This window comes from Frankia sp. AvcI1, from assembly GCF_001420875.1.
GTDB lineage: Bacteria > Actinomycetota > Actinomycetes > Frankiales > Frankiaceae > Frankia > Frankia alni.
Genome location: NZ_LJFZ01000022.1, coordinates 1 through 115343, shown reverse-complemented (window position 1 = coordinate 115343; position 115343 = coordinate 1). Strand labels below are relative to the sequence as shown.

At 70.6% G+C, this 115343-nt stretch carries 63 protein-coding genes, 108 pseudogenes and 1 riboswitch; of the genes and pseudogenes, 76 read left to right on the top strand and 95 right to left on the bottom strand.

Going from position 1 to position 115343, the window contains the following annotated elements; genetic code table 11:
• Positions 1-226: 226 nt before the first annotated feature.
• The 10 genes and pseudogenes from UK94_RS60820 to UK94_RS60785 form a co-directional block, all read right to left on the bottom strand.
• A pseudogene (locus UK94_RS60820) lies at positions 227-613 on the bottom strand (adenine deaminase); the annotation flags it as partial.
• A 435-nt stretch (positions 614-1048) separates the two neighbouring features.
• Positions 1049-1268: pseudogene (locus UK94_RS60815) on the bottom strand (ABC transporter permease subunit); the annotation flags it as partial.
• Position 1269: 1 nt separating this feature from the next.
• A pseudogene (locus UK94_RS60810) lies at positions 1270-1352 on the bottom strand (ABC transporter permease); the annotation flags it as partial.
• Position 1353: 1 nt separating this feature from the next.
• Positions 1354-1515 (bottom strand): annotated as a pseudogene (locus tag UK94_RS60805) (ABC transporter permease); the annotation flags it as partial.
• A 1-nt stretch (position 1516) separates the two neighbouring features.
• Positions 1517-1667 (bottom strand): annotated as a pseudogene (locus UK94_RS76350) (ABC transporter permease); the annotation flags it as partial.
• A gap of 233 nt (positions 1668-1900) precedes the next feature.
• A complete protein-coding gene (locus UK94_RS21345) occupies positions 1901-2815 on the bottom strand; it encodes an ABC transporter permease subunit (protein ID WP_011602642.1) in 915 nt (304 codons plus the stop codon).
• A pseudogene (locus UK94_RS60795) lies at positions 2812-3137 on the bottom strand (ABC transporter ATP-binding protein); the annotation flags it as partial. The pseudogene UK94_RS60795 and the gene UK94_RS21345, both read right to left, overlap by 4 nt.
• 1 nt (position 3138) lies before the next feature.
• A partial coding sequence (locus tag UK94_RS60790) for an ATP-binding cassette domain-containing protein (protein ID WP_235489061.1) occupies positions 3139-3696 on the bottom strand: 558 nt, incomplete at its 3' end.
• Positions 3693-4427: pseudogene (locus UK94_RS21335) on the bottom strand (ABC transporter substrate-binding protein); the annotation flags it as partial. The gene UK94_RS60790 and the pseudogene UK94_RS21335, both read right to left, overlap by 4 nt.
• Position 4428: 1 nt before the next feature.
• Positions 4429-4559: pseudogene (locus UK94_RS60785) on the bottom strand (ABC transporter substrate-binding protein); the annotation flags it as partial.
• Positions 4560-5156: 597 nt separating this feature from the next.
• Here UK94_RS60785 and UK94_RS21330 point away from each other — a divergent pair.
• From UK94_RS21330 to ureC (UK94_RS60755), 7 genes and pseudogenes are all read left to right on the top strand, one after another.
• A partial coding sequence (locus tag UK94_RS21330) for an urease subunit gamma (RefSeq protein WP_235489059.1) occupies positions 5157-5445 on the top strand: 289 nt, incomplete at its 5' end.
• Positions 5442-5747, top strand: a pseudogene (locus tag UK94_RS21325) (urease subunit beta); the annotation flags it as partial. The gene UK94_RS21330 and the pseudogene UK94_RS21325, both read left to right, overlap by 4 nt.
• Before the next feature lie 143 nt (positions 5748-5890).
• Positions 5891-6401 (top strand): annotated as a pseudogene (ureC, locus tag UK94_RS60775) (urease subunit alpha); the annotation flags it as partial.
• 1 nt (position 6402) lies between these two features.
• Positions 6403-6702 (top strand): annotated as a pseudogene (locus tag UK94_RS60770) (amidohydrolase family protein); the annotation flags it as partial.
• Between the two features lies 1 nt (position 6703).
• Positions 6704-7257, top strand: a pseudogene (locus UK94_RS60765) (amidohydrolase family protein); the annotation flags it as partial.
• A 1-nt stretch (position 7258) separates the two neighbouring features.
• Positions 7259-7366, top strand: a pseudogene (locus UK94_RS60760) (hypothetical protein); the annotation flags it as partial.
• Between the two features lie 4 nt (positions 7367-7370).
• Positions 7371-7618, top strand: a pseudogene (gene ureC, locus UK94_RS60755) (urease subunit alpha); the annotation flags it as partial.
• A 7-nt stretch (positions 7619-7625) separates the two neighbouring features.
• Here ureC (UK94_RS60755) and UK94_RS21315 read toward each other — a convergent pair.
• Together UK94_RS21315 and UK94_RS60750 are read right to left on the bottom strand one after the other, a co-directional pair.
• The gene (locus tag UK94_RS21315; protein WP_231861535.1) at positions 7626-8660 is read right to left on the bottom strand and encodes a phytanoyl-CoA dioxygenase family protein; all 1035 of its coding nucleotides are present in this window, start codon (positions 8658-8660) and stop codon (positions 7626-7628) included.
• Positions 8661-8911: 251 nt separating this feature from the next.
• A partial coding sequence (locus tag UK94_RS60750) for a hypothetical protein (RefSeq protein WP_235489056.1) occupies positions 8912-9127 on the bottom strand: 216 nt, incomplete at its 3' end.
• Positions 9128-9492: 365 nt separating this feature from the next.
• Between UK94_RS60750 and UK94_RS21310 the strand changes: the two genes are divergently transcribed.
• The 5 genes and pseudogenes from UK94_RS21310 to UK94_RS21300 form a co-directional block, all read left to right on the top strand.
• Positions 9493-10145, top strand: a 653-nt coding sequence (locus UK94_RS21310; RefSeq protein ID WP_235489055.1) for an urease accessory UreF family protein, incomplete at its 5' end; no start/stop codon positions are given.
• A gap of 152 nt (positions 10146-10297) precedes the next feature.
• A pseudogene (locus tag UK94_RS74625) lies at positions 10298-10348 on the top strand (hypothetical protein); the annotation flags it as partial.
• Between the two features lies 1 nt (position 10349).
• Positions 10350-10845: pseudogene (locus UK94_RS60745) on the top strand (helix-turn-helix transcriptional regulator); the annotation flags it as partial.
• 1 nt (position 10846) lies between these two features.
• Positions 10847-11152: pseudogene (locus UK94_RS60740) on the top strand (transcriptional regulator); the annotation flags it as partial.
• Between the two features lie 152 nt (positions 11153-11304).
• Complete coding sequence (locus tag UK94_RS21300; protein ID WP_041938919.1) at positions 11305-12201, top strand: urease accessory protein UreD; 897 nt, start codon at positions 11305-11307, stop codon at positions 12199-12201.
• 385 nt (positions 12202-12586) lie between these two features.
• Here UK94_RS21300 and UK94_RS60735 read toward each other — a convergent pair.
• The 3 genes and pseudogenes from UK94_RS60735 to UK94_RS60725 all read right to left on the bottom strand — a co-directional run.
• A pseudogene (locus UK94_RS60735) lies at positions 12587-12930 on the bottom strand (glycosyl transferase); the annotation flags it as partial.
• A gap of 1 nt (position 12931) precedes the next feature.
• Positions 12932-13074: pseudogene (locus UK94_RS60730) on the bottom strand (glycosyl transferase); the annotation flags it as partial.
• A 1-nt stretch (position 13075) separates the two neighbouring features.
• On the bottom strand, positions 13076-13806 hold a 731-nt coding region (locus tag UK94_RS60725; protein ID WP_235489053.1), incomplete at its 3' end, for a glycosyltransferase.
• Between the two features lie 370 nt (positions 13807-14176).
• Between UK94_RS60725 and UK94_RS21290 the strand changes: the two genes are divergently transcribed.
• Positions 14177-14851, top strand: coding sequence for a TetR family transcriptional regulator (locus UK94_RS21290; protein ID WP_011602629.1), 675 nt, complete (start codon positions 14177-14179; stop codon positions 14849-14851).
• A gap of 205 nt (positions 14852-15056) precedes the next feature.
• Here the strand turns inward: UK94_RS21290 and UK94_RS60720 are convergent.
• The 22 genes and pseudogenes from UK94_RS60720 to UK94_RS60645 all read right to left on the bottom strand — a co-directional run.
• Positions 15057-15175, bottom strand: a pseudogene (locus UK94_RS60720) (DUF3463 domain-containing protein); the annotation flags it as partial.
• A 1-nt stretch (position 15176) separates the two neighbouring features.
• A pseudogene (locus UK94_RS60715) lies at positions 15177-15244 on the bottom strand (hypothetical protein); the annotation flags it as partial.
• A 27-nt stretch (positions 15245-15271) separates the two neighbouring features.
• Positions 15272-16061: adenosyl-hopene transferase HpnH (gene hpnH, locus UK94_RS21285; RefSeq protein ID WP_235489051.1), on the bottom strand; the 790-nt coding region annotated here is incomplete at its 3' end.
• A gap of 383 nt (positions 16062-16444) precedes the next feature.
• Positions 16445-16489 (bottom strand): annotated as a pseudogene (locus UK94_RS74620) (hypothetical protein); the annotation flags it as partial.
• A gap of 1 nt (position 16490) precedes the next feature.
• Positions 16491-16846 (bottom strand): PaaI family thioesterase (locus UK94_RS21280; RefSeq protein WP_313949565.1); only part of this gene is annotated, 356 nt, incomplete at its 3' end.
• A gap of 241 nt (positions 16847-17087) precedes the next feature.
• A pseudogene (locus UK94_RS60705) lies at positions 17088-17521 on the bottom strand (4-hydroxy-3-methylbut-2-enyl diphosphate reductase); the annotation flags it as partial.
• A 1-nt stretch (position 17522) separates the two neighbouring features.
• A pseudogene (gene ispH, locus UK94_RS60700) lies at positions 17523-18191 on the bottom strand (4-hydroxy-3-methylbut-2-enyl diphosphate reductase); the annotation flags it as partial.
• 1 nt (position 18192) lies between these two features.
• Positions 18193-18596 (bottom strand): annotated as a pseudogene (locus UK94_RS76345) (4-hydroxy-3-methylbut-2-enyl diphosphate reductase); the annotation flags it as partial.
• Between the two features lie 470 nt (positions 18597-19066).
• A pseudogene (locus tag UK94_RS60690) lies at positions 19067-19238 on the bottom strand (hypothetical protein); the annotation flags it as partial.
• A 1-nt stretch (position 19239) separates the two neighbouring features.
• Positions 19240-19582 (bottom strand): annotated as a pseudogene (locus UK94_RS60685) (prenyltransferase/squalene oxidase repeat-containing protein); the annotation flags it as partial.
• Position 19583: 1 nt separating this feature from the next.
• Positions 19584-21181, bottom strand: a 1598-nt coding sequence (locus tag UK94_RS21270; protein ID WP_235489049.1) for a prenyltransferase/squalene oxidase repeat-containing protein, incomplete at its 3' end; no start/stop codon positions are given.
• A 208-nt stretch (positions 21182-21389) separates the two neighbouring features.
• A complete protein-coding gene (locus tag UK94_RS21265; RefSeq protein WP_011602626.1) occupies positions 21390-22406 on the bottom strand; it encodes a polyprenyl synthetase family protein in 1017 nt (338 codons plus the stop codon).
• Positions 22403-22866: pseudogene (locus UK94_RS60680) on the bottom strand (FAD-dependent oxidoreductase); the annotation flags it as partial. The gene UK94_RS21265 and the pseudogene UK94_RS60680, both read right to left, overlap by 4 nt.
• A 1-nt stretch (position 22867) precedes the next feature.
• Positions 22868-23040 (bottom strand): annotated as a pseudogene (locus tag UK94_RS60675) (phytoene dehydrogenase); the annotation flags it as partial.
• A gap of 1 nt (position 23041) precedes the next feature.
• A pseudogene (locus tag UK94_RS60670) lies at positions 23042-23883 on the bottom strand (FAD-dependent oxidoreductase); the annotation flags it as partial.
• 1 nt (position 23884) lies between these two features.
• The coding region (locus tag UK94_RS60665) for an FAD-dependent oxidoreductase (protein WP_235489047.1) at positions 23885-24181 on the bottom strand (297 nt) is incomplete at its 3' end.
• Positions 24178-24766, bottom strand: a pseudogene (locus UK94_RS60660) (squalene/phytoene synthase family protein); the annotation flags it as partial. The gene UK94_RS60665 and the pseudogene UK94_RS60660, both read right to left, overlap by 4 nt.
• Before the next feature lies 1 nt (position 24767).
• Positions 24768-25016 (bottom strand): annotated as a pseudogene (locus UK94_RS60655) (squalene/phytoene synthase family protein); the annotation flags it as partial.
• Between the two features lie 69 nt (positions 25017-25085).
• Positions 25086-25993 (bottom strand): annotated as a pseudogene (hpnC, locus tag UK94_RS21250) (squalene synthase HpnC); the annotation flags it as partial.
• A gap of 545 nt (positions 25994-26538) precedes the next feature.
• A pseudogene (locus UK94_RS60650) lies at positions 26539-26779 on the bottom strand (short-chain dehydrogenase); the annotation flags it as partial.
• A 1-nt stretch (position 26780) separates the two neighbouring features.
• On the bottom strand, positions 26781-27375 hold a 595-nt coding region (locus UK94_RS21245; RefSeq protein ID WP_235489045.1), incomplete at its 3' end, for an SDR family NAD(P)-dependent oxidoreductase.
• 1836 nt (positions 27376-29211) lie between these two features.
• The coding region (locus UK94_RS60645) for a helix-turn-helix domain-containing protein (RefSeq protein WP_235489043.1) at positions 29212-29393 on the bottom strand (182 nt) is incomplete at its 3' end.
• A 159-nt stretch (positions 29394-29552) separates the two neighbouring features.
• Here UK94_RS60645 and UK94_RS60640 point away from each other — a divergent pair.
• The 3 pseudogenes from UK94_RS60640 to UK94_RS60630 all read left to right on the top strand — a co-directional run.
• Positions 29553-30923, top strand: a pseudogene (locus tag UK94_RS60640) (MMPL family transporter); the annotation flags it as partial.
• Position 30924: 1 nt separating this feature from the next.
• A pseudogene (locus tag UK94_RS60635) lies at positions 30925-31149 on the top strand (MMPL family transporter); the annotation flags it as partial.
• Position 31150: 1 nt separating this feature from the next.
• Positions 31151-31751 (top strand): annotated as a pseudogene (locus UK94_RS60630) (MMPL family transporter); the annotation flags it as partial.
• A 180-nt stretch (positions 31752-31931) separates the two neighbouring features.
• On the opposite strand, the gene UK94_RS21230 reads toward UK94_RS60630, so the two are convergent.
• The 16 genes and pseudogenes from UK94_RS21230 to UK94_RS60585 all read right to left on the bottom strand — a co-directional run.
• Complete coding sequence (locus UK94_RS21230) at positions 31932-33326, bottom strand: aspartate aminotransferase family protein (protein ID WP_055751241.1); 1395 nt, start codon at positions 33324-33326, stop codon at positions 31932-31934.
• Between the two features lie 386 nt (positions 33327-33712).
• Positions 33713-33838: pseudogene (locus UK94_RS74615) on the bottom strand (ABC transporter substrate-binding protein); the annotation flags it as partial.
• 1 nt (position 33839) lies between these two features.
• On the bottom strand, positions 33840-34588 hold a 749-nt coding region (locus UK94_RS60625; protein WP_235489040.1), incomplete at its 3' end, for an ABC transporter substrate-binding protein.
• A gap of 151 nt (positions 34589-34739) precedes the next feature.
• Positions 34740-34842 (bottom strand): annotated as a pseudogene (locus tag UK94_RS60620) (ABC transporter permease); the annotation flags it as partial.
• A 1-nt stretch (position 34843) separates the two neighbouring features.
• Positions 34844-35312, bottom strand: a 469-nt coding sequence (locus UK94_RS60615; protein WP_268761546.1) for an ABC transporter permease subunit, incomplete at its 3' end; no start/stop codon positions are given.
• A gap of 218 nt (positions 35313-35530) precedes the next feature.
• Positions 35531-36433 (bottom strand): ABC transporter ATP-binding protein, encoded by a 903-nt coding sequence (locus UK94_RS21215; protein ID WP_055751238.1) that lies wholly within the window; start codon positions 36431-36433, stop codon positions 35531-35533.
• 40 nt (positions 36434-36473) lie between these two features.
• Positions 36474-37100, bottom strand: coding sequence for an ABC transporter permease subunit (locus UK94_RS60610; protein WP_268761545.1), 627 nt, complete (start codon positions 37098-37100; stop codon positions 36474-36476).
• A gap of 374 nt (positions 37101-37474) precedes the next feature.
• A pseudogene (locus tag UK94_RS21205) lies at positions 37475-38415 on the bottom strand (TIGR03842 family LLM class F420-dependent oxidoreductase); the annotation flags it as partial.
• 1 nt (position 38416) lies between these two features.
• Positions 38417-38620: LLM class flavin-dependent oxidoreductase (locus UK94_RS60605; RefSeq protein WP_235489037.1), on the bottom strand; the 204-nt coding region annotated here is incomplete at its 3' end.
• A gap of 4 nt (positions 38621-38624) precedes the next feature.
• Positions 38625-40115: a CoA-acylating methylmalonate-semialdehyde dehydrogenase gene (locus tag UK94_RS21200; protein WP_011602612.1), complete on the bottom strand. Its 1491-nt coding sequence runs from the start codon at positions 40113-40115 to the stop codon at positions 38625-38627.
• Positions 40116-40167: 52 nt separating this feature from the next.
• Positions 40168-40563: pseudogene (locus UK94_RS60600) on the bottom strand (amidohydrolase family protein); the annotation flags it as partial.
• Position 40564: 1 nt separating this feature from the next.
• Positions 40565-40622: pseudogene (locus UK94_RS60595) on the bottom strand (hypothetical protein); the annotation flags it as partial.
• Position 40623: 1 nt separating this feature from the next.
• The coding region (locus UK94_RS21195) for an amidohydrolase family protein (protein WP_235489034.1) at positions 40624-41637 on the bottom strand (1014 nt) is incomplete at its 3' end.
• 27 nt (positions 41638-41664) lie between these two features.
• Positions 41665-41791, bottom strand: a pseudogene (locus tag UK94_RS74610) (acyltransferase); the annotation flags it as partial.
• Between the two features lies 1 nt (position 41792).
• Positions 41793-42177: pseudogene (locus tag UK94_RS60590) on the bottom strand (nitrilase-related carbon-nitrogen hydrolase); the annotation flags it as partial.
• A 1-nt stretch (position 42178) separates the two neighbouring features.
• Positions 42179-42504: nitrilase-related carbon-nitrogen hydrolase (locus tag UK94_RS60585; RefSeq protein ID WP_313949564.1), on the bottom strand; the 326-nt coding region annotated here is incomplete at its 3' end.
• On the opposite strand from UK94_RS60585, the pseudogene UK94_RS60580 reads away from it, so the two are divergent.
• The 3 genes and pseudogenes from UK94_RS60580 to UK94_RS60570 form a co-directional block, all read left to right on the top strand.
• Positions 42443-43440, top strand: a pseudogene (locus tag UK94_RS60580) (GntR family transcriptional regulator); the annotation flags it as partial. The gene UK94_RS60585 and the pseudogene UK94_RS60580 overlap by 62 nt on opposite strands.
• A gap of 1 nt (position 43441) precedes the next feature.
• Positions 43442-43566 (top strand): annotated as a pseudogene (locus tag UK94_RS60575) (hypothetical protein); the annotation flags it as partial.
• 1 nt (position 43567) lies between these two features.
• Positions 43568-44116, top strand: a 549-nt coding sequence (locus tag UK94_RS60570; RefSeq protein WP_235489031.1) for an aminotransferase class I/II-fold pyridoxal phosphate-dependent enzyme, incomplete at its 5' end; no start/stop codon positions are given.
• 88 nt (positions 44117-44204) lie between these two features.
• Here UK94_RS60570 and UK94_RS74605 read toward each other — a convergent pair.
• Positions 44205-44396 (bottom strand): annotated as a pseudogene (locus UK94_RS74605) (aquaporin); the annotation flags it as partial.
• Between the two features lies 1 nt (position 44397).
• Positions 44398-44981: aquaporin (locus UK94_RS21180; protein WP_268761540.1), on the bottom strand; the 584-nt coding region annotated here is incomplete at its 3' end.
• Positions 44982-45162: 181 nt separating this feature from the next.
• Here UK94_RS21180 and UK94_RS21175 point away from each other — a divergent pair.
• Positions 45163-45966, top strand: a complete 804-nt coding sequence (locus UK94_RS21175) for a class II aldolase/adducin family protein (RefSeq protein ID WP_055751233.1) — start codon at positions 45163-45165, stop codon at positions 45964-45966.
• A gap of 145 nt (positions 45967-46111) precedes the next feature.
• Here UK94_RS21175 and UK94_RS60565 read toward each other — a convergent pair.
• A pseudogene (locus UK94_RS60565) lies at positions 46112-46314 on the bottom strand (S-methyl-5-thioribose-1-phosphate isomerase); the annotation flags it as partial.
• A 1-nt stretch (position 46315) separates the two neighbouring features.
• Positions 46316-47116: S-methyl-5-thioribose-1-phosphate isomerase (locus tag UK94_RS21170; protein ID WP_235489028.1), on the bottom strand; the 801-nt coding region annotated here is incomplete at its 3' end.
• Positions 47117-47240: 124 nt separating this feature from the next.
• Here UK94_RS21170 and UK94_RS21165 point away from each other — a divergent pair.
• Entirely contained in the window at positions 47241-47861 is a 621-nt protein-coding gene (locus UK94_RS21165; RefSeq protein WP_041938908.1) for an acireductone dioxygenase, read from the top strand.
• Positions 47858-48568: an acireductone synthase gene (gene mtnC, locus UK94_RS21160; RefSeq protein WP_011602604.1), complete on the top strand. Its 711-nt coding sequence runs from the start codon at positions 47858-47860 to the stop codon at positions 48566-48568. Before UK94_RS21165 ends, mtnC begins: the two co-directional genes overlap by 4 nt.
• Positions 48569-48728: 160 nt before the next feature.
• Here mtnC and UK94_RS21155 read toward each other — a convergent pair.
• Positions 48729-49291 (bottom strand): NUDIX hydrolase (locus UK94_RS21155; protein WP_268761544.1); only part of this gene is annotated, 563 nt, incomplete at its 3' end.
• Between the two features lie 1270 nt (positions 49292-50561).
• Here UK94_RS21155 and UK94_RS60560 point away from each other — a divergent pair.
• The 8 genes and pseudogenes from UK94_RS60560 to UK94_RS21135 all read left to right on the top strand — a co-directional run.
• Positions 50562-50637, top strand: a pseudogene (locus UK94_RS60560) (hypothetical protein); the annotation flags it as partial.
• A gap of 1 nt (position 50638) precedes the next feature.
• Positions 50639-51329: pseudogene (efeU, locus tag UK94_RS21150) on the top strand (iron uptake transporter permease EfeU); the annotation flags it as partial.
• Positions 51330-51583: 254 nt separating this feature from the next.
• A pseudogene (locus UK94_RS60555) lies at positions 51584-52384 on the top strand (imelysin family protein); the annotation flags it as partial.
• Positions 52385-52406: 22 nt separating this feature from the next.
• Positions 52407-52741, top strand: a 335-nt coding sequence (locus UK94_RS60545; RefSeq protein WP_235489026.1) for an EfeM/EfeO family lipoprotein, incomplete at its 5' end; no start/stop codon positions are given.
• A gap of 161 nt (positions 52742-52902) precedes the next feature.
• A pseudogene (locus UK94_RS60540) lies at positions 52903-53303 on the top strand (Dyp-type peroxidase); the annotation flags it as partial.
• 1 nt (position 53304) lies between these two features.
• Positions 53305-53843: pseudogene (locus tag UK94_RS60535) on the top strand (Dyp-type peroxidase); the annotation flags it as partial.
• A 1-nt stretch (position 53844) separates the two neighbouring features.
• A partial coding sequence (locus UK94_RS60530; protein ID WP_235489023.1) for a Dyp-type peroxidase occupies positions 53845-54159 on the top strand: 315 nt, incomplete at its 5' end.
• A 480-nt stretch (positions 54160-54639) separates the two neighbouring features.
• Positions 54640-55122 (top strand): hydrolase, encoded by a 483-nt coding sequence (locus tag UK94_RS21135; protein WP_041938905.1) that lies wholly within the window; start codon positions 54640-54642, stop codon positions 55120-55122.
• A gap of 35 nt (positions 55123-55157) precedes the next feature.
• Here UK94_RS21135 and UK94_RS60525 read toward each other — a convergent pair whose 3' ends face one another.
• Positions 55158-55565, bottom strand: a complete 408-nt coding sequence (locus tag UK94_RS60525; protein WP_268761543.1) for an NUDIX domain-containing protein — start codon at positions 55563-55565, stop codon at positions 55158-55160.
• Positions 55566-55588: 23 nt separating this feature from the next.
• Positions 55589-55964 (bottom strand): NUDIX hydrolase N-terminal domain-containing protein (locus UK94_RS60520; protein WP_235489021.1); only part of this gene is annotated, 376 nt, incomplete at its 3' end.
• 89 nt (positions 55965-56053) lie between these two features.
• On the opposite strand from UK94_RS60520, the gene UK94_RS21125 reads away from it, so the two are divergent.
• Positions 56054-56716, top strand: a complete 663-nt coding sequence (locus UK94_RS21125; protein ID WP_041938904.1) for a hypothetical protein — start codon at positions 56054-56056, stop codon at positions 56714-56716.
• A 950-nt stretch (positions 56717-57666) separates the two neighbouring features.
• On the opposite strand, the gene UK94_RS21115 is transcribed toward UK94_RS21125, so the two are convergent.
• From UK94_RS21115 to UK94_RS60515, 3 genes and pseudogenes are all read right to left on the bottom strand, one after another.
• Positions 57667-57927 carry a hypothetical protein gene (locus UK94_RS21115; protein ID WP_011602591.1) on the bottom strand — a complete coding sequence of 87 codons (261 nt, stop codon included), beginning with the start codon at positions 57925-57927 and terminating at the stop codon, positions 57667-57669.
• A gap of 363 nt (positions 57928-58290) precedes the next feature.
• Positions 58291-59051, bottom strand: a pseudogene (locus tag UK94_RS21110) (LysR substrate-binding domain-containing protein); the annotation flags it as partial.
• A gap of 1 nt (position 59052) precedes the next feature.
• Positions 59053-59196, bottom strand: a 144-nt coding sequence (locus tag UK94_RS60515; RefSeq protein WP_235489077.1) for a LysR family transcriptional regulator, incomplete at its 3' end; no start/stop codon positions are given.
• 74 nt (positions 59197-59270) lie between these two features.
• On the opposite strand from UK94_RS60515, the pseudogene UK94_RS60510 reads away from it, so the two are divergent.
• The 5 genes and pseudogenes from UK94_RS60510 to UK94_RS21100 all read left to right on the top strand — a co-directional run.
• Positions 59271-59735, top strand: a pseudogene (locus UK94_RS60510) (DMT family transporter); the annotation flags it as partial.
• A 1-nt stretch (position 59736) separates the two neighbouring features.
• A pseudogene (locus tag UK94_RS74600) lies at positions 59737-59989 on the top strand (EamA/RhaT family transporter); the annotation flags it as partial.
• A gap of 1 nt (position 59990) precedes the next feature.
• Positions 59991-60308, top strand: a 318-nt coding sequence (locus UK94_RS60500) for a DMT family transporter (RefSeq protein WP_235489018.1), incomplete at its 5' end; no start/stop codon positions are given.
• 103 nt (positions 60309-60411) lie between these two features.
• Positions 60412-60576: pseudogene (locus UK94_RS60495) on the top strand (SAM-dependent methyltransferase); the annotation flags it as partial.
• A 1-nt stretch (position 60577) separates the two neighbouring features.
• Positions 60578-61282 (top strand): annotated as a pseudogene (locus UK94_RS21100) (SAM-dependent methyltransferase); the annotation flags it as partial.
• Positions 61283-61424: 142 nt separating this feature from the next.
• On the opposite strand, the pseudogene UK94_RS60490 reads toward UK94_RS21100, so the two are convergent.
• The 4 genes and pseudogenes from UK94_RS60490 to UK94_RS60475 all read right to left on the bottom strand — a co-directional run.
• Positions 61425-61681: pseudogene (locus tag UK94_RS60490) on the bottom strand (C4-dicarboxylate transporter DctA); the annotation flags it as partial.
• 1 nt (position 61682) lies between these two features.
• Positions 61683-61992, bottom strand: a pseudogene (locus UK94_RS60485) (cation:dicarboxylase symporter family transporter); the annotation flags it as partial.
• A 1-nt stretch (position 61993) separates the two neighbouring features.
• A pseudogene (locus tag UK94_RS60480) lies at positions 61994-62223 on the bottom strand (cation:dicarboxylase symporter family transporter); the annotation flags it as partial.
• 1 nt (position 62224) lies between these two features.
• Positions 62225-62824: cation:dicarboxylase symporter family transporter (locus UK94_RS60475; RefSeq protein ID WP_235489016.1), on the bottom strand; the 600-nt coding region annotated here is incomplete at its 3' end.
• A 231-nt stretch (positions 62825-63055) separates the two neighbouring features.
• Here UK94_RS60475 and UK94_RS76340 point away from each other — a divergent pair.
• The 7 genes and pseudogenes from UK94_RS76340 to UK94_RS21080 form a co-directional block, all read left to right on the top strand.
• Positions 63056-63242: pseudogene (locus UK94_RS76340) on the top strand (hypothetical protein); the annotation flags it as partial.
• 40 nt (positions 63243-63282) lie between these two features.
• Positions 63283-63568: pseudogene (locus tag UK94_RS60465) on the top strand (response regulator); the annotation flags it as partial.
• Between the two features lie 93 nt (positions 63569-63661).
• Positions 63662-63842: pseudogene (locus tag UK94_RS60460) on the top strand (helix-turn-helix domain-containing protein); the annotation flags it as partial.
• 149 nt (positions 63843-63991) lie between these two features.
• Positions 63992-65449: an aldehyde dehydrogenase family protein gene (locus UK94_RS21085; RefSeq protein ID WP_011602584.1), complete on the top strand. Its 1458-nt coding sequence runs from the start codon at positions 63992-63994 to the stop codon at positions 65447-65449.
• 62 nt (positions 65450-65511) lie between these two features.
• Positions 65512-65662 (top strand): annotated as a pseudogene (locus tag UK94_RS60455) (SDR family mycofactocin-dependent oxidoreductase); the annotation flags it as partial.
• A gap of 1 nt (position 65663) precedes the next feature.
• Positions 65664-65781 (top strand): annotated as a pseudogene (locus UK94_RS60450) (SDR family mycofactocin-dependent oxidoreductase); the annotation flags it as partial.
• A 1-nt stretch (position 65782) separates the two neighbouring features.
• The coding region (locus UK94_RS21080; protein WP_235489012.1) for an SDR family oxidoreductase at positions 65783-66333 on the top strand (551 nt) is incomplete at its 5' end.
• Positions 66334-66599: 266 nt separating this feature from the next.
• Here UK94_RS21080 and UK94_RS60445 read toward each other — a convergent pair.
• From UK94_RS60445 to UK94_RS74590, 5 pseudogenes are all read right to left on the bottom strand, one after another.
• Positions 66600-66827 (bottom strand): annotated as a pseudogene (locus UK94_RS60445) (nuclear transport factor 2 family protein); the annotation flags it as partial.
• 1 nt (position 66828) lies between these two features.
• Positions 66829-66949, bottom strand: a pseudogene (locus UK94_RS60440) (nuclear transport factor 2 family protein); the annotation flags it as partial.
• Positions 66950-66955: 6 nt separating this feature from the next.
• Positions 66956-67020: pseudogene (locus UK94_RS60435) on the bottom strand (nuclear transport factor 2 family protein); the annotation flags it as partial.
• Positions 67021-67186: 166 nt separating this feature from the next.
• Positions 67187-67415, bottom strand: a pseudogene (locus UK94_RS21070) (DUF1330 domain-containing protein); the annotation flags it as partial.
• Between the two features lies 1 nt (position 67416).
• Positions 67417-67474, bottom strand: a pseudogene (locus UK94_RS74590) (DUF1330 domain-containing protein); the annotation flags it as partial.
• 590 nt (positions 67475-68064) lie between these two features.
• On the opposite strand from UK94_RS74590, the pseudogene UK94_RS60430 reads away from it, so the two are divergent.
• The 4 genes and pseudogenes from UK94_RS60430 to UK94_RS21060 all read left to right on the top strand — a co-directional run.
• Positions 68065-68261 (top strand): annotated as a pseudogene (locus tag UK94_RS60430) (hypothetical protein); the annotation flags it as partial.
• A gap of 1 nt (position 68262) precedes the next feature.
• A pseudogene (locus UK94_RS60425) lies at positions 68263-68597 on the top strand (hypothetical protein); the annotation flags it as partial.
• A 1-nt stretch (position 68598) separates the two neighbouring features.
• Positions 68599-68877 (top strand): annotated as a pseudogene (locus UK94_RS60420) (hypothetical protein); the annotation flags it as partial.
• Positions 68878-69332: 455 nt separating this feature from the next.
• Positions 69333-70346, top strand: a complete 1014-nt coding sequence (locus tag UK94_RS21060) for a hypothetical protein (RefSeq protein WP_157734383.1) — start codon at positions 69333-69335, stop codon at positions 70344-70346.
• Between the two features lie 10369 nt (positions 70347-80715).
• Here UK94_RS21060 and UK94_RS34000 read toward each other — a convergent pair.
• Positions 80716-80865: a hypothetical protein gene (locus UK94_RS34000; protein ID WP_011602564.1), complete on the bottom strand. Its 150-nt coding sequence runs from the start codon at positions 80863-80865 to the stop codon at positions 80716-80718.
• 337 nt (positions 80866-81202) lie between these two features.
• Between UK94_RS34000 and UK94_RS60415 the strand changes: the two are divergent.
• Together UK94_RS60415 and UK94_RS21015 are read left to right on the top strand one after the other, a co-directional pair.
• Positions 81203-81386, top strand: a pseudogene (locus UK94_RS60415) (hypothetical protein); the annotation flags it as partial.
• A gap of 86 nt (positions 81387-81472) precedes the next feature.
• A pseudogene (locus UK94_RS21015) lies at positions 81473-81994 on the top strand (hypothetical protein); the annotation flags it as partial.
• 160 nt (positions 81995-82154) lie between these two features.
• Here UK94_RS21015 and UK94_RS74585 read toward each other — a convergent pair.
• The 6 genes and pseudogenes from UK94_RS74585 to UK94_RS60395 form a co-directional block, all read right to left on the bottom strand.
• Positions 82155-82249, bottom strand: a pseudogene (locus UK94_RS74585) (hypothetical protein); the annotation flags it as partial.
• A 1-nt stretch (position 82250) separates the two neighbouring features.
• Positions 82251-82622 (bottom strand): ImmA/IrrE family metallo-endopeptidase (locus tag UK94_RS74580; RefSeq protein WP_268761539.1); only part of this gene is annotated, 372 nt, incomplete at its 3' end.
• A gap of 310 nt (positions 82623-82932) precedes the next feature.
• On the bottom strand, positions 82933-83538 hold the full coding sequence (locus UK94_RS21005; protein ID WP_055751211.1) for a DUF305 domain-containing protein: 606 nt from the start codon (positions 83536-83538) through the stop codon (positions 82933-82935).
• A gap of 638 nt (positions 83539-84176) precedes the next feature.
• A pseudogene (locus UK94_RS60405) lies at positions 84177-84374 on the bottom strand (NlpC/P60 family protein); the annotation flags it as partial.
• A 4-nt stretch (positions 84375-84378) separates the two neighbouring features.
• A partial coding sequence (locus UK94_RS60400; RefSeq protein WP_235489076.1) for an NlpC/P60 family protein occupies positions 84379-84524 on the bottom strand: 146 nt, incomplete at its 3' end.
• Between the two features lie 9 nt (positions 84525-84533).
• Positions 84534-85094, bottom strand: a pseudogene (locus UK94_RS60395) (glycoside hydrolase); the annotation flags it as partial.
• 469 nt (positions 85095-85563) lie between these two features.
• On the opposite strand from UK94_RS60395, the pseudogene UK94_RS60390 reads away from it, so the two are divergent.
• The 4 genes and pseudogenes from UK94_RS60390 to UK94_RS74575 all read left to right on the top strand — a co-directional run.
• Positions 85564-85728 (top strand): annotated as a pseudogene (locus UK94_RS60390) (BlaI/MecI/CopY family transcriptional regulator); the annotation flags it as partial.
• 1 nt (position 85729) lies between these two features.
• Positions 85730-85938 (top strand): annotated as a pseudogene (locus UK94_RS60385) (BlaI/MecI/CopY family transcriptional regulator); the annotation flags it as partial.
• Between the two features lie 2 nt (positions 85939-85940).
• The coding region (locus UK94_RS20985; RefSeq protein WP_313949563.1) for a M56 family metallopeptidase at positions 85941-86879 on the top strand (939 nt) is incomplete at its 5' end.
• 67 nt (positions 86880-86946) lie between these two features.
• A complete protein-coding gene (locus UK94_RS74575) occupies positions 86947-87081 on the top strand; it encodes a hypothetical protein (protein WP_256790068.1) in 135 nt (44 codons plus the stop codon).
• Positions 87082-87335: 254 nt separating this feature from the next.
• On the opposite strand, the pseudogene UK94_RS60380 reads toward UK94_RS74575, so the two are convergent.
• The 7 genes and pseudogenes from UK94_RS60380 to UK94_RS60350 form a co-directional block, all read right to left on the bottom strand.
• Positions 87336-87467: pseudogene (locus tag UK94_RS60380) on the bottom strand (NlpC/P60 family protein); the annotation flags it as partial.
• A gap of 1 nt (position 87468) precedes the next feature.
• A partial coding sequence (locus tag UK94_RS60375; protein WP_235489074.1) for a hypothetical protein occupies positions 87469-87541 on the bottom strand: 73 nt, incomplete at its 3' end.
• A gap of 845 nt (positions 87542-88386) precedes the next feature.
• Positions 88387-88548, bottom strand: a riboswitch (cyclic di-AMP (ydaO/yuaA leader).
• A gap of 566 nt (positions 88549-89114) precedes the next feature.
• A pseudogene (locus UK94_RS60370) lies at positions 89115-89902 on the bottom strand (HAD-IC family P-type ATPase); the annotation flags it as partial.
• Position 89903: 1 nt separating this feature from the next.
• Positions 89904-90134, bottom strand: a pseudogene (locus UK94_RS60365) (HAD family hydrolase); the annotation flags it as partial.
• 1 nt (position 90135) lies between these two features.
• Positions 90136-90497 (bottom strand): annotated as a pseudogene (locus UK94_RS60360) (ATPase P); the annotation flags it as partial.
• A gap of 1 nt (position 90498) precedes the next feature.
• Positions 90499-91114, bottom strand: a pseudogene (locus UK94_RS74570) (ATPase P); the annotation flags it as partial.
• 118 nt (positions 91115-91232) lie between these two features.
• Positions 91233-91516: heavy metal-associated domain-containing protein (locus tag UK94_RS60350; protein WP_235489007.1), on the bottom strand; the 284-nt coding region annotated here is incomplete at its 3' end.
• A 361-nt stretch (positions 91517-91877) separates the two neighbouring features.
• Between UK94_RS60350 and UK94_RS20970 the strand changes: the two genes are divergently transcribed.
• The 10 genes and pseudogenes from UK94_RS20970 to UK94_RS74565 form a co-directional block, all read left to right on the top strand.
• On the top strand, positions 91878-92303 hold the full coding sequence (locus UK94_RS20970; protein ID WP_055751207.1) for a DUF6153 family protein: 426 nt from the start codon (positions 91878-91880) through the stop codon (positions 92301-92303).
• A 95-nt stretch (positions 92304-92398) separates the two neighbouring features.
• A pseudogene (locus tag UK94_RS60345) lies at positions 92399-92812 on the top strand (multicopper oxidase domain-containing protein); the annotation flags it as partial.
• A gap of 1 nt (position 92813) precedes the next feature.
• Positions 92814-93823: pseudogene (locus tag UK94_RS60340) on the top strand (multicopper oxidase domain-containing protein); the annotation flags it as partial.
• A 1-nt stretch (position 93824) separates the two neighbouring features.
• A partial coding sequence (locus UK94_RS60335) for a multicopper oxidase domain-containing protein (RefSeq protein WP_235489071.1) occupies positions 93825-93991 on the top strand: 167 nt, incomplete at its 5' end.
• Positions 93992-95598: 1607 nt separating this feature from the next.
• Positions 95599-96042: pseudogene (locus tag UK94_RS60305) on the top strand (PLP-dependent cysteine synthase family protein); the annotation flags it as partial.
• Between the two features lie 1459 nt (positions 96043-97501).
• Positions 97502-97941, top strand: a pseudogene (locus UK94_RS60300) (cytochrome c biogenesis protein CcdA); the annotation flags it as partial.
• 9 nt (positions 97942-97950) lie between these two features.
• Positions 97951-98034: pseudogene (locus UK94_RS60295) on the top strand (hypothetical protein); the annotation flags it as partial.
• 1 nt (position 98035) lies between these two features.
• Positions 98036-98332, top strand: a pseudogene (locus UK94_RS60290) (cytochrome c biogenesis protein CcdA); the annotation flags it as partial.
• A 1-nt stretch (position 98333) separates the two neighbouring features.
• A pseudogene (locus tag UK94_RS60285) lies at positions 98334-98407 on the top strand (hypothetical protein); the annotation flags it as partial.
• 1 nt (position 98408) lies between these two features.
• Positions 98409-98491: pseudogene (locus UK94_RS74565) on the top strand (hypothetical protein); the annotation flags it as partial.
• 366 nt (positions 98492-98857) lie between these two features.
• Here UK94_RS74565 and UK94_RS60275 read toward each other — a convergent pair.
• On the bottom strand, positions 98858-99152 hold a 295-nt coding region (locus UK94_RS60275; protein ID WP_235489069.1), incomplete at its 3' end, for an SCO family protein.
• A 2774-nt stretch (positions 99153-101926) separates the two neighbouring features.
• On the opposite strand from UK94_RS60275, the gene UK94_RS33990 reads away from it, so the two are divergent.
• The 4 genes and pseudogenes from UK94_RS33990 to UK94_RS60265 all read left to right on the top strand — a co-directional run.
• Complete coding sequence (locus tag UK94_RS33990; protein WP_157734378.1) at positions 101927-102070, top strand: hypothetical protein; 144 nt, start codon at positions 101927-101929, stop codon at positions 102068-102070.
• A gap of 105 nt (positions 102071-102175) precedes the next feature.
• Positions 102176-102234, top strand: a pseudogene (locus tag UK94_RS74560) (hypothetical protein); the annotation flags it as partial.
• 1 nt (position 102235) lies between these two features.
• Positions 102236-102432, top strand: a pseudogene (locus UK94_RS60270) (BlaI/MecI/CopY family transcriptional regulator); the annotation flags it as partial.
• 1 nt (position 102433) lies between these two features.
• Positions 102434-102551 (top strand): annotated as a pseudogene (locus UK94_RS60265) (hypothetical protein); the annotation flags it as partial.
• A 725-nt stretch (positions 102552-103276) separates the two neighbouring features.
• Here UK94_RS60265 and UK94_RS20905 read toward each other — a convergent pair.
• From UK94_RS20905 to UK94_RS74555, 5 genes and pseudogenes are all read right to left on the bottom strand, one after another.
• Complete coding sequence (locus UK94_RS20905) at positions 103277-103471, bottom strand: hypothetical protein (RefSeq protein ID WP_055751195.1); 195 nt, start codon at positions 103469-103471, stop codon at positions 103277-103279.
• Positions 103472-104578: 1107 nt separating this feature from the next.
• Positions 104579-104844: pseudogene (locus UK94_RS60255) on the bottom strand (ABC transporter ATP-binding protein); the annotation flags it as partial.
• A gap of 28 nt (positions 104845-104872) precedes the next feature.
• Positions 104873-104977: pseudogene (locus UK94_RS60250) on the bottom strand (ABC transporter ATP-binding protein); the annotation flags it as partial.
• A 1-nt stretch (position 104978) separates the two neighbouring features.
• A pseudogene (locus tag UK94_RS60245) lies at positions 104979-105210 on the bottom strand (ATP-binding cassette domain-containing protein); the annotation flags it as partial.
• Between the two features lies 1 nt (position 105211).
• Positions 105212-105288 (bottom strand): hypothetical protein (locus tag UK94_RS74555; protein WP_268761542.1); only part of this gene is annotated, 77 nt, incomplete at its 3' end.
• 1507 nt (positions 105289-106795) lie between these two features.
• Between UK94_RS74555 and UK94_RS20880 the strand changes: the two are divergent.
• The 9 genes and pseudogenes from UK94_RS20880 to UK94_RS60205 all read left to right on the top strand — a co-directional run.
• Positions 106796-106950, top strand: a pseudogene (locus UK94_RS20880) (cation transporter); the annotation flags it as partial.
• Position 106951: 1 nt separating this feature from the next.
• Positions 106952-107002 (top strand): hypothetical protein (locus tag UK94_RS74550; RefSeq protein ID WP_268761541.1); only part of this gene is annotated, 51 nt, incomplete at its 5' end.
• Positions 107003-107082: 80 nt separating this feature from the next.
• Positions 107083-107223 (top strand): annotated as a pseudogene (locus UK94_RS60240) (heavy metal-associated domain-containing protein); the annotation flags it as partial.
• A gap of 1 nt (position 107224) precedes the next feature.
• Positions 107225-107455 (top strand): annotated as a pseudogene (locus tag UK94_RS60235) (hypothetical protein); the annotation flags it as partial.
• 1 nt (position 107456) lies between these two features.
• Positions 107457-108066: pseudogene (locus tag UK94_RS60230) on the top strand (heavy metal translocating P-type ATPase); the annotation flags it as partial.
• Between the two features lies 1 nt (position 108067).
• Positions 108068-108485 (top strand): annotated as a pseudogene (locus tag UK94_RS60225) (HAD-IC family P-type ATPase); the annotation flags it as partial.
• A gap of 1 nt (position 108486) precedes the next feature.
• Positions 108487-108588: pseudogene (locus tag UK94_RS60220) on the top strand (hypothetical protein); the annotation flags it as partial.
• A 1-nt stretch (position 108589) separates the two neighbouring features.
• Positions 108590-109057: pseudogene (locus UK94_RS60215) on the top strand (HAD family hydrolase); the annotation flags it as partial.
• A 33-nt stretch (positions 109058-109090) separates the two neighbouring features.
• Positions 109091-109292 (top strand): annotated as a pseudogene (locus tag UK94_RS60205) (hypothetical protein); the annotation flags it as partial.
• Between the two features lie 454 nt (positions 109293-109746).
• Here the strand turns inward: UK94_RS60205 and UK94_RS60200 are convergent.
• The 3 genes from UK94_RS60200 to UK94_RS33980 form a co-directional block, all read right to left on the bottom strand.
• The coding region (locus UK94_RS60200; protein WP_235489005.1) for a hypothetical protein at positions 109747-110094 on the bottom strand (348 nt) is incomplete at its 3' end.
• A gap of 2768 nt (positions 110095-112862) precedes the next feature.
• Positions 112863-113573 (bottom strand): hypothetical protein (locus UK94_RS60195; RefSeq protein WP_235489003.1); only part of this gene is annotated, 711 nt, incomplete at its 3' end.
• 778 nt (positions 113574-114351) lie between these two features.
• Positions 114352-115278 (bottom strand): hypothetical protein (locus UK94_RS33980; RefSeq protein WP_235489001.1); only part of this gene is annotated, 927 nt, incomplete at its 3' end.
• Positions 115279-115343 lie beyond the last annotated feature (65 nt).

Sequence of the window (115343 nt, the reverse complement as noted above, 5' to 3'; positions counted from 1 at the left end):
CCACCGAGGTGGTGGTGGGCGAGGTGGGAGGGATCGCCCCGGGACCGGTGACCGGTGCGATGGGCGGGGGCGACGCGGCAAGCGTCAGGTCGGCGTCGGCAGGCAGGACACCGCCCGAACGGAGCAGTACCCGCAGCGGCGTCGCGGAGCCCGTGGCGAGCTCCGAGCCCCGGGCCCCGCCGAGCGCGAGCAGCGCCGCCGGGTCGCTCAGCAGCGTCACCGTCCNGCGCGGGATGAGCAGACGGGCCAGCTCGCCCGCGCTGAGCAGTGTCTCCTCGACCCGCAGCCCGGCGTCGACGTAGGCGGGTACGACGTAACGGCCGGCGGCGTCGAGAGAGCGCCGGCCGCTGAGCATTCCGGGCCTGGTCACGGCGGCGATGTACCGCCCGACGATGAGGATGTCGCGGCTGACCACCGTGCCGTCGTGCACGACGACGACCAGGCCGCCCCGCACGATCAGGTCGGCGTCCTCCTCGCCGTCGGCGACCCGGCGCAGGCGGGCCAGCTCGGCGGCCGAGGGGGGCAACCGGTCCGCGCCGGTCACCGGGAGGCGCCCGATCGGACCGGCCGGTTCCGGCGCGGGTTCGTGCCGGTCCAGGCGGGGGATCACCACGGGCGACTCCGTGCGGGCTGGCGCCCGCGGGTATGTGGCCGAACCGGCGGAAACCATCCGCGTCGGCCGGACCACCCGGCCGTGCGCCGCCATCAGCCGGGGTCCGAGGCTGGTGCATTCGACGTTCAAAGGCAGCCCTTCGTCCGCCGGCCGGCGCCGGCGGCGCATCTACATCCGAAGACGGCAGGCAGGGAAGGCGGCCGCCCGGGAACATCGCGTAATTCGCGCCGATTTTTGTTATATCGCAGGGGAATCGCGAGATACGCCGCGGGAGGGCAGNCCGGGGGGCGACGACGTGCACGGCAGAGAGCCGACCGCCCCAGGATGGCCCGTCCGGNCGAGGCGGCGGGTGCGATCGACGGCACCATTGCGGGCATCACAGTCATCGCTACCTGCCACGACCCGAGTTCGGCCCGTACCGCGCCAGGACGATCNCCTCGACGAAGCCGACGACGGCGTACAGCGCGATGCTCGCCACCGTGATCACGACCACCGAGGCCCACACCCCGCCGTAGTTGAACGTCTGCTGCGCGCGTTGCATGTAGTAGCCGAGCCACTCGCCGGTCGCCAGCCACTCGGCGAGCAGCGCACCGATGACCGCGCCCGGGACGGCGATGCGCGCGGAGACGAACAGCGCCGGCAGGGCGCTGGGCAGNGCGACCTTGCGCAGCACGGTCGCGGGACCACCCCCGTAGGCGAGGACCAGGTCGGCGGCGGCCGGCGGGCCGGACCTCAGTCCNAAGACCAGGTTGACCAGCGACGGGAAGAACACGATGATCCCGGCGATGACCCCGACCGCGGTCAGACCCCGCCCGAAGATCAGGGTGAGCAGCGGGATCATCGCCACGAGCGGCACCGACCGCAGCATCATCGCCACCGGCATCAGCGCCCGTTCCACCGAGNGGAACAGCACGAAGGTCACGGCGACGACGATCGCGGCAACGGTGCCCGCCGCGTACCCGACCCCGGCGTCGCCGAGGGTGTGCCACAGCCCGTCGAGGATCGCCCGCCGGCTCTCGGCGGCCTTGTCGGCCGTGAACAGGTACGTCCACACCGCCTGCGGATCCTTGGCGACCAGCGGGTTGAGGTCGAACACGGCGATGAACGCGTACCACAGACCGACGATCACGGCGGCCGACGCGACGACGGACAGCAGCGTGCGCCCGACCCGCAGCAGGATCGCCGTGAGCAGCACGTGCGTGCCATGCCCCGCGGCCGCCGCCGAAGCCGAAGGCGCGGAGCCGCCCGTGGCCGGTGCCGCGGCGGTCGCCGGCGGGGCGCCGGCCGTCACAGCCCGCCTCCCGGGTTCCCGCGCGGTGCCCACGGGGTGAGCAGGCGGGCGACGAGCGCGGTCAGCGCGTAGCCCAGTCCGGCGACCGCGGAGGCGACCACGGCCAGCGCCCACGTCCGCGGGACCTCCAGGGCCTGCTGGGAGTGGACCATGGCCACGCCGAGCCCCCGGTCGGCGCCGAGGAACTCGCCGATGATCGCGCCGAGGACGGCCGCCGGCGCGGCGATCTGCAGCCCGGCGAAGGTGCTCGGCAGGGCGGCCCGCAACCGGATGTACCGCATCTGCTTCCAGGCGCCGCCCCCGCTGGCCCGCACCACGTCGAGGCTCGCCGGGTCCGCGGCCCGCAGGCCGAGCAGGGTGCCGACCATCGTCGTGAAGAACACGGAGATGCCGGCCAGGGCGATCTGCGGGGTGCTGCCGTCGAACACGGTGGTGAGGATCGGGCCGATCGCGATGATCGGCAGGCAGTAGGACGCCACGCCGATCTGCAGCAGCACCCGCTCCACCACCGGCACGCCGAAGAACACCACGGCGAGGCCGATGGCCAGGCCGTTGCCGATCAGCCAGCCCTTCGCCGCGATCTGGACCGTCGAGGTCACCGACGTCCACATGAGCCGGTGGTCATCCCACAGCGCCCGCACGACCTCCCACGGGGTGGGCACCACCCCGCCGTTGTCCAGGACGGTGACCGCGAGCACCCACCACAGCGCGAGGAGCCCGACGATCCCGGCCGCGCCACCGATCCAGGCCGGCAGGTCGGCGCCCGTCCCGGCCCCGCCGCGGCGGCGTCCCGTGCCGCGACCGTCCGACCCGCCCGACCCACTCGGGCCGGAGGATCCCCCCGGCCCCCCGGGTGGCCGGCCCGGACCACCGCCGGTGGCGCCGAAGGCGGCGTCCTGCAGGGTCGTCATGCGCCGCTCCGGGCGGGGTCGGCCGCCGGCGTCCCCGCTGAGGCCGACGCCGTCTCGCCGCCGGAGAACAGCAGCGCCGACAGCTCGTCGTGCAGCTCGTGGAACCGCGCCGAGCGCAGCATCTCCGGGGTGCGCGGTCGGGGCAGGTCGATGTCGACGAGCGAGGAGATGCGGCCCGGTCGGGCGCTCATCACCGCGACGGTGTCGGAGAGGATCACCGCCTCGGGGATGGAGTGGGTCACGAGCAGGGTCGTCGTGGCCCGTTCGCCCCAGATCCGCAGCAGCTCGAAGTTCAGCCGTTGGCGGGTCATGTCGTCGAGGGNGCCGAACGGCTCGTCGAGCAGCAGGATGCGGGGCTCGACGACGAGGGCGCGCGCGATCGCGACCCGCTGGCGCATCCCGCCGGAGAGCTGCGCCGGGCGGGCCTTCTCGAAGCCGGTGAGCCCCACCAGCCGGATCAGGTCCGCGATCACCGCCCGGTTCGCCTTCACCCCGGCGACCTCCAGCGGCAGCCGGATGTTGGCCTCGACCGAGCGCCACGGCAGCAGCGCCGCGTCCTGGAAGGCGATGCCGAGGTGATGGCCACGTCGGGCGGTCGCCGGAGGCTCCCCGTGCACCAGCACCTCACCGGCGCTGGGCGCGTCGAGATCGGCGAGGATGCGCAGCACCGTCGACTTCCCGCAGCCCGACGGCCCGATGAGCGTCAGGAACGAGCCCTCCTCGGTGGCGAGGTTGACGTCGTCGAGGGCCAGAATCGACGAACGGCCGAGGCGGAACTCCTTGCGCAGGCCCACCACGCTCACGCCGGAACCAGGAACAGCAGCGGAGGGAGCCGACGGTCCCGGGGCCGGCTCTGGCATGGACGTGGCGGCTGCGCTCATATGAGTTCCGGCTTCTCCTTGTACAGCTCTCGGATGATGGACAGGTCGAACAGCTTGTCGGCAGTGATGTCGACGCCGGCGAGCTTGAGGGTGGCGATGTTCTCCTCGACCAGCGTGTCGGTGAGTGTGAACAGCCCGTTCTTCTTCGTCTCCTCGGTGAGGATGAGCTTGTTCTGGTCGGCGCTCTCCAGGCCCTGTTCCTTCTCGTCCAGGCCGAGATCCTTGCCGTAGACGGTGGCGGCGAGCTTGGCACCGAGCGCGGCGTCGGAGGTGGCGTCCTTCCAGCCGCGGATCTCGGCGGTCAGCGCCGCCTTCACCTTGTCGCGGTTCTTCGCGATCGACTCGTCGGTGACCATGAAGGTCTCCGAGACGAGCGGATAGTTGTGGTCGGCCAGCAGGAAGGTGGTGACGTCGAAACCCTTGACCCGCAGCAGGTTCGGCTCGTTCGTCACGAACGCGAACCAACCGTCGACCGTTCCGGTGGTCAGCGGCAGCGGGTCGAACTCCACGGGCACCTTCGTGATGGACGAAGGGTCGAGCTTGTTGGCCTTCAGGAACGCCGACCAGACCGACTCGTTGGTCGCCTGCACGCCGATCTTCTTGCCGACCATGTCCTGAGGCGTCCTGAGGGGGCTCTTGGCCATGGACAGGATGGCGAACGGGTTCTTCTGGTACTGCGCCCCGATGATCTTCAGGGGGGCGCCCTGGGCGATCGCGGTCCCGGTGATGTCNGGGGAGGAGATTCCGATGAAGGCCTTACCCGTGGCGACGTCGGTGTCCTGCGGCGTCGCCGACGGGCCACCCGCGATCAGGTTGACGCCGGAGAATCCGGCCGCCTTGTAGTAACCGCGCTGGTCGGCGACNTACTCCCCGGCAAACTCCGCATTCTTGATCCACGACAGGCGGACGGCGAGCGTCCCGAACGACGCGGCGCCGGAGCCGCCCGAGCCCGAGTCGTCGCTGGCGTCGCTGTCGTCGCTGCCGCACGCGGCGAGCAGGCCGCCCCCGCCGGCGGTGAGCAGAGTCGCTCCCGCGGTCACTCCCACGCCCCGGCGGAGAAAACCCCGCCGATCCAGACCTGTTGTCACCAAACCCCCATCACACTCGTCCCGGGCACACCCCGTCGGCCGGTCGATCCGACCTGCCCGAGCGGTCTCCCGGACGCTAGGAAGGAGGCNTATCCGTCTCATCNCACCTGTGTGAATTGCCAGTAACTCCATTCTGGCCGCCAGGCCGGTCGCGCTCNACCACCGCCCCCGGGATTCCCGTCGACCGAAACGTCACCGAAACCTGGATGCCCCGAAAGCGGTTCAACGTTCACCTGCCCGACATCGGGCGACGGCCGAAAGACGAACGTGNGGAGTGCCGCGGAACTCGCGCGCCGACCGGCCGTCCGGGCCGCGGCGACGCCGGCATCATTGGCCGCGCCTGCTAGGCTTCGCGTTCGTGCTGCTGAGCCNCCATGAACAGGAACGGCTGCTCATCCATGTGGCGGCCGGACTCGCCCGGGAACGACGCGCCCGCGGGCTGCGGCTGAACCATCCTGAGGCGACCGCCCTCCTCACCTCGTTCCTGCTGGAGGGCGCCCGCGACGGCCGCAGCGTCGCCGACCTGATGACCGCCGGGCGCGGCGTGCTCACCCGGGACGACGTCATGGAGGGGGTGCCGGAGATGCTCGCCGAGGTCCAGGTCGAGGCGACGTTCCCGGACGGCACCAAGCTGGTCACCGTGCACCAGCCGATCGCGTGATTCCCGGCGAGATCCTGCCGGGCGAGGACCCCGTCGAGATCAACCCGGGGCGGCCCGTGCGGACGGTACTGGTCCGCAACACCGGCGATCGTCCGGTGCAGGTCGGATCGCACTACCATTTCGCCGCGGCCAACCCGGCGCTCGACTTCGATCGCGACCTCGCCTGGGGGCACCGGCTGGCGGTGCCCGCCGGCACCGCGGTCCGCTTCGAGCCCGGGGTGGAACGCGAGGTCGACCTCGTCCCGCTGACCGGGGCCCGCATCGTGCCCGGCCTGCGCCCGGAGTCGGCCGGCCCGCTCGACGGGCGCGCGGTCCGCGCCGGGGGTGCGGTCCGCGCCGGGGGTGCGGTCCGCGCCGGGGGTGCGGTCGTCGGCGACAGTCCCGCAGCGACGCCAGGCACGACGGGCGCGACCGGCGACCTGCCGGGCTATCTCGGAGAGGGCTCATGAGCCGCCTGGACCGATCCCGCTACGCGTCGCTCTATGGACCGACGGTCGGCGACCGCATCCGCCTCGCCGACACCGACCTGTTCATCGAGGTGACCGAGGACCGCAGCCGCGGTCCGGGGCTCGCCGGCAGCGGCGACGAGGCGGTCTTCGGCGGTGGCAAGGTCATCCGCGAGTCCATGGGCCAGTCGCGGGCGACCCGCGCGCAGGGCGCGCCCGATCTCGTCATCACCGGCGCCGTCGTCCTCGACCACTGGGGCGTGATCAAGGCGGACGTCGGCATCCGCGACGGGCGGATCGTCGCCCTCGGCAAGGCCGGCAACCCGGACACGATGGACGGCGTCCACCCCGACCTGGTCATCGGGCCCGGCACCGAGATCATCGCCGGGAACGGGAAGATCCTCACCGCGGGCGCGGTCGACTGCCACGTGCACCTGATCTGCCCGCAGCAGGTCCCCGAGGCCCTCGGGGCCGGGATCACGACCCTCATCGGCGGCGGCACCGGCCCGGNCGAGGGCACGAAGGCGACCACCGTGACGCCGGGCTCGTGGAACCTCGCGCGGATGCTGTCCGCGATGGACGACTGGCCGGTGAACATCGTCCTGCTCGGCAAGGGCAACACGGTCAACGACGAGTCGATGTGGGAACAGCTCCGGGCCGGCGCCGCCGGGTTCAAGCTGCACGAGGACTGGGGCACGACGCCCGCCGCGATCGACGCCTGCCTGCGCGTCGCCGACGCCGCCGGCGTCCAGGTGGCGCTGCACTCGGACACGCTCAACGAGGCCGGCTTCGTCGAGGACACCCTCGCCGCNATCGCCGGCCGGGCCATCCACGCCTACCACACCGAGGGCGCCGGCGGCGGCCACGCCCCGGACATCATCACCGTCGCGGCCGCCGCCAACGTGCTGCCGTCGTCGACGAACCCGACCCGCCCGCACACCGTCAACACCCTCGACGAACACCTCGACATGCTGATGGTCTGCCACCATCTCAACCCGAGCGTGCCCGAGGACCTGGCCTTCGCCGAGAGCCGGATCCGGCCGTCGACGATCGCCGCCGAGGACATCCTGCACGACCTCGGCGCCATCTCGATGATCGGTTCGGACTCGCAGGCGATGGGCCGGATCGGCGAGGTCGTGCTGCGCACCTGGCAGACGGCGCACGTGATGAAGCGGCGCCGTGGGGCCCTGCCGGGGGACGGCCCGGCCGACAACGCGCGGGCCCGGCGGTACGTCGCCAAGTACACGATCTGCCCGGCGGTGGCGCACGGGCTGGACGCGCAGATCGGCTCGGTCGAGCCCGGCAAGCTCGCGGACCTGGTGGTCTACGATCCCGCGTTCTTCGGGGTGCGGCCGTCGCTGGTACTNAAGGGTGGGTTCGTCGCCTGGGCGGCCATGGGCGACGCCAACGCCTCCATCCCCACCCCGCAGCCGGTGCTGCCCCGCCCGATGTGGGGGGCCGCGCGGGGTCCGGCCNCCNCCTCGTCGCTGACCTTCGTCTCGCCCGCCGCGATCTCCGACGGGTTGCCCGAGCGGCTGGGCCTGGCCACGCCCGTGGTTCCGGTGGAGGACGTGCGCCGGCGCGGCAAGGCCGACCTGCCGGAGAACACCGCGACGCCGGACATCCGCGTCGACCCGGACACGTTCACGGTCTCGATCGACGGCGAGGCCGTCGAGGCCGACCCGGTGCGCGAGCTGCCGATGGCCCAGCGGTACTTCCTGTTCTGACGGCGGGTCAGCGAGCGGCGTTCTTGATGAACTGGTCGCGGTAGGAGGCCGGGTCGCCGCTGTAGTAGCCGGCCCGCACATGCCGGCGGGTCGTGGCGTTCTCCGTCGCGCGGGCCGCCGAGTGCCACAGGTAGGCGTCGTGCAGCAGCAGGTCGCCGCGCTCGGCGTAGACGGCGATCTCCCCCGGGACCTTCTCGAATCCCAGCGGCATCTCGTAGGGCGGCTCGGCGTCGGTGTATCCCCCGCTCGGGCGGGCGTCCGCCGGCACGGCGACGTTGTTGATGTTGCGGTAGGGGGCCGGCGTGGCCCAGCGGTGGGATCCCGGCACCACCCGCAGGAAGCCGTTGGCCGGACTGGTCGCGTCCACGTGGAGGGTGAACGCGCAGCCGGGCCACACGTCGAGGCTCGGCATCGCCTGCCAGTCCGAGTGCCAGCCGATCCGGCTGTAGCCGGACTCGCGGCCGGGCCGGGCGTCCTGGTAGACCACGCCGGCGTTCTCGCTGGGGCTCATCCACACGTCCGCGCCGAGCAGGCGACGCAGCAGGGCGACCATGAGCGGATGGGTCGCCACCGCCCGGACGGCCGGGGCGAGCTCCTCGACGTGCTCGACGTAGTTCACATACGCTTCGACGCCGGCCTTGATCTTGGCAGTGGCGGGGGCCGTTCCGTTCGAGGCCCCTCCGGACGGGTCCGCCGCACCCTCTGGCTGGCCTGCCCGATCCAGGCCCGCTCGGTCCAGGTGACGGGCGTCCAGGTACTGCGTGGAGCCGTAGCGCTCCGACACGGTCCCGGCGAGGACGGCCTGCTGCGCCGCGCCGCACTCCCGCTCGACCCGGTCGAGGAACTCGGCGGAGTGCAGGCCGCGGAGCACGACGAAGCCATGGCGGTGGTAGAAGTCGTCGAGGCCGGCCAGCGCCGGCGCGGCCAGCGGGTCCGGCAGGGTCGGGTCCACGGCAAACACCCCGACCTCGGCCACCGCTGGCATCGACGGCGCCCCGCAGGTCACGCCCGCCGGGGCCGGGACGAAAGTCGGGCTGCCCATGGTCGTTCCTCCACCCTCGACGTCCCCACCGGCCCGGGTGGCCCCCGACCGGACCAGTCGGTTCATCACGCTACGGCGAGCGGGTTTCGGCGCCGTTGCTGACCAGCAGCAATCCGGCGGATGCCGGGCCCTGCGCACGGCCATCCGCCGACACGGTCATCCGCCGACACGGTCATCCGCCGGCACGGCCAGGACGCCTGGCTGACAGTCGGCCGGCCTACGGACCTGCTCGTCTAGTGTCGGGTGCGGGNACGGTGACGGGTGCTGTGCGACGAGTGGGAGCCCTTGCGCTCGCATTCCCACTCGTGGTCGTCGTCGTCCCAGTCAGCCTGGTAGCCCGTTTGGCAACGGGGTTTCGGCGGGCGATCATCGCTGCAGGAGGTGAGCACGGGTGCCAGCGCCACCGCCGCCACCAGCAGCCCGGTCAGGCGGACCCGCGGTCCGCGCCCTGTCGACCGCAATGACATCTCGTCCCTCGTCCCGGTTCTTCACAGTCGTCGCCTCCGGTGGCAGGCCTCGCCCGGCAGGCGGGGCCGGCGCGGCGCGCGGCCAGTCAGCACGAGTGCCGCCATGCCGCCCGGCCGGGCCGGACAACGGCCACCGGTCGCGAACTCTTCCACAGGTAGACGGGCGGCGTGACCGGTTTGTCGGCCGGATGACGGAGGGTGCCACCTGGCCGAAGACGGCCACCGAGCAGGAAAACCTGGTGAAGTGGGCGTGGTGAAGTCCGGTGACGACAGGGGCGCCCTCCTCGGCGGCGGCCAGCGTCACCACACCGACCAGCCGGGCCACGGCGACGGGGACGGGCGTGGTTCGATCGGGCGGTCCGGGNGACGGGCAACGTTGTTGGTGCTCGCGGACGGCCGCATGCCGACCGGGGGGCACGCCCATTCGGGCGGGGTGGAGGCCGCGGTCACCGACGGCAGCCTGGCGAGCCTGACCGACCTGGCGGCGTTCCTGCTCGGCCGGCTGCACACCGCCGGCCTGGTCGCCGCCGCCTTCGCCGCGGCCACCTGCCACGCCATCGCGACCGGCCGGACCGACGTCGCCGAACTCGACGCCGAGCTCGACGCCCGCACGCCCGCCCCGGCACAGCGAGCGGCCAGCCGGGCGCAGGGCCGTACCCTGCTGCGCGCCGGCCGGGCCGCGTGGCCGGTGCCCGCCGGTCCTCGTGCTCCGCACCACCCGATCGCGCTGGGCATGGTGGCCGCCGGCGCGGGGCTGCTGCCCGCAGACGCGGCCCTCGCCGCGGCACACACCACGGTCACCGGGCCGGCGACGGCCGCGACCCGCCTGATCGGGCTGGACCCGCTGGCCGTCACCGGGGTGCTGGCCGGCCTCGCCGACGACGTGGAGGCGACCGCCCGTGCGGGCGAGGAGGCGGCCGCCCTGCCCCCGCGGGAGCTTCCGGCGCTCACCGGCGTCCGCCTGGACCTGCTGGCCGAGCAGCACCGGCTCGCAGCGCTGCGGATGTTCACCTCCTAGAAGGCCACGAATCTGTCGACGGGTCGTCACCNCTCGGTCGTAGGAAGGCCGCCGCTCGCGCCGCTGCGGATCCGGGAGGGTGGGCCGCACCGGCCGAAGACTGGTAGCCGCAGGGCCATGATCCGTGCTGGGTGGGCTGTTACGGTCCCCCCGTGGGCGACAACGAGCTGGGGCTGTTCCTGCGGGTCCGTCGGGAGGCCCTCNCGCCCGCCGACGTGGGGCTGCCCAGCGGGCCCCGGCGTCGCGCCCGTGGGCTGCGCCGCTCGGAGGTCGCCGCGCTCGCCGGGGTGAGCGTCGAGTATGTGACCCGATTGGAGCAGGGCCGCGACCGCCGGCCGTCCATGGCCGTGCTGGGCGTCCTCGCCGAGGCCCTCCGGCTGACCGCGAACGAGCGGGTTCACCTGCAACGCCTGGTCAAGGCGGCTGACGGGGGCTTTACCTGCATGGCGGGGATACCACCCGGCCGGACGGTGCGTCCGACCGTGCAGCGGCTGCTGGACGGGCTCGAGCCGGGTCCGGCCGTGCTCCTCAACCGGCTCACCGACATCCTGGCTCACACCGAGGGATACGCCCGGATCGCTGGTCCGATCGGACTACTCGACGACCAACTGCCGAACCTGGCCCGCTTTGTCCTCACCGACGACCGGGCCCGAGCAGCCCTGCCGGACTGGGACCAGGCGGCCGACTCCCAGGTGGCCGCNCTCAAACAGGGCCCGTTCCGGGTGGACCCCTTCGTCGCGGCCCTCGCCGACGAGCTGACCCGCACCGCCGGGGCGGCGTTCACCGAGCGGGTGACGAGGCTGACGGGCCTGCCGCCGGCAAACGGGATCACCAGCCTGGTCCACCCCGAAGTCGGCGAACTGCGGCTGGCCTTCGAACGGCTCGATCTACCGGCCGACGACGAACAGTGTCTTCTCGTCCTCCTGCCAGCAGACGAGGCGACCGCGGCCGCACTCGACCGACTCACCGGCCGCCGCCCCGGCGCTCTGCGCGCCGTCTCCGGATAATCGCGGGCACTCCCCCGCCCCCGCCCCCGCTCCGCTACCCCGCTCCCACAAACCCGATCACACAGACCGATCACACTGACCCGGCCCCGCGGCCCCGCCTGGCCGGGACACCCGTCGCCCGGCCGGCACCTGGCCGCGAGGAGCTGCACCCGATGCCCACGACCACCGACGCCGCGTCGCCAGCCAGGCCCCGGACGGGCCGTACGGCTGTCCGGGCGCACGCCTCGGTGCGGGTGGAGCGGGGACCGCAGGGCGCTCCCCGACTCGCCGAGCTGCGCTCGGACGTGCCGATCGTCCTGCGCATGACCGGCGTGTCACCCGTTCGGACCGGGGCGCGCGCGGGCGCCGGGGCACGCGCGGACCCGGGGCCGCTGCCGACGATGACGGTCCACCTGGTCAACGGGGCCGCTGGTCCGCTGGCCGGCGACGACCTGCGGCTGGACATCTCCGTCGGGGGCGGGGTGCGCCTGGTCCTGCGCTCGGTGGCCGCGACCGTCGCGCTGCCAGGTCGCGGCCCCGGACCGTCCCGGCTGACCGTCACTGCGGAGGTCGCGGACGGCGGTGAACTCGACCTCGGTCCGGAACCGACCGTGGTTGCCGACGGGGCCGATCACCAGATCAGCACGGATGTCCGGTTGGCCGCGACGGCTCGGCTGCGGCTGCGTGAGGAGATCCTGCTCGGACGGTTCGGCGAGCCCGGCGGGTCCATCCTCAGCACGCTGCGCGTCGATGTGGCGGGCGGTGCCGAGGGTCCAGGTGCCGACCTGGCGGGTGGGCCGTTCGGATGGGTGCCCCTGCTGCGCCAGGAGCTGCTGCTCGGGCCACAGGTGCCCGGGCTGCGGGGTCCGGCCCAGTTGGGCGGTGCCCGCGCGGTCGGCTCGCTGCTCGTCGTGGCCCCCGCATGGGCCGGGGCCGGACCCGACGCCGCCGTTGCCGAGGGGGTGGCCCGGCTGCCCCTGACCGGTCCGGGCTACCTGGTGTCGGCGTTGGCCGACGATGCCGTCACCCTGCGCCGCCGGCTGACAGCACTGGCCGACCCCACGGGATGAGGCGCCGTCGGCCTCCGGCGCAGGGCTGGGTCAGCGTCCGGCGCCGGGCTGACGGTCGTCCGCCCGGGCTTGGGACTGAGCCCGGCCGGACGCGGGCACTGCGCGTGCGGCGTCCTCGCGGCGCGGCGCGTCGGTCCGCCCGGGCCTGGGGCTGGGGCGGGAGAAGCCGTCGTTCCACGGGTCATGCGGCGGCTCGACCGGGCCGGCAGCCGCCGGGATCGTCACCACCCCTGGGCCGGCGGATGCCGCGGCGGCCACCGGACCGGCCCCGGCCGGACTCGCCTCGGACGGGGCCACCGTAGCGGTGGGCTGGGCGACGGCGGAAGGCACCGACTCGGACGGCACCGACTCGGAAGGCGCCGGGACGGAAGGCGCCGTGGCCGGNGTCGTCGCGGCCGACGAGTGCCGCTCGGCCGACGGTGTCCCGTGATCGTCGTAGGTGCGGCCCTTCCAGGCGGCGCCGCGGCCGGCCCACTTGAGCCGCGCCGAGTCCAGCGTCATCCCGAGGTAGAGCACGGCGACGCCGGGCAGCAGCAGGGCGGCGGGAACCGGCTGGCGGTAGTACCGGATCATCGGCACGTACGACAAGGTCATGATCACCCAGGCGACGGCGCCGAGGATCGCGGTCGTGCCGTCGCCGGCCGCGAGGCCCGCGATGGTGGCGACCACGGGGACGACGAAGACGAGCGACATCCCGAGCACGGTGCCGAGCAGCAGCAGCGGCGAGTGNCGAAGCTGGGCGTAGGCGCTGCGGGACACCATCTTCCACAGGTCCGCCAGCCGCGGGTACGGGCGCCGACTGTGGACCTGCTCGGCGAGCCCCAGCCAGGTCCGTCCGCCGGAGCGCTTGATGATCCGGGCGATCGCGACGTCNTCGATGACCGCCCCGCGGACCTCGGCGAGCCCACCGGCCGCCAGGAGGGCCTCCCGGCGGACCAGCGAACAACCCCCGGCGGCGGCCGCCACCCGCGAACGCGGGCGGTTCGACCAGCGGAACGGATACAGCATCGCGAAGAAGTAGACGAACGCCGGCACGATGACCCGTTCCCAGACGGTCTCGGCCCGCAGCACGGCCATCTGCGAAACCATGTCCAGCCCGTGCGTGCGCGCGGAGGCCACCAGGCTGGTCAGCGAGCCCGGGTCGTGGGCGATGTCGGCGTCGGTGAGCAGCAGGAACTCGGCGTCGCCGGCGCAGTCGACGCCGCGGCGCAGGGCCCACAGCTTGCCGGTCCACCCGGGTGGGGGCTCCGTGGAGGCGGTGACCGCGGCGGTGACGCCCGTGTGCCCGTTACGCGCGGCCTGCTCCGCGAGGGCTCGGGCGACCTCCGTGGTCCCGTCGGTGGAGCCGTCGTCGACGAGGATCAGGCGGACCGGACCGGGATAGTCCTGGGCGAGCAGGGTCGGGAGGGTCACGGGCAGCACGTCGGCCTCGTCCCGCGCCGGGATGATGATCGCTACGCTGGGCCACGACGGCGGCGCCTGCCGCGCGGGGAGCCGTTGGTCGGTGCGCCAGAAGAAACCATGACCGACGGCCAGATACAACCAGGCGAGCAAGGAGGCGAGGGCTATCCACTGCAGCACAGTCACAGAGAGTGATGCTGCCACGTGCGTCGTACGGACGTCGGACGAGCGCGGTAATTGTGTGTTAAGAACTTTCCGCCCCCGGCAGGTCCGCCGCGATCGCGACGGCCCCGCCGCCGGCACCGGCCCCCGGACGCACCCCGGAAAAGAGCCNCTGAGCAGGAACGATGCCCATCCGCCATGGAGCACCCGGTGCCCTGCGGACGCAGTCGGGCCCGGCCCGTCGACCATCCGGGTGCTCCCACCCCGCGCCGCCCGGGACGACCGGGGTTAATTCCGCGGTGCCATCACATCGTCCTGTGTGTACCCCCNCCGAACGGGGCCTCGGGCGCTCCGGACGATCCTGGCTCGGCAGAGCCACCTCCGAAGGCGCCGACTGCACCATAATCAGGGGGTGACCAGAAGCCGTCGTACCGAGCAGACGGCTGACACCCGTCAGGCCCTGATCTCGGCAGCCCGCCGCCGGTTCGCCGAGCAGGGCTTCGCCGCCACGGGAACCGAGGAGATCGTCGCCGACGCCCAGGTCACCCGCGGCGCGTTGTACCACCACTTCCGCGATAAGGCCGAACTGTTCCGCACCGTGATGGAGCAGGTCGCCACCGAGGTGGCCGAGCAGCTCGTCGCGGGCGAGCTCGCGCGCGACGCCGAGCTGCCCAGCGACGCCTGGACGCAGCTGCGCCAGGGGTTCCAGTCCCTGCTCGACATCTCCACCGCGGACAGCGACTTCCAGCGCATCGTGCTGATCGACGGTCCCGCCGTCCTCGGCAACCAGGCGTGGGACGCCCTCGTCGAGCGGCACGGCTACCGGCTGCTGTCCGAATGGCTGGAACGGGCGATGGCCGAGGAGCGCATCGATCCGCTCCCCGTCGGCCCGCTGACCAGGCTGGTCGCCGCCCTGCTGTCGGAGGCGAGCATCTACACGGCGGGCGCGGCCGATCCGGACACCGCCCGCATCGAGATCGGCATCGTGCTCGACCGGCTGCTGCGTGGGCTGGGCCGGGGCGGCGACCTCGCCGAGCAGCCGCCGGTCAGCGTCGACAGCGCCGCCGGACCCCGCCACGCCCACTAGCCACACCGATCTGCTCGCCAGGCCTGCCTTTCCGGAGGGACCAAACGGACGGGGAACCCTCTGGAAGGGCGAGGTAGGCATCGGGCCCGAGAACGACGAACGCCGCCCCGGCCGCGGCGAGCGGTCGGGACGGCGTTCGGGGTGAAGCCAGCCGAACGGCGGCGGGAGGGCCGCCGCCGGGTCGGACCGTCAGATCGTCAGACTGTCAGACCTGGCGGACGGCGCGAATGGACTCCTTCAGGGAACCCATCGTCGCCAGCACGGCCGAGGTCTCGTAGCCGCAGTGCGCCATGCAGTTCGCGCACCGAGGGTCCTTGCCGCGACNGTAGGAGTCCCAGTCGGTGGTCTCGACGAGCTCCTTGTACGAGGAGACGTACCCGTCGCTCATCAGGTNGCAGGGCTTCTGCCAGCCGAACAGCNAGTAGCTCGGGATGCCCCAGGCGGTGCAGTCGAGCTCCTTCTTCCCCTCGAGGAAGTCCAGGAAGATGGGCGAGTGGTTGAGCCGGAACTTCTTGCGGCGACCCTCCGCGAAGACCTTCCCGAACATCTCGCGGGTCTCCTGGACGGCGAGGAAGTGCTCCTGGTCCGGAGCCTTCTCGTACGCGTAACCCGGCGAGAGCTGGATCTGGTCGACCTTGAGGTCGTCGTTGAGGAAGGTCAGGATGTCGATGACGTCCTGCGGGCTGTCGTTGTTGAAGAACGTGGAGTTGGTGCCGACCCGGAAGCCGGCCGCCTTCGCCGCGTGGAAGGCCCGCACGCACTCGTCGAACGTGCCCTCCTTCTCCACCACCGAGTCGTGCCGCTCGCGCAGCCCGTCGATGTGCAGCACGAAGGTGAAGTAGGGCGACGGCGTGAAGTTCTTGAGCTTCTTCTGCAGCAGCAGGCCGTTCGTGCACAGGATCACGAACTTCTTGCGCTTGACCAGCTCGTTCACGATCTCGTGGATCTGCGGGTGCATGAGCGGCTCACCGCCCGCGATCGCCACGACCGGAGCGCCACACTCCTTGACCGCGGCGAGCGCGTCCTCGGGGCTCATCCGCTGCTTCAGGACGGACGCCGGATGCTGGATCTTCCCACAGCCCGTGCACGACAGGTTGCAGGCAAACAGTGGCTCCAGCTCCAGCACGAGCGGGAAGTGCTTGCGGCGCCGCAGTTTCTGCTTCGCCAGGTAGGTACCGATACGGAGCTGGTACCGCCACTCGACCGCCACGGCGTAGCTCCCCTCTCCTCAGGTCGCCGGTGGGATGACCGATGATCTCTGCACTGACCATACAGCCTGTACGTACAGGCTGCATGTGGATCGAGCGATGAACTGTCGCACAGCTGTGTCCGGTGGCCGACCCGCTCGTCCGAGCAACCGGTCGCGGAGGGTATCCGGCCAGGTCAGGGCCTCGCACGACGGCCAAAGGACGCCGATTGCGGCCTCCGCCGGCCTCGCATCGTCAACCTTCGACGAGGCGTCGGAGGTGTGGGGACGACCTCCGGCGCGCCGGCCCGCGGGTTCCGCTGACCGGGCGACGCCGATGCCGGCAACGACGCCGACTCGTCACTCAGAGTTACACATCCTGGGGTTCCCGGCGACCGGAGCCGGTCTCAGCCGAGGATCAGGCAGCTGCTGCTGGCCGTGGCGACGACCTTNCCGTCGTCGTCGCGGACGTCCGCCTCGGCGAAGGCCACCCGGCGCCCCGGCCTGGTGGTCCAGCCGTGCGCCGTCAGCCGCTGGGGCCGGCCCGCCGCGATGCGCACCGGCCGCAGGTAGTTCACCTTGATCTCGATCGAGGTGTAGGCGACGCCGGCGTCGAGGGTGGTCTGCACCGCACAGGCGGCCGCGGTGTCGAGGATCGTGCAGAGCAGGCCGCCGTGGACCATCCCGATCGGGTTGTACGCCGACTCGTCGGGCTGACAGGTGAACACCACGTCGCCGCGCGAGACCTCGACCGGCCGGAAGTCGAACAGCCGGGAGATGGGCGGCGGCGGGATCCGGCCGTCGCGCATCGCGGTCAGGAACTCCAGGCCGCTCAGGGTGGCCGCGGCCGACGCGACCGGGATCGGGTCGTGCCAGGTGACGGACTTGCTGCGGGGCTCGCCCCAGAGCGCGGGGTCGAGCTCGGGAACGCCGGGTGCGGATTCCATCGCGGTCATGGTCAGCAGCCTAGAGACGAGGCCGTGGCGGGGATCGCGCACGGCGATCCCCGCCGAACGGTCGGGCGACCGGCGGTCGGGACCGCGAGTCGGGCTACGACGGGCCGGACACGTGCGCCGGCGCGGCACCAGCCGCGGAGGTACCAGCCGCGGCGGCACCGGCCGCGATGGCGCCCGCGCGGCGCAGCTCCTTGGGCAGGTGGAAGGCGACCGTCTCGGTACCGACGGATCGGGTGGTCACGTCCGTCGCCCCGAGGCCGGACAGCGCGGCGGTGAGCTCCTCCACCAGTGACGGCGGAGCCGAGGCGCCGGCGGAGATGCCGACCGTCTCCACCCCGTCCAGCCAGGACAGTTCCACGTCGCCGACGTTCTCGACGAGGTGGGAGGCCACCCCGTCGCGGCGGCTGACCTCCACCAGCCGCACCGAGTTCGCGCTGTTGGCCGACCCGACGACGAGGACGAGCTGCGCCTCCTGGGCGACCTTGCGCACCGCGTTCTGCCGGTTCGAGGTGGCGTAGCAGATGTCGGNGGACCCGGGGCCGACGATCGCCGGGAAGCGCTCCTTGAGCGCGTCGACGACCTCCTCGGCCTCGTCCATCGCCAGCGTGGTCTGCATGAGGTAGGTGACCCGCTCGGGGTCGGGGACGTCGAGGGCGTCGACCTCCTCGGGCGACTGCACCAGCCGGATGCGCCCAGGCGCCTCGCCCAGCGTGCCGTCGACCTCCTCGTGACCGGAGTGGCCGATGAGCAGCACGGTGTCGCCGCGGGAGGTGAACCGGCGGGCCTCGGCGTGCACCTTCTCGACCAGCGGGCAGGTCGCGTCGATGACGGAGAGCTGGCGCCCGTCGGCCTGGTTCCACACCGCCGGGGCAACCCCGTGCGCGGAGAAGACCACGGTCGCGCCGGCGGGCACCTCGTCGAGTTCCTCGACGAAGACCGCCCCGCGGGCGGCGAGGTCGGCCACCACGTGGGAGTTGTGCACGATCTGCTTGCGGACGTAGACCGGCGCGCCGTGGAGCTCCAGGGCGCGTTCGACGACCTCGATGGCGCGCTCGACCCCGGCGCAGAACGCCCGCGGTTCGGCGAGCAGCACGGTGCGCCGGCCCACCGCGGCCGCCCAGGCGCCGATGGGCAGGCCGAGCCGGCGCATCGTGCGCAGGCCCAGCACGCCGCGGCGGACCAGGTCGAGGCGGCCGAGNGGCTCGTCGGCGGTGTCGACGATGACCCGCACCGCGGCGAACGGGACATCCCCGACCCCCGCGGCGATCGGGGCGCTCTCCATGTCCACCGCGATGGCGCCGGTGGCGGCCAGCCGCGTGCGCTCGTCGCCGGTGGCGACCTTGGCCGCGGTGACGATCGGGCCGACGTGGACGGTCAGGCCGAGCCTGCGCAGGTCACCGGCCAGCAGCGGGGCGGACGCACAGCGGGCGGCGACGGAACCGTCGACGCCGCGGACCTCGCTGGCGACGACGATGTCCCCGGGCCTGATCCCGGGGGCGAGGCCGCCGGACAGGCCCACGATGGCGACGGCGTCGGGGCGCGCCTGACGGACCACCCGAGCGGCTCGGCCCGCCTTGTCGGGGCCCATACCGGTGCGCACCATGACGGTGTCCGACGGCAGGCCGGAGCGGCCGGCCGCCATCGCCTCGAAGCGCAGCGCTGTCGCGACCACGAGCCGCGCGCGTCGGCGGGGCCGGGCCACGGTCGCAGCCGGCTCCGCGGGCCGCGGTGGCGCCTGCGCCTGCCCGCCACCGACCGACGCCTCCGCGGCCGAGCCCGCCTCGGTGGACGAGCCCGGCTCGACCGGCGAACCCGCCTCGGCGGGCGAACCCGCGTCGACAGGCGAACCCGCCTCGACAGGCGAACCGACCGCGCTGGACGAACCCACCGCGACAGGCGAACCCACCGCGCTGAGCCGGCGTGCCGCGGCGGACGAGGGAACGGACGGCGACGCCGGGTCCTGGGAGGGGATCACGGCGGGTCCCCCCGCCGCGGCCGCCGGGGCCGTGCGGTCGGCGGGGGTCACGACAGCGTCGGGAGCGGTCCCGTCGCCGCCCGGGGATGGGGAGGTGCTCATGGTGTGGCCACCCCGGTGAGGCTCACGTACCGGCCGAGCGCGGTCAGCGGGAAGACCAGCCGGTACAGGTGGTAGTTCAGAGAGAAGTCGCCGGGGAAACCGGTGCCGGTGAAGTAGGGCTCGTCCCAGGTGCCGTCCGGCCGCTGGGTCTCGCACAACCAGCGCACCNCACGCTTCACGGCCAGGCTGTGCGGGTCCACCGCCAGCAGCGCGAGCAGCGCCCACGCCGTCTGCGACGCGGTGAGCTCGCCTCGGCCGATCCAGGCGGGGTCGGTGTAGGAGCGCAGGTCCTCGCCCCAGCCGCCCTCGGGCGACTGGTGCTCGAGCAGCCACCGGACCGCGGCGGTGATCGCCGGGTGGTCGGTGGGCACCCCGGCGCCGATCAGCGCCGGCACGACCGCCCCGGTGCCGTAGAGGTGGTTGACGCCCCACCGGCCGAACCAGGACCCGCCCGGCTCCTGGTTGTCCAGCAGCCACTGCACCGCCCGCTGGGTGATCGGGTGGTCGGAGCGNCCGAGGTCGGCCAGCATCTCGACGATGTGCGCGGTGACGTCCGCCGACGGCGGGTCGACCACCTCGCCGAAGTCGCAGAACGGGATCTTCGTGGTGAGCGTCCGGACGTTGTCGGCGTCGAAGGCGCCCCAGGCGCCGTTCGACGAGCGCATCCCGACGCTCCAGTCGACCCCGCGGGCCGCCGCCGCGCGCATCGCCGCGGCCAGCCGCGGGTCCGCGTCCTCGACGGTGTTCACCGGGGGGGCCTCCGCGCGGCCCTGCCGGGAGGCCGGCGGGGCGACGTGCCCCGCGCCGAGCAACCGCCGCAGCGCCAGCACCACCTCGGCGGTGTCGTCGACGTCCGGGTAGAAGTCGTTGTCGAACTCGAACGCCCAGCCGCCGGGGGCGAGCTCGGGGCGGCGCACCGCCCAGTCCCCGGCGACCCGGACCTCCTCGTCGACCAGCCAGCGGCCGGCCTTCACCATCGCCGGATGGTCGCCGGGGACGCCGGCGTCGGCGAGCGCGACGACCGCGAGCGCGGTGTCCCAGACCGGCGACTGGCAGGCCTCGATCTGGCGGATCGGGCCCTGCGGGGTGTCCCGGCGGATCACGTACCGCTCCATCCCGCGGAACGCCGTGGCGATCACCGGGTGGTTCAGCGGGTACCCCATCAGGTGCAGCGCCATGACGGAGTAGACCCAGGGCGGCTGGATGCCGCCCCAGCACCCGTCGGCCTCCTGCCGGGCGACGACCCACTCGGTGGCCCGCCGCAGCGCCAGGGTGCGCAGGAGCTTGATCGGCCGCTTCTCGTAGCGGTGCAGCAGCTTGTCGAGCCGCTCGAAGGCGCCCTCCCAGCTGCGCAGCGCGGCCGGCTTGCGCGCCGCTGCCGGCACCTTGAGCTCGTCGATGGAGAAGCCGAGGTCGTGCGACGGCCGCAGTGACCCGACGATCGTCAACGCGACGATCGTCTGGCGCGCCCAGCAGGCGAAGTCGTAGACGTTCAGCGGGATCCACGACGGCAGGAAGATCAACTCCGGCGGGATGACCGGCACGTCGTCCCAGGACCACTGGCCGAGCGCCGCCAGCCAGATTCGGGTGAACACCCGCGAGGCGGCCACCCCGCCCTGGGCGCGCACGAGCTCCGCGGCCCGGGCCATGTGCGGGGCGTCGACCGCGTCGCCGGCGAGGCGCAGCGCGATGTAGGCCTCGATGGTGGTGGACAGGTCGGCCGGGCCGCCGTAGAAAGTGGGCCAGCCGCCGTCCGCGAGCTGCTGGGAACGGATCCAGCGGGCGGTCTGCTCGGTCTCGTCGTCACCGCGGATGCCGAGGAACTGCTTCATGAACAGGTCCTCGGCGTCCATCGTGACGTTCGTCTCGAGGTCGCCCTTCCACCAGCCCTCCTCCGACTGCAGCGCGAGGAGATGGTCCCGGGCGCGCGCCGTGGCAACGCCCGCGCTGGCCGGGCCGGCCGCCTGCGGCCGGCCGGTGGCGGCGGGCAGCGGCGGTGAGGACCGGGAGATCCCGTAGGCGTCGGCCGTGGCGGGCACCGGGATGGTGGGCCGCTTCGGGCTCTTCTCGGCAGTCGGAGCAGCCGGGGACGGGTCCGAGGTCAGGCTCATCGACGACTCCCCTCGTCGTACGTGCGATGGTCAAGCGTGCGATCGCCAGGCTGATCGCCGGTCTGTCCGGTGTCGCGGCGGCCCGGTGGGGCCGCCCGCCGGTCGAGCCGTGGCGGGGCGCCGCCCGGCCTCCCGGCATCACCCCGGCCTGGTTCGGGGCGGCGGGTGGACCAGGCGGCATGGGCGCCTGTGCTCACCTGCGGCCTCCTCAGCGATCGCGCTCGGTCACGAAGCGGGCGAGGGCGAGCAGCTCCGCCTCGACCGCGGCCGGCATCGACAGCGAGCGCAGCACGTTCTCGCACGCCTTGAGCTGCCGGTCGGCCTCGGCGGTGGTCCAGTCCCGCCCGCCCGCCTGTTCGACCAGTTCGGCGATGTGCGCGAGTTCCGCCTCGCTCGACTCGCCGGTGCCGACGAGGAAGGCACGCAGCTCCTCGGCGGCGGCGCCGCCGGCCTCCAGCGCGACCACCACCGGCACGGACTTCTTGCGGGAACGCAGGTCCGACAGCACCGGCTTGCCGGTGACCGCCGGGTCGCCCCAGATGCCGAGCAGGTCGTCGATGAGCTGGAAGGCCGTGCCGAGGCGGGAGCCGTACTCGGCGAGCGCGTCGACCATCTCGTCGCCGGCACCGGCGAGCACGGCGCCCAGCGACGCCGAACAGGCCAGCAGCGCGCCGGTCTTGCCGTCCTCCATCCGCAGCGTGTCGGCCACGGTGACGTCGGAACGGCTTTCGAACATCAGGTCCTCGGCCTGGCCGCGGACCAGATCCTGGACGCCGGCGCCGAGGATCAGCGCCGCGCGCCGCGCGGCGTCGCCCTCGACCTCCAGCAGAACCTGGGTGGCGAGCCCCAGCAGGGCGTCGCCGGCCAGGATCGCGCCGTCGGCGCCGAAGACCGTCCAGGCCGTCGGCCGGTGGCGGCGCTCGGTGTCGCCGTCCATCAGGTCGTCGTGCAGCAGCGAGAAGTCGTGCACGAGCTCGACGGCGACCGCGGCCGGCAGGCCGACCTCCGCCGGCGCGCCGGCCGCCTCGGCGGACAGCAGCGCCAACGCCGGGCGGACGAGCTTGCCACCGCCACCGGGCAGCGGTTCGCCGGCGGCGTCCACCCAGCCGCGGTGGTAGGCGACGACGTGGCGAAGGCGCGGGTGCAGGCGGTCCACCACGGCGCGCAGCGCCGGCACGGTGAGGGTCCGCCCCCGCTCGATCGCATCCGGAACCGTCATGGTCATACCGGGAATCCCCCTGTGGATGAGTGCCCTGGCTGGCCGGTGGGCACCGGCCCGGTGACCGCCTTCGTTGCGGCGGTCACCGCGTTCTCCCCCCGTGGATCCGGAGAATCCGACGAATCCGATGCATTCGGTGCAACCGCTGTATCCAGCACAAGCGATGGGTCTGATGGGACTGACGTAGGTTCTGACGGGTCTGACGCAGGTGTGGTGCTCGTGGCGGGCGCCCCGTCGGCGCCCTGCCGTGGGAGTCTCCGAGCCGGCGCCGGTGGTCGACCGGCGGCCCCCCGGACTCCCCCGGCGGACCCGGCCAACCCGTTGACGACGACCCCCATACCGGCCAGGCTCTCACGGGTTGCAGCGAGTCCGCTACGCACAGCAGATTCCATGGTCGCGGGCCATCCGGTGTCGGTCCAGGTGCCGGCCAGGGCAAAGCCGGGCAGTCCGGTCGAGGTACCCGGGCNCAACGCGAGCGAACCGGGCGCCTGCCGGAAGGTGGCCGTGCGCTCCCGGGTCACGAAGACCTCGATCGGCGCGGCCGCGCGGGCGGCCGGGAACAGCCGGGCCATCTCGTCGACGAACAACGTGCGCAGCTCGTTCGCCGACCGGTCGATCCACGGCTCGGCGGCCGACTGGGNCAGCGCCAGGTACTGGGCACCCGGCGGACCCGAGGCGGCCAGGCCGGAGGAGATCGTCCGGTCGAAGATCCACTGGATCGGCGAGTCGACGACGGCCAGGAACGGCCCCTCGATCACCTGCCGTGGATAGATCATGTGCACGTTGATGATCGGCGAGTCGCCCAGCTCACGCAGCCGCTCGGGTCGCGGGCCGGCCCCGGCCGGCAGCAGGTCCGCCGCCGCCGGTGGCGGCACCGCGAGGACCACGGCGTCGGCGTGCAGCCGGCCCGCGGCGTCGGTGCCGGGCACCGCCTCGCCGCGGCTGGTCCCGCCCGCGGTGACCGCGAGCTCCCAGCCGCCGCCCGCGGCGGTGATGGCGCGGACCTTGGCCCCCAGGTGGACGTCGGCGCCGGCCGCGGTCAGGGCGGCCATCGCCGCGTCGCCGTGCAGCCGGGACAGCGGGACCTCCGCCCAGCCGAGGTCGCCGGCGTCGGCGCCGTCCAGCAGGCCCGTACGCACGACCTTGGCCGCCAGGCCCAGCGAGGCCTCGGCGGCCGGCGCGTTCAGCGTCGCCACGGTCAGCAGCTCCCACAGCGCCTTCGTCGCCGCCGGGCCCTGGCCGTGGCTGGCCAGCCACGCGCCGAACGACCGTTCGTCCACCGCCGCGGACCGCTGGTCGAGGCGACCGAGCTGGAAGGCCGCGAGCCCGGCGCGCAGCCGCTCGGCGAGCGGCAGCGCCCGGTAGCCCAGCAGCGCCGGGGCCAGGTGCAGCGGCGCGGGCAGGCGCACGCTGGTGCGCCGCAGTCGGGTCCGGGTGAGCGAGTCCCCGAGGAGCACCGGGACGTCCAGGCGGGGCTGCAGGGNGGTCAGGTGCTCCACCCCGAGGCGCGCCAGCAGTCCGCGGTAGGCGGTGCAGCAGCGCATGAACACGTGCTGACCGGTGTCGATCCACAGGTCTCCCCGTCGGAACGACGTCGTCTGACCGCCCAGGCGCGGCCGGGCCTCCAGCAGCGTCACCCGCGCGCCGCTGTCCACGGCGAGCAGCGCCGCGGCCATCCCGGCGAGACCTCCGCCGACGACGACCAGGTGCGGTCGGGACCCGTCCCGACCTGCCACGGTCGCGCCGGCGGCCTCGGTGGCCTCACTCACCCCGGCGGTCATGCGGCGCTCGTCTCCGGTCGCCCGGCGAGGCTGCGGGCGGCGACGACCGCCTTCTGCCACCCGGGCAGCGCCAGCCGACGGTCCAGCACGGCGGCCGGTTCGTTCTTGATCCGCCGATTGAGCCGCAGGTAGATGCCGGCCATCGCGCCGCAACAGGCCGCGCTGCGCCGGTCGAGCAGGTCGAGCAGCACCATGCCGCGGTCGTACCACTCCTCGGCCCGCTGCGCCGAGGACCGCAGGTAGCCCAGCAGTGCCGTCGGCGGCCCGCCGAGTCGACCGCTGGCGTCCACGGCGAGCTCGATCCCGGCGGCCTTGAGCTCCTGCGCCGGCAGGTAGATGCGCCCGCCGAGCAGGTCCTCGCGGACGTCACGAAGGATGTTCGTCTGCTGCAGGGCCACGCCGAGGGCGTCGGCGATGGCCGGCGCCGAGCGGTCGGAGGCCGCCTGCTCGGTGCCGAAGATGCCCAGCGAGAGCCGGCCGATCGTGCCGGCGACGAGCCGGCAGTAGCCGACCATGTCGTCGAACGTGTCGTACGTGGTGCCGTGCACGTCACTCTCGACGCCGTCGGCGAGTTCGATGAACGCCNCCAGCGGGATCGGGAAGCGCCGGGCGGCGTCGTCGAGGGCGACGTACATCGGGTCGGAGCTGCCCGCGCCCAGGTTGTTGACCTCGGCTCGGACCTGGGCGAGCCCGGCAAGCTTCTCCTCGGGCGGCAGATCCCCGTCACCGATGTCGTCCAGGTGGCGGGCCAGCGCGTAGACGGCGCTGAGCGCCCCCCGTTTCTCCGGGGGCAGCAGCCGGATGCCGTAGGAGAAGTTCCGCGCCGCCTCCTTCGNGAGGGCCTCGCAGGCGGCGTAGGCCTCGGCCACGGTGGGCCGGCTCGTCGGGTTCGGCACCGGGCTGGTCATCGGCCCTCCCCCGCAGCGCGCTCGCGCTTGGCCGCGACGCCGGCCGTGCCGGTCGCGGTCGCCACCGCCGCGGCGGTGCGGGCCGCCGCCGGCGCTCCCGGGGCCGCCGACTGCGCGAGCGCCACCAGTGCGAAGCGCGCCATCCGCGGCTTGGGTGCCTTGGGTGGACCGCCGAGCACGTCGTAGTCGGCGCGGCGGATCGCGTCGAGCGCCGCCCGGCCGCCGCCGACGAAGCCGGCCAGGGCCAGCCGCAGCCGGCCCGGCACGGTCGCGACCAGCGGCGCGCCCTGGTCCATCACGGTGCGGGCGCGGCTGACCTCGAAGGCCATCAGGTGGCGCACCGCGGGGCTCGCCGCCTTCGCCCGCAGGTCGTCCTCGGTGACCCCGAAGGTGTCGAGGTCCTCCCGCGGCAGGTAGATGCGCCCGGCGGCGAGGTCCTCGGCGACGTCCTGCCAGTGCTCGGCGAGCTGCAGCGCGGTACACACCTTGTCGGAGAGCACGACCCGGTCGGGGGTGGCGAGCCCGAACACGCCGAGCACCATCCGTCCGATCGGATCGGCCGACAGGGTGCAGTAGCGGACCAGGTCGTCGAACGTGTCGTAGCGGGTGACCCGCTGGTCCTGACGGTTGGCCTCGACGAGCCGCTCGAAGGGCTCGGCGGGCAGGTCGCAGGCGCGCACGGTGGGCGCGAGCAGGCGCAGGACGCCGAGTTCCGGCTCACCGCCGGCCCAGATCACCGACAGATCCGCGGAGACGCGGTCGAGCAGGGCGAGCCGATCGCCCGCGGCCTCGTCGCCGAGGTTGTCGACGAACCGGCTGAAGGCGTACAGGGCGTTGAAGTGGGCGCGCACGGCCGCGGGCAGCACGATCGGCGAGACCGGGAAGTTCTCCGCCGGCGCGGCGCNCAGGAGCTGTTCGGCGGGAGTGGACAGGCCCGTCGCGCCCGACAGCGCAGGCGTGCGTGGTGGGCCGGTTGGGGCGTCGATGGCGGTCATACGCCTCTCCTTCGATGACGGTCTGCACTCCGGGCGCGGTGTGCCGGGATGGGGGTCCCTGCGCCAGGCCGCGGCCGGCGCCCGGGATCCTGGCCGGAGCCGGATCCTGGCCGGCGCCGCGGCCTTGGGCAGCGCCGAGGTTCGGCGGGTTCTGCGCTGGCGACGACCCGGTCCGCCGACGGACCAGGGCGCCCGATCGCACCGGAGGTCATGGGCGCGCCTCACGCGGGACCTGCTGCGCAGGTCCGGACGGACCGACACAGGTGACCGGTCCTGGCAGGCGCGCCGTGGTGCCGCCCGGGTTCCGGCGGCGCGGGGCCGACGGCGCCCTGCGCCCTCGGCCCCACCCTGCGCGTCTGCCGCCGGCGGCCCGAAGGCCGCCGCAGCTGTGGTCGGTGTCACTCACCCCCAATGGGCGACACGGGCCAGCCGGCAGCACGCCCCCGGTACCGGATCATCCGAAGACACCCGCCAACCTGCGGTACAGCGACGGCACCGCGCCGTGGACCCGCACCGCGCCGAGCAGCCACCCTGGGACCCAGACCTCCGCGCTACCCCGTCCCGCCGCCGCCAGCATGCGCTCGGCGACCAGCGCGGCCGGGATCGGCCGCGGCCATCGCCGCACGTACGGCGCACCGCGGCGGTGGAAGAACGGGGTGTCGACGACGCCAGGTAAACACAACGTCACCGTGATGNCGCGTCCGGCGACTTCGGCCCGCAGTGCGTCAGCGAAGCCGACCATCGCCGCCTTCGTCGCGGAGTAGGCCACCTCGCCGCGCACGCCGAGCGCACCGGCGATGCTGCCGACGATCAGGATGCGCCCCTGCCCACGATCCAGCATGGCCGGCAGCATGGCCCGGACGAGCGCCATCGGCGACAGGACGTTGACCGCGACGAGTTCCGCGATCGCCTCCGGCGACATCATGTCGAACGGGCCGGCGGCGCCGAGCCCCGCCGAGCACACCAGCAGGTCGACATCGCCGAGCAGCTCACTGGCCCGGGAGGCGACCGCCACCTCCGAACCGGCGGCCGACAGGTCGACGGAGATGCGGTGACCCTCCGTGGCGGCAGCGACCTCGTCCAGCGCCGCGCCGTTGCGGCCGACCAGCAGCGAGCGACAGCCGCCGGCGGCCAGCAGCAGGGCTGCTTCTCGCCCGATGCCACTGGATGCGCCGGTCACGACGGCCGTTCGAGGCGGCCAGGTGGCGGGGGCTGTGCCCGTTCGCGCGGTCCGGTTGGTGAGGACGGTCAACCCTCCCTCACGGAAAGCAGGCCGGGACCGTGTGCTCATGACACACCACTTCCGGTCGTTCCTTTCACGCAGTTCTCCCCCGCGGGCACTGGTTGCACGTCACCTGCTACTTTCCCCACTCATCTCGCCCCGCGTCGCGAGGTGGCCCGACCCAGCGTGATCGGCATGGTCCGATGGCACGAGCTCTCCCGTCGGACCACCGCTTCGACCACACTCGATGGCCGTGCCGATCCGGACAGCTACTGCTTCTCAAGCGTCGGACTTCAGGACCCCGGGCGCGCGAGCGCCACCGGGTCCACGACTCCCACCATTTCACCGTCCCGCCGTCGGATCGTCCATGGTCAGATGGGCGACATCGGGGCGGGCGGATCACATGCGCGGCTCCGGACTCCCTATCACACTCCCTCTATCGCCACGGTCCCCNCTATCAGGGCCGCCCGCTATCGCCGGCCGCGGGTGCGGTCCGATTTGACGGTCGTACGATGGATTCGGGATCTTCTGCTGGGACGCGCGAACCGCTTCCCACGGCCGGCCCGGGTATTGGGGCGATTTCCCACCGCATTGCCTACGCCGGAATTACCCGGCGACGATCCGCGGCAGGGCTGTCACCACGACATCACAACCGGCGGGCGCAGGCCCGTCACCTCTGCCGTCAGTACCCTGCCGGCAGTCCGATCGGGTCGCCACCGGAGCAGCCACGTCGGCGCCCAGGTTCATCCGTGGATCGTTCCCGCGCCGGGTCGGGCCGGTCCGCGACGTACGCCGGACAGGCTGGTGGGGCATCGTCCGAGCACTGATCCATCCTCCACACGACGACCACCCTACCGCCTTCGACAAACGTGATCGAAAGCGGCATTTCTCCGAACCTAATGGACGGACCGCCGGGCGTGGATATCACCCGCCACGGTGACATCCGACACATGTGCCCCGAAGTTGCATCACGGGAGGTCCGACAGTGGTCGCCGGCACGACGACGGAGGCACGTTCGGTGGCCGCCGGGGGTGCCGACTACCCCAATCGGACACTCAACCGCACCAGTCGATCACCCGCACGAATNCCGGTTCAATCCACTCATCCATCCAGCGGATGGACTACCCCGGGTGGATGCCCGACGGATTCGGCCCACCGATCCGGGTGACCCCGACTCCCCGCACACCGGGAAGCGAGGATGCGGAAGAAACCGACGCGGACAGCNCCCCGGATGTCGCGGATTCCACGCACGATCCGGTGGTCCCGGTGGACCGGGCGCCCTCGCCCCCGCCCGGTCGGCAGGCGGTTCCCGGCGGCCAGGGCACCGGTTCCTCGGCGCCGAGGGCGGCGAGCGCGGCGGCCACGATCTCGCGACGCTCGGCGGCAGAGACCAGCGGCCGCATGCTCTGCGGCAGCCGGGCCGCCACGCTGCGCAGCGCCGCCGAGCAGAGCGGCTCCCCGCGGCCGGCCGCCCCGATCGGGCCGGACCCACCGAAGGCGGCCAGCGCGTCGCCGGGACCCACCCCGGCGACACCCCCGCCCCTGACAGCCCCGGCGCCGTCGGCGTCCTCGGCGCGGGCCTGGGCGTGGGCGCGCTCGAGCGCCATCCCGAGGATCCCCGCGCGCAGCGCGCCGACCGCGCAGTGCGCCCGCAGCAGCCGCAGGTCCGACGGCGCCGGACCGGCGAGCGCCCCGACCAGGGCCTGCTGCAGGGAGAGCATGTCACTCTTGCCGATCTTGCGGTGAATCACCGAGGGATCGTTGACGAAGGCGAGCAGGACGCCGCCGGGGCCGGCCATGATGTCGACCATCCGCTCCAGCAGGACCCGGGCGCTCGGCGCCGGCNACTGGTGGACCAGCTCGACCAGCCGGCCCAGCTCGGAGACGAAGGGCTCCAGCAGCGCNTCGAGGATGGTCTCCTTCGACGGGAAGTGGTAATAGAGTGCCGCCTTCGTCACGCCGAGTCGCTCGGAGATGTCCCTCACAGACGTGCCGGCATACCCTTGCTCTCCGAAGAGGCTCACCGCCGCGGCGAGGATCCGCGACCTGGTATCGCTCGCTGACCCGGGTGACGTCGACTCGACCATGGCAGCCCTGCACCCCTCCGATCGAGTCNGCGACGAATGTTACCCTCAACCTTACCTACTAAACGACCGGTAAGTTCCCAGGTAGCAGGCAACAATCGCTGCCGATCAAGACGTCGCAGGTGACGACACCGACCGATCATCAACGCTCGAGGGGAAACCGTGGCTTCGCTCGCCCGATGGTGCTTCAGGCACCGCTGGCTCGTACTACTCCTGTGGATCGTCGCAATCATCGGCCTCGGGGGGATCAGCCAGGCGGCCGGAAGCGACTACAAGGACGCCTTCTCCCTGCCCGGCACCGACTCGCAGAAGGCGATCGACCTGCTGCAGCGCGACTTCCCGGCCGCTTCGGGAGACAGCGCCACCATCGTGCTGCACAGCAAGAACGGCGCCCCCATCACCGACCCGGCCCTGAAGGCGCCGGTGGCGGAGATGCTCGACAAGCTGGCCAAGGTCCCGCACGTCTCGGACGTCGGCAGCCCCTACGGCCCGCGCGGGGCCTCGCAGGTCAGCAAGGACGGGCTCACCGCCTTCGCCACGATCGACTTCGACGAGCAGGGCATCGACCTGCCCAAGGACGACATCCAGCAGCTCGTCGACACCGCCCGCGGCTACGGCTCCAGCACCCTGCAGGTCGAGGCCACCGGTCAGGTCGTGTCGATCACCGAGCAGCAGCAGCAGAGCTACAGCGAGCTCATCGGCATCGTCGCCGCGGCGATCATCCTGTTCATCGCCTTCGGCTCGCTGCTGGCCATGACGCTGCCGCTGATCACCGCCATCGTCGCGCTCGGGGTCGGCAGCCTGCTGATCATCCTGCTCTCGCACGTGCTCACCATCGCCGAGTTCAGCCCGATCCTGGCGACCCTGATCGGCCTCGGCGTGGGGATCGACTACGCGCTGTTCATCGTCAACCGGCACCGCATCGGCCTGCGGGCCGGCAAGTCGCCCGAGGAGGCCGCGGTCACCGCGGTGAACACCTCGGGCCGCGCCGTGCTGTTCGCCGGCATCACGGTCTGCATCGCGCTGCTCGGCATGTTCGCCCTCGGGGTGAGCTTCCTGTACGGCGTGGCGATCTCGGCGGCGGTGGCCGTCGCGATGACCATGGCGGCGGCCGTCACGCTGCTGCCCGCCCTGCTGGGCTTCTACGGCATGCGGGTGCTGAACAAGCGCGACCGACGCAAGCTCGCCGACAGCGGCCCGGAGTACGAGAACACCGGGGGCTTCTGGTGGCGCTGGGCCAAGGGCATCGAGCGCCGGCCCCAGTTGTTCGCCGTCATCAGCGCCGTGGTGATCCTCGTCATCGCGATCCCGTTCTTCTCGCTGCGGCTCGGCTCCTCCGACCTCGGCAACGGCGACACCTCGAAGACCACCAAGCGCGGGTACGACCTGCTCGCCGACGGGTTCGGCCCCGGCTTCAACGGCCCGTTCACGATCGTCGCGGAGATCAAGTCCCCGCAGGACACCGCCAACCTCAACGCCGTGGTGAAGGCGGCCCGCGCCACCCCGGGCGTCGCGTCGGTGTCGGAGCCACGGNCGAGCCCGAACGGCCAGGCGGCGATCGTCTCCCTGTACCCGACGACGAGCCCGCAGGCCGAGGACACCTCGAAGCTGCTGAAGAAGCTGCGCGACGACGTCGTCCCGCAGGCCAACCGGTCCGGCACCGGGATCTACGTCGGCGGTATCACGGCGATCTTCGAGGACTTCTCCAGCACGCTGTCGAGCAAGCTGCCGCTGTTCATCGGCATCGTGGTCGTGCTCGNCTTCCTGCTGCTGGTCGCGGTCTTCCGCAGCCTGCTGGTCCCCTTGACGGCGTCCGTGATGAACCTGCTCGCCGTCGGCGCGGCCTTCGGCGTCGTCGTCGCGGTGTTCCAGTGGGGCTGGGGATCGTCGGTGTTCAGCATCAGCGGCGGCCCGGTCGAGGCGTTCATCCCGGTCATCCTGTTCGCGATCCTGTTCGGCCTGTCCATGGACTACGAGGTGTTCCTGGTCAGCCGGATGCACGAGGAGTGGACCGCGCGCCGGGACAACCGGCTCGCCGTCTCGCTCGGGCAGGCCGAGACCGGCCGGGTCATCTCCGCCGCCGGCGCCATCATGACCCTGGTGTTCGCCTCGTTCATCCTCGGCGACGAACGCGTCATCAAGTTGATGGGGCTCGGGCTCGCGAGCGCGATCGTGATCGACGCGTTCATCATCCGAACCATCCTCGTGCCCTCGCTCATGCACATCTTCGGCAAGGCGAACTGGTGGGTGCCGGCCTGGCTCGACCGGATCCTGCCGCGGATCTCCGTCGAGTCCGCCGATGACATCGAGGAGTTGGCGCACACCCCGCTGCCCGCGGACGCGCTGACCTCCGCCGGCCAGNCGGTCGGCACCGGCGGTCACGTCCGACAGGTCCCCGGCCAGCCGGCGCGGGAGCAGGACAGTCCCCGGACGGGGGAACCCACCCACTGAGCGGACTTTCCGACTCGCACCACTCGCACCACCTGCACCACCCGGAGCCCCGGCGGGTAGGTCCCCGCCGGGGCTCCGGCATGTGCGGGGTCAGGCCGTGGTGAAGCCGTCGGCGATTGTCAGCGCCTCGTCGAGGATGGCCAGACCGGTCCGCGCGTCCGCCACGGAGATGGTGCACGGCGGGACCACGTGCACCCGGTTGAAGTGGGTGAACGGCCACAGGCCGCGCTCGCGGCAGGCCGCGGCGACCGCACCCATCGGGGCCGCGGCCGGGCCCGCGGCGTTGAACGGCACGAGCGGCTCGCGGGTGGCGCCGTCGCGGACCAGCTCCAGCGCCCAGAACACCCCGAGCCCGCGGACCTCGCCGACCGACGGATGGTTCGCCGCCAGCTTCGCCAGCCCCGGCCCGATGACCTCGGTGCCGAGCATCCGCACGTGGTCGAGGATCCCCTCCGCCTCGAACGCCTCGATCGAGGCGACCGCCGCGGCGCAGCCCAGCAGGTGCCCCGAGTAGGTCAGCCCGCCCGGGTAGGGGCGCTCGGCGAAGGCGTCGGCGAGATGCGGGGCGAGGATCACCCCGCCAAGCGGGACGTAGCCGGAGTTCACGCCCTTGGCGAAGCAGATCAGATCCGGGACGACCCCCCAGTGGTCGACGGCGAACCACTCGCCGCACCGGCCGAAGCCGGACATCACCTCGTCGGCGATGAACACGATGCCGTGGGTGTCGCACAGCTCACGCACCCCGGCGAGGTAGCCCGGCGGCGGCACCAGGATCCCGTTCGTGCCGACGATCGGCTCGACGATGATCGCCGCGATCGTCGCGGGGCCCTCCAGCGCGATCACCTCCGCGAGGTGGGCGAGCGCGCGGTCGGACTCCTCGGCGGCGTCGACGGCGTGGAACGGCGAGCGGTACGGGTAGGGCCCGAAGAAGTGCACCACGCCGGGGATCCCCGGTTCGCTGGGCCAGCGTCGCGGCTCCCCGGTCAGGGTGATCGAGCCGCCGGTCGCGCCGTGGTACGAGCGGTAGGCGGCGAGGATCTTGTGGCGGCCGGTGGCGAGCCGGGCGATGCGCACCGCGTTCTCGGTGGCCTCGGCCCCGCCATTGGTGAAGAAGACGCGGTCGAGGTCGCCCGGCGCGCGTTCGGCGATGAGGCGCGCGGCGCGGGAACGCACCTCGTGGGCGTGGAACGGCGCGACGGTCGTCAGCGAACGGGCCTGCGCGGCGATCGCCTCGACCACCGCCGGGTGCTGGTGGCCGATGTTGGCGTTGACCAGCTGCGAGGAGAAGTCCAGGTAGCGGCGGCCGGACTCGTCCCAGAACCAGCTTCCCTCGGCGCCGGCGACGACCACCGGGTCGAGGCTGGCCTGGGCCGACCAGGAGTGGAACACGTGCCGACGATCGTCGGCGTACGCCTCGCTGCGGCCGGCGACGTCGGGGCTGGCGGGGGTGGCGGGGGTGGCGGGGGTGGCCGGGGTGGTCGTCAAGGGATCGGGTCCTCTCCTCGTCGTCGGCGTCCCGCGGGTGGGACCGCCCGGTCCGGGCGGACGCGCCGCGCGCCCGCCGACCCGGGTTCGGGCCGGCGGGCGCGCGGCGGTGGGACGGGTCAGCCGCCGCCCGGGTTCAGGGTGACGGTCAGCGGCTTGAAACTCGACCCGGTGACGTCGACGCCGTCCGCCCTGAGCGACGCCAGCGCCTGCTGGACGTACTGGTTGGTGTAGGCGAGGCCCTCGGGGGCCTTGGTGAGGACGGTCTGGCCGTCGGCGTTCTTCGTCGCCCTGGNGATCTGGACGGTCCGGTCCCAGGCCGCCTTGTCGACCATCCCGATGCCGCCCGGTGACGGCCAGACCAGCTTGTTGACCTCGTTGGTCTNCCAGAGCTGGTGGCTGGCGCCGAGCTTGGAGCCGGCGGCGACGACCAGGTCGCGGCATTCCTGGGCGTGGTCGCGGCAGTAGATCCAGCCGCGCAGCGAACCGGTCAGGAAATTCGTCGCGGTCTGNTGGTACGCCGGGTCCTTCTGGAGCTTGTCGGTGGACGCCCACACCGCGTCCTGGAGCATGGCGGTGCCGACGTCGTTCCAGTCGACGACGGTGAAGTCCGACGGCTTGTACAGCTCGCCGGTCTTCGGGTTCTTCGCCTCCAGCACCTGGGCGTACTCGTTGTAGCTCATCGCCTGGGCGGCGTCGATGTCGCCGGAGAGCAGCGCGTTCATGTCGAACTGCTGCTGGACGAGGGTGACGTCCCTGCCGGGGTCGAGCCCGGCCTTCGTCATGCCGGCGAACAGCTCGTACTCGTTGCCGAAGCCCCAGTTGCCGACCTTCTTGCCCTTGAGGTCGGCCGGCCCGCCGATGCCGGCGTCGGCGAAGCTGACCTGCCGGGTGCCGGAGCGCTGAAAGATCTGCGCGATGTCGGTGATCTGCGCGCCCTGCTCACGGGAGGCCAGCGCCTTCGGCACCCAGGCGACGGCGAAGTCGGCCTGCCCCTGCGCCAGCACCGTCTGCGGCACGATGTCCGTGCCGCCCTCCAGCAGGCTGACGTCAAGACCGGCGTCGCGGTAGAAGCCCTTTTCCTTCGCCGCGATGTAGCCGGCGAACTGCGCCTGGGTGAACCACTGCAACTGCAGCTTCACCGGGGTGAGCTTCGCCCCGGTGCCGGTCGTCGACGCGGCCGAGCCGCTGCTGCCCCCGTCCGAGCCGCAGGCGGCCAGGGCCAGCACCGCGGCCAACCCGGCCGCGAGCCCGCCCAGCATCCTTTTCCTTCTCATGTCGCTCCCACTGTCCCTCGTGAATAAGTGCAGGCGCCCGTGAACAAATGCAGGCCCTCGTCGATGAGTGCCGGCCCTCGTGCGTGAATGCCGGGTCGGGTAGGTACGCCGGATTCCCGGTTCGTGGTAGGTGGAGTTATCGGCCGCCATGCCGGCGCCAGGGCGTCGCCGCCCGCTCCACCGCCAGGACGACCAGGTAGAACAGCAGGCCGAGCAGGCAGGCCGCGACGACGAACGCCNAGGCCCGGGGGTAGGCGCTGTTCGCCGCCGCCGAGGTGATCCGCGATCCGAGGCCGTTCTGCCGGCCGCCGAAGTACTCGGCGACGACCGCGGCGATGACCGCGAGCGACGAGGCCAGCCGCAGCCCGGTGAAGAAGAACGGCAGCGCCCCGGGCAGCGACACGGTCCGGGCGAACCGCCAGGGCCCGACCGCGAGGCTGCGCATGAGCTCGCGGTGCACCGGGGCGACCTCACGCAGCCCGCGGGCGGTGTTGACGAACACCGGGAAGAACACGACGACCGCGACCACCGCACGCCGCGGCACCGACGACGTCGTCGAGAACATCGCGTTGAACAGCGGGGCCAGCACGATGATCGGAATGGCGTTCATCGCGGCGGCGACCGGGGCGAGCATTCCGTCGATCAACCGGGAGCGCGCCGCCACGACCGCCGCGACCAGCCCCGCGATCGCGCCAAGGGCCAACCCCACCGCCGCGTTGACCCCGCTGACCCACGCCGCCGACCGGATCGGACCGGTGTGCTCGCGGAACTGGTGGGCGATCGCCGACGGGCTCGGCAGCAGGTAGGGCTGGACGTCGTCCAGGTCGACGAACGCCTGCCAGGCGCCGAGGACGACGACCGCGACGACGAGCGGTGGCAGGAACACCCGGCCGCGGGCCAGCACCCGGGCGGGCAGCCGAACCCCGCTCACGAGACCCCGACCCCGCTGGAGTCGCCGGCGCGCAGCGCCTCGCGCACGGCGGTGACCGCGGCGAAGAACTCGGGCTGTTCCCGCAGGTCGGTGCTGTCGACGCCGCGGCCCGCGCCGGTCCGCGCCGCCAGCTCCACCGCAACCATGGCCGTGATCCGCCCCGGCCGCGCCGACATCACCGCCACCCGGTCGGAGAGGAACACCGCCTCGGGGATCGAGTGGGTGACGAGGATGACGGTGGTCCCGGTCTCCCGCCGGATGCGGGCGAGTTCGGCCTGCATGCGCTCGCGGGTCATCTCGTCGAGGGCGCCGAACGGCTCGTCGAGCAGCAGCAGCCGGGGCCGCTCGGCCAGCGCGCGGGCGATGGCCACCCGTTGCTGCATGCCGCCGGAGAGCTGGTCGGGCCAGTGGCCGGCGAAGTCCGCGAGCCCGACCAGGTCGAGCAGCTCCCGGGCGCGGGCGCGGCGCTCGGCCTTGCGCATCCCGTGGACCTGCAGCGGCAGCTCGACGTTGCCGAGCACGGTGCGCCAGCCGAACAGGCCGGCCTGTTGGAAGGCGATGCCGTAGTCCTGGTCGAGGCGGGCCTGACGCGCCGGCCGGCCGCCGACGAGGATCTCCCCGCGGGTCGGCGGGATCAGGTCGGCGACCAGCCGCAGCAGCGTCGACTTCCCGCAGCCGGACGGTCCGATCAGCGAGACGAACTCGCCGCGGGTGACCGTCAGGTCGATGTCCGTCAGCGCCACGGTGGGCGCCGCCCCGGCGACGTCGAACGCCTTCGTCACCCCGCGCACCACCACCGCCGCGTCCGGGGTGGCTGTTGCGGCCGGGGTGGCCGGGGTGGCCGGCGCCGCGTCCGCCGCCTCGGCCGTGCCCGCCGCCGGGATGGGCTGCGCCGTCATGCCGCTCGTCCTCGCTTCCGTGCGCCGCCCGCGCGGGCCGTCAGGCATGACGACCCCACCGGCGGCCGACCGCCGCTTCCAGCAACGCCACCGCGGCGGCCATGACCAGCCCGGTGACCGCGGCGCCGAGCACCGCGTCGTACAGCCGGGTCGCGTCGCTGCTCGCCGACATGGAGTAGTCGATGATCAGTCGCCCGACGCCGCCGCGGGTGCCGGTGGAGATCTCGGCGACGACCGTGCCGATCACCGCCGAGGCGGCCGCGAGCCGCAGCGCCGGCATCAGGTACGGCACCGACGCCGGCAGCCGCAGCCGGATCAGCGTCTGCCACCACGACGCCGCGTAGCTGCGCATCAGCTCCACCGACTCCGCCGCCGGCGCCTGCAACCCGCGCAGCATCCCGACGGCGACGGGGAAGAACGCCAGGTAGGCGGCGATCAGCGCCACCGACATCCAGCGCTGCCATTCCAGGCCGCCCAGGTGCAGCCGGCCGCCCCAGCCGGCCACCAGCGGGGCGAGCGCGACCAGCGGGACGGTCTGGCTGGCGATCACGTACGGCAGCAGCCCGCGTTCCAGCACCCGCAGGCGGGCCATCGCGACGGCGAGCAGCACGCCGACGGCGACCCCGACCCCGAAGCCGGCGAGCGCCACCCGCAACGAGAACCACATGCCGCGCAGCACCGACTCCCCGACGGTGCGGTCGTCGCGCAGGCTGAGCTCGGGCCGGCCCAGCTCGGCCAGCACCGACCAGACGTGCGGCATGGCCGTGTCCGTGGTCCGCGGCAGNACCGGAGCGCCGAACAGCCGGGTGCCCTGCGGCGACCCGATCGCCTTGTAGCCCTCCCACACGGCGCACAGCAGCACGATCGCGACGAGCGCGAGGACACCCCGGCGCAGTCGGTCCCGCACCGCGGCCGCGCCCGAGGCCTGCCGTCGCGGCGGCAGGCCGAACGGGTCGGGGCCCGCGAGGTCGCCGGCGGGCGGGGACCCGGTGGCGGGACCGGCCGCGGTCGCCGCCGCGGCCGTCGACAGGGCGGCGTCGGTCATCCGCCCGCCGCCTCAGTCGGGTCGTCTGTCGACACTACGGCGGGCGGCACCGCGGGCGGCGTCGCCGACGGCGCCGAGGTCGCCGGGGCGATCGGGGCGGGAGGCTGGGTGCCGGCGCTGGTCGCGCGGACCGTCCCGGCGACGGCGGGGATCACCGTCTCGCCGTAGGCCTCCAGGGTCGCGACCTTGGCGTCGTGCTGCAGGTAGACGGCGAACTGGTCGACACCGAGCTCGGCGAGCTGCGCCAGCCGCTCGATGTGGGCCTCGGGCGGGCCGAGCAGGCAGAACCGGTCGACGATCTCGTCGGGGACGAACGTGGTGTGGGCGTTGCCGGCCCGGCCGTGCTCGTTGTAGTCGTAGCCCGTGCGCCCGGCGATGTAGCTGGTCAGCGCGGTCGGCACGGAGCCGTCCGCGCCGTAGCGGGCGACGAGGTCGGCGACGTGGTTGCCGACCATCCCGCCGAACCAGCGGCACTGGTCGCGCTGGTGGGCCAGCGACAGCGGGTCCGCGGCGCCGACGTAGGCGGGGGCGGCGACGCAGAACCTCACCGCCGCCGGGTCTCGCCCGGCCTGTTCGGCGGCCCGGCGCACCGCCCGGATGGTCCAGGCGGCGATGTCGGGGTCGGCGAGCTGGAGGATGAACCCGTCGCCGATCTCCCCGGTCAGCGCCAGCGCCTTCGGCCCGTAGGCGGCGATCCAGATGTCGAGCCGGCTCGCCGCGCCCCACGGGAAACGCACGGTGCTGCCGCCGACCTGCGCGCTACGCCCGTTCGCGAGCTCCCGCACGACGCCGACGCACTCGCGCAGCGTCGCCAGCGACACGGGTTTGCCGTTGAGGACCCGCACGGCCGAGTCGCCCCGGCCGATCCCGCAGATCGTCCGGTTGCCGAACATCTCGTTGAGGGTGGCGAACAGCGACGCCGTGACCGTCCAGTCCCNCGTCGCCGGGTTCGTCACCATCGGCCCGACGAGCACCTTGCGGGTCGCGGCGAGGATCTGGCTGTAGATGACGAACGGCTCCTCCCACAGCAGGTGGGAGTCGAAGGTCCAGACGTGGCTGAAGCCCAGGTTCTCCGCCTGCCGGGCGAGGTCGACCACCCGGGAGGCGGGCGGGTTCGTCTGCAGCACCACTCCGACGTCCACCGGGTCACCTCGTCCGGGGGAAGCCGAGGTCGACCGCGCTCGTCGCCGGGTCGGGCCAGCGGGAGGTGACGACCTTGGTCCGGGTGTAGAAGCGGATCCCGTCCGGGCCGTACATGTGCAGGTCGCCGAACAGCGAACCCTTCCAGCCACCGAAGCTGTAGTAGGCGACCGGCACCGGGATCGGCACGTTGACGCCGACCATCCCGGCCTCGACGTCGGCGGTGAACCGCCGGGCGGCCCCGCCGTCGCGAGTGAAGATCGCCGCGCCGTTGCCGTAGGGGTTGTCCTCGATCAACCGCAGCGCCTCGTCGTAGCCGGCGACCCGGACGACGGCGAGCACCGGGCCGAAGATCTCGTCGGTGTAGACGGCGCTGGTCGGCCGCACGTGGTCGACGAGGCTCGCGCCGAGGAAGAAGCCGGGGCCGCTGGTCGCGGGGTCGGTACGGCCGTCGACGACGACGCTCGCCCCCTGGGCGGTGGCGACGTCGAGGTAGCCGGCGACCCGGTCCCGGTGCGCCGCGGTGATCAGCGGTCCCATCTCGCTGGCCTCGTCGTAGCCGGGTCCCACCCGGATGCCGCGGACCCGCGCGGCGATCGCCTCGACCAGCGGGTCGGCGACCTCCCCGACCGCCACGACCACCGACACCGCCATGCAGCGTTCACCGGCCGAGCCGTAGGCGGCCGACACCGCGGCGTCCGCGGCCGCGGCGATCTCGGCGTCGGGCAGGACGACCAGGTGGTTCTTCGCCCCGCCGAGGGCCTGCACCCGCTTGCCGGCGGCGGTGGCGCGTTCGTAGACGTAGCGGGCGATCGGGGTGGAGCCGACGAAGCTCACCGCGGCGACGTCAGGATGGTCGAGCAGCGCGTCGACGGCGACCTTGTCGCCCTGCACCACGTTGAGCACGCCGGCCGGCAGCCCGGCACGCCCGAGCAGCTCGGCGAGGAACAGCGCCGGGGACGGGTCGCGCTCGCTGGGCTTGAGCACGAACGCGTTGCCGCAGACCAACGCGTTCGCGAGCATCCACAGCGGCACCATCGCCGGGAAGTTGAACGGGGTGATGCCGGCGACGACGCCGAGCGGTTGGCGCACCTCGTGGACGTCGACGCCGGCGGAGACCTGCTCCGAGTAGCCGCCGCGCAGCAGGTGCGGGGCGCCGCAGGCGAACTCGACGTTCTCCAGGCCGCGGGCGATCTCGCCGAGCGCGTCGTCGAGGGTCTTGCCGTGCTCGGCGGTCAGCAGCCGGGCGACCTCCTTGCGGCCGGCGTCGAGCAGGTCGCGGAAGCGGAACATCACCTCGGCGCGGCGGCCGAGCGGCGTCGCCCGCCAGCCCGGGGCCGCCGTGCGGGCGGCGGCGACCGCGGCGCGCACCTCCTGCGCCGAGGCGAGCGCGACGCGGGCCTGTTGCTCGCCGGTCGCCGGATTCCACACCGGCGCGTAGCGACCGGCGGCGTCCGCCACCTCGGCCCCACCGATGAGATGGCCGATCGTCCGCATCGCCGCACCTCCCTCTTCCGTGTCAACGCAGGTCAGTGCAGGTCAGGGCAGGTCACCGCAGGTACTGGGACAGGCCGCGGGGAACGTAGCGGCCGTGGCCGGCGCGGCCGTGGAACTGGCCGTCGGAGACCACGACGGATCCGCGGGAGAGCACCGTGTCGACCTTCCCGGCGATCTCGAAGCCCTCCCAGGCCGAGTGGTCGAGGTTCATGTGGTGGGTGGCGGCGCTGATCGTCGTCGTCGCGTTCGGGTCGTAGACGACGATGTCCGCGTCCGAGCCGGGGGCGACGACACCCTTGCGCGGGTAGAGGCCGAACATCCGCGCCGGGGTGGTCGCGCAGGTCTCGACCCACCGCTGCAGCGAGATCTTCCCGGTGACGACTCCCTGGTAGATCAGGTCGATGCGGTGCTCGACGGTCCCGATCCCGTTGGGGATCTTCGAGAAGTCNCCGCGGCCGAGCTCCTTCTGCTCCTTGAGGCAGAACGGGCAGTGGTCGGTGGAGACGANGGCGAGGTCGTCGGTGCGCAGGCCGCGCCACAGGTCGTCGGCGTGCGGGGCGGTGTTCGTCCGCAGCGGCGGGGAGGCGACGTACCTGGCGCCCTCGAAGCCGGGGGCGCCGAGATGCTCCTCCAGGCTGAGGTACAGGTACTGCGGGCAGGTCTCGGCGAACACGTTGCGCCCGGCGGTGCGGGCGGCGCTGATCACTCCGAGGGCCTCGGAGGCGGACAGGTGCACGAAGTACAGCGGGGGGTTGCCGGCGACCTGGGCGAGCACGGACGCCCGGTGGGTGGCCTCGCCCTCCAGCGCCGGCGGTCTGGTCAGGCCGTGGTGGATCGGATCGGTGTCGCCGCGGGCCAGCGCCTGGGCGACGAGGACGTCGATGGCCAGGCCGTTCTCCGCGTGCATCATGATCGTGGCGCCGGACTCGGCGGCGCGCTGCATCGCCCGCAGGATCTGGCCGTCGTCGCTGAAGAACACGCCCGGGTAGGCCATGAACAGCTTGAAGCTGGTGACGCCCTCGTGGGCGACGAGGGAGTCCATCGCCTTGAGCGCGGCCTCGTCGACCCCACCCATGATCATGTGGAAGCCGTAGTCGATCGCGCACTGCCCGGCGGCCTTGGCGTGCCAGGCGGTCAGGCCCTCCTCGACGACCTCGCCGGTGCGCTGCACGGCGAAGTCGACGATCGTGGTCGTGCCGCCCCAGGCGGCGGCGGCCGAGCCGGTGGCGAACGTGTCGGAGGCCGCTGTGCCGCCGAACGGCAGCTCCATGTGGGTGTGCACGTCGACCCCGCCCGGGATGACGTACTTGCCGGTGGCGTCGATGACCCGATCGGCGTCGACCACCGGCCGGCCGGTGCCGCTCGCTGCCGCCGTCGCGGCGCCGGCCGCGCCCCGGGCGGACGGGTCGATCGGGACCGGCGGGGCGAGCAGGGCGGCCACCGTCTCGCCGTCGACGAGCACGTCGGTCGGGGTCGCGCCGAGCGGTCCGACCAGCGTCCCACCCGTGATGAGCGTCCTCATCGGTCAGCTCCTCCTTGCGGTGGGCGGTCAGGGGGCGGTGAGGTCGCCGTAGGCGTCCGGGCGGCGGTCCCGGTAGAAGGCCCAGCGGTTGCGCACCTCGGCCAGCAGGTCGAGGTCGAGGTCGCGGACCAGCAGCTCGGGCTCGTGCGCGTCGNCGGTGCCGTCGACGAAGGTGCCCTCGGGGTCGACGAAATAGGACGTGCCGTAGAAGTCGTCGTCGCCGAGATCCTCGATCCCGACCCGGTTGATCGCGCCGATGAAGTACTCGTTGGCGACCGCCGCGGCCGGCTGCTCAAGTTTCCACAGATAGTTGGACAGGCCGCGGGACGTCGCCGACGGGTTGAACACGATTTCGGCGCCGTTCAGGCCGAGGGCCCGCCAGCCCTCGGGGAAGTGCCGGTCGTAGCAGATGTAGACGCCGACCCGCCCGATCGCGGTGTCGAAGACCGGGAATCCCAGGTTTCCCGGCCGGAAGTAGAACTTTTCCCAGAACCCGGTCACGTGCGGGATGTGGGTCTTCCGATACTTGCCGAGATAGCGNCCGTCGGCGTCGACGACGGCCGCGGTGTTGTACAGCACGCCGGGCTGCTCCTGCTCGTACATCGGCAGCACCATCACCATGCCGAGTTCGGCGGCCAACGTCTGGAAACGCTCGGTCGTGGGCCCGGGGACCGACTCGGCGTAGGCGTAGTAGGCCGGATCCTGCACCTGGCAGAAGTACGGGCCGTAGAACAGCTCCTGGAAGCAGATCGCCTTCGCCCCGGCGGCGGCGGCGGATCGGGCGTACTCCTCGTGCGCCTTGGTCATGGTTTCCTTGTCGCCGGTCCAGCGGGCCTGGACGAGAGCGGCTCGAATCACCCTGGACATGCCTGCACCACCCCTGTCGCCGGCCCGCCGGGCCACCGCGCGTTCGCCCCGACGGTCTGCCGTAGAAATCTGTTGTGTCAGATTCGCCGTGTACCGCTTCCACGCACCGCCGCGCACCGCCGCGGACCGGTCCGGCGCTGTTCGCCGTACCCCGTCGCCGGTCCACGCACGCCGGTCCGCACACGCCGGAGGATCGGTTTTGCGTGACCGCAGACTACTGTCACACTTCAACCCGGACAATCGTCCTGTTGTTACCATTTGTTACAGGCGGGGGACGAACGCCATGCTCGAACTGATCGCCGCCGCGGTGGACGACCGCTCCGCGCGAGGCATCGCCGGGGCGGTGAGCCGGCTGGTCTCCGCGGGGAGCCTGCCCGGCGGGACCCGGCTGCCCACCGTGCGGGAACTGGCCGCGATCCTCGGCACGAGCCCGACCACGGTGAGCCAGGCCTGGCGCACGCTGGCCCGCGCCGGGGTCATCGTGCCGCGCGGGCGGGCGGGGACCTTCGTGCTGGAGGGCGCCGCGCCCACCGTCGGCGGGGCGCGGCGCTACCGGCGGGTCACCCGCAGCCCCGGCCGGATCGGGCGGGACTACTCCACCGGCACCCCCGACCCGGCGCTGCTGCCCGACCTGGCCCCCGTGCTGGCCCGGATCGCCCGCGGCAACCTGACCACCAGCTACCTCGACGACCCCGTGCTGCCCGGGCTGGAATCAGCGCTTCGGGCCCGCTGGCCGTTCTCTCCCGAGGCGATCACGGTGGTCGACGGGGCCATGGACGCCCTCGACCGGGTGACCGGTGCGCTGGTCGGCTACGGCAGCCGGGTGATGGTGGAGAACCCCTGCTTCCCGCCGCTGCTCGACCTGCTGGAACTGGTCGGCGCGGAGGTCGTCGCGCTGCCCTCGGACGCCGCCGGGGTGCGTCCCGACGCGGTGCGNGAGGCCCTGGCCACCCGCCCGGTCGCGCTGTACCTGCAGCCGCGGGCGCAGAACCCGACCGGGGTGAGCATGACCGAGCACCGCGCCCGCGAACTCGCCGAGCTGCTCGCCGGCACCGGGGTGACNGTGATCGAGGACGACCACGCCGGCGACGTGGCCCTCGCGGCACCGGTGAGCCTCGGCCGCCACCTGCCGGCGTCCTGCGTGCACATCCGCAGCTTCTCCAAGAGTCACGGGCCGGACCTGCGCCTGGCCGCCGTCGGCGGAGTCGCCGCCACCGTCGAGGCGGTGGCCACCCGCCGGCTGCTCGGCCCGGGCTGGTCGAGCCGGCTGCTGCAGGCCGTCCTCGCCGAGCTGCTGGAGGACCCGGCCACCGAACGCACCCTCGCCGACGCCCGCGCCCGCTACTGCGCGCGCCGGGAACGGATGCTCGACGCGCTCGACGCGCGCGGGGTGCGGGCGGTCGGCGCGGACGGCATCAACCTGTGGATCGACGTCGCCGACGAACAGGTCGCCCTGGTCGCGCTCGCCGCCCGCGGCATCGGGGCCGCGCCCGGCACGCCCTTCGAGGCGGCCCCGCTCGACGGCGACCACCTGCGCGTCACCGTCGGGCTCGTCGCCGACGAGCTCATCGAGGCGACCGCCGACGCGCTCGCCGACGCCGCCCAGGTCTGACGCCCCCCCCCAGCCGCCGAACCACGCCACGCCCCGCCACGGCACGGCACGGCATGCCGCACCGCGCCTGGCTGACTCGACGGCCGGCCTACTCGACGCCGCCGCGGATGAGCCGGGCGGTCTCCCGGGCGATCCGGGTCAGCGACTCCTGCGGCAGCTCGGCCTCGGCGGTCGACGCGCTGACCTGCGACCCCGGTTGCAGGCCGAGATAGACGGCCGCGGCGAGCCCGGCGCCGATCGCCGGCGCCAGGATGAACAGCCAGAGCTGCCCCAGTGCCCANCTCCCGACGAAGACGGCCGGTCCCAGCGAGCGGGCCGGGTTCACCGAGGTGCCGTCGAGCGGTATGCTGATCAGGTTGCACAGGACGAGGACCAGCCCGATCGCGAGGCCCGCGAAGCCGAACGGCGCCCGGACGTCGGTCGCGCCGAGCACCGTGCCCACCAGCAGCGCGGTGAGCAGGACCTCGACGAGGAAGACGCCGCCGAGGCCGAAACCGCCCGGTGAGTGCACGCCGTAGCCATTGGCACCGAGTCCCTCCAGGCCGGGCGAGTATCCGAACGGCCCCGCGTCGGCGAGCAGCCAGACCGTGCCCGCGGCGACGATCGCACCCACGCACTGTGCCGCGACGTAGCCGAACGCATGCCTCGGTTCGATCTTCCGACACAGCAACAGCCCGAGGGTCACCGCCGGGTTCACGTGACAGCCGGAGATCGGCCCGATCACGTACACCAACACCAGCAGCGCAAGCCCGAACGCCAGCGCGACCCCGAGCACGCCCACGGCGTCGCGGGCCAGCACCGCCGTCCCCACTCCGCCGAGGACCAGCACGAATGTTCCGAGACCTTCGACCAGGTACCTGCGCACTCGGCACCCCCTCCGCCGCCGGGACCGCCCCGGCAGCAGCCGGGCGGCACGTCCACCTAGTTACTCCAAGCGCCTAAATCGTTCCACAGGGTTTTCGACCCCGCCAGATGATCACTCACCCGCCATCGCGGAACGGGCCGGATGTGCCGCGAAGTCCCGTCGGCGCGGCCATACTCGCGCCATGTCCACGGCACCGGCGGCGCCCGGCGACGACAGCCGCACCGACCCCGGCGGCAGCAGTGACAGCGGCAGCAGCGACGGCGGCAGGGACGGCACCAGCCGCGGTGACGGCGGTGGGTTCGGACCGGGCGCCGCGCTTGCCGGGGAGGCGGCGCGCTTCGCGCGGCTCGGCTGGATGCGGGCGACCTCCGGCAACCTCTCGATGGTCGTGGGAAGGGATCCCCTGCGGATCCTCGTCACCGCGAGCGGCCTGGACAAGAGCGCCCTCACCGCCGCCGACGCCGTCGAGGTGGACGATGCCGGCGCGCCGACACATGTGGGCGGCGCACCGACTGACGCGGGCGGATCGCCGACGGACGCGGGCGGGACGCCGACGGACGCGGGCGGGACGCGGGCGACGGGCGGGGCACCGCGGCGACCGTCGGCGGAGGCCGTCCTGCACGCCCGGCTGATCGGTCTGACCGGGGCCGGCGCGGTCGTCCACCTGCACACGGTCGCCTCCGTGCTGGCCGCCGACCGGTTCCCGACCGGGCTGGTCCTGCGCGACCACGAGATGCTCAAGGCGCTCGGCCGCGCGGCCGACGGGGATCTGGTTCGGCTGCCGGTCGTCGCGAACAGCCAGGACATGGCCGTGCTCGCCGGCCGGGTGGCCGCGGCGTGGGAACCGTTGACGCCCGCGGTCCTCGTCGCCCGGCACGGGATGTACGTCTGGGGCGCCGACCTGCTCGCCGCCCGGCACCGGGCCGAGGCGGTGGAGTGGCTGTGCGAGTGGGCGGTGCGCACCGCCGAGCGGACGATCGGCTAGCCCCCGAGACCGCCCGGCACCCTGCTTGTCCAGAGGGATATTTCGGACACCGAGGCCTCCGGACAAGCGGGAGCCAGGTGACGATGTCGTTGTCAGGGACGATGCCGTCCTCAGGTGACGACGACTTCAGGTGACGATGCCGTCGTCAGGTGACGATGCCGTCTTCGGTGACGAGGAGGGTGACCAGGTGGGCGGGGGTGACGTCGAACGCGGGATTGAAGCCGCGCACACCCGGCGGCGCGATCGGGTGGCCGGCCAGCGCGAGCACCTCCGCGCCGTCGCGCTCCTCGATCGGGATGTCCGCCCCGGCCGGGGTGTCCGGGTCGATCGTCGAGCGCGAGGCGGCGANGACGAACGGGATGTCCGCGTAGGCGCAGGCCAGCGCGATCCCGACCGTGCCGACCTTGTTCGCGACGTCCCCGTTGGCGGCGATCCGGTCCGCGCCGACCAGCGCGACGTCGACGAGGCCGCGCAGGATGGCGCCCGCGGCGGCGCCGTCGGCCTGGATCCGACAGTCGATGCCGGCCCGGGCCAGCTCCCAGGCGGTCAACCGGCTGCCCTGCAGCAGCGGGCGCGTCTCGTCGACGTGGACGACCTCGACCGCGCCGCGGGCGTGCAGCTCGCGGATGACGCCGAGCGCGGTCCCCCACCCGGCGGTGGCCAGCGAGCCGGTGTTGCAGTGGGTCAGCACGCGCAGGGGGCGCCGGGTCGTGCGGGCGAGCACGCCGTCGGCGCCGTGGCGGCCGATCGCCCGGTTGGCGGCCTCGTCCTCGGCGGCCAGCCGCTCGGCCACCGCCAGCACCGCCGCCAGGCCGTCGGGGATGCACGCGGCAGCCGCGTCGACGCCGGCGGCCAGCGCCAGCGCGGTCGGCCGGGCGCCCCGCAGGCGGCCCAGCGCCGCGTCGAGCCGCCCGGGCTCCCAGCCGTCGCGCTCGGCCCTGCGCAGCGCGAGCGCGACGCCGAACGCCCCGGCGACGCCGAGCGCGGGTGCTCCGCGCACGGCCAGCCGGCGGATCGCGGCGACCAGCTCGTCCGGGTCGTCCACCTCCAGGTGGACCAGCGCCGCGGGCAGCGCGGTCTGGTCGAGCAGGCGCAGCGAGGTGCCCGTCCAGACGAGCGGCCGCGGCTCGGGGTCGCCGGTCTCCGCCATGATCGGACCGTAACCGATGACCGTGGATTGCGCCCGGCGAAACGACCGGGATGCGCGCAACCGGCGGCAGGCGCCGGACTCCGGCCTTGACCCGCATCCCGGACCGACGGACCATCGAAGGGCGATGACCTATCTCACGACGTGGACGGCCGATGCCCGGCCGCGCCTTCTCGAGGAAACCACCGATCCCGCGCGGATCGCGGCGGTACTGGCCGCAATAGCCGTGCGTTTCGAGCGTTGGCCGCTGGCCCCCGGGCTGCCGGCCGGGGCCGAAGCCGAGGACATTCTCGCCGCCTACCGCTCACGGATTGACGCGCTGAGCGCCGCGGAGGGATTCGTGCTCGTCGACGTCGCGGCGCTGCACCCGAGCGCGGCGGCGGACTGGCGCGAGGTGGCGGCCGCCGCCCGTGCGCGCTTCCTGGCCGAGCACACCCATGACGACGACGAAATCCGGTTCTTCGCGGCCGGCAGCGGCGTGTTCTACCTGCACGTCGACGAGCGAGTGCAGGCGGTGCGCTGCGAGGCCGGCGATCTGATCAGCGTGCCGAAGGGCACGACCCACTGGTTCGACATGGGTGTCGAACCCGATTTCGCCGCCGTCCGCTTCTTCCGTGCCGAGGACGGCTGGGTCGGCGCGTTCACCGGCAGCGACATCGCCACCCGGATCCCGGATTTCGACGCCCTCGCCCGGCGGTCCTCGAGCGCCGCCCAGCCGCAGGCGGAAGCGCCGGCCGCGGCCTCGTGAGCTCGCCACGCCCGAGCGCCGAGCTCGCCCTGCTCGACATCGAGGGGACGACCAGCCCCACCGCCGCCGTGCTGAGCAGCCTGTTTCCGTATGCCCGGGCGCGGCTGGGGCCATGGGTTCGCGACCACGGTGACGATCCCGAGGTGCGCCGGATCGTCGCCGAGGCGCGGTCACTGCTCGGTGAGGCCGATGCGCCGGTGCAGCGGGTTGTCGCCGCGCTCACCCGGTGGAGCGACGACGACCGCAAGGTGGCGCCGCTGAAGGCGCTGCAGGGGCTGATCTGGGCGGCGGGTTTCGCGGCCGGGGAGCTCACCGGCGAGCTGTTCGACGACGTCGCCCCCGCGTTGCGGCGCTGGCACGCGGCGGGGGTCCGGCTGGCGGTGTTCTCGTCGGGTTCGGTCCTGGCCCAGCGAGCCTGGTTCGCCGCGACCCCGGCAGGCGATCTGACCGGTCTGTTCGACGGGTACTTCGACATCGACAGCGCCGGGCCCAAACGCGATCCGGCCGCCTACCGCCGGATCGCCACCGAGCTCGCCGTAACACCGCGGCGCGCGGTGTTCCTGTCCGACGTGTCCGCCGAACTCGACGCCGCGTCGGCCGCCGGTTTCGCCACCGTCGCCGTCCTTCGCCCGGGCGAGCCCCACCACCTCGCCGGCAATCATCCCTGCGTCGCGTCCTTCGCCGAGATGGCCGTCGACGCAGCCTGACGTGCCGCCGACCCCGACTCCGACTCGCCACCGGCTCGGCACCGGCTCGTCGCCGGCTCGGCACCGGCCACGGCTCGGCACCGGCCACTGCTCCAGGCGGCTGCAGGCCCAGAGCTCACGACGCGGTCAGCCGTGGCTCTCCTGGGCGTTGGCGGACAGNGCGCCGAGATCGGCTGGCCAGTCGGCGAGATCGGGGCCGGGCGCGGGGCCGGGAGGACGACGCACCGCGCCTCGCCCGACCGTCGCACGCCCCACGGACTGGACGGGAATCTGCTCGCCGTGCTCCAGATAGCCGGCCCGGTGCGGGGTGCGCCGCAGCCGGGCGGCCGCGGCGACCCGGCGGGCGTGCAACGGCGGGAGCAACCGGTCGACCTCGTCCACCGCCACGAAGGCGAAGTTGACGAGCTCATCCATGTCGAGCCGGATGCGCTCGCGCCAGGCGGCGGGCAGCAGGCCGCCGTCGAAGACGAACAGCAGCATCTCCCCCTCCAGCCAGCCGTCCTTGGGACGCGGGGCCCAGTCGACCGCGAGGAGCTCTCCGATCGGCGGAGTGATGCCGAGTTCCTCCTCCACCTCGCGCACGCAGGCGGAGTACGGAGATTCCCCTGGTTCGACAAACCCGCCCGGAATGTCCCACCCGGGCTTGTAGGAGGGCTCGACGAGCATGACCCGGCCGTCGTCGTCGAAGAACAGCGCGCCGGCGGCTACATAGGGCTGCGCCATCGGCGGGATCTCGCCGCTGGCCGCCGATCGGGTCACGGTGGGCACTCCACCGTCCACCACGTAGTCCGCCGCCCCCTCCGGCGAGCGCTGTTCGCGTCCGGTGAAATGCGCTCCGTTATGAGATCCGCTTCCGTCCGTCATACTGGAACTCTCACGATCTTCATTCATGTCCGTCCCCATCTGGCGCAGGACTGACGATCAGGCCGGCAGCCACGAAGCGGACCGCCTGCGCAGCCGCATCACCGATACCCGACCACGAAATGGCCGGCCTCGCCAGCGATTCGCGGCGACCACGAGGAAGACCACGCGCCGGAAGCATGAACTTCCAGGCGAGNATAATCCACGAGATCGCGCGTTCATTTCGTTGACATCTGCGGCGCCCCGAGCATCCGGGACGAGCTGTTCTGCCAACTAAGGCGGGCAGTGTCGACGATACGGAAGGATCCCTCCTTCCGACCGGACCGAGGTGAACGGAGCAGTCCAGCCGGGATCCTCGCGCACCGCCGGGAATTGTTGATTACAGAACCGCGAACGCGGAGTGAATCCCTCCAAATCTGCGCACATACGTCCACCCAAGCCGATATCGACCGTATCTGCGGATACGAACATGCGACTGGACCACCCGAGTGCCCGGGACCGCCTCGCCCGCCCGTCCGCATCCCCCCCGGTCGCAGGCCGATGCAGGCACGACCGCCCCACCACCGCAGACACCGCGCACACCTCGGGGCCAACTACCGTGAGTAACAGCCTGCCCCGCCGTTCGGCGCCGACGGCGGCGGCGGTGTGATTCCTGTCATCTCCGCCGATCGGCGGCCATTCCCTCACTTTTCGGTCGAGCTGATGAAGGTTGCCCGGGAGCACCTCACTGCTCCGGTATACGCGCAGGTCACGTCCGCCCGAGCAGCCGAGGGATCGGAAAACACTCCAGAATGCCACCACGGCGATTCATCTGCNCACCACCGGTGACTACCCGACGCGAAGGGTGGGCGGATGGCTGCACGTCGCGGCACGGAGCGGACGGATGGCGGNGGACCGGCGGCGCCGCGGCGGAGCATGACCATCGTTCGGGCAGGTCGCGGGCAGGTCGCGGGCATGTCGAGCGGAGCCGGCGGCCGCGATGCCCCGGCCCGCACCTTCCGTCACGGTTCTCTTGCCAACGCCATTAGGTTGCCCTAACTTAGCTTAGGCTAACCGCAGGTGACGGGCCGCACATGCAGAGCCGGAAGCCGCGGGTGACCAGAGACGGAGGCAGGGTTTGCTTCCCACGTTTGTGATCGGCCTTCGGGAGGGCCTTGAGGCGTCGCTGATCGTCGGCATCGTCGCGGCCTTCCTCCGGCAGCGCGACCNCCGGGACGCCCTGCGCCAGGTGTGGCTCGGCGTCTCGCTCGCACTCCTGCTCTGCCTGGGCATCGGCATCGCGCTGCACGTCCTGGACCGCGAGCTGCCCCAGCGCAAGCAGGAGGGGCTCGAGACGGTCATCGGACTCATCGCGGTGGCCATGGTGACCTACATGGTGGTCTGGATGCGCCGTCACTCCCGCGACCTGCGGGGGTCGTTGGAGTCGGCCACGGCGTCGGCACTGGAGACCGGCTCGACCCGGGCGCTGGTGCTCATGGCCTTCCTGGCCGTGCTGCGCGAGGGATTCGAGACGGCCGTGTTCCTCATCGCCGCGTTCAACGCGAGCAGCTCGCCGGGCACCGCGGGCGGCGGCGCGCTGCTCGGCGTGCTGGTGGCCACGGTGGTCGGCTTCGGCATCTACCGCGGCGGCGTCCACCTCAACCTGGCGCGCTTCTTCCGCGTCACGGGCTTCGTCCTCGTCCTGATCGCGGCCGGCCTGCTGGCGATGGCGGCGCACACGGCGCACGAGGCGGGCTGGCTCAATGCTGGCCAGCAGCGGACGTTCGACCTGTCGTGGCTGGTCCGCCCGGGTACGCCGCTGGCGAGCGTGCTGACCGGGGTGCTGGGGTTGCAGCCCCGGCCCGTGGTCGCCGAGGTCGTCGCCTGGCTGGTGTACCTGATCCCGCTGGCCGCCTACGTCNCCTGGCCGGCCCGCCGTCGTCCGCCCCGCGCCCCCCGGACCACCAGCACCACCAACACCACCGACGCCAGCGACACCACCCAACGCGACCCCGCGGGCGCCGCCGCCACCGACCCGGCACCCATCACCCAGTAACCAACCCGGGCCCGCAACGCAGACCTGTCAGGCACGACCGCGCGCGGACAGTCGCACGCGGACAGCCGCACCAGGTATCCATCTCGCCGAAAGCAGAAACTAGGATTTTGGGGGCACACGTGCGCCGCGCACCTGTCGCGTATAGCGCCATCGCCGTTGTGATCGCGACGGGCGCCGTCGCCTGCGGGGGAAGCGACTCGGGCGGCTCCGGCGGCTCGGGCGCCGCCGGAGCGAAACAGATCGTGAACGTCACAATCACGTCGAAGGCGTGCACGCCGGACGTTTCGACGATTCCGTCGGGCCCGACCATGTTCAAGGTGGTCAACAAGGGCGCGGATGCCGTCACCGAAGCCGAGCTGGTCGACGGCGACACCATTCTCGGCGAGAAGGAGAATCTCACCCCGGGCCTGTCCGGGACGTTCTCGCTGAATGTGAAGGCCGGCAAGTACCAGCTCTACTGCCCCGGCGCGGACACGGAAAAGGTCGACTTCACCGTCACCCAGGCCACCGGCGCGACCGCCGCCGCAACCCGCAGCGCCGAGGTCACCACGGCGCTGACCGCCGCGACCACCGGCTACGCCACCTACGTCCGTCAGCAGGTCGCGGACCTGGTCACCACCACCGGCGCGTTCGTGACCGCGGTCAAGGCCGGCGACCTCGACCAGGCCGCGAAGCTCTACGGCGCCCCCCGCCTGGACTACGAGCGGATCGAGCCGGTCGCCGAGTCGTTCGGCGACCTCGACCCCGCGATCGACGCCCGCGTCGACGACGCACCCGACGAGGCGAGCTGGACCGGCTTCCACCGGCTGGAGAAGGCCATCTTCGCCGACCGCTCGCTGGCGGGCACCGCGCCGATCGCCGACAAGCTCAACACCGACGTCGGCAAGCTGAACACGCTCGTGGCCAAGGCGACCTTCCAGNCGGCGCAGATCGCCAACGGCNCCACCGAGCTGCTCGACGAGGTCGGCAAGACGAAGATCACCGGCGAGGAGGAGCGGTACAGCAAGCTCGACCTCCTCGACATACAGGGCAACATCGAGGGTGCGGACAAGGCCTTCACCCTGCTGGAGCCGGCGCTGAAGTCGCTGGACCCGACGCTCGCCAGCACGGTGCGCACCCGCTTCACCGCGATGGACAAGGCCCTGGCCCCGTACAAGGAGGGCACCGGCTACGTCAGCTACGACAAGGTGACGCAGGACCAGCGCCGCGGCCTGTCCCAGGCGGTCGACGCCCTGGCCGAGCCGCTGTCGCAGGTCGCCGGCGTCGTCGTCAGCTAGTCCGGCCCCCGGCGGGAGCCGGGCGGCGCACCAGGGCAGGGCGGTGCACGGGCGGCCGTGCACCGCGAACGACCAGGTCAGAGGAGTCGAGGGGGCGGGCGATCGCCCGCCCTCTCGACCCGTGGGAGAACCCCCTGACCCACGGGAGAAGGGGTGTCTACATGGCCGAGCGAGTCGCGTTGTCGCGCCGGCGGGCGCTGTTCGGCGCCGCGGGCCTCGCCGGGGCGGGCGTGGTGGCGGCCACCGCCGCGGGGTGTTCGGACGACTCGTCGCCCGCGACCGCCGCGGCGCCCCGCGGGGTCGTGCCGTTCCACGGCGCGCAACAGGCCGGGATCACCACCGACGCCCAGGACCGACTCGCCTTCGCCGCCTTCGACGTCTCCGCCGGGGTGAGCCGGGACCAGCTACGCGAGCTGCTCGTCGGCTGGACCGCGGCCGCCGCCCGGATGGCCGCCGGGCAGGCCGTCGCCGACGACGCCGCCGCGCCGCACTCTCCGCCGCGGGACACCGGCGAGGCGATCGGGCTGACCGCCGGCAACCTGACCATCACCTTCGGCCTCGGNCCGAGCCTGTTCGACGGCCGCTTCGGCCTGGCCGGGCGCAGGCCCGCAGCGCTCGCCGACATCCCGCCGCTGCCCGGCGACAACCTCGACCCGCTGCGCAGCCGCGGCGACCTGTGCGTCCAGGCCTGCGCCGACGATCCGCAGGTCGCCTTCCACGCCGTGCGCAACCTGCGCCGCCTCGCCCAGGGCACCGCCGTCCTGCGCTGGTTCCAGCTCGGCTTCGGCCGGACCAGCACGACCAGCAGCAGCCAGGACACCCCCCGAAACCTGATGGGCTTCAAGGATGGCACGAACAACGTCAAGCGCGAGGACACCGCGTCGCTGGACAAGCACGTCTGGGTCGGCGCGGACGGCGACCAGGCGTGGATGCGCGGCGGCACCTACGTCGTCACCCGCCGCATCCGGATGCTGCTGGAGTCCTGGGACCGCGACTTCCTGCTGGACCAGGAGCAGGTCTTCGGGCGGACGAAGACGAGCGGCGCGCCGCTGGGCGCGGCCGAGGAGTTCGACCCGGTCCCGCTGACCACCAGGGGGGCCGANGGCGAGCCGGTCATCCCCGCGGACGCCCACATCCGGCTCGCGGCCGCGTCGACCAACGGCGGCGCGACGATCCTGCGCCGCGGCTACTCCTACACCGACGGCGTCAACCAGGAGACCGGGCAGCTCGATGCGGGCCTGTTCTTCATCGCGTTCCAGCGCGACCCCCGCACCGGCTTCCTCCCGATCCAGCGCCGGCTCGCCGCGTCGGACGCGCTCAACGAGTACATCGTCCACACCAGCAGCGCCGTCTTCGCGATCCCCCCCGGCGTCCGCGACCCCAAGGACTTCTGGGCCAGCGGCCTTTTCACCGCCTAGAGGGGTCCCGTAGGTGGTTGTGATCAGGCGGCGTGTCGGCGCCACCTGACCCGGACCGTCGAGGCATCGCCGTGGGACCGTCTGGTCATGGGCGTCGGGGTCGTCGGTGACGTCGGGCTCGCCGCCGACGGCGCCGGCGCGGTTCCGCGGAACCGTCAGGACCATGCCAGCGCCGTCGCGGCGGCAGCCGTCGGTCCCGCCCAGCATCTGGCGTTGCATGGCGGGCGCTGGCGGTCAGAGTGACAGGACGTCGACAGGAACCCGCCGGTAGCGATCTGCGTCGACCGTGAGGACTGGCCATTCACACGCGAGCGCAGCCGCGTGCCGGGCAGGCCACGTCAGGCGGAGATCAGTTCCACCGAGGGCCTCCAGATGATTCGTCCGTGTCAGCCCGGCCACCTGGATCGCATTCTGCGGCCCGACAGCGACGCATCGTCAGGCGAGGCGTGGAGCATTCTTCACCGGGAAGGCGGGACGACGATGGGCATCGGTGTGGCACCGGCCGAGGGAGAGGAAGGCTGCTATTCGTGTGCGGGTAATGCGGCGCTGGCCGGGCTGCCGCCGCGAGAGCGGGTGGTGGTCGGGACGGGGTGGCGGGCGGCGCACGCGATCCGGACGGCGCTGCCGGGGTGGCTGGTCCTGGTCAGCCGGCGGCACCTCACCTCCCCGGCGGAGCTCACCGAGGCCGAGGCCGCCGAGCTCGGGGTGCTGACCTGGCGACTGAGCCGGGCACTGGTCGAGGTGACCGGCTGCGTGAAGACCTACGTGGCCGCGTTCTCGGAGGCCGCCGGGTTCGAGCATCTGCACGTCCACGTCGTACCGCGGGCCGGGGATCTGCCCGCGGCGGCCCAGGGCCCGGACGTCTTCACGTTCCTGCGCCGTCCGGAGGCCGAATGGGTGCCGCCCGGGGTGATGGACGACCTTGCCGCCAGGCTCGCCGCGGCACTCGACAACGAGCGCTGACGCCCCTGGATGCCGGTGCGGCCTGGACGACCGGTTCAGTCGACGACGGCCGGGGCGGTGGGATCGTCCAGGTAGCCGAACATCAGGGCGAGCTGGCCGGCGGTGTTGCGCTTCTCGGACAGCGGCGGCAGGGCGTCGCGCGGAAACCAGCCGACCTCGGAGGTCTCCAGCCCGCCCCCGGCGATCCCGCCGACGACCCGGCACCGGATGAAGATCTTGTAGGTGTCGTTCGGGTACGGCGGGTGGCCGTGACGGCGCTTGTCGAGGACCGCGAGCAGGCGTTCCGGCTCGGCGCGCAGGCCGGCCTCCTCGAAGATCTCCTTGACGACGACCTCGGCCGGAGTGAGGCCCACGTCGGCCCAGCCGCCCGGCAGCGACCAGCCGCCGTCCTCCTTCTCGCGAACGAGCAGGATCCGATCGTCGTCGAACAGCACCCCGCGCACGTCGACCTTCGGCGTCTGGTAGNCCACCTCGCCGCCGAAAAGGCCCTCCGCCGCCTCGACGGTGACGACGGTGCAGTGCGCCGCGATCTCGTAGCTGAGCCGTCGGAGCTGCTCGAATCGCTCCAGGTCGTACGGGTCCTGGGAGTAGGCGAGCCCGGCCTGGGCGATGGAGTGCAGCTCGCGCACCCACGGCAGCCACTCGGGGTTGCGCGCTCCCACCTGCCGCCACGACGGCTCGGCGAGGACGGGCGGTTCAGGCTCCGCGGCGGGCTCGGGCTCCGCGGCCGGCTCGGACTGGACGGTCGGCTCGGACTGGACGGTCGGCTCGGACTGGACGGTCGGCTCGGACTGGACGGGCCCCGCGGGCGCGGGGTGCGGCGATGCGGCGTCCTGGGTCATGGGCTGATCCTCTCGCCCGGTGCGGCCGCGNCGAGGCCGGCCCACGGGAATCTCGGCGCATCGGGAACGCGGTGTCAAGGTTTCCGGCGATGCGTGCCGATATCGGCGTGTCCACCGCGATGATCGGCGATCCTCGGGGGGTGAGCTCCTTTGCGGACGAGCCGTTCTCGGCCTTCCATGCCTGGGCCGCCGAGGCCTGGTCGGACGGCCCCCCGGAGAACGTGGTTCCAGGCATCGTTCCGGTCACGGCGGTCATCGGTCGGACGGCCGACACCGCCGTGGTGCTCGCCGGGCTGGCCGCCTGCGCGGACGGGGTCGCGGTATCCGTCGACGTGGTGTTGCGGCGGGGGAATCCCGGCGCGGCCAAGCTCTCACCCAACCGGGGCTGGCTGCACGGGGCCCCGGTGCGGGTGCCACTGCGGGTGCGGTTCGCCGACGGGACCGAGGCGACCGGTCCGGACACGCCTGTCGCGCTGCCCCCGGGGTTCGGCCCGGCCGCGATCGGCCCCCCACCCGCGGCGACGCTTAGCTTCGGCGGCTCGTCGAGCGTCCCGGGCCGGACCCGGCTGCGCTACTGGCTGCGACCGCTGCCGCCGGCGGGTCCGGTCACCTTCACGACCTCGCTGGCGGCCCGGGACCTGGCCGAGTCCACGCTGACCGTCGACGGCGCGCTCATCCGCAGCGCCGTGAAACGGGCGATCGAGCTGTGGCCGGCAGATCCGGCGGTCGACGCCGACCCGGGGCAGGCATAGCGTCTCCAGCTCGTGACGCAGGTGATCGCGGTGGACTGGTCGGGGCGGGCGAAGGGCGCGGCCGAGTCGATCTGGCTGGCCCGGGTGGTCGCCGGGCGGCTCGTCGAGCTGGACAACGGGCTCGACCGGGAGGCCGTCGTGGCCGCCCTCGTCGACCGCGGCCGCCGGGAACCGCGGACCGTCGTCGGGCTGGACTTCTCCTTCTCGTTTCCCGCATGGTTCTGCGCCCGGCAGGGCTGGCGCAGCGGCCGCGAGGTCTGGTCGGCGATCGGGGCGCNGGCCGAGCAGCTGCTCGCCGACGGCGAGCCGCCGTTCTGGGGCCGGCCGGGGACCGTGGCGCAGCGCCTCGGCGATCCGTTCCGCCAGACCGAGAAGGATCTCGAACGACGGCCGAAGAGCACCTTCCAGATCGGCGGGGCCGGCGCGGTCGGCACGGGTTCGCTGCGCGGCATGGGCCACCTGGCCCAGCTCTCCGCGGCCGGCTTCACCATCTGGCCGTTCGACGAACCGGGCTGGCCCCGCGTCGTCGAGGTCTACCCGCGGCTGTGCACGCCCGCGGGCGTGGTCAAAAGCCGCCACCGCAGCCGGCGCGACCATCTGCACGCCCGGTTCCCGGAGCAGGATGCGGTGCTGCTCGAGCGGGCGGCCGGCTGCGAGGACGCCTTCGACGCGGCGGTCAGTGCCCTGGCCATGGCGGCCGACCTGCCGAGCCTGATCGACCTGCCGCGCTTCGCCCCCGGCACGCCGCAGCTCATCGAGGGCTGCGTCTGGGCGCCTCGGGAGCGCCCGGCGGGCCGGCGGCCGGAGGAGTAACCGCCGGAGAATCGACCAGCGCGGCGGTGACGTGCGCCTGCGCGGCGGCCTTGGTGACACCGAGGCCGCTGAGCACGCCCGATGACAGGCGGCACGCCGTCAACGCGACGTTGACGGCGTACCGGCCCCGCGATCTCCTACGACGCGGCCGTGCCGCGGTAGCCCACCGGGCCTTCGCCCGGGAACTGGGCCGCGCCCTGGAACGAGGCGCCGTCGTCGAAGAAGGTCACGCTGCCGCTGCCGTGCGGGCCGGACCAGGACACCTGGGTGCCCGTGGCGGGCCGGCCCGACGGCGGAACGACCCCGTTGCGGTTGCTGATGACAATCTGCAGGTCGCTGTCCTTGTTCCAGGCCGCACCCGGACCGCCCCACTGGATTTCGGTGTGGTAAAGGGACATGTTCCCACCTTTCGTAATCCGCACAGCCGTATCTCGGCCATGCAGGAATCCGGCCAGGGAAAGAGACGGAAACGGCCGGCCGGACCCGACCGCGAGACAGTCCACAATGGCCGGCAACCCAGGCGCCGGCACAGAAACGTGAACCCCCGTGATTACGCCGGCTACCCGAAAGGGCGGATCGTGAACCGGCGCAGGTGAAGCGTAACGATCCCGGAACCTGGTGACAACACCCGAGTGCAGCAAAAGTACGATGCCGGGCGGCCGCGACCCGCTATGCCCGTATTGCCCCGCCGACGACGCCACTCAGAAAGAACCACCCGTGCGTGGGCACGGCCCCTCGATTCTCGGTCTCGCCGGGAATCGTCACGCGGACCGGGCCACGGCCCGCAGCGCCGCGACCGCGTGCCGCACGGCCGGCCGACCGGCGTTGTCGGCGCGCCAGACCGCGTGGATGCTCCGGCCCAGGACCGGGCGCAGCGGGAGCACGCGGACCCCGGCGGGCAGCGGACCCTGGCCGAGCCGCGGCACCATGGCGAGCCCCATGCCCGCGGCGACCATCGCGAGCTGGGTCGGGTACTCGATCACGGTGTGCTCGATCCGGGGCTGGGCGCCATGGGCCCGCATCGTGTGCACGAGCCAGTCGTGGCAGGTGGATCCCATGGTCCGGCTGATCCAGCGCTCGCCGAGTACCTCGTCGATGGCGACCCAGTCCCGGCCGGGTCCGGCAAGCGGATGGTCGGCCGGCAGCGCGACCTGCGCGACGTCTGCCATCAGCGTGGCGCGGTGGACCCCGGTCGGCAGGGTCAGGGGCGCGTTCTCCCAGTCCTGGACCAGCCCCAGGTCCAGCTCACCCCGGCCGACCCGCACGAGAGGACTGGCGAAGTCCATCTCCTCGACCCGGACGGCCAGATCGGGATGCCGCTCCCCCAACAGGCGCAACGCGGCCGGCAACAATCCCCGGGCAGCGGTCGGGAACGCGCCGACCGTCAGCGTGCCGACCACCTTTCCGAGCTGCGCATGCAGGTGCGCCTCCGCCTCGCCCATCATCGACAGAATGCGCTCGGCGTGGTCCACCAGCAGGGTCGCCGCATCCGTGAGCCGGACCCCCCGGCCCTGCCGGAACANCAGCTCAGCACCTGTCTCCCGCTCCAGTTTCGCAATCTGCTGGGAGACCGACGACGCGGTGACATGCAGCCTGTCCGCGGCTGCGCCGACCGATCCGGACCTGGCGACCAGACACAGGACCCGCAATCGTTCCAGGTTCAACATGTAAGCAATGCTACGCGGTGCTCATTAGCAGGTTCACCTTGTTCTCGGCGCCGGAGAGCGCGAATGATGGCCCAATGCCACCTTCATTCCTTCGTAGCCCGCGGGAATCGAACTCGGCCGCCGGGAGTCGTGGCTCGACCGAGGATGATTCCTCGCCGTCGAACGTCTCCGGCCGAGCCCTGCCCGGGGTCGACTGGCGGGTGCGTTTCGGTCTGCTCGCGACGATCTGGGGACTCAGCTTTCTCCTGGTCAAGGTCGGCACGCAGGGATTTCCCGCCCTGCAGGTCGCGTTCGGCCGGGTCGTCTTCGGGGCGGTCGCCCTTGCCGGCGTCGTCGCGCTCAGGCGCGACCGGCTGCCGCGCGGGCTCGGGCTGTGGGCGCATCTCGCGGTGGCGGCGATGTTCCTCAACGCGGCCTCGTTCGCCCTGTTCGCCTTCTCCGCGCAGCGGATCCCCTCAGCGCTCACCGGGATCTGCAACGCGACCACGCCGCTGTTCACGACGCTCGGCACACTCGTCGCCCTCCCGGGTGAGCGGCCCNCCCGGCGCCAGCTCGCCGGCCTGCTGATCGGCTTTCTCGGCGTCCTGGTCGTGTTCGGCGTCTGGGACGGCGCGACGGGGCAGAGCATCACCGGCATGCTCCTGGCCCTGGCCGCGGCGGCGAGCATGGGCGTCGGCTGGGTGTACGTGCGGCGTTTTCTGACCGGTTCGGGGTGTTCGAGCCTGGCGCTCTCGACCGGTCAGCTCGTCGCCGGGGCGGTGGAACTCGCGATCGTCACCGCCGCCTTCTCGAANCCGCCCGCCAGCTTCCCGCTCCGGCCCCTGCTCGCGGTGCTGGTTCTCGGCGTCCTCGGCACCGGCGGGGCGTTCCTGATCCAGTACGGGCTCGTCCGGGACGCGGGCGCGACGGTCGCGGCGACGGTCACCTACGTCGTGCCCGTCGTGTCGACGCTCGCCGGCGTCCTGATCCTCGGCGAGAGCCTGTCGTGGAACGAGCCGGCCGGCACGGTGGTGATCCTCGTCGGCGCCGCGCTGTCCCAGCTCGGGGTCGCCGCGACGAGGACGGTCACGCAATCACACCAAACCGACACGCAGCGCACAGCCACCTATTAGGGTCAATCAGGCGGGATCGTCACAAAAGGTGAGGGGGCTGGTTGTGGTGTCGAGCGCGGATCTACCCGACCCGGTGGGCGGGCAGCCGAAGGGCGGGGCCACCATCGACAGGGCCGCGGCGGACCAGGCTACAGCTGACCGGGCCACGGAGGACCGACAGTGGTGGAAGTCCCTCGCGGACGAACGCATCCCGGTGGCGCTGAAGACCGACCAACCGCACTCAGCCCGGATGTACGACTACTACCTCGGCGGGAAGGACAATTTCCCCNCTGACCGGGAGGCCGCCGAGCAGGCCCTGTCGGTGTTCCCGAACGCGCGCATCGCCGCCCGCCAGAACCGGGAGTTCATGATCCGGGCAACCCGGTACCTGGCCGGTGAGGTCGGGATCCGCCAGTTCCTCGACATCGGAACGGGCATTCCCACCAGCCCGAACCTGCACGAGGCCGCGCAGAGCATCGCGCCGGACGCGCGGGTCGTCTACGCCGACAACGATCCGATCGTCCTGACCCACGCCCGGGCCCTGCTCACCGGCACCCCGGCGGGGCGGACCGCCTACATCGACGCCGACCTGCACGACACCGGCCACATCCTCGACGCCCCGGAGCTGCGCAGCACGCTCGACCTGTCCCGCCCGGTCGCCCTGTCCCTGATCTCGATCTTCCCGTTCATTCCGGACGCCGACGATCCGCACGGCATCCTGCGCCGGCTCCTCGACGCCCTGGCGCCCGGCAGCCACCTCGTCCTCACCCATCTGTCCGCCGACTTCGATCCTCCTGCCGCGTCGAGGCTCATGGACACCTACCACCGGCAGGGCATCCCGCTGCAGCTGCGCAGCCGCGCGGAGGTCGAGGGGCTGTTCGCCGGCCTGGACCTGATCGACCCCGGCGTGCAGATCGTGCACCGCTGGCGTCCCGACGGCACCGCGACGGACCTGCCCGACGTCCAGGTCGCCGGCTACGGCGGTGTCGCCGTCANACGGTAGCTGCTCCGGGCCTCCCTCAACGTTTGGGTCCCTGCCTGGTCAGGGGTGCGGGGACGGCAACCGCACCCGTCAGTTCCGCGTCGTGTGGGCCGCCCGCGGCGGCCGGGACGTTCGGGTCGTCCGGGTCCTCCGGNCTGTTCGCCTCGATGGCGGGGCGGCCCGCCTCCTGGCGGTCGGCGACGTCTCGCGGTGCCGCGTCTCGAGGTGCCGCGTCCCGCGCTGCCTCGACGAGGACTGGCGGTTCGGTGGAGCCGTGGACGAGGACCTGGCGCAGGCGTTCGGTGTCGAGGACGCCTTCCCAGCGGGCCACGACGAGGGTGGCGAGGGTGTTCCCGCAGACGTTCGTCAGTGCCCGGCATTCGGACATGAACTTGTCGATGCCGAAGATGAGNATGATGGCGGCCACCGGAATGGTGTCGACGGTGGAGAGGGTGGCGGCGAGGACGATGAATCCGGAGCCGGTGACGCCCGCGGCGCCCTTCGAGGTCAGCAGGAGCACACCGACGATGGCAAGCTGCTGGCCGATCGACAGGTCGGCGTCGACGGCCTGGGCGAGGTAAAGGGCGGAGAGGGTCAGGTAGATACAGGTTCCGTCCAGATTGAACGAGTACCCGGTCGGCACGGTCAGCCCGACGACCTGGCGGGGGGCGCCGAGCGCCTCGAGCTTGCGCATGAGCTGGGGCAGCACCGGTTCCGAGGAGGNGGTGCCCAGGACGATGAGCAGTTCCTCGCGGATATAGCGCAGCAGCCGCAGGATGTTGACGCCGATGGCGGCGGCGATCGCGCCCAGAACGACGAGGACGAAGAACACCGAGGTGCCATAGAAGATGCCGATGAGCTTGCCGAGGCTGGTCAGGGTGTCGACGCCGTACTTGCCGATGGTGAAGGCCATGGCCCCGAACGCGCCGACGGGGGCCGCGTACATGACGATCCNCATCACCTGGAACATGGCGGTGCCGACCCGCTCCACCCCGGCGGCGAGCCCGGCGCCGGCGGGCCCGATGAGGTTCAGGGCGATCCCGAACAGCACCGCGAAGAACAGCACCTGCAGGATGTCACCGTCGGCGAAGGCGCCGATCACGCTGTTCGGCACGATGTCGGACAGGTAGTGGCCCCAGCCCTCGCTTCTACCCTGCTTGATGTAGCCGCCGACGGTGTCGTTGACGACGAGGCCGCCGGGGTTGGCGTGCACTCCGTCCCCGGGCCGGAACACGTTCATCACGACCAGGCCGAGCAGGAGCGCGATGCTGGTGACGGCCTCGAAGTAGACGATGGACTTCAGGCCGACGCGGCCCACCTTGCGCAGGTTGTCGACCTGCGCGATGCCACCGACGACGGTGCAGAACACGATGGGCGCGATGACCATTTTGATGGCGTCGACGAAGGTCGTGCCCAGCGGCTGGAGGCGGACCGCGAAATCCGGGGCGAGCTGACCCACGACAATGCCCGCGGCGATACCGGCGAGGACCCACACGTACAACTGGCGGTACCACGGACGGCGGGTCCGCGGGGCCGGTGGAGCGGGCGCGGTCATGGATGCCTCCTCGCCGGGCGGGAAAACCTTTCCCGGTGGTGTCGCTGTTCGCGACCACACTGCTCAGCACCGGCCCCCGTGTCACGGTTCTGCTCATATTCTCCAGACACGGCACCATAGTGCCGGTGATCTGCAGGCGGACGGTGCCGACACGGCCGCGACGCCGGGGCACCGACCGCCGTTTCTGCACGAACGTCGGGCGAACCGGGGTGCATTTCCGACAGGTGGCGGATGCATTCCTGGACGTACGCTGTGAAAATACGCACCACCCGAGACGGGAAAATCAGACAGACCATCAACCCGATACGCCTCCTACTGTTTCTCCTACCAGACCGTCCGGAGCCGCGACGCATGCCTGACGAGCCGATCCGCACCCTGATCGTCGACGGTGACGCGCGACTGGCCGAGCAGGAGGGCGNCATTGTCGACCAGATTCCGGGATTCACCGTCGTCGGCANCGTCCACAGCGGCGCCGAGGCGCTGGAGTTCGTCTCCCGTGGTCATCCGCAGCTCGTCCTGCTCGATCTCCTCCTGCCCGACACGACGGGCGTGGAGGTCTGCCGCACGCTGCGGTCCCGGGGCGCCGCGCTCGACATCATCGCCGTGACCTCGGCCAGCGACCTGGCGACGGTCCGGGCCGCGCTGTCGTACGGGGTCGCCCAGTACCTGGTGAAACCGCTCAGCGCCGCGACGCTGCGCGACCGTCTCCACCGGTTCGCGGCGGCGCACCGCCAGCTGGCGACCNCTCCCCCGCACCACCTCAGCCAGGGGGAGGTCGATCGCGCTCTGGCCGCGCTCCGGCCCGCGGTCGCCCCGATCGCGGACCAGCCCAAGGGCGTGTCCGCGACGACCCTCGACTCCGTCGTGGCCCAGTTACGGGCCAGGGCCGGGCGGCCGGCCTCCGCCGAGGACATCGCCGCCGCGATCGGGGTGTCCCGCGCCACGGCCCGCCGCTACCTGGAGCACCTGGCCGTCCATCGGCTGGCCATCCGTTCCCATCGCTACGGCCGGTGCGGCCNCCCCGGGAACCTGTACCGCTGGCAGGGAGCGTAGGGGACCATCCCCGACTCCAATTTCACCGACCCCGCGGTTGACAATAATCTGCGAGATTGTTACCAATGTCACGGCAGCGCGGGATCACCGCCGCTCCCGGCGACAGGAGGGTCGATGATCGACCAGTCAGAACTGATCATCAACGGGGAGCTCGTCGCCGCCCGCTCCGGGCGGACGTTCGACAACGCCAACCCCGCCACGGAGGAGCTCCTCGGCGTCGCCGCCGACGCGGGACCGGTCGACCTCGACGCGGCGGTCGCGGCGGCCCGGCACCGGTTCGACGAGGGCGCGTGGAGCGCCGACCCGGCGTTTCGGGCGCACTGCCTGCGTCAACTCCAGACCGCGCTGCAGGCCCGGATCGAACAGGTCCGGGAGGTCCTCATCGCCGAGACCGGCTGCACGCTCTCGCTGAGCCGGCTCATGCAGGTCGAGCCGGTGATCGCCGACATCGCCTACGTCGCCGACCTCGCGGAGTCCTACGAGTACGAGCAGGCCCTGCCCGACACGACGACCCTCATGGGCCCGGCGAGCCGGATCGTGCGCCGCGAGCCGGTCGGCGTCGTCGGTGCCATCACCCCGTGGAACTTCCCGCTGATGCTGAACCTGGTCAAGGTCACCGGCGCGCTCGCCGCGGGGAACACGGTGGTGCTCAAGCCGGCCCCGGACACCCCGTGGACCGCCGCGCTGCTCGGCCGGATCGCGCTGGAGGACACCGACCTGCCCCCGGGCGTGTTCAACGTCGTCACCTCCGCCGACCACGGGATCGGCGCCCAGCTCACCGCGCACCGCGACGTCGACCTCATCACGTTCACCGGCTCGACCTCGACGGGCCGGGCGGTGATGGCCTCGGCGGCCGGGACGGTGAAGCGGACCTTCCTCGAACTCGGCGGGAAGTCGGCCTCCATCGTGCTCGACGACGCCGACCTCGGCGCGGTCGTCGGCCTCGCCGCCTCGCACATCTGCTTCCACGCCGGGCAGGGCTGCGCGCTGGCCACCCGCATCCTCGTCCCGCGCTCCCGCTACACCGAGGCGGTCGACGCGGCCGAGGCCGCCGTGCGCGCCTTCCCGTACGGCGACCCGATGGACCCGGCGAACATGATGGGGCCGCTCATCAGCGATCGGCAGCGGGCCCGGGTGCTCGACTACATCAACGTCGGCCGGTCCGAGGCGAAGCTCGTCTGCGGCGGCGACCGCTCGCCGCGGCACGACCGCGGGTTCTACGTCGAGCCGACGCTGTTCGTCGACGTCGATCCCGATGCCCGCATCGCCCAGGAGGAAATCTTCGGCCCGGTGGTGACGGTGCTCCCGTTCGACGATGACGACGACGCGGTCGCGATCGCCAACAACAGCATCTACGGCCTGTCGGGCGTGGTCTCCAGCGGCAGCGTCGAGCGGGCCATGGCCGTGGCCCGCCGGCTGCGGACCGGGACGGTCGCGATCAACAACGCCCACTGGCTCGCCCCGGACTCGCCGTTCGGCGGCTACAAGCAGAGCGGTCTCGGCCGGGAGAACGGCATCCCCGGCTTCGAGTCCTTCCTGGAGATCAAGACGATCGGGTACCCGCCGGCCTGATGCGAGCCGCGTGCCGGGGCCGACGTCCAGTTCACTCGTGATGAGAAGGCGCAGGTAGCGACGTGGGTAAGTTCGACGGCAGGGTCGCCTACATCACCGGGGTCGCGCGGGGCCAGGGCCGCTCGCACGCGTTACGGCTGGCCGAACAGGGGGCCGACATCGTCGGTCTCGATCTGTGCGCCCAGCTCGACACGGTGCCCTACCCGATGGCGANGGAGGAGGATCTCGCCGAGACCGGCCGGCTCATCGAACAGCTCGGCCGGACGGCGGTGCTGCGTAAGGGTGACGTGCGTTCCCGGGCCGACCAGCAGATCGCTTTCGACGCCGGGGTCNCCCAGCTCGGGCACGTCGACATCGCGATCGCCAACGCCGGCGTGATCATCTCCGGCAGCGACCACCCGGACATGCAGCAGGTGTGGGACGACGCGCTCGGGACGATGCTCACCGGCGCCTGGCACACCCTTCAGCTCGCCGCCGCCCACATGCGCGAACGCCGGACCGGCACCATCATCGTGACGAGCTCGGTCGCGGGGCTGAAGGCGTTCACCGACGGCACGGCCGGCGCCGACGCCTACACCGCCGCCAAGACCGCGGTGGTCGCCCTGGTCAAGGCCTACGCCGCCCTGCTGGGCCCGGACAACGTCCGCGTCAACGCCGTCGCCCCGACCGGCGTGAACACCGCGATGGTGGTGGAGAACCCCGCGCTGTTCGCGAGCATCGCCAGCCTGCCGCACCTCGCGGCCGCGATGCAGAACGCGCTTCCCGTCGAGCTGATCGAACCCCGCGACGTCAGCGACGTCGTCGCCTTCCTCGTCTCCGACGAGGCCCGTATGATCACCGGTTCGACCATCGCCGTCGACGCCGGCTCGATGGCCCGCCCCTGATCACCGGACCCACCGGTCGGCGGGGATGGTCCTTTCCTTTCGGTGGTCGGCGTGACCGGACTGCTCTATGGGTTCATCCAGGCGCCCGACGACGGCTGGACGTCTCCCTCGATCCTGGCCGCCTTTGCCGTCGGCCTCGCCGGTCCTGTCGCCTTCGTGGGGTGGGAACGGCGTTGNGCGCACCCGATGCTCGATATCGGGTTCTTCGCCGAGCGCCGCTTCAGCGTCGGGAGCCTGGTCTTACCGCGGGCGGGCTTTCGGCCCGCTCACGGCCCGCTCGACGAGGGTTGGGCGGCCCCCGCTGCCGGTGGCTTCGCGACCAGGTGGAGATCGCCCTTCCGACGCTGGATGCGCCAGCCCTCGGGCGTCCGGGACAGTCGGTCCAGGTGCCGCCCGAGCAGGGATATCCCCAGGCCGCCATCGGGGCGTCGTTCCACCACCGTCCACATGACCTCCGCCGTCGCGGTGTCTCCGGCGAGGGTCACGTCGGGGCTNGAAATGATGTGGAACGAGGTGCCGAGCCCGGCCGTGAGGGTCCGGGCCATGAGTTCCTGGATGGCCTCGGGGCCCTTGGCCCGCCCCATCGGTCCCAGGAGGACCTCACCGTCCTCGGCGANCAGGNCCGCCAACCGCTCCCAGTTGCCCTGATCAAGATGCCGGCCATAATCGACGAACAACTGATGGATCNNATCGCGGTCCTCGAGCCGTTGAAGACGGTCCTCGGCACTTTCCACGGTCACCTCCACTGTCGAAACGTCTGAGCAGCGCTGACCATCATCAGCGTCGCATCGCCGGGTGCAGCGTCTCCTGAGATCGTGTGCGCCGCCCCCCGGAACCAGATCGTCCCGACTCGTCACACGCCCGGCACGATGCGCATGTCACGAACGGCGCCGCCGTCGAGGACGGCCAGGGCCTTCTGGTAGGCGGGGCTGTCGTGCGCGGTCCGGGCGGCCTCGACCGAATCGAACTCGATGAGCACGGTGCGGGTCTTCTCCCCGGCCTCGTAGGTCTGCTCCGGAAGACCCCGGGCTACGAAGGTGCCGCCGGCCGCACGCAGCGCCGGGCCGGCCAGCTCGGCGTACNCCGCCACCTTGCTCTCATCGACGATCTCCTTGTAGACACTGATCCAGTAGGCAGTCATGAGGCCATCGTGCCCGAGGACGCCACGCAGACGGGCCTCAACCCCAGGACGATCATGCTCAGTGATCATCAGGACGGCGGCGGACGGCACTCACCTGTCCTGCACCTCGGTCGCCACCCTCGTCGCCGGGATGCTGGCCGAGCTTCGGGGCGGCCCCGGCGATCGGGTCTATAAAGATCGCTACCGCTGTAGTACTAGACCGACATTTTCCCGGCCGGGCCCGTGAGAGGAACTTCCATCCGGCAGAAGATGACCGGCCTCGACGAACACCAGCGCCGCAACTGACTTCCAGGTGCCGCTGAACCCGACTGTGCCTGCCCGCGGCGGACGGCCTCGGGCCGGCCGTGGACGTCACCATCGCTCCTCGAACCCGATGCCCGGCCGAGCGAAGCTCGGCACTCGGGGGGTTCGGTGGGTCGTCCCCCCGAAAACATCGCGGCCCGCCGGGAAGCTGACCAAAGGTCAGCGACCACGGCGGGCCAGCTCGTGGACCTAACGCACCACAATAAGAACCGTTCGATCTTGGTTCAGGGTCCCGAGATCACCGTCCGCCCGGTCTCCGCGAGGCTCCTGACCAGGGGCGATGCAGAGTGAGCGCCCGCCTTGCAACAACATCGATCGAATCGAACGTACGTTCCGCAGGTCTGGCGGGTCCGGACGTCGCGGTCCGTCTGGTGACCGCGATCGTGGGGACCGTGGTCGGGTTGACGTTCCTGTTCGCGTTCGGGAACGTGGCGACGCTCGGTATCCGCCTGGGGGTGCCGACGTACGTCGCGATCCTCGCCGCNCCGGCAGTTGATCTGTCGGTCGTAGCGCTTCTGGTCGGCACACGGCACCTCGTCCTGCACGGAGGGCCGGTGGAGGTGGTTCGGGCGGCGCGGCGTCTGCTCATCTTCTCCAGCACGGTAACGCTGGCCCTGAACATCGCGGAACCCCTCATCGCCGGCCACTACGGCAAAGCCGCGTTCGACGCCGTCGGACCGCTCCTGCTTATCGGCTGGTCGGAGGTCGGCCCCAGCCTGCTCCAGGCGATGCAGACCACCACAGCGTCCATGGCTGCACTGGGCAGGCAGGCCGCGGACGACCCGACCGAGCCGATCGCGGCTGACCGACCGGAAGTGCCNCAGGTTCCTGGCCCGGTAGGGATGGGAGCGCCTGCGGTCGAGGCGACGTCTCGGGGAGACGGATCGGGCACACGGGAGCAGGACCTGCTCCACCGGGCACGCGCCGAGGACGTTCTGCACTGGCAGTTCCATCACCGCCCGATCTCCGCCGAGAACCTCCGCAAACGCCTTCACATCGGCGCAGGCACCGCACGCAACCTCGTCGCGCAGCTACGCAGCGACACCAAGGCCACGTTCGGCAGGTCGGCGTCAGCTCCAGTCCCAAACGGGGCAGCCTGACACCTGCGACGCCGCCACAGGCTGACCACGAGGATGCGTATCCCGATGGACGAACCGTCGAACGGCTCTCTCGCGTACGCCCCCNCCACGGCCGATGTGGAGGTGGGTGGGTAGTTGGCGGGCCGCCGTGTCCCGACGGTGACCGCTACTGTTGCGGACACCGCCTACGCCGGTGAGGAACTCGCCGCGTCGTACTCCGNGGGGATCCGTCCAGTCACGCTGGTGAGGCCCGGATCGCGATCGTGACGTCCTTGGCNCCGCAGTCGGGACGCTGGTGCGGTGAAGGCCGGTTTCGGTCGCGGCCCGCACGAGGCCTGTATATTCGACGGCCAGCACCCTCCCGGCGACCAACCGTGAGACGACGAGGCTCGGCGGCGGTCTGGTGGCCTAGACCGTCATTAGGCCAAGTGGCGCTCGGACCGAAGAAATTGTGGGCGCTGGTCGCGTCAGCGTCCGTGTTTCTCGACAATCAAAAATTCGCGTCACCGACGCCGTTGACGCGGCCCTCAGGGAGGTTGGTCATCTCCGCGTTTGAAGAGCTGCACCGTCTTGGGCATCCCGGTCAGGATTGCCTCCACCTGGTCACCAGGTTGGTCGAGGAGGAAGCCCGACGTTTCCCGGAAATTCGGCGTGACAGCGCCCGGGATCTCGACGATCTTGTCGAAGAATTTCTGGTGGACCGGATCGGGCCCGTAACCACGAGCCTCCTTGCGCAGGCGACCGATGACGCGTCCGTCGGACGTCTCCTCCGCAGGTCCGTCCGCAACTGGCTGATCGACAGCGTGCGCAAGACATCACGGGGGGCGTTGCGGCGCCGGCTCGTGGAGGTCCTGTCGGGAGATGACGCCTTCGAAAAGGTGCCTGCTGGCGAGCCGGGCGCCGGCCGTTGGAGGCTCACGGGCACACCGGTTCCGCCGTGGGCTGGCCCCATCGATGACCTGGCGCGGGCGGCTCGTGAAGTCCCGAACGTGAGGATCCCGAAGTGGTCGAGCACGACCCGCCGGCCACCGATCGCGGACCGGGCATCGATCATCGCCGTAGCCCAGGCGGCTTTCACGGCGGCGAGCGGGTCGCTTGAGGAAGCTCAGCTTGTCGACGTGTTCGCGGCTCGGTTCCCGGTCGTGCTGGACCCCGACATCGTCTACCTGCCCGAGGGCGCTGAGAACCGTGCCGACGCGGATGAGCCGACTCCCGAGGATCTCGTCGTTGCCGCCGATGAAGAACTGAGTGCTGCGGCCACGGCTGCGGGCATCGTGGGGATGTTGTCGCCGGTGGAGCGGCGGATCGTCCTGTACCTGGCATCGCCGGCCGACATCCGGGTGCTCCTGGCGTGCGGCCTGGCGCAGGCGCGCCTGCATGCCGACAGGGTGGCTGAGAAGCTCAGGCAGCTTGTCGGCGAAGGCGAAGACCGAGAGGCAGTGGCCAAGGAGGTGATCCGGCTGTGTGGCACCACGACCGCCCTGGGCTGACCGTGNGCCCGATGGAGNGCGGCGGGAGTTCTGACGTCAGATCTAGGTGCCGGCATACTCGGCCCACCCCCCGCCGGAGGACACCGTGAGCGACCAGCGGACTGCCCAGCATCTTCTCGATCTTGCGGCACAGGNACCAGACATGCACCAACTAACCCAGCCGGGGCTAGAGGAACGGTTCGGCGCTTCGACGGATGTCGAGGTCCGCGTCGGGCAAGTGTGGCGCGCCCGCTGGGACGAGACCNTCATGTTGCTGGTGGTACTGGCTGTACGAGACCGCGAGGTGCAAGGTGCGCCGGTGACCATCGACCCGTCCAGGGAGGATGACCATGGCATCGTGGTCGGTGAGACGGCGACCGCGTTCGGCGTGGCCGTCACAGTATGGGCGGGGCTTACGGCGACGGTGCCGAACNGGGTCCTCGATCAACTGGTGGATGTCTGGAGCGACTCGCTGGTCCGATGCATCGCTGCCGCGAGCGTGCAGAAGCCAGCCCCATTGCCAGCAGTCGTGAGACGGGGCCGCAAGATCACGTCCCCTATGGACCCTTCGGCTATGCTCCGCGCAGAGCTCACCGACGACTTGGAGCTGTTGAGGCAGGCACCCGGGCTGCCGGTTGCCGTCCCGGGAATCGAGCCACGCACCCTTGCAGCGATCCTGGGATCGGGTCTTGATCTTGGCGCATTCTGCGCTTCGCTGAACGTGAGCCAAGCCGAGGCCATGCGCCTTCTCCGTGNCAAGGTCCCGATGACGATGGAGCAGATCGACCTCGTGGCGAAGGTGACTGGCGTCACCTCCGGGGAGATCGCGAGTTCGGTTCGCCCACTCCCGGCCGGGCTTGTCATCCGGATGGAGCATCCACGGTGGAGATCAACGTGGACTCGACGTGCGCGCCGGTTGGGTATCGCTGAGGAACGAGCACGTCTAGACGGCAGCTATGGCGCCTTTAGCCTTGCCGCGCGAGAAACCGGCGGCGGCGAGTCTGACTGGGACTCGCGGCTTCGGCAGTTCCTCAACAGTAGCGCCGCGGGCGAGGAGGATGCATAGTGCGGGCGAGACCGCTCTTCGCTGACGCTCCTCGCCAGGCCGAGGCGATCTTGCGCGTTGTCGAGGAGCGTCATCCGGGATCGCTCGCGGTTCTCTGCGCCGACCCTTTGGCCACGATCTCGTCGTGGCCCGACGTCCAAGTGTCCGTCGTACCCGAATCAGGTGATGGTGACGGATGCTCGGTGTCTGGCAGCTACTTGGACCATACCCAGCCTCCGACCCTCCGCATCGCCGCATCGCGATCGCGCCGGCGCCGCGGGTTCACCGTGCTCCACGAACTGGGTCATCACCTCCAGCAGACGGATCCAGAGCTTGGACAGCGCGTCTTCACCCGCGTGGACTCCGAGAACTTCGAGGAGGCGGCGTGCGATGCCTTCGCCGCCCGGGTGCTCCTGCCGGATGGGTGGGTCCGCGATCGCGTCGACCTACGAGGTCCGACCGCCACAGAGATCGTCGACATGTTCCAGAACTCCCAGGCATCTCGCGAAGCGTGCTGCGTACGGGCCTCCGAACTGCTGAGCGGCGGAGGCGTCGTCGTTCTCCTCGACGCGGCAGGCCGGGTGGTGTTCGCGTCACCACGGGGGGTCGTCCCACCGGCGCGGGGCTCTGACCAATCCGACACGCCACTGATCCGGGCCGCGCTTCGTGGAGATGCCACGGTCGAGCACGACAACACCTTCGTGGNCTACCGCAATGGGGGCCGGAGCGACCCGCTGTACGGGCAGGCGGCTTGGTGCGACAAGCAGTACATGATTGCGGTACTCGCGCCGGACAACGTTGCGTGGCNCCGCTTCGCGCCGCCCCGATCCGCCAGCGCGGCCTATCCTGCGGAGCGATGGTGGATCTGCNAGATCTGCCCGGATGCCGACCCGTTCGAGGTCTTCGGCCCGCCGTGNCAGCGCTGCGGGCAGCCGAAATGCGGCAACGGCCACTGCGGCTGNGCCCCCGCGGGAGCCAGAGCAGAGCAGCGGTGTGATCGCTGCTTCCTCGTGCTGGCGGCTACGCAGTTCGATCCAGGCCGCTCGATCTGCCGCAGCTGCGCCGAATGAACAAGAGCTGGGGGGCGTCGACCGCCTCGGGCGGGAGCTGCCTCACGGTCCGACGTCAGTAAGGGTGAGCGGCCATCAAGCAGCTCCGCCCAGGCCGGGCGCCCAGGTGCAGCCCGCACCCCTACCGAACGAAGCACTCGAATGGGACAGACAAACGACATCCTCAACGACGTCCGCGGTCGGATCGACGCGCACGCTGAACCGCTCGCGGAGGCACGTGGNCGGCTAAGACTCAGCCGGGACGTCGCGATCGGTTTCCGGGGCGCGTTGCGCACGTACCCCAGCGGTTCGCTGGCGCAGCACACCTTCATTCATCCAGTGGCGGACGGGGACGGCGGTGTCGTCCTGGACCGCCGTGTCTACCCGGCGCTCGGTCCGGATGGNGCTGACGAGTCTCCTGAAGAGACTATCGAGGCGCTGTGCTCCCTGCTCGGGCCGAGTATCCGAAACGTCTACCCGAAGGCCCGTTGCTGCACGTCGAGGCGAGGACCGAAGATCTACTTCGTCCGTCCGGTGGACGGTCAGGACCCGACCATCGACCTCGTCATGGCGCTCACCCGCCGCGACGGCAATGGGCTTTGGATCCCCGACCTCAAGAAGAGCAAGTGGGAAGCCTCGGACCCCGAGCAGCACGCTACGCTGTTCACGTCTGGCGGCAAGTCGCGCGCCCAGACCCGTCGCCGCACCATCCGTCTGCTCAAGNCATGGAACCGGCAGTACACCACCGTCGGGTTCTCATCCCACAACTTGTCCGTCTGGGCATGGGAATTCATCACGGAAGGGATGGGNCTCCCGACCGCCCTCTTCTCCGTGNTGGACAAGNCATCGACCCGGCTGGAGGCGGGATACGCGACGAAGGATCCGGCAGGGGTATCGCCCAATGTGAAGCCCCTGATCGACCGCTCGATCGCCGCCCGGCGACTGCGCACAGCGGCCGATGCCGTCAGCGAGGCCCTCGAACACGACGACGACCGCGAAGCGGTGCTCTCGGTGCTCTCGCGGGTCTACTGGAAGTATCTGGAAGACCCGACACCGTCCGGGCTGGCGGGCAAGGCAGCGATGTTGAGGCGACCAAACCCAGTCTCGACCGCCGCATTGGGCCTCTCGGGTAGGCCGGCACTCGTCCGGCCTACCCGCGCCTACGGTACCCCGCTCCACAGCGCGTGACCCGCCGAGCACCATGGCGGGAGCCGGCCTGGTTCGCCAGGCCGGCGCCCCGCATCCTGTTCCTGCGCCGGCTCGCCGACTGTGGCCTTCAGATCCGGGAGGTGCGGTTTCCCTTCCGGCGATACAGAGGTGGCTTCGCCGTCGAGATCAGNCTCGACGTCGCGGACCTGCCTGTCCAGACAATCACGATCGTCTTCAGCCTGGCGTCTCCCGAGTCCCCGCACGTCTACACGGACGGACCATCCGACTCGCCACATCGCTATTCTGGCGGCGCGCTGTGCATGTGGTNCNCCNCCGATCCTATAGAACGACGCTGGAGCCGTTCCGACGGCCCGCCTGCCCTTCTCGGCTACATCGTCGCTCACTTGCTTCGCGAAGAATGGTGGCGCCTTACAGGAGAATGGCCGGGGTGCGAGGTCATCCATGCCTGACATCGACGACTGTCAGCCAATATCAACAATGAACAGAGAAAGCGCCAATGCCAACCGCCACTACGTCTGGATCCGCCGTTGCACCATTGCCGTCGATTCAAACCAGCGCCACGACTACCGCTACGGTGACACGGACGCCCGCACCCACCCCGGGCGCACAAGGAGGGACAACCGGCGGACCGGATCTCCTGGCGACCNCAGTGCTCTCCGGCGCATTTCTCGCTGGCATAATCGCGGCGGCGATCAACATCTGGCTTGCCCATCGACGCAGCCGGGAAGAGCAGTGCAACCGCCTGCGCACAGCGTTCGCTGAAGCATTCGCGACGTACGCGGCCTACAAGGAGTTCCCTTACGCCATCCGCCGCAGGCGGACCGATGCAGCGCCGGACGAGAGGGTTCGGCTTTCCGAGGCGCTTCGGGATATTCAAGCCAGGCTCGCCTACCACGTTGCCTGGACGGCGGCGGAATCCGAAACCGTCGGAGCCGCGTACGCCGACCTCGTTCAGCAGGCCCGCGAGATCGCGGGGACCGCGATGAAAGATGCTTGGAGGGGGCCGGCAACAACATCAGACGCGGACATGATTATCCCGACAGCCATAATAGATCTCAGATCTCTAACGCCGTTTGAAATGTCATTCATGAAAGCGGTGCGTGCCCATCTGGATGNGCGAACCCCTTGGTGGGCCAGATGAGACGGAATCTTTCGGTCGGCGACGGCACTTGGCGACTGNGAGACAGCCTGTCGCGTTACGGGCAGTGAGGGTATCGAGCCGCGCGCCCGCCAGACGGGAGCGTGGTCAGGTTTTGACGACCGATGCCCAGCACGACACGGGAAGGACAGCGCACAAGATGGCCCACTTGCAGCACCCGTAGTCGTCCGATTGTACCAATCAGGACTACGGCATGAGCCGGCCTTCATCCGATCCGGACTACGCCACTTCCTCCTCGGCGAAGAGTTCGGCCTGACGAATGATCAGCTCGGTCGCGCCGGGTTCCTGGTCGAGTGGGTACCCGTGAGGAGTAGAAGGTGCTTGACGCTGGTGCGGAGCTTGGCCCGCACCGACGCCTTGACCTGCCAGTCCGTCTTCGCGTCGCGGCGGACGATGNCGGTCGGCTCGTGCGCAATCTTCCGCATCGTCTCGTCCTGCATGACGTCACGGGCGGACTCGTTGTTCGCCAGCGCGTCGTAGAAGGCCAGCTCGTTCTCGGAAAGCCCGGTGTCCTCGCCGCGCTTCCGCTGCTCCTGGATCGCTTTGGCGAGTTCGANGAGCGCGGCGATTACCTGGGACGAGATAATCGCCCGGTTCTGGTACCGGTTGAGCGCGTCGTTGAGCTCTCGGAGAACTTGNGACCCGCGGCGATGTTGCGCCGGCTGATGAGCCTGACCTCGTTGGNGATGAGCCGCCGGACTGCCTCCAGCTGTAGGTGCTGGCGGTCGGAGGTCTCGAACCTCTTGCGGAACTCGCCGTCGATCACGGAGACGCCGGGCTTGCCCAGGCCGGCCTCGGCGAAGATGTCGATGACGCCGGTGCCGGTCATGTGCTGGCTGATGATCTGCCGGACGGCCGTGTCCAGGGCGGCGGTGTCGTGCCCTCCCGGTCCGCGGCTTCCAGCTTCGCGATCTGCTGGCGCACCGTGTCAAAGAAGGCCACGTCATCACGGATGGGCTACGCCTCAACAACTCGCGGAATCTTTGGCTTCAGTCGCTCCGTGACCCCAGTTGCTGCGTTATGGACTAGAATCAGATGGGACTATATTTGATCTCTGGTGAACGCCGGGATGAACTCGGTCGGAAACGGTAGAGGTGCCTCGACCACTTCGCTTTGGTGGATCGCTCATCCTTCAGACGCTCGCCGTAATGAGGGGGCATTGACGAGAGCAGAATTTGGCCCGCCTCCCATCGTTTCGCGTGAGATCCGCGTGCGTCTTGGAAACATTGGTTGCNCCACAGGCNCAGTCAACTTTATAATTCCATCGTTGGGTTGAACGCGGGGGAGAATTCTTGTCAAAAATGGCATCCGACCGTACTGTGAGATGTCCAATCTTGGTGCCAGCAGGAATGGTCGAGCGCGGNCGACGCGGTCGCGGAACAGAGACTGACCGTGGCGGACGAGGCCCCCTCTCCCGCGGTTCCCGGTACGCGGCCAGAAAATTTCCCGCGTTGACTTCCCCCTGGTTAGCCTGGCCTAGGCGGTAAGAGCGCAAGCCCGTAGGCATCCATCCAGTGATCTTCCTCACGGTGTCGAAGATCTTGACCGCTACACTCCAGGGTTCGTCCCGATTGATCTCGATCACCCACAGGCCCTTACGAACCGGNGTAGTCAGCCCCTGCTCCCGCACCCGAATTACGGGTAGACCGAGNGCTCNCAGAATACCGTCTTTTCGCCGTTCGATCTCATCATCATCACGGAACCGGCTCGCGTGGTAGGCGGCGCCGTCATATTCCACCGCTATCCGTCGTCCACCCGCATCGATGAGCATGTCGATTTCGATCTTTGAGTATCTCCACTGATAGCGCTCTCGGACGTCGGACGGGATGTCGAGCTGATACGAACAGAGGTCGGGTANGCCACCAGGGAGACCACCTAGCCGGTCGTCCGGTGGAATCAGGGCGCCGAGGCTATCGATTTCGGCGGCGATACGCGCTTGACGGTCGGAGACACCTCGGCGACGACACCGTGGACAGCCCGTGTCGTTAACCCGGTTGAGGATAGTCGACCGCCAGTTCGGATGTTTCTCATTCGTGAGGCATCGCCACTCATATCGCGCAGTTCCGCCATCATGGCTACCGGGTGACAAGGTCGCCGCGTCGACCGAGCTGACCAGTTCTCTAGCCAGAGTCGGGAACCAGGTCTTGAGACTCGTCGTCTCGTCCACTTGATGTCCAGCGCACACGAGGCAGGCGTCGAGCTGGCCCGTCCGGACCTTGGGTTCGGTGCGCCAATGGTGCGTCACCTTCCTCCATTCTCCGGTCTCGGGCACNACAGTCCACGTCTCGTGTTTCCAGGAAACCTCGCGATTCGAACCCAAGGTCACCTCATCTGGAGAAGCCTCGTCGTCCCACTGGTCCAGTAGAAGCGCAACATCGGCAATCACGCCCTTCTTCTGACACGCGGGGCATCGTGTGCCGCGTGAAATGCGATCTTTTGGCCAGACCTCCCAAGTATGGTGATCATCGAGCGGGCAGACCCATCTTGGACGACCAGATTCCTGCCNGTTGGCAAATCCTGCGGGCATCGTCCAGGGCGGAGGATTATCTCGATGCCATTGCTCACGCAGCATCGGGAAGTCGGCGACACTTGTACGCCGAAAATCGTGCCGCGTCCTCCAGGACTCGATCGCGCGATCTCGCCAGGCATCCCAGTACCTCGTGCGGTCGCGAGAGCGCTGCTCGATCCGAGCGAGGTCAGCGGCGAGGCGCACGCGATAGTGGGCCCATTCTTCAGCCCACCGTCCCCNCTGGCNTTGGAGCATCCTCAGGCGATCGACATCCGTTCCTTCTCCCGAATCAAGGGGAGGCGGAGGAAGAATGAGCTCGCAATCCATGGTCTCGACGTCACCTTTGTTTCGACTTGAACTACTCAATGAAGCCTCGTGGGCACCGCTCCGACCGGCGCCAGGNCATGCTCGTCCCGCGAGGCCGCGGCCAGCAGGCAGCTCCCCTGCCCGGCACGCTCGAACGCGGCATGCAGACTTCCCGCCGAGGGGGTGGAAGCCCGCCCGGCGTGACAGGCATCAAGGACGGCCACAACTCGGGCGGCCTGGCAGTGTTCCCGCAGCAGGTCATTGACGTCCGCAAAAGCCAGCGCCTGATGCCCCACCCGGCCACGACCCAGGTCGATGGTTGCCTGGGTCGCGAGGTGCAACGCCCCCTCGGCATCGAGAACGCCGTGGCCGGCGTAGTAGAGCAGGAACACGTCGCCGGCCTGCTCCGCCGCCCGCTCGATCGCATTGGCAAGCTCGATCGGGTTCGCCGGATCCATCACCGTCGTGACCTGCCCGGCGGGCATACCACACCGGCCGGCCAGCACCTCGGCGAGATCGGTAAGAGTGCTGGCTACCGACGGCAGGTCCGGCAGGAGAGAACCGGTCACATGCCGGCCGGAACCGATCAGCAGAATCCGNCTTCCCGGCCCGGCGAGATCCGAGAACACCACGGCCCCTCGCCTCAGCCCGCCGCCTGTGACGATCCGTCCGGCTCAGCCGGCGGACCGGAGCCCTCGCCCTCACCGGTCTGCTCCGACTCGCCCGTGGCCACGACGCCCAGCTTGTCGAGCAGGGCGCTGACCTCCGCGCTCGTCAGGCTGCGCACGTTTGTCGCGGACAGCGACGCGGACAGCGACACCGACGCGCCCTGCGCGGTGGTCACCGTCGCCTNCACATCACCCCGCCGGCCCTTCAACCAGGTGATCAGCACACTGCCCGCGGTACGCACCCGGGCCGCCGTCGCCACCGCCCACCACCGGCCGCCAGGACCACCAGCGCCTCGATCACTCCACCGGGCATCGCGCCCGGCGGCGCCGCCGCGGGTTGTAGCCGGACCCTGCCTCGCAGCAGCGGCTCGTCCAACAACCAGCCCCGCAAACGACCCAGATCATCCCCCGACGTGCCACCGGACATCTGCACGATCAGATCCACGACGCCCCCCGACGGCCAGCCCACACCGATTGAGATCTTACCGCGCCCTACGCGAAGAGTGACCAAGNGGCGTCACTTGGGTCGGCTGTGACAGCACCAAGATCTTCGGATTCCTGGGAGTGTTGATGTCAGTCCCGCGACGTGGTCATTGCTGCCTGACCGGTCCGTCCTGCTGCGTGCTGCACCACGGGCAGATCACGGTCGGCGCGGACGCGGGAACCTCAAATCGCGCGCCACACGGCCGCNGGGACCTCCCCGCGCGCCAGCGGCGCCGTCGCTGGCCGATACACACCATGGCCGTGTCGCAAGGCGGTTCGTCGCCGAGAGTGCGCGGATGCGCGTCACGGCACACCGCGCAGACCGGCTCCGGGGGCGCGGCAACGAGCGTCGGATTCACCTCGGTCGCGGAGATGATCCGCCGATAGCTGGAGTGCGGGGTCGGACCACCGCAGACATCACAGTGCAAGTAGAGATCTGACCGGGGCGTAGGGCTCCACGCGTCCCGCGCGATGAAGGCAAGNGCCGCGAAGAACTCGCGCACCGTCATCCCGCGATCTTCTGACTCACAACCGCGTGAGTTCCGGCTCCTCCACACGACCCATCATGATCTCACCCGATCAACCAGCCTGTCGGGCGATCGACCTCATACGCCAACAGCCAGCGGAGACAGCTGGTGGGTCTCGACAACCGCGACCCCCAACCGGNCGAACCGGAAACGCGCTTACCCGGACCGGGAACAGGCAAACGCGGACGAACCGCGCTAGCGCTGGNANAACCCGGCACCAGAACAAGCCATCGGAGGCGACGAAGGGCGACGCCGTGGTCGCCCAGGAACCGCTCCCAGCAGCAATAGAGTGCCCCGACAGCCGATACAGGCCAGAGAGCCGCAAGGGGGCACCCTACCGATGGCCGGTCCCGACCACGCCCAGGACGANCCCCGCACGGAGAACACGGAAGCCGGCAACCAAGCTGGCGCGGAACCGTCCCGGAAAACACGACGACAACCCGTCGCCCGCCANATGGTCATCGAGCGGGTCGAGACCATACCCATGACGGCCGAGGAACGGCGAAGAGCAGTCGAGGCGCTCGCCGAGCTGATCCTGCACTGGGAGCACACCACCGCAGCCGCCACCAACGCGGAGGAACACCCGTAGGCCCGGCCGCCGCTCCGGCTGACGTTCCGCATCGCCCTCAGCGACATCGCGCCCTCGGTGCCCGCCCGCTGGCGCGCCCCGGCCGGACCGGTCACACCGACATGATCAGAGCGTCTCGCGCCGAGGGTACCGGGGATGGGTCTCCTGCATCCACGCACGGAACCGCCGGAGCCGCTCCTGATGATTCGCCTTCCGGGGCCTCGCAGCATCCGTACACGGGCTTGATTCAGGGGCACCNCACTTCGGGCACGTGACGAGCCTGGCCCGCCCGACGGTCACCGGATCGGAAGCCGTGCCACCGGCACGCCGACGCCACTCCTCGACCTGGCGGTCGTATTCGGCCAGCGCCTGCTGGTACCGGCCTTCGTGGACGAGGGAGACGCGGGGCGCGGGTAGTGTGTCCGGCTCCGGCGGTCTCCAGTCCGGATCCCGTCCGATCTTGGCAATGACCCGCGACATCGGCCCGTCGTAGTCGCTTCCGACGGCGGTCACGGTGTCCTCGAAGGGCCCGGGGCCGTGGATCGTACGACTGAGCCAGTTCTCGGGCAGGAGCACGCGGTCGCCCGGGACGAGCGGCTCGGCGCCCTCCCACAGGTAGGCATACTTGCCCACCCGTACCTTCATCGNCACCGACGCCCCCGACTGTCTATCGCTCGCCCGCGCAACCAATTTCGCCCACACGGTATCGACAGTCCGTGGGCGTCTGGGCCCGATTCGTACTGTCTCCGCGTGAGGGCGATACAGGTGACCCTCGCGCCGGACGTCGATCGGCGGATGGGTCATCTCGGTTCCCCGCGCCCGTCCCCTAGGCCGCCCCGCCGTCGCCTCCACCCGACTAGCGGGAGGGGCTGTCGGCGGCGCGGCATCGAGCCTGGCCTCGGGCCGTCAGGTGTCCCAGCGTCGTCGCGGCTCCTCCAGCTCGTCCGCGACGAACCTCCGCTGGTCCAGCATCCGGGCGATATTCGCCGACTGCACCGCCCAGCGGCGCAGGTCGGGGCCGTGCGGACGAGCTCCGGTAAGCAGGAGCCCGACCACGGACCTGCCAACTCTCGCAGCGAGGGCCGCGAACGACCCGCACGCTGACCCATCCCAGCCGCGGCGACTACCGACAGGAGTCGACTGCTACAGAGCCAAAGGAGGCTCGAACCACCTGCCCGGCCCGCCGACCTGCAGTTTCGGCGGGCACGAGCACGTCCGCAACGTGCGAACCAACCTGTTTCTGCAGGTCAGGCGGTTCGTCACGCTGCGGGGTGGACCTAACGCACCACAATAAGAACCGTCTGATCTTGGTTCAGGGTCCTGAAATCACCGTCCGCCCGGTCTCCAAGAGGCTCCTGACCAGGGACGATGTCCAGTGAACGTCCGGCCGAAGATATCATCCACTGATTCGAACACCCGTTCCGCACACCTGGCGGGTCCGGGCGTTCCGGTCCGCCTGGTGACCATGATCGTGGGGATCGTTGTCGGGTTGACGTTCCTCTTCGCGTTCGGGAACGTCGCAATGCTCGGTATCCGCCTAGGGGTGCCGACGTATGTCGCGTTCCTCGTGGCGCCGGNGGTGGACCTCTCGGTCGTGGCGCTTCTGGTCGGCACACGCCACCTCGTCCTGCACGGCGGGCCCGCAGGGGTGGTTCGGTCGGCNCGGCGTCTGCTCATATTCTCTAGCACTGTAACGCTTGCCCTGAACATCGCGGAACCCCTCATCGCCGGCCACTACGGCAAAGCCGCGTTCGATGCCGTCGGACCGCTCCTCCTGATCGGCTGGGCCGAGGTAGGGCCCAGCCTGCTCCAGGCCATGCAGGCGAGCACATCAACGCTGGACGGCGAGGCGACGAGCGACTCGTCCGCGTCGATCCGGGCGGTTCAGCCAGTGGTTCCGCAGCTGGCTCGTCAGCGGGTCGGAGAGGGAGTGCCGTCCGCCGAGGTGACGAACGACGGGAACAGGTCTGGCGCGCGGTACCAGGATCTGCTTCACCGGGCACGCGCTGAGGACGTCCTGCACTGGCAGCTCCACCGCCGCCCGATCTCCGCCGAGACGCTCCGCAAGCGGCTCCACGTCGGCGCGGGCACCGCCCGCAGTCTGGTGGCCCAGCTGCGCCGCGATGCTCGGGCTGCTGTCGACAAGGGGACACCCGGACGGTCGGCACCGTCACCGACCTCGTGATGGTGGGCGTGCCACATATCAAGCTCCGTATCGGGCGACCCTGCGTTGAGCGTCGGTGCGNCCGAGTCACGGGCTGNCGACCGCAGACCGACGGCCAGGGTAGCCGCGGTGCACTCGAGGTTCGGTCTCGGCGACAGAGTGTCGCGGCGTGGGTTCGGTGTCACGAGGCGCTGTCTTGGCGCGAGAGGGCGCGTTGCGCGTAGACGCGGGGTCCCGACATCCTCCACTGGGCGAACTGAAGGCTGACGTCGAAGCNGACTCCGACTTCCTCGTTGGTGAGTCCTCTGAACGCGGCGCACTTCGCTGCTTCCTCCGGGATGAGTAGTTCACGAGCGAGGAACATCGCCTCCTTCTCCTCGCCTGTGAAGCAGGAGGTGTCGTCCGTGAGGAGGAGGGTGTCGAACTCGTGTTCCAGGACGAGGTGCGAGATCTCATGGGCGAGGTTTGAGCGTCGCCGCACTTGCTCGTGCGACGCGCTATCAATGACCATCCGATTGGTGCCCGCGGCGACGAGGGCCGCCGACCACTTCGTCCTCCGGGTGAGGGCGAAGTGCCTGATCGCGGCCTCGGAGCACTGGCCGCGATGGTCGCCAAGTTCCTGCAGCGGATAGACGGGAACTCCGCACACGTCGGCGGTCTGGTACGGGTCGAGGCGATCGAACGATCCGATGCCCAGCCGACTGCTCCGCCGGCGCCGGTAGGCAGATCCTTCGCGAAGTCCGCGAGGACGGTGACGTCGACGACGTGACGTCCAGCCTCATCCGTGACGGTCGCCAACCGGCCGTCGGCCGGCAGCTTGCCTGGGCGAGAGGCCTTGCTGCGATGGCGGCGGCGAGGAGCAGGACACATGGAGGTTCGCCGTGCGTGGATCTCCGACCGTGTTTGGTAGGCAGGGGTGGTGGCCCCACCCTCGTCCGCGGCCACCACCCGGCCGGCAATCAGATCTTGGTGAGCAGATTCTCCATGGTGGTGATTTCTATGGTCTGGTTCTTCTGAATGCTATCGGCGAGCTGTTTCGCCGGGGCGTAGCGCCCGTCCCGGATTTCTGTGGCTGCCATGGCGACAGCGCTTCGGTGATGCGCAATCATCATGGTGAGGAACATTCGGTCGAAGGATGATCCGGTCACCATCTTCAACTTCGCCATGTCTTCTTCGCTCATCATTCCGGTCATGGCGTCGCCTGGCATCATGGTAGCTGAGCCGTGGTCGCCCATACCGTGCTCGGAACCGCTGGCGGCGGGGGGTGTGGTGGGCTGCTTCCAGGCGTTCAGCCAGCCGACCATGGTGGCGATCTCCGGGGCCTGCGCCGCGCGGATCTGGCGGGCAAGGGCCTTCACCTCCGGGTTGCTGGCGCGGGTTCCGGCCAAGTCGGCCATGTCGACGGCCTGCCGGTGGTGGGGGATCATGTTCTGGGCGAAGGTGACGTCGGCGGCGTTGTGATCGGCGGTACCGGAATTCATGGTGCCGTTGCTTCCGTCGCTGCCGCAGGCGGCGAGAACGATCGCGGCCAGGGTCGTCACGATGAGCAGTATCAGTCGTTTCATGCTGGTTCCTCGTCTGCTGGATGCCTGTATCCCGAAGGAGTTCGGGGCACGTCGGAGAAGCCCGTCAGGTCCGGGCAGGACGTGTCGGTCTACAGGCGGAGCACGCAGAGTGNGAGGCGGAGGGGCAGTTGGAACGCTGGTCGGCTGGGGGGTGCTCTCCCACGGCGGGGGGAGGCAGTGCGGAGGGCTGCTCGTCGCACCGATGTTGAGGAGAGAAACCGGGTGAGCAGCAACGCGACGACCAGCAGGATCATCAGGCGTAGGAACGCCAGGCACATCTCACCGCCGTGCCCATCATGACCCATCCCCGTCGTGGACGGAGTCATGACCTGCCGCTGCCTGGGATGAGTCGCCGACGAAGCGGCCGGGGATGCGGGCACGTCGGCCTCGTGCATCACCGACGCCCCGGCCTGCTCGGTGATGGTGGCATGGCGGTCGTGGCCCAGGTGCGTGGATAGTCCGCCATGCATGAGCAGAATGCCGAGGAGGACGGGTACGACGAGCAGGAACGGCGCCAGCCCGGCAGTGACGGTCTTGCCGTGGGGCCGGGCNCTCACGGGTCCAGTCTGCCTGACGGAAAGCTGGTCGGCTCGCAGGTGACGGGTCCGATCCTTCTGCGCCGGGGNGAGATCGGCGAGTTAGCGGACCCGGCCAACCCAGTAGGTGGAGGTGTAGATGGGCTGCAGGTTGACGGTGCGTCCGGACTGCGGGGCGGCCCACATGTAGCCGTTGCCGGCGTAGATACCCATGTGGGTGATGTTGGAAGGGCTGCCGAAGAAGATGAGATCACCGGGCTGCTTGCCGGATTTGGGTATGCGGATCGTGGCCTGGAACTGNTGNTGGGCGGTACGGGGCAGGTTCCGGCCGAGCTGCCTGTAGACGTACTGGGCGTAACCCGAGCAATCGAAGGCATACGGTCCCGCGGCGCCCCAGACATAGGGTTTGCCCTTCTGAAGTGAGGCGAGGTAGACGGCCTTCGCGCCGATCCCGCTCGNAGGAACCTCGCTCACCACGGAAGGCGTAACCGCAGTCGAGCTCGAGGTGCCTGTGCGGGTCTGCTGCGAGGGGGCCGGTGCGGTGACGGTGACGGTCACCGCACCGGCGAGGGAGGGACGCAGAGCGTCCGATCCGTCGAACACGGCGGTGATCGTCGTGGTGGACAGCAGCCGGGCCGAGATGTATGCCTCGCCCGCGCCATTGGTGCGTAGCCGAGCGGTGGTGCTCCACTTCGGGCCGTCGACGACCGCGATCCGCACCGTTTCGTCGGCGAGCGGGGCCTGCCGGTCCACACTGACCGCACGAACCGTGAAGATCACGGGCGAGTTCGGCGTGATCGTGGAACGATCGGAAGTGATCGACAGGGCGGTGAAACTGGACGCCGTGGCCGGAGCTGCGATCGCGCCGACCGGCGGTGTGGCCTTGTCGTGCTGCGTGGGCGGATGCGGGCGGCCGATCATGTCTGCCGCGGTGACCGGTGTGGAGGGCATCGCCGGGACGGTGTCGGAGGTGGCCAGGGCGAAGCCGGTGGATGCGGCAGCGAAGCTGCCCGTGGTCATCAGAGCGAGGGTCGCCGTTCGGCGTCGCGCCGGTGTCAGGCGTGCTGAGCGTAGACGGAGTTGCTCGGCGCCCCNCAGGAGGCGCGAGTCACCAGCGTGCCCNCTGTCTCGAGCCGGTAGACCGTCCCTACCAGTGCGATCCATCCGCAATCCTCCTTGGCCCCCATCCGATACGTACTACTATGACATGTAGCAGATCGGGCGAGAACGGANGGCCCCCCAACGCCGGAGCATCATCGAAGAGTGGAAGAAGCGGCGGAGAGGCGACGATTGCCGACCTGCCATCACTACTACTGAGGTCAGGAACCATGGTTCGGACGTCAGATGGTCGGAGGGCTNGCGGACGCGGTCTCGCCTGGGAGCGTGACGGCCACTCCTGATCGGTGAACGCCGGTCATGTGGTTGGCTCGAAGAGCGCCGTAGCGGCACTGATCGCCGTTTCGGGGGCTGGATGTGAGAGGAAACGGACGTGGTGGAGCAGCTCGGTGACCTGGAGGCCGAGATCATGGACCGGGTCTGGTCCGCCCGGGGGCCGGTGACCGTGCGCGACGTCCGTGGGCTGCTCGCTCGTCCTCTGGCTTACACGACCGTGATGACTGTGATGGATCGGCTCTTTCGCAAGGGTTGGCTGCGGNGGGAGCGGTCGGGCCGGTCCTACCGGTACCAGCCGGCGCTCAGCCGCAGCGCCTACACTGCGCGGTTGATGAGCGAGGTGCTTTCCGGGACGGAGGACCGGGGGTTGGCGCTGCTCCATTTCGTCGAGACCATGGGCGCGGCGGAGTACGAGTCGTTGCGCAGTGCCGTGCAGTGGCACGAGGCGCGGCGGATGCGGGGCGGCGACTCGNNATCCCCAGCATGATCGCCGCCCTGCTGGCGGTCTACGCCCTGCTCGTCGTCTATGGACTGCCGCATCCGTTGAGGCGGGCAGTCTGGACGTCCCGCGCACCCCGGCTCGCGATCACCATGTGGCTCGCCGCCGGGGTGTCCGCCGTCCTCGCCGTGCTCCTTGCCCTCGTGCTGCTGATCGTGCCCGCGCACACTTTCGGCGACCTACTCATCCTGCCGGTGCAGTGGTGCGGCTGGGCCGACCATCACCTGCCCTCTCTGACCTGGACCGTATCGCGGACGGTGGGGACCGCAGGCATCGTCGGTGTGCTGCTTCGACTCGGATATGCCACCGTCGGCGTGACTCTCGTGCAGCGTCGGGCGCGACTGCGTCACCGCCGCGACGTCCGTCTCGTGGGCCGTTTCCTCCCGACGCTTGACGTGTTCGTTCTCGACCATCCGCAGCCCAGCGCGTTCTGCCTGCCGGGAAGAGGCGGGACCGTCGTGCTGAGCGCCGGAGCGTTGCATACCCTGCCACCCGCCGAGCTGCACGCGGTGATAGCTCATGAGCGGACGCATCTCTACGGCCGTCATCACCTCGTCATCACCGGCGCGGTGGTCCTTGCTCGGGCGTTCGGGTTCGTCCCGCTCTTCGCCGATGCGCACGGCGAACTGCGGCGGCTCGTCGAACTCGCCGCCGACGACGGCGCAGCGCGACACTGCCCCCGCGACGCCGTCGCGCATGCCGTCCTGCGTCTCGCCGCCCCACCCGCCACCGCGTTGGGCATGGGAGGAGGCACCGCCGTGCGCCAGCGAGTCCTGCGCCTGCTCGCCGCACGAGAACCACTCGGCGCTCCCGCGGTCGCGGCGCGGGCGCTGTGGATCGCTGCGCTCCTCTTCTTGCCTCTCGCGGCCATTGCCCTACCCGCCCTCAGCGACCTCGGCTACCACTGCGCCTGACCCGGGGTGCTGCGCGCTCCTGCTGCTTATCCGCGAAGGGCTACTCACCGACGGAGTCGCCGCGGCGTTGAACCAGACGCTCGTCGCCGTCTCGGTCGGCATCGTCGTGCTCGCGGTCGCGTTCTGGGAACTGCACCAGCGCCGCCGCCCCGCGGCGGCCGGAGACGCCGCAGCCTGCAGCTGCGGCGGATGTGCCTGCTGACCCAAGGATCCGTGTATGACGTTCAGCCGCGCGCAGCACGCCCAGCCCCGCTCGGTGGTGGTCCTCCCCAGGCAGAGGGCCACCACCGTTCCACTTCCGACGGGCGATCGGCTCGGACCATCCCGTTCCCACCGTGGTCCGGGCTTCCGCTCAGTGCCTGCCCGACCACCAGCCCGGGAGACACTCGGAGTCCTGACCAACCGTGTTACTACTGAACGCGGCCGACGGAGTAAGACGACGTCCAAATCTTTGANAGTTTCACCACGTCGCCGGTCTTCGGGGCGGCCCACATCTTTCCGTCGCCCGCATAGATTCCTTCATGGTAGATGCCGCCGGGCTGCCCGAAGAAAATGAGATCACCTGGCTGTTCGGAGCCCTGCGCTATGNGGGTGGTCGCCGCGTACTGTTGGTCGGTGGTACGGGGAAGGCTCTTACCAAGCTGCCTGTAGACGTACTGCACGAGGCCGGAGCAGTCGAAGCTGCTCGGTCCGGTCGCACCCCATACGTATGGCTTGCCGGCGTGCAATGACGCCAGGTAGACCNCTTTTTCCCCGATGCTCGTCGCCCCGGTGGCAGGTCCGGGAGGCGTGGACGCAGACTCAGTAGAGGTGACCGCGGTTCGCGTCTCGGCCCTGGACGCAGGTTTTGGTGACGCCGTCATCGGCGCAGTCGGCTGCGGCCGGGGGCGGACCCGGATGATCGCCGGCCCAGATGTCGCGGTCCCGAACGAGTCGTTGCCGGCGAACAAGGCCCTGACCTGGGTGGTGGTCAGGACCTTCGCGGTATAGCCGGCATAGCCGCGCCCATCTGTCCGAAGAATCTTGAACGTCGTCCACCCCGTCGAAAACTGGGCCTGCACGAGGATGTCCTGGTTGGCTACCGCGCTGCCCGATTGGTCGGTCAGCCGGAATCCGACCTCGGTCGGCTCGTCGGCATCGACTGTCAGGTCGGCGACGGCTGGGGCGAGGGACGCCGAAGCTCGTGCGGTCGCGATGGCGGGAGCACTCTGGCGCGGCACCAGCGACGTTCGGACCGCGGGAGTGACGGTTCTGCTTCCCACCGCGGCGCCGAGAGCGCCCGCGGCGACCCTCGTTTCCCCGGTTTCCGGGTCAGCGGGGGAGCCTTCGAAGGTGCTGGCCATGGCGACACCGGATATCGCCATCGTGCTCGTGGTGATCACGGCCACGGTCGTCCGGGTAGAGGTCCGCGCGAGCAGTGACCTGGCGTAAGAGGAAGCACGGTGTCGTCCCCGCCCCGATCTTGCAGATCGCCCTTCGGAGGAACAGATTTCGGCCGAATACACGTGAGCCCTTTCCCAGACGCCTGCGAGGTGAGCTGTCGGGTTCGGGCGGGAAGCCCGGCCGAACGCACAACGACGTCCGGCTTCACCCCGAGGGCGGCCGTCGAGGACGGGACGCCCGGAGAAACGTGGTTCCCCCGCTCCTGTCCCGGCTGCGCATGGAGGGGCCACCGGACCGGGGACAGGACTCGGCGTGCGGTCCGATGCTGCTTGGCGGTAACACGTTACCACTACGCACCATAGTAGGAAGAGAGGGGCGAGTTGACAACTGGCAACAGATGCCGAGCCGCGATGGCGGGGTTGACCGCTGGCCCGCCACAGGCGTGGGGATCACGAGGGACGCGGCCCGCGGGACCCTGTAGAGGGCCAAGTTCCGCGAAGCGCACGAACGCTCCCGTCGGGCGCGGAGTACAGGGGGCGACCGGTGACTGCTTGCAGCGAGCGCAGGAGGCCGCCGGCCTTGCCTTGCGCGCCTAGCATCTGCANCCCGGCCTACTACGAGCCGTAGTTGATCGGGTCGGCTCTCAGTGGTTCCGGGCTCTCCGAGTCCTGTCCCAGGTTCACAGGACCCCTTGCCTCCGGGCATGTCCAGGGGTGTCAGATCGTGAGCGGGCTGNCTGGGCTGCGCGCGGAGCGCGCCGATCGTCGGGCCCCAGAGGATGACCTCCAGCCAGTCACATGTGCCTGATTCTGGCGGGTGTACATGGCTCAGCGGGTGAGCGACGGGGTGTGNGCTGTACGTCCAGCGGAGTGCGTCGGTGTCGTCGAGGGGGTAGTGAGGGTGCCCGGTAGTCGGAGGCGTTTGAGCAGAATGGCGTTGACGGCGACGATGATGCTGGACCCGGACATGGACACCGCGGCGATCTCGGGCCGCAGGACGAGCCCGAAGGCCGGTTCGAAGACGCCGGCGGCGATGGGGAGCGCGATGGCGTTGTAGCCGACGGCCCAGGCCAGGTTCTGGCGCATTTTGCGCAGGGTGCCGCGGCCGATGAGCAGGGCGGCCGGGACGTCGAGGGGATCGGAGCGCATCAACACCACGTCGGCCGTCTCGATCGCGACGTCGGTGCCGGCGCCGATCGCGATGCCGAGGTCGGCCTGGGCGAGCGCGGGGGCGTCGTTGACGCCGTCGCCGACCATGGCGATCCGCCGGCCGCCCTGTTGGAGCTTGGCAATCGTGGCGGCCTTGTCGCCGGGGAGGACCTCGGCGATGACGGTGTCGATGCCGAGCTGGCCGGCGATCCGGTTCGCGGTGGCCTCGTTGTCGCCGGTGAGCATGATGACCTCGACCCCGGCCTCGTGCAGAGCCCGCACGGCCTGGGCCGCCGTCGGCCGCGGGGCGTCCGCGAGCCCGATGACCCCGGCAGGTCGGCCGTCAACGGCGGCGAGCACCGCGGTCCGGCCGCCGGCGGCGAGAGCGTCGCGGCGCTCGCCGAGGTCTCCCGGCCGAATGCCTTCTTGGGCCATCAGCCGGAGGTTGCCGACCGCGACCCGCCGGCCGTCGACGGTGGCGACCGCGCCGTGNCCGGGGACATTGACGAACCCCTCCGCCCGCGCCCGCGCGACGCCCTGGGCGTCGGCGTGGCGGACCACGGCGGCGGCCAGCGGATGCTCGGACTCGCGTTCCACCGTGCTCACGAGCCGCAGCAGCTCGTCCTCGGTGATACCGCCGGCGTCGACGATGACGTCGGTGACCTCGGGTTCGCCCTTGGTCAGGGTGCCGGTCTTGTCCATGACGACGGCACCGATACGCGCCNAGGACTCCAACGCGGTCGCGTTCTTGAACAGGATCCCGCGCTTCGCGCCGAGCCCGGTACCCACCATGATCGCGGTCGGGGTGGCCAGCCCCAGCGCGTCCGGGCAGGTAATGACGACCACGGTGATCGCGAACAGGACGGCGTCCCGGGCCGGCCGGTCGCTGGCCAGTAGCCAGACCAGCAGTGTCGCGAGACCGCCCGACAGGGCGACGAGCACCAGCCAGAACGCGGCCCGGTCGGCCAGGCGCTGCCCCGGCGCCTTGCTGTTCTGCGCCTGCTGGACGAGGGCGACGATCTGGGCCAGGGCGGTGTCGGCGCCGACCTTGGTCGCGCGCACCCGCAGTGTGCCGGTGGTGTTGATGNTGGCCCCGATGACCCCGGCGCCGGCAGCCTTGTGCACGGGGAGGCTCTCCCCGGTGACCATCGACTCGTCGACGTCGGACTCGCCGTCCTCGACCAGCCCGTCGACGGCGATCTTTCCGCCGGGGCGGACGAGCAGCAGGTCGCCGACGACGACCTCGGAGGTGGGCACCTCGACCGGCTCGCCGTCCCGGACGACCAGGGCCCGCTCCGGCGCCAGTTCGAGCAGGGTGCGGATCGCGTCGTTCGCGCCACCGCGAGCGCGCATCTCGAACCAGTGCCCGAGCAGCACGAACGCGGCCAGGACGGTGGACGCCTCGTAGAAGACGTCACCACCGCCGGTCAACGTCACGACCAGCGAGTACGTCCAACCGGTACCGATCCCGACGGCCACCAGGACCATCATGTCCAGGGTCCGGCCCCGCAACGCCCGCACCGCACCGTCGAAGAAGATCCATGACGCCCAGCCGATCACCGGCAGGCTCAGGATCAGCTGGAACACGTCGTCACGAAGCCCGAACGGCGCAGCCACGTGGAAGCCCAGCACGTCCCGGCCGATCGACGACCACAACAGGATCGGCACCGAGAAGACCACGGCCACCAGGAACCGGTTACGCATGTCCGCGGCCATCGCCGCCATCGACATCCCGCCATGTCCACCGTGACCCATCGCGTCGTGCGGNGAGCCCACCGGCGTCTCCGGTGCCCCGGCGTGATGGTGGACCGGTTCGGCGAGNGGATCGCAGACATGCTGCGGTACAGATTGACCCCTGCAGTGATACCCACAGTCACGTACCCAGTCGGCAAGCCGGGCTGCCGACGTCCGCTTCGGGTCGAACCGCACCGCCGCGGTTTGTGCGACCGGGTTGACCACTACCTCGATGACGCCCGGTTGGCGTCCCAGCACCGACTCGACGCGTGCCTTCTCGGTCGCCCATTGCAGCCCCGAGACCTCCAGGACGGCGGTCGAACCGTCGTCGCGAGGGCCGTCCGGTCGATGCTGCTGCACGACTGGCTCCATTTCGTCTCGCGGGCCGCGTCGACGCCAACGCCACTCACGACGTTGGGTAGTAGTCTTCCGGCCCTTTCGTGGAGCGTGAGACATACCCTCCCAGGGTACCCTCCCTGCGAGCACCCAGCTGTGTCTGTGCGGTGAGCTGGTCCTATTCGNCAATGATCGTGGAGCATCCTTGCGCTTCCGGCGCGCCGTCATCTAGATCGGATAGTCGACGGTAGGCAGGTCGTACTATGCATGGTAGGAGGTGGGTGTCACGGCCCCGGACGAAGCTCGCAGCATGGGCTCGGCCATGGGCAGGCAGCCGAGCAGAGACCGGTGGCCTGCCGCATGGCGGTCCGTAGGGCTCGCTGTCGCCGCAGCGGCAGTGCTGGTCGGTGTCGTCGCCATGCATATGGGCTTGGCCCCGGTGGCGATCGAGCCGCCGGTGGGAGACGTGCACGCTATCCACACCATGGCGACCCTCGTCGCCGGCCGGCCCGCCGACGACGTTGTCATCCGTCCAGACCAGCATGCCGTCCACATGACGGCCGAGTCCCGCTCAGACATGGTCGGCGCCCAGGAGTCTGTGCGCCTCCCCGCGCTGACTGATCGGGATGGGATGGCAGCACACGCCGGCGGCGTCTGCCTGGCGCTGGCGGTGCTGGTGCTGTCGTTGCTCGTCCTCGGCGCCTGGCGCGCCGGCCGATCGACGGCGGATGATGCGCCGCTCAGCGCACGAGATTCGCTCATGCCCTGCCGATCGCGACCACCGACTCCTTCACTCGCACAGTTGTGCGTTCTCCGGACGTAAAGGGTCGGACCCGGTAGCTCCCCGGGACCGATCCTGCTCACGCGGCCGGGCGTTTCCACGCCCGCCGGATCCCGCGATACGTCTGGAGTATCGGCATGTCCTCATACAGACCCAGGACACCGGTGTCCCGGTGGTCCACCCGCCGCCGGCTACTCACTTTTCTCGTGGCCGTCACCGTCACGGCCGTAGCAGTCATTACCGGTCTGGTCGTGAACCAGACGAGCAGCACCCACGAAACATCCGTATCCCCATCGTCGCAGCAGGTGACCGATGTCGAACGGGCACGTCCGGTGTCCGGTCGGACCGTCACTCGGGAGATCACCGCCCGTCAGGCGACGGTCGACATCGGCGGGCGGAAGGTGAACACATGGACCCTCGACGGCGTCCTGCCTGGCCGCGAGCTGCGGGTGGGGGTGGGCGACCGGTTGCGGGTGACGTTGCACAACCGTCTCCCGGCCGAAACCTCGCTGCACTGGCACGGCCTCGAGCTACGCAACGATATGGACGGCNCGCCTGGTGCGGGCGGCCCTCCAGCGGTGGCGCCGGGCGGGACCTTCACCTATGACTTCGTCGTCCCATCCCATCCGGGTACGTACTTCTTCCACAGCCATGTCGGTACGCAGCTCGACCGGGGGTTGTACGCACCGCTGATCGTCGAGGATCCCGCGGTCCGAGGTGATGACGATGCCGACGCGGTGCTCATGCTCGACGACTGGACCGACGGTCTCGGACGTTCCCCCGACCAGGTGCTCGCGGATCTACGAGCCCGGGGCATGGCTGGCATGTCAGACAAGGGCAGCGACTCGACCGGCATGCCCGGTATGGACCACGGCTCGATGGACGGTACGGGTTCCGGCGACCCGCACACCGGCGGCATGGGTCCGGGCGAAGCGGACTCCGGGGATGTGCAGTATCCGGCCTATCTGATCAACGGTCGCAGACCGGAGGTCCCCTACACACTCGCCGTCCGGCCCGGACAGCGGGTCCGCCTTCGGCTTGTCAACGCCGGGTCGGACACGGTTTTCCGGCTCGCTGTCGGTGGTCATCAGCTCACCGTCACCGACGCCGACGGAAGGCCAGTCCAGCCCGTGACCGTCGACACGCTGCTGATCGGCATGGGCGAGCGTTACGACGTCGTCATCACGGCCGACACCGGGACCTTCCCCATTTTCGCCGCTCCGGAGGGGAAGGACGGCATGGCGATGGCCGTGCTGCGCACGGCGGCAGGAAGCATGCCAGATCCAGCGGTACGACCAGCCGAACTGAACGGCCGCCTGCTGTCCTACCGCGACCTCACCCCCGTGCCGAACGACGTCCTTCCGGCCCGCCCCCCGGATCGGGTGCTGAACGTCGATCTCGGTGCTGATGCGGTCGGCTACCGTTGGACGATCAATGGTCGGACCTTCGAGAATCGGTCCGCTCTGCAGGTGCGTCAAGGTGAACGCCTCAGGCTGGTCTTCCGAAACACAACGATGATGAACCATCCGATGCATGTGCACGGGCACACCTTTGCCCTACAGNCGCCAACGTCGTATGGAGCCCGCAAGGACGTGGTGATTGTCCCACCGATGCAGACGGTCACGGTCGACCTGCAAGCGGACAATCCCGGCCAGTGGATGGTCCACTGCCACAATTCCTACCATCAGGCGGCAGGAATGATGACTGTGCTGTCCTACGTGACGAACTAGGAGCCAGCGGCCGGCCCATCGGCTTTCCCTTCCTGGCGGCGCCGATGGGCTGCCTGCCACTTTCAGGCAAAGCGGTAATATTGGTAACCGGCGCCGGCGACGAAGAGGCGCAGGCGCCTACCTTCCATGCATTGGACGAGCTTCGGGGAGGCTATCCACGTCTGGACTACCTCTTCCGGGGCAGCGACAATCGTGGCCGTTGTGGTCAGGCCGGGCTCGGTGGCCTGACAGTGCCGGCCGTTTGCTCTCGGTGAGATAGCCTGGCGCTGTGATGGCCAGTCGCGACAGGATGCTGGGATGGCGATCCGTCGCGNCTCTCCTCCTGCTCGCGGCGCTCGCGAGCTCGCTACTCTCGGCGTTGCTGTGCGGGTCTGCGGAGCACTCGGCGCGCGGCTTTGAGGCGCTGGGCGGCGCCAGCCTCGTGAGCGTGGGAGAACGCCCTCATGCTTCATCCGCGGTGGGCGCAGAGAGCCATCATGATGGCGAATTCCATTGCCCTGACCGGATCGCCGATCTGGTTCTCTTGGGCGCCACGGGTTTGATCCCCGCTGTGGGTTCGGTGTTCGCGCTGGCTGCAGCCGTCTTCCTGCTGTCCGCCCTGGTCTTGTTCGTTTCCGGCTGTCCCCGCCTCCGGCGCCAGACGGTTGCTCCTGACCGCCTCCCGTGTCGGCTGGCACAGCTGTGTGTGCTGCGAACCTGATACTCGCCTCGCTTTGAGTACGGACGTCTGATCGCCCCTGCGTGCTGTGACCTGCGTGGTCGNCACCGCCGAAGTTGAGTAGGTGNCATGCCGACCCCGCGCCGGCTCGTCGTCGCAGCCCCCTGACGGGGGCGCGAAAATGTGGACCGCAACCGGCGAATGCGTTCGGTATTCCACCATCTCGCGATGCTCTCACTTGTGAAGGATATCCGCTATGCGGAAAACCGTCGTTACACGTATCCCCCCGGTCCCGGGCCAGCCGCTCGGTACGCCGCCGATGGCAGACTCCCCGGCGAGCGTGGTCGGCGACACGCCAGTTCTTTGGATTCCCGACGTCTGTTTCGGTAGTGCTGGCGGGTTCTGGGCGAAGTTGGAAGGNCACAATCCGGGTGGCATTAAGGACCGGCCCGCCCTGCACATGGTGGCCTGTGCCCGAGAACGCGGCGAACTGGCTCCTGGCCGCGCGGTAGTCGAGTCGACCAGCGGCACACTGGGGCTCGGNCTGGCCCTGGCAGGAATCGTCTACGGCCACCCGATCATCCTGGTGACCGATCCGGGCCTGGAACCGCTCATGCACCGCCTGCTGACCGCCTACGGCACTCGGCTAGAGATCGTCGAGNGGCCTCATCCGACCGGGGGCTGGCAGCAGGCCCGGCGGGACCGGGTCCAGGCACTGCTCGGCGAGCATTCCGGCGCGTACTGCCCAGACCAATACCACAACCCGGACAACGTGGCGGCCTATGAAGGACTGGCACGGGAGGTGGCACAGCAGGTCGGCCGGGTGGACGTGCTGGTGTGNAGCGTCGGNACGGGAGGTCACAGCGCCGGGGTGTCGCGCGTGTTGCGCGAGATGTTTCCGGACCTGCGCCTCGTGGGAGTCGACACGATCAGTTCAACGATCTTCGGNCAGCCAGACGGACCGCGGCTCATGCGGGGTCTCGGAAGCAGCATCTATCCACGTAACGTCGCCTATCAGGAGTTCAGCGAGGTCCACTGGGTAGCGCCCGGCGAGGCGGTGTGGGCCTGCCGGCGGCTGGCGGCAGCACGATTCGCCAGTGGTGGATGGAGCGTCGGAGCGGTCGCGCTGGTGGCGTCCTGGTTGGCGCGGCGCGAACCGAACGGCACCCGCATCGTGGCGATCTTCCCCGACGGTCCGCAGCGATACTGGAGCACCGTCTACGACGACGGATTCTGCGCCGAACACGGACTGTTGGGTATGGTGCCCGCCCAAGATCCCGACCATCTTGAGCATCCCTCCGAACGGGCTGTCGACCGGTGGACCCGATGCGCGAGGGTAGTCGATCCGCTCGCCGATCCTCGGCTCGCCGGACACGGGGAGCGCCACCCATGAGGACAACGCTCGCGCAAGCGCGTTCCTTCAACGGGCCGATCCGCCTGCTGCTGGTCAACCAGCTCGGCATCAACATCGGCTTCTACATGCTCATGCCCTACCTGGCCACCTACCTGGCCGGAACGCTCGGCCTCGCCGCCTGGCTGGTGGGTTTCGTCCTGGGGGTACGCAACCTGAGCCAGCAGGGCATGTTCCTGCTCGGAGGAAGCCTCGCCGACCGTTTCGGCTTCAAACCAATGATCATAGCGGGACTCNCCTTGCGCACGGCTGGTTTCGCACTACTCGGAGTAAGCAACGCTATTCCGGCACTGATAGTCGCCTCGGCCCTGACCGGTTTTGCCGGGGCGCTGTTCAACCCGGCGGTGNGCGCCTACCTCGCCCAGGAAGCCGGGGAACGGCAAGTCGAGGCGTTCGCGGTGTTCAACGTCTTCTACCANCTCGGCATCCTGCTCGGCCCCCTTCTCGGGCTCGCCCTGCTCGCCGTCGACTTCCGACTGATCTGCGCCATCGCTGCCAGCCTGTTCCTGGTGCTCACCGTGCTGCAGGTGCGGGCCCTGCCCACGAGGAAGGCCGATCCGTTCGCCGCCGAAGCCACCGCCGACGACAGGATGCGGGACTCCATCCTGCGTGCCTGGCGCATGGCGCTGGCGAACCGGCCGTTCCTCCTGTTCTCCCTCGCCATGATCGGGTCGTATGTGCTCACCTTCCAGGTCTACCTGGGCCTGCCGATGGAGGTGCGCAGGCTGACCGGCGGCGAGGTCGGGGTCATGCTGCTGTTCGCCGTGTCCGGGCTGCTTACCGTCGCCGGCCAGGTGCGACTCACCGCCTGGGCGAAGGCCCGCTGGACCCCCGCAGAGGCCATGGTCCGCGGACTGGTGCTGATGGGCCTGGCATTCCTGCCGCTCGCCGTGGCCGCGTCCGCCGACGGTAACCAGCTGGAAGGATCGCGGGTTGCCCCGCAGCCGCTGCTGACGCAGGCCGTGGNGCTGCTCCCCGTGCTCGCCGCCGCTGTCCTACTCGCAGTCGCAACGATGATCGTGTATCCGTTCGAGATGACGACCATTGTCACGCTCGCCGACAACCGCATGATCGGTACCTACTACGNCCTGTACAACACGCTGTCCGGCATCGGTATCGCCGCCGGCAACCTGCTCACCGGCGTCGCCCTCGACGCCGGCCGGACCGCTGGGCTGCCCGCCCTTCCCTGGGCGCTGCTGATGGTTGTCGGTGGATGCTGCGCGGTCGCCGTCCACCGCCTCGAGCGCGGCGGCCGGCTCGCGCCTCGGCCGGCGCAGCCACCGGACCAGGCGGAGGGAACTTCGGTGATGGTCAGCAGCTCTCCACCAGGGAGATCATAGGGAGCGGCCGGAGCCGTTCCCCGAGGTCGTCGCGGTGCGCGTCGAGCGGCTCGGTCGCGTGCGCTCCAGCCATCACGAGGAACTACTATGCTCGGTAGTTGATGTGTTCTACGGCCGGTCGAAGATGTCCCGGCGTGGACCGCGATGGGTCGTGCCGGGATGGGAAGGGACGTGGGCCGATGCTGCTGGCAGCCGGTGCGAATGTCGGTTCGGTGGTGACTTCCGGATCGCTGGTGTTGGCCTTGCCGATCGCGCTTGCGGCGGGGGTGGTGTCGTTCGTCTCACCGTGCTGCCTGCCGCTTGTTCCCGGCTATCTCTCGTACGTCACGGGGCTCAGCGGTGCCGAGGTCAGCCGGACAGCCAATGCGGTGTCCGGCCCGTCCCTGGCTGCTTCCAGTGACGGGCCGAGGGTCGGTGGCGAGGGCTCGAGCGCACAGGGCGAGCCGGCCCTCGCGACAGGTGTGAACACTGCCACCTCGGTCCGCGTCCGGACGACGACGTCCCCCGGACCTGCGGGTCTGCGGCCAAGCCAGTCGTGGCGNCGGAGCCNCATGCTGGCAGGCGGAATCCTGTTCGTCCTAGGCTTCTCGGCGGTCTTCGTCAGTTACGGAGCCGCGTTCGGTGGAGCCGGCCGNCTCCTTCTGATCCACCAGCAAGTGATCAGCAAGGTCCTTGGTGTTCTCACGATCCTCCTTGGGTTGATGTTCGCCGGGTTGCTGGGATGGCTGCCATGGGCAGGCCGGACGGCGCGATTCCGCTATCGGCCGGCCGCGGGCCTGGTCGGCGCGCCCATGCTGGGGGTGCTGTTCGGTATCGGCTGGACGCCGTGTATCGGACCGACGCTGGCCGCGGTGCTCAGCCTGTCCTTCAACACGGGCACCGCGGGGCGGGGGGCGCTTCTCTCCTTCGCCTACAGCCTGGGTTTGGGACTGNCGTTCATCGCCGCTGGGATGGCCTTCGAACGGGCGACGCTGGTCTTCTCGGTGATCCGGCGCCACTCCGCCGCCNTCATGCGTGTCGGCGGAACGATGCTGGTCCTGGTCGGTCTGTTGCAGGTCACCGGCCTGTGGGCCGAGTTGATCAGCCGTATGNAGGGCCTCGTAACCGGTTTCCAGGCGCCCTTGTAGGAGACCGTGTCCCTCGGCCGGCGGGCTACCTCACGCCGTAGGTCGTCCGTCGCGGGACACTCGACGATTCCTATCCGGTTAGTGACGAAGAGTCATGGGCGAGGCGTGTGAGGTCGGCGGCGTACTGCTGCGCGGTCGTTCCACCCGTATGGATCACTGTGGTGGTGTCCTTGGGACTGNACAGATACACCACGCCGGAGTGCTCGACGCTCTCTCCGCCCACGCCTTCCTTGATCACTGTTCTGGGTAGCTTGAGCTGGTCGAGGACCGCGCCGGTCGCGGTGGTCCCGNCACGCAGACCCACGAAGGTGGGGTCGAACTGATCGAGCNAGCGGCGCAGCACCGGCGCGGTGTCCGACGCGGGATCTTCGGTCACGAACACGACGTCGACCCGGCGGCGGACCTCCACCGGTAGCAGTGCCCGCGCGGCGGCGAGGTCGGCCATCGTGGTCGGGCAGACGTCGGGGCAACGGGTGTAGCCGAAGAACAGCACCGCGACCTTGCCAGCCGTGCGGGTACGGAAGTCGAACGTCCTCCCCGCCGTGTCGCTGAGAGTGAACGCTGGCCGAGGGATCGACGGGTCGAGGCGGGTGCCGGCGAAGCCACCGGAGTCGGTTGCCGACACCCGCACCGGCCCGTCGCTCCGCCCGCCGCAGCCGGCGAGCAAAGCCGCGGCGAGGAAGGCGAGGAACAGGCCGATGACCCGGTGAAGGACCTTCACGGTCCCACCTCGCTGTAGCGAACGGACCAGGTGAGGCCCCCGTCCTGGCTGGCGAGGATGCCGCGCCGGGCGACGGCCACGTACAGGGCCCCACCGGCGGCTGTCATGGCTTCGGGTTCACCGTAGGTGGTGCCGCGACGCGCCCAGGTACCTCCACGGTCCTCGGACCGCCACACCCCACCGGAGTCGTCAACGCCCCACACCGTTCCATCCGAGTGCCAGGCGAGGACGGCCAGCGGCGGCGCNCCCGCGACCGGCCGCCACCTGCGCCCGCCGTCCCTGCTCGCGGCGAGACCCTCCTCCGTCACCGCAAGTACGGCATCCGGGTCTGTGGGACTGACGACGAAATCCCTCATCGCAAGCCGGCTACGCGCGTCCCAGGTCTTTTGGTCGACGCTGACAAGAAAGGCGCCGCCGGTCGCGTCGTAGCCATAGACCCTCCCGTGGGCAGCGGCGAGGGCGTGGAAATCCGCCTTGCCGTACAGGGACAACGGCCGCCAGTTCTGNCCGGCGTCGGTGGACTCCAGCAGGCCGAGGAGCGGCGGTGCCTCCTCGCGCAGATCCGGGTGCCCGGAGGCGAGGAAGGTATGCGCGCCCAGTACCGTGAAACCCATCGTGTCCTGGAATCGACCTGCGACCCGCTCGGCCGCTCCACGTTCGGGTATCCGGAACAGTCCCATGTGAGTCGCGGCGTACAGCGCGCCGTCCGCCGGATCGACCCCCAGACCGTGTACGTGCACGACGCCACCGACCTGATCAGCCTGGTCGGTGCCCGATCCGCGCCCCCCGGAATCCGGGCCCATCACCAGCAGTGGCACNGCGACGGCGACGGCAAGCACAGCGACTCCCACCCCGACGATCAGCACGATCCGCCGCGGCNGGCCCCAGGACGTGGCTCCGCCAGCCCGCGGCTNCTCCGTCGCGCGCCCGCCCATTGACCTCTCCTCAGTCCGAGTCGACCACCCGCAGNCCCACAGCGGCAACCACGGCTGATGATCAGTCGCCCGCTGATGCTCCACCGGGCCCACGTCGATATCTACTATGCCTTATAGTTGACATGGCTTCTACGGCAGGTCGAAGCAACGTGCGGCGGCGAACCAGACCTTGCGGGCGAGGGTCTACCATCGCCACATCGCCGCAGCCGTCCGGCAGCCCCACTCGGCTGCGGGGACCGCACATCTCGTACAGGTCTGCCGCCGGCAGAGGGAGGCGGTGACCATGCGCGGAGCAGGTGACCTGGAAGCCGCGGTCATGGACAGGCCGTGGTCTACGCAGGAACCTCGGAACGTCCAGATGGTGTACGAGGACTTGCCATGAGGGATATGGCATGACGGTCGCCGTCGCCCTGCTGGCCTATGCGACGGTGCTCGCCGTCACCTCACCCCGGTTGCTGCGCGGCGCGTCCTGGGCCGACCGCGCGCCACGGCTGGGGATCTGTCTATGGCAGGCGTTGTCCATGTCCGTGCTCGCCGCCGCCGCGCTCGCCGGGTTGGCGCTGGCCCTACCCAGCCCGCGTCTGAGCGCCAACCTCGCCGCGCTGCTTCGCGCCTGCATCATGTCCCTGCAGGCCTCGTACGCCACCCCCGGTGGCGCCGGCATCGCGGGCGCCGGATTGACCCTGACCACGATTCTCCTGCTCCGTGTTGGCTTCTGCGCCACCTCCGNCCTCGCCCGCGCNGGGCGCGAACGCCGCCGGCACGCCCGGAAACTCGCCGTCGTCGCTCGACCCGCTCCCGCCCTCGACGCGGTCGTCCTCNCCCNCCCCACGGCCGCGGTCTACTGCCTACCCGGCCGCGCCCGCCGGGTGGTCCTCACCACCGCGGCGGTCGAGACGCTCACCGCCGAGCAGCTGCGGGCCGTTCTCGCCCACGAGCGGGCGCACCTGGCCGNACGACACCACCTCATCCTGGCCGGTGCCGACACCTTCGCCCGCGCCTTCCCGCGCATCCCCCTGTTCATCGCGGCGCGCGCCGAGATCGCGCGACTCCTCGAGCTGGCCGCGGACGACGCCGCATGCCGCCACCACGAACGACGCTCCATCGCCGCCGCGCTCGCCGCCCTCGCCGGTGCAGGCCACCCCGAAGCCAGTCTGGCCGCAGGCGGCCCGACCGCGTTGGAACGCGTCCGCCGCCTCCTACGGCCTGCGAACCCGCTCGGCGCGACGCGCACCGCTCTCGGCGCCACGGTCATCGTGTTGCTGCTGCTCATACCCCTCGTCGTCGCGGCCGGCCCGATGGCCGTCATTGCCCACGCCGCCTATTGCCCGATNCCCGCGGTCGCGCCCCCCGGCGCCTGAGCNCCCTCGATTTCCTCATCACGCCCGCCGTACTCATCTGGCTGCGCCGCGGCCGTCCCACCCGCTACCGCGCGGCCCGGAGCATGCTTGCCCTCACCACATTGTTCGGTCTCGTCGGCTTCGTGCTCCTACCCACCGCCCCGCCTGCTGCCGGCGCCGGCTTCCACGACACCCTCGCCGTCTTCCACGCCTGGGGTTGGTGGAGCGGCGACGTCAGCGCCGCCCCCGGCGGCATGGACAGCGCNACCAACCAGTTCGCCNCCATGCCCTCGTTGCACGCGGCGTGGTCACTGTGGAGAGGATGGCACCTGGCCCGGCACGCTCAACGAGCCTGGGCCCGCATCCTCGGTGGCCTCTACCCGGTCCTGACCGCCGCGTGGTCATGGCCACCGCGAACCACTACCTGATCGACATCGCCGCCGGCTGGGCGCTCCTCGGAGTGGCCGCCCTCGCCGTGCGGTCGCCCGCCCGCCACTACGACCCATACCGCGCGAACCAGCCCATCAACTACGATCGGTGGTCGTAGTAGCTGTCCCGGCGCGGGGCGAGCACACGAAACAGNGGCCCGAGGACCGTGAGCCTNCGCGGCAGGGTCGGCGACCCGTTGGCAGGGGATGGGGAGGCGACCGGCGTGCGCGAACTCGGTGATCTTGAAGCTGTCGTGATGGACCGGATGTGGTCCGCGGGCGANCCGCGGACGGTCCGCGGTGTGTATGAGGAGTTGCTCGAGCAGCGACGCATCGCCTACACGACGGTGATGACCGTCATGGACAACCTCCACCGGAAGGGATGGCTGCGTCGTCGCCGAGACGGCCGAGCGTACCTCTATGAAGCCGTGCGCTCACGGGAGGTACACAGCGCGGAGGTCATGAGTGAGGCGCTGGCCGGNAGCACCAACCGGGCAATGACCCTGATGCATTTCGTCGAGCACATGCCGCCCGAGGAAGCACGGCTCCTGCGCGAGGCTCTCGACCAGAATGCCGACGCCGGCGAACGCCGCCAGGACGNGAACCCGCCCGGCCCGGCGTGAGGCTGCGCCCCAGGTCCTGCTCCGGATGCACACCGCCGGCCTTCGGCTGCCTCCCATCGGAGGCGCCCGCTACCGCGGCGATACTGCTCACCGCCTCATAACCGCCGTCCAGCGGCGCGGCGTCCACCCCACGCGAACCAGAGCGCATCAAGTTCCCCACTCCACTACGATCAATAGTACTATGAGAGACAGTAGATTCGCTCGGGCGGCCCACCTCCGTCCGACCTTAACCGCGCTCTCACTTTCTGCCGCTTATGTTCCCTTCGCGCGTATCGGATGGCGACTATGTCCGACAAGATCAATTCTGGTGGTGCCGGAAAGCCGCCGCGCGCCGATGCACATCAGCCGGCGCTGACGCCGATGGAGAAGAAGGCCGCGGAACGCCGTCAGCGCTACCGAAGGAAGCGGCGGATACTCCATGCTGGCCAGATCCTGATGGCCGCCGGCGTGCTCGTCGCACTCGTCCACCTTCTGGCTCACTGGGGAGCGTTCGGGGGCCAGCCGTCGAGCCTCGTCGACCTCGTCGCCGGTTACCCCGCCGGAGCAGTGCTCTTCCTGACCGGCGCAATCGCCGCCGNCCAGCGTCAGTAGGCGGTCGGACTAGCCCGCGCAACCTCGACCATCGGACCAGGTGGTGCGGTCCGCCCGATCGCAGCGGTCAGCGGCCCGGCCTCACCCGGGCCCGGGTTTCTGGTGCTGGTCTCAGGCTGATGGCGGTTCTTCGTCGGGATTGTGGCGGTGGAGGCGGGCGAGGACATGGTTGCGGGACACGGTGTGGACGCGGCCGTGGGCGGCGGCGTGGTCCTGGACGTGGGTTTGTACCTGGGCGACGAGGTCCTCTTCGTCGTTGGCACTGATGGTTGTGTCGCAGTGTTTGCAGGTCAGGCTGGTGGTCATACCGTCTCCTCACCTTGGGCCGGGTGATCGGTGCGGCGCTGCGGGCGGCCGGGATTGGGGTCGGTCCGTGGTCTAGGTGTCGCGGTGGTTGATCAGGATAAATCCGGCAGTGAGGGCGAGGGCGGCGTAGAGGCTGAACACGCCGAAGCCGGTCCAGGCTCCGAGGTTGCCGTCGTCGTGATGCAGAAGGTAGATCTGGCCGCCGGCGTTCATGGGGATGTAGGGACCGATGTCGGTCTGCCAGGAGTGGGGCAGGAGGTCCAGCAGGATCGGGGGGAGGAACAGCAGGCTGAACAGCGCGGCGATTGCGCCGGCGCTGACCCGGATGATCGCGCCGAGGCCGANGCCGAGCAGTCCCAGGACCGTCAGGAACAGGCCGCCTCCGGCCACGGCTCGGACTACTCCGGGATCGGCGAGGGAGGATCGCAGGCTGTCGTCGGACAGGAACGCCTGAAAGGTGAAGTAGGCGGCGAAGCTCGCGGTGATCCCGACGATGAGGGCGGTCCCGGTGAACACCATGGCCTTCGACGCGAGCAGCGTCCGGCGCCGGGGCACGGCGCTGACGGTCGCGTGGATCATGCCCGTGCCGTATTCGCTGGTGATGACGAGCACTCCCAGGACACCGAAGGCGATCTGGGCGAGGTGCAGGCCGGCGAGGCTGAGCCGGACCGCGTCGACGGTGGCTTTCTCGTGGGCGCCGAGCTGTCCAGGCAGCAAGATCGCGNCGAAGGCCGCGATCACGACGTTGGAGGTCACGGCGGCGAAGAGCGTCCAGAAGGTCGAGCGGACCGAGCGGAGTTTGCGGAACTCCGACCGTGCGATATCGGGGATACCCGCCAGGGGGCGGGGGGATGGCGGTGGGGGTGCGAGGGTGACCATGTCCGGCCTCAGTTCGGGGCCGGGACGCGGGTGCCCTCGACCGTGCGGTAGTCGACAGCGTCGCCGGTGAGTTCGATGTATCGCTGTTCCAGGGATGCCTGGTGCGCCGAAAGTTCCTGCAGCGCGAACCCGTNCACCCGGGCAAGCTCACCCACCGTGNCACCGTCGGCGCCGGTGATGCGCAGTGTGTGATCGTCCTGCCGGGTGACGCCGATGCCCTGGGCTTCNAGTAGCGTCGCGAGGGCGTCGGCCTGGGGCGAGCGGACCCGCAGGTAGCTGTCCGAGCCGCCGCGGAGGAACTCCGCGACCGTCGTCTGGGCGATCAGACGCCCTCGCCCGATGATGATCAGCCGGTCGGCGGTGAGGGCCATCTCGCTCATCAGATGGCTGGAGAGCAGAACGGTGCGGCCCTCGGCGGCCAACGCCCGCAGCAGGGTGCGTATCCACACGACGCCTTCGGGATCCAGGCCGTTGACCGGTTCGTCGAACATGAGNACCCGCGGGTCACCGAGCAGCGCGGCNGCGATGCCCAGGCGTTGGGACATGCCGAGGGAGAAGCCACCGCAGCGCCGATGGGCGACGCCGCGCAGTCCCACCTGGTCGAGGACGGTGTTCACCCGGGCCCGGNCGATGCCGTTGCTGAGCGCGAGGCACAAGAGGTGGTTGTAGGCGCTGCGCCCCCCGTGTACCGCTCGGGCGTCGAGCAGCGCCCCGACCTCGAACAGCGGACGGCGGTATCCGACGTAGGGCCGGCCGTGGACGGTGACCGAGCCCGACGTCGGTGCGTCGAGACCCAGGATCATGCGCATCGTCGTCGATTTCCCGGCTCCGTTCGGGCCCAGAAACCCCGTCACCGCACCNGGCGGCACGGTGAACGACAGGTCCTCGACCGCCCAGGTGGCGCCGTAGCGCTTACTGAGGCCGATCGCCTCGATCATCTGCGGGCTCCCCTGCTCATATGCCTGCGTCCCGGGTCTAATGCTCGGCGGGACCGACGACGCCGGTCAGATGCAGGACGACGAACAGCGCCACCACGGCGACCGCGAGGACGACCACGGTCACGGACTTCCATCGAGGTTTGCGGCCGGTCGAGCCACGCGGCGACGCCGCCCCGGGGTCGTTGTCGCGGTCGGGATGAAAGGGCAGGTCGNCCATGAGTCGTCCTCTGTGCTGCGATCACGGGTCTGCTGATGACCACCNCAGTTTACGAGACACTATGTCGATGTCGAGTCATGTTGTCGGCCATCGTCGCCGCGTACGCTATGGGGCGTGCCCAGGATCTGGAGCGACACGATCGAGGCGCACCGGCGCGCGGTGTGCGACGCGGTCCTGGACACCACCGCGGCCCTGGTAGCCGAACGCGGACTGTCCTCGGTGACGATGTCGGCGATCGCCGAACGGGCCGGCATCGGACGCGCGACGCTGTACAAGTACTTCCCCGACGTCGAGGCGATCCTGNTGGCCTGGCACGAACGCCACATCACCAGCCACCTCGAGCACCTCGCTCACATCCGGGATCACNCCGCGCCCGGGAAGCGGCTGGAAGCGGTCCTGCACGCCTGGGCGCTCATCGCCCACGAGCGCCACGACACCGAACTCGCCGCGCTCCTGCATCGAGGCGGTCACGTCATCCGAGCCCAGCAGCACCTGCACGACCTCATCCGGGACCTGCTGACCGACGGCGCGAAAACCGGCGACCTCCGCGACGACGTCGTCCCCGACGAGCTCGCGAGCTACTGCCTGCACGCCCTTACCGCCGCCGGCAACCTGCCCTCGGCAGCCGCGGTCCACCGACTCGTCACCGTCACCCTCGCCGGACTGAAACCCCCCGACTAACGACGCCCGGCCAGGGCACCAGGAAGCCTCCCGGGCTGGCTGCGAAACGAGCGGGGGCTGCTTCGAGCGGCCGGCATCCACGGCGCAGCCTTCATGGGACTCGTGCCGATCGGCTCATACCGCGGCTAGCCTTCCCGCCGAACTGTTCTGGCGACCCGATGTTCACCTTTCCCAGGCGGTCCGCAGTGCCTTGAACGCGGTCCAACCTGTGGGAAGCACGACCTGGATGAGAAGTCCTGGTCCGCGAGGGCGGGCCCGGCGTTCCGTCCGGTCAGNCAGAACCCCTCGTCGACCTGCTCCTGGGCGTTCACCGTGATGTCGGGATGCGCGGCCGTNCGCGCGACGCCCAGAGTGCCACCCACCACGGCGGCCCCGCGCCACGGCTTCTCCGTGACGGCNTGATCATCCCGGTCGTCCTTCACACCGCTGCGGCACCCGCGGGACCGGGCGCCCCAGTTGACCGCGTTGACCCGATGACGCTCCCTAGCAGGTGGTACCCCCCTGGGGTATGGTGGTGGTGATGACAGCGCCCTGCAGGTGCGATCGGGACCGCATCGGACGTCGGGGCGCATCTGGTGAGTAAGCGGTTCACGTGAGAGGACAGCGGAGATGGCAGTGATGACCTACACCGTCACTGGAATGACCTGCGGACATTGTGTGAGTTCGGTCAGCGGCGAAGTCGGCAGGATCGACGGTGTGGAGGCCGTGGACGTCGACCTCGCGAGCGGTCGCGTCACGGTGACCGGCGACGGATTCGGCGACGANGAGATCCGCGGCGCGGTCGACGCGGCCGGCTACACGCTCGTCGACGTCTGACCGCCCCCGTCCCCCACGGCGGCTGTCCGGACTTCCCGTCCTGAGCAGGCGCGCGGCAACCATCGCAGGAGGAGCCACGCATGGCCGGCAGCGACCTCACCATCAGACAGCCCCGGGCGGCCACGCCGGCCGTGGCCATCGACCTGGCCGTCGGTGGGATGACGTGCTCCTCCTGCGCGGCGCGGATCGAGAAGAAGCTCAACCGGCTCGACGGTGTCGCTNCCACGGTCAACTACGCCACCGAGACGGCGACCATCCACTACGACCCGGCCATGCTCGGCCCCGGGGATCTGGTGGCTACGGTGGAAGCCACCGGCTACACCGCCCGACTACCCCCGCAACCCACCCGCGACACCACACCACCAGCGGGCCCACCCCAGGACGAAGGCGCTCATCCGTCGGCATCATTGCAGCAACGGCTGCTGATCTCGGCGATCCTGACCCTGCCGGTACNGGTCCTGGCGATGGTGCCGGGCGCGCAGTTCGACAACTGGCAGTGGCTGTCCCTCACCCTGGCCAGCCCGGTGGTCGTATGGGGTGGCTGGCCATTCCACCGCGCCGCGTTCACGAATCTGCGACACCGCGCGGCGACGATGGACACCCTGGTCTCGATGGGCACCCTGGCCGCGTTCGGCTGGTCGCTGTACGCGCTGTTCGTCGGCGACGCGGGCATGACCGGGATGCGGATGCACTTTGACCTCACCGCCAGCGCGGGCGACGGCGCCAGTGACATCTATCTTGAGGTCGCCTCCGCCGTCGTGGTCTTCCTGCTCGCCGGCCGCTATCTGGAGGCCCGTGCCAAGCGCCGCTCGGGCGCCGCGCTGCGCGCGCTGCTGGACCTCGGCGCCAAGGACGTCACGGTCCTGCGCGGCGGGGTCGAGGCCCGCATCCCGGTCGAGCAGCTGCAGCCCGGTGACACGTTCCTGGTCCGACCCGGAGAGAAGATCGCCACCGATGGTGTCGTCGTCGAGGGATCATCGGCGATCGACGAGAGTCTGCTCACCGGCGAGTCCGTGCCGGTCGAGGTGAGCGCGGGCGATCCGGTGACCGGCGCGACCGTCAACNCCGGGGGACGACTGATCGTCCGCGCGACCCGGGTTGGCACGGACACCCGGCTGGCACAGATAGCCCGCCTCGTCCTCGACGCCCAGTCCGGGAAAGCGCCAGTGCAGCGGCTCGCGGACAGAATCTCCACCGTCTTCGTACCGGCCGTCCTGATCTTGGCCGTCGGGACACTGCTCGCCACCCTGGCCACCGGCCACGGTGGCGTCCACGCCTTCACCGCCGCCGTCGCCGTGCTGATCATCGCCTGCCCGTGCGCGTTGGGCCTGGCCACCCCGACCGCGCTGCTGGTCGGTACCGGACGGGGCGCGCAACTCGGACTGCTGATCAAGGGCCCGGAGGTACTGGAGTCCACCCGCCGCGTCGACACCATCGTGCTGGACAAGACCGGCACCGTCACCTCCGGCCGGATGAGCCTGCANGCCGTGCACGCGGCGACCAGTATCGACCCAGACGAGGTGCTGCTTCTCGCCGGCGCCCTCGAGTCCGCCAGTGAACATCCCATCGCAGCGGCCATCGCCGCCNCCGCGGTCGAAAAATTCGGGACCCTTCCACCGGTCGGCGAGTTCAGCGCCACCGCAGGCCTCGGCGTCACCGGCACCATCACCCTCGGCGATCTCACGCATGCGGTCTCGATCGGTCGTGCCGCACTGTTGTCCGACTGGGGCCTGTCCCCTGACGCCACACTGCAGGCAGCGAAGGACACCGCCGAGGCAGCGGGCCGCACCGCCGTCCTCGTCGGCTGGGACGGCCAGGTCCGAGGCGTCCTCGTGGTCGCCGACACCGTCAAGCCCACGAGTACCGCCGCTGTCACGCAGCTGCGTGACCTGGGCCTACGCCCAGTCCTGCTCACTGGGGACAACCGATCCGCGGCCACCGCGGTGGCCGCCTCCGTCGGCATCGACGAGGCAGACGTGATCGCCGAGGTGTTGCCGGAGCAGAAGGTCGACGCCGTGGCCGCCCTGCAGCGTCAAGGCAAGGTGGTGGCAATGGNGGGCGACGGGGTGAACGACGCCGCCGCGCTGNCCGCGGCCGATCTGGGCCTGTCCATGGGCACCGGCACCGACGCGGCGATCGAAGCCTCCGACATCACCCTCGTCCGCGGGGACCTCACCGCCGCCGCCGACGCGATCCGACTGTCCCGCCGGACGCTGCGCACGATCAAAGGCAACCTGTTCTGGGCCTTCGCCTACAACGTCGTGCTGATCCCGGTGGCCGCCCTCGGCCTNCTCTCCCCGCTCATCGCCGGAGCCGCGATGGCGTTCAGCTCCGTGTTCGTCGTCACCAACTCCCTGCGGCTGCGCCGCTTCCACCCTGCCGCCCCGGACCCACAAAACCGGCTGTGAGCACCGCATGGGACGAGGTGCCGCACGCGTTAGGCCCCATGTCTCCTGCCTGACAACCGGCCAAGGGCCGACAACACTGGTTGTTCGCCGCTGTCAGTGAACATCTTCACCGTTGCCTCGACCGCCTGCGGCCTCGCGGTGAACCAGAACATTCTCGTCGTCGCGCGCCTTGTCCAGGGCTTCGGCTCGGCGCTGCTGTTTCCGCAGGCGTTCTCGATGGCGTCATACCTCGACTCCCGCCGGCCTCGCTGTACTGCTCGCGGGCCGCGGACGCATGAAGGCCGCCGGACAGCGGCCAGGCGGATGGCAAGGAGGCCGTCTCGCCACTCGCCTGTNCCTGGCGACCACGGTCAGTGCGGCGAGGGCGGTGACCCGTCCTGCCTTGGTGTCAGCAGGCGCATCCTCCGCCGCAGTCGCAGGACCCCCAGGCGTGGCGTGTGCGGCAGCCTTGCGACGCTGGCGACATGCCACCAGGACAACCGCGAGGACGGCCGGCGCGATCGCGGCGGCGATCAGGATCTGGTTGACCGCGGCGGCGAATCCGGCCGTAAGTATCCCTGCGCCGACCAACAGCGGCAGCGCGCAGCACGCGGCGCAGGCGGGCATCGCTAGCGTCACCGGCACGGAGGCCAGAGCGGCGTGCGGGAGCGGTCCGAGGGCGGGGGCCTCGGTGGCCGTGGTCATACACACCCTCGTCGAGGTCGTCGGCATGGTCGTCTACGTCCGTGCCGTTCCGCGGCTTCTCCTTACCAGCAGGGGTGTGCCGGCCGGGNCAGTAGCGCGATCGCCGTGACGGTACGGGATGATGGTGTGGTGACCGCCCGTTTTGCCGAGCCTGACTACCAGTTGGTCTGGCCCCGAGCGCTGTTCGTAGCAGAATCTGCCGAGCTCTTGAACAGGCGCGATATGAGCGACTGGAACGACCGATGCGAGCTGCTGCTGGAAGATGCGTTTGTTCACGGCTATGCAGGAGGCCCCGTCGTCGATTTCCGGGAAGTAACCGAACCGGGTTACGGATTCGGATCATCCGGCCCACGTCAAGGGCAGATTTTCACGAGAAAGCAGCTCTTCCTGCGCGAGCTCATGGTCAATGCCGAAAGCCTCCACGAAGATCCACCTCCCCGGGAGCCCTATTGGCGAGAGCGGGCGCGAGGGCGACGTGGGCCGGTGAGCTTGAGCATGAACGCACTGGCTCGCCAGTATGTAGATCTCGTCCGTGAGCTCGAAGTCGCGGGCTACTTCGAGCGGCGATTCGGTAAGGACTGCGTCGACGATCAGTATGACCCGTCTCCCGCATACTTGATTGAAGACGCGTTTGGCGGGGAGACTACATGGCCCATCGACCCGGAGATGCTGGCTACGGACCGAGAGAACCTCTTCCAGATGATCGAGGTCCTGCATGATTTTGTAGCACGGCCGCGGCAACGACGGCATCACTCGTTCGGCGAGTGCGGGTGGCACCATAGCGAGTTCGATCTCGCGTCCGGCCGCACGGTGTACCGTTGGCGAGTAAACAGTCTCCTTCGTCGAAGTGACATCCGCTACCGCCTTGCGGATGAAGGTGCCGACGTTGGTCGACTCGTCGATGTGACCGACGACGAACGTTCGGAACTTGTGCGATCGCTNCTTGCCCGAGAGACAAGCGAGCAGGACGACCAGGTTCGGCACGCGATCTCGCTGTTTNGCGGCCGTGGGGCCGGGCGGCACCAGAGGNGCTCCGCGGTTGCAGCTCTGGCGCTGGTGATCGAGGAGCGTCGTCACGGGATACTGCGAGAGGTGCTGGCGAAGTCCGACCGTGGCGCCTTGTTCGACATCGCCAACAACTTCCATATTCGCCACCAAGACGCAAAGCAGAAACGTGATTACGACGACTTCTATCTGGACTGGGTATTCTGGTTGTACCTGTCGACGGTGGAGCTCATGAACCGGATCATCGATGACCAGCGGGCGAACTCGACGCAAGAGGACCGCACGGCGGACTCGTAGCCAAGGCTACGAGCAGGCACCGACTAACGTGCCTTCAACGCTGTGTGNGGATGTGCGCTTGTCTCAGGAAGCGGGGGCTCCGGGCAGTCGACGAAGATTGTCCGAGATCGTTGTTTGTGTCTCGGCTGCCGATGTTTCCCAGAGGGATGCAAGAAGCTTCAGTGTGCCCACGAGGTCAGCGGGATGGGCGGGCCGCCCGCCGTGGCGGGCGAAAGGGCCGTCGGTCTCCAGGAGCACCCGGTCCCGCGGNATATTTCGGAGGAGCGCTGCACCCTTCTTTGTCCGTATCATCGCAGGATTGATGGAGAAGAACAGTCCTGCGGCGAGTGCGTCGTCGATGGCCGCGAGCGGTCCGGTGTACCAGTGGAGAATAGCTGGCACTCCGGCCTGTGTGAGGCGGGCGATGGTTTCGCGTTCGGCACCCCGGCTGTGGACGGTGACCGGCCGCGTCCGCAGTTCTGGGATTGCCAGGATTGTCTCGAAGGCGCGGAGTTGCTGGTGGNGGGTCTGTGCGCCGACGCGGGAGAAATCCAGCCCGATCTCACCGATCCACGTCGACTGAGGTAGAAGCCGCAGAAACCGGGTCAACTCGTGAGGACTCGCTGCGCCAACACGGAGGGGGTGCAGACCGAGTGCCACCTCGACGCCGGCGCGGCGNCCGAGACGCGCACGGAGCAGGCGATGCTTGCCGGGGTCCTCGGTCACGGCGACGACGTGTACTCCCGCGGCGCGGGCCTCGTCGAGAACGGCGAGGGGATCGTCGTACGCGTCGATGTGACAGTGCGTGTCAGTAAGCGTGGCCGGTGTCATGGTGCGGCCTGCATCAGGTCGGTGAGGTCGGTGCCCGTTCGGCTGGTGAGCCAGGCTCGGAGTTCCGCGAGTCCGCGCCGCCAGACGCCGGTGAAGGCGGCGCGTTCACCGAACGGGAGTGGGCCATTGCGCAGGACGTCGCGGTCCGGGCTGTCGGTGACCGCTGCGCTGACGACGGCTCGCAGGTCCGCGCCGCGTCGGCTGCGGCGACGGAGCAGCCTTGCCAGGTCGTCGTTATCGAACACGTCGTAGGCGTACTTCTCGTCGTCCCAGCCGACGTGCGCGAGGGAGGCGCGGCGGATGAGGCAAGGGAAGCAGTATCCNCAGTTGCCTTGCTTGCGNCCAACATAGCGTGCGGTTTCGGGGTGGGAGCAGGAGACGCTGAGCGGGGCGAGGCGTTGCAGTAGCGTGCTGTTGGCCGACCTTGCGAGAATCTCGCCCTTGGTCGACAGGCGGTATGGATTGACGATGGGGTTCGAGACTCCGATCGCCGTGGTGGCCTCCGCGAGCCGTCGCAGGAAGTGCGGGTGTGTCGTACGGGTGCTCGCGCTGCCGACGCGGGCTCGGGTCAGCGGGACATTGAGGCCGATGAACCCGTTCTCGGGGAGGTAAACCGGCACGTCGGCGCCTTCTGCCGCGGCGAGGGTCAACGCGGNGGCCAGGAAGAGCAGGGATCGCGACCGGGTGGTGTTCTCACGCGGCCCGGGAAGTGGGTGGGCCTGCTGGCCGTTCGCTGGGGCGGGTCGCAGGTAGAGGCGGCGGGACATGATGCGTTCAGCGCCGTAATGGCTGCGGAGGGCGTCGAGCAGGTGCTGCTGGGCGGTGGACGCCCGCCCGCCTTCGTGGTGGGACACCAGGCACAGACGCCGACCGGGGTCGGCTTCCAGGAGGTCGATAAGGCCGCTCAACGAGTCGAGCCCTCCGGAGAACAGGCACACGCCGTCGACACCAAGTCCGACCACTCCCTTGACTTGGGGAACATCGCTGACCTGGGTCAAGGGGTGTCGAGCGGCGTGGTAAGGCCGGAGCTGCCAGCGGTCGCCGGTCAGGAAGCGCAGGGGTGTCTCGAAGTCGGCGCGCTGCCAGCTGGCGGTATCGCCCACGGGGAGCCGTAGGGTGATGTCCCTGGTCCAAGAGTCGACCGTGCCACGTCGCAAGGTGGTCTTGTCCGCGCAATAGACCGCCGCTCCGAGAACCATCAGGTCGGCGGCCGGGCGGGGCGGTCGCCAGCCGGCGAAGAACTCGGGCCCAGCATCGCCGGTTTGGATCGTGGCCGCGGTCTGGCCCGGCGACCAGTCCAGAAGCCGGACATCGTCAGGCTCCGCAGCGGGCGTGGTGAGGTCGCTTCGCACCAGATAGTCGGTCACTGCTGGTCTCCGTCCAGCCCTTGGATGGCCTCGTACGTCGCGCGGAGGGCGTCGTCCGCGATCTGCCGCCCCTGACGACCCGACCAGTCCACCGCGAACGGGTCGTCGGGAAGCCGGAGCGAGACCATAGTCTGGATGATCTGACGCATCTCCTCGTCCGCCCGGCGCACGGCGTGGGGGTCGGAGATGCGGGTGAGCCGTTCGGCGATGACCGGAACCCGGTTGTAGATGTAGTGAGCCAGAAACGACTCCAGCAGGGCGGCCAGGGTCTCCCGGGTGACCGTCGCGTCGGCCGTGCTGGTCAGGTCGGCCCAGGTGTCGGCGTCACCGAACACCTCCTCCAGGACGTCGCACACGGCGTCCCGGGCGGCCTGCGAGTCGAGGTCGTCCCCATCCCCGGCGACGAAAGTGATCATCTCGTCGAGGACGTCGAAGCGTGTCCGGCCGATAAGCGCGGACAATCCGAAAGAGCCCAGGGTGCTTTCGAGGCCCTCGCCGCCGACGCCGGCGAGCAGCGCGCCGAGCCGCTGGACCCCTGTGCTACCGGCCCTGGCACTGGCGGCAGCACCTGGGCCGCCCANCACCGGGACGTGGCGGGCGAGTACCCGCCGGGCGAAGGTCGGGGNGTTCGGCGAACCGGTGGCGAGTCCTCGTGTGTAGGACGCGGTGGCGTGTTTGAGGGGAGTCCAGGCGCCGCCGCTGCCCGCCGTGCGGTCGGTCGAGGTTCCCATCAGCGTCTGCCCGAGAGTTGGCNCATCTCACGTGCCCGCCGGATGANGGTTGCCAGTCCGGGAGCGGTGCTGTTCTCCCAACGTTCGAGGAGGGAGGCCACCGCGGGATTGTCGCCGGGCAGCCGGGCAGCCTTCCCTGCGTGGTGCACCGGGATCGCCGCCGGCGGGATGCGCATCAGGGCCTCGCAGACGGGTCGCACGGTGTCGGGGGCGCGTTCGGCGAGTTCGAGGGCCGCGACGAACGCGGGACTGTCTGCCCGCCGTATGAGCATTTCGACCAGGGCCTCCACCAAGTGAAGGCGATCTCCGGCGGGGAGCGTCGCGATCTCGCCGCAGGCGCCCCGTCGAGCCCCCGCGACCTCCGACTGAACCTTGCTCAGCAGCTCCTGCAACCGCGGGGGTAGCCGTGTGACGGCGACGCCGAGCGTCAGCCTGTCGCGCGAGTAGGTGAAGTAGGGGCGTAGGTCTATCTCCCGGAGCGGCGGGTCCAGCCGCAGCCAGGCGGTGATGTGCGACTTGCCCGCCCAGTTCCGCACTTCCTCGGCGATCTCGGGTTGGTCGTCTGTCGGCCGCCGAGTTCGACCCCCTGGGGACCTTCGAGCACTGGGGACCCGGTCAGACTGCCCGCCCTCTCCCGATCCAGCCGTGTGCTCCTCATCTGGGTCCTCTCCGGCGGCATCCGCCGGCGGCGCGTTGACCGATTCCGCCGCCGCGAGTTCGGGAATCGGGCCTGGCGCGGTGAGTTGCCAGGCGTAGAGACGCTGGAAGTCGCTGACGTGCTGTTCCTCCAACGCCATGAGCTTGGCCAGTACCGGCAGCTGAAGCGTGACACCCCGGCGCTTCGCGCTCCGATGCTTCAGAAGCAGGTTGTTGAGAAATCGCTTCAGCTGACGGGGGTTTCCTCTCAGCCCTGAACCGAGTACCTCCGAGATGCTGGCGGCCCACTCCAGGTCACGGACGAGCTCCACCGGCACGTCGCCCAGAACCTGAGCCTGTCACGATTTCCGTGTAAGCCAGAGGTGAATAGCTTAGCTTACGC

Excerpts from the sequence above, each read along its gene's own strand:
- UK94_RS21345 (WP_011602642.1), bottom strand. The coding sequence starts at position 2,815 with ATGACGACCCTGCAGGACGCCGCCTTCGGCGCCACCGGCGGTGGTCCG.
- UK94_RS21315 (WP_231861535.1), bottom strand. The coding sequence starts at position 8,660 with ATGGGCAGCCCGACTTTCGTCCCGGCCCCGGCGGGCGTGACCTGCGGG.
- UK94_RS21300 (WP_041938919.1), top strand. The coding sequence starts at position 11,305 with ATGCCCACGACCACCGACGCCGCGTCGCCAGCCAGGCCCCGGACGGGC.
- UK94_RS21265 (WP_011602626.1), bottom strand. The coding sequence starts at position 22,406 with ATGACCATGACGGTTCCGGATGCGATCGAGCGGGGGCGGACCCTCACC.
- UK94_RS21215 (WP_055751238.1), bottom strand. The coding sequence starts at position 36,433 with ATGACGGCGCAGCCCATCCCGGCGGCGGGCACGGCCGAGGCGGCGGAC.
- UK94_RS60610 (WP_268761545.1), bottom strand. The coding sequence starts at position 37,100 with ATGTGGTTCTCGTTGCGGGTGGCGCTCGCCGGCTTCGGGGTCGGGGTC.
- UK94_RS21200 (WP_011602612.1), bottom strand. The coding sequence starts at position 40,115 with ATGCGGACGATCGGCCATCTCATCGGTGGGGCCGAGGTGGCGGACGCC.
- UK94_RS21175 (WP_055751233.1), top strand. The coding sequence starts at position 45,163 with ATGTCCACGGCACCGGCGGCGCCCGGCGACGACAGCCGCACCGACCCC.
- UK94_RS21165 (WP_041938908.1), top strand. The coding sequence starts at position 47,241 with ATGACCTATCTCACGACGTGGACGGCCGATGCCCGGCCGCGCCTTCTC.
- UK94_RS21135 (WP_041938905.1), top strand. The coding sequence starts at position 54,640 with ATGGGCATCGGTGTGGCACCGGCCGAGGGAGAGGAAGGCTGCTATTCG.
- UK94_RS21125 (WP_041938904.1), top strand. The coding sequence starts at position 56,054 with ATGCGTGCCGATATCGGCGTGTCCACCGCGATGATCGGCGATCCTCGG.
- UK94_RS21115 (WP_011602591.1), bottom strand. The coding sequence starts at position 57,927 with ATGTCCCTTTACCACACCGAAATCCAGTGGGGCGGTCCGGGTGCGGCC.
- UK94_RS21085 (WP_011602584.1), top strand. The coding sequence starts at position 63,992 with ATGATCGACCAGTCAGAACTGATCATCAACGGGGAGCTCGTCGCCGCC.
- UK94_RS21005 (WP_055751211.1), bottom strand. The coding sequence starts at position 83,538 with ATGAAACGACTGATACTGCTCATCGTGACGACCCTGGCCGCGATCGTT.
- UK94_RS33990 (WP_157734378.1), top strand. The coding sequence starts at position 101,927 with ATGGCCACCGCGAACCACTACCTGATCGACATCGCCGCCGGCTGGGCG.
- UK94_RS20905 (WP_055751195.1), bottom strand. The coding sequence starts at position 103,471 with ATGACCACCAGCCTGACCTGCAAACACTGCGACACAACCATCAGTGCC.